83 protein-coding genes are annotated in these 95,629 nt (G+C 44.6%); 45 read left to right on the forward strand and 38 right to left on the reverse strand.

Annotation, left to right across the window (positions count from 1 at the left end; translation table 11 throughout):
* Positions 1–1,236 (reverse strand): multifunctional CCA addition/repair protein (locus tag ACK8OT_RS13000; protein ID WP_410196948.1); only part of this gene is annotated, 1,236 nt, incomplete at its 3' end.
* A 283-nt stretch (positions 1,237–1,519) separates the two neighbouring features.
* Between ACK8OT_RS13000 and ACK8OT_RS13005 the strand changes: the two genes are divergently transcribed.
* Complete coding sequence (locus ACK8OT_RS13005; protein ID WP_410196949.1) at positions 1,520–3,367, forward strand: AAA family ATPase; 1,848 nt, start codon at positions 1,520–1,522, stop codon at positions 3,365–3,367.
* 2 nt (positions 3,368–3,369) lie between these two features.
* Positions 3,370–4,410, forward strand: a complete 1,041-nt coding sequence (locus ACK8OT_RS13010; protein WP_410196950.1) for a general secretion pathway protein GspB — start codon at positions 3,370–3,372, stop codon at positions 4,408–4,410.
* A gap of 125 nt (positions 4,411–4,535) precedes the next feature.
* Here the strand turns inward: ACK8OT_RS13010 and ACK8OT_RS13015 are convergent, their stop codons facing one another.
* The 3 genes from ACK8OT_RS13015 to ACK8OT_RS13025 all read right to left on the reverse strand — a co-directional run bounded on the left by ACK8OT_RS13015 (position 4,536) and on the right by ACK8OT_RS13025 (position 7,292).
* Positions 4,536–5,147, reverse strand: coding sequence for a TIGR04211 family SH3 domain-containing protein (locus ACK8OT_RS13015; protein WP_410196951.1), 612 nt, complete (start codon positions 5,145–5,147; stop codon positions 4,536–4,538).
* A gap of 173 nt (positions 5,148–5,320) precedes the next feature.
* Complete coding sequence (locus ACK8OT_RS13020; protein WP_410196952.1) at positions 5,321–6,589, reverse strand: inorganic phosphate transporter; 1,269 nt, start codon at positions 6,587–6,589, stop codon at positions 5,321–5,323.
* Positions 6,590–6,611: 22 nt separating this feature from the next.
* Positions 6,612–7,292 carry a TIGR00153 family protein gene (locus ACK8OT_RS13025; RefSeq protein ID WP_410196953.1) on the reverse strand — a complete coding sequence of 227 codons (681 nt, stop codon included), beginning with the start codon at positions 7,290–7,292 and terminating at the stop codon, positions 6,612–6,614.
* 177 nt (positions 7,293–7,469) lie between these two features.
* Between ACK8OT_RS13025 and ACK8OT_RS13030 the strand changes: the two genes are divergently transcribed.
* On the forward strand, positions 7,470–8,969 hold the full coding sequence (locus ACK8OT_RS13030) for a CYTH and CHAD domain-containing protein (RefSeq protein WP_410196954.1): 1,500 nt from the start codon (positions 7,470–7,472) through the stop codon (positions 8,967–8,969).
* A 70-nt stretch (positions 8,970–9,039) separates the two neighbouring features.
* Here the strand turns inward: ACK8OT_RS13030 and ACK8OT_RS13035 are convergent, their stop codons facing one another.
* On the reverse strand, positions 9,040–9,783 hold the full coding sequence (locus ACK8OT_RS13035) for a potassium channel family protein (RefSeq protein WP_410196955.1): 744 nt from the start codon (positions 9,781–9,783) through the stop codon (positions 9,040–9,042).
* Positions 9,784–9,884: 101 nt separating this feature from the next.
* Between ACK8OT_RS13035 and ACK8OT_RS13040 the strand changes: the two genes are divergently transcribed.
* The gene (locus tag ACK8OT_RS13040; protein WP_410196956.1) at positions 9,885–11,534 is read left to right on the forward strand and encodes a methyl-accepting chemotaxis protein; all 1,650 of its coding nucleotides are present in this window, start codon (positions 9,885–9,887) and stop codon (positions 11,532–11,534) included.
* Between the two features lie 394 nt (positions 11,535–11,928).
* On the opposite strand, the gene ACK8OT_RS13045 is transcribed toward ACK8OT_RS13040, so the two are convergent.
* Positions 11,929–13,086 (reverse strand): ABC transporter substrate-binding protein, encoded by a 1,158-nt coding sequence (locus tag ACK8OT_RS13045; RefSeq protein WP_410196957.1) that lies wholly within the window; start codon positions 13,084–13,086, stop codon positions 11,929–11,931.
* A gap of 329 nt (positions 13,087–13,415) precedes the next feature.
* Between ACK8OT_RS13045 and ACK8OT_RS13050 the strand changes: the two genes are divergently transcribed.
* Positions 13,416–14,462, forward strand: a complete 1,047-nt coding sequence (locus ACK8OT_RS13050; RefSeq protein WP_410196958.1) for an acyltransferase family protein — start codon at positions 13,416–13,418, stop codon at positions 14,460–14,462.
* Between the two features lie 230 nt (positions 14,463–14,692).
* Here the strand turns inward: ACK8OT_RS13050 and ACK8OT_RS13055 are convergent, their stop codons facing one another.
* Together ACK8OT_RS13055 and ACK8OT_RS13060 are read right to left on the reverse strand one after the other, a co-directional pair.
* Positions 14,693–15,991, reverse strand: coding sequence for a hypothetical protein (locus ACK8OT_RS13055; RefSeq protein ID WP_410196959.1), 1,299 nt, complete (start codon positions 15,989–15,991; stop codon positions 14,693–14,695).
* A gap of 10 nt (positions 15,992–16,001) precedes the next feature.
* Positions 16,002–17,297 (reverse strand): Dol-P-Glc:Glc(2)Man(9)GlcNAc(2)-PP-Dol alpha-1,2-glucosyltransferase, encoded by a 1,296-nt coding sequence (locus tag ACK8OT_RS13060; protein ID WP_410196960.1) that lies wholly within the window; start codon positions 17,295–17,297, stop codon positions 16,002–16,004.
* A gap of 470 nt (positions 17,298–17,767) precedes the next feature.
* Here ACK8OT_RS13060 and ACK8OT_RS13065 point away from each other — a divergent pair, with 470 nt between their 5' ends.
* The 3 genes from ACK8OT_RS13065 to ACK8OT_RS13075 all read left to right on the forward strand — a co-directional run bounded on the left by ACK8OT_RS13065 (position 17,768) and on the right by ACK8OT_RS13075 (position 21,735).
* Complete coding sequence (locus ACK8OT_RS13065) at positions 17,768–18,433, forward strand: substrate-binding periplasmic protein (protein ID WP_410196961.1); 666 nt, start codon at positions 17,768–17,770, stop codon at positions 18,431–18,433.
* Between the two features lie 156 nt (positions 18,434–18,589).
* Complete coding sequence (locus tag ACK8OT_RS13070; protein ID WP_410196962.1) at positions 18,590–20,413, forward strand: diguanylate cyclase; 1,824 nt, start codon at positions 18,590–18,592, stop codon at positions 20,411–20,413.
* 116 nt (positions 20,414–20,529) lie between these two features.
* The gene (locus tag ACK8OT_RS13075; RefSeq protein WP_410196963.1) at positions 20,530–21,735 is read left to right on the forward strand and encodes a class I SAM-dependent methyltransferase; all 1,206 of its coding nucleotides are present in this window, start codon (positions 20,530–20,532) and stop codon (positions 21,733–21,735) included.
* Positions 21,736–21,819: 84 nt separating this feature from the next.
* Here ACK8OT_RS13075 and oppF read toward each other — a convergent pair whose 3' ends face one another.
* From oppF to ACK8OT_RS13125, 10 genes are all read right to left on the reverse strand, one after another.
* Positions 21,820–22,812, reverse strand: a complete 993-nt coding sequence (gene oppF, locus ACK8OT_RS13080; RefSeq protein ID WP_410196964.1) for a murein tripeptide/oligopeptide ABC transporter ATP binding protein OppF — start codon at positions 22,810–22,812, stop codon at positions 21,820–21,822.
* Positions 22,809–23,792: an oligopeptide ABC transporter ATP-binding protein OppD gene (gene oppD / locus ACK8OT_RS13085; RefSeq protein WP_410196965.1), complete on the reverse strand. Its 984-nt coding sequence runs from the start codon at positions 23,790–23,792 to the stop codon at positions 22,809–22,811. Before oppD ends, oppF begins: the two co-directional genes overlap by 4 nt.
* A 9-nt stretch (positions 23,793–23,801) precedes the next feature.
* Entirely contained in the window at positions 23,802–24,710 is a 909-nt protein-coding gene (gene oppC / locus ACK8OT_RS13090) for an oligopeptide ABC transporter permease OppC (RefSeq protein ID WP_410196966.1), read from the reverse strand.
* Between the two features lie 12 nt (positions 24,711–24,722).
* On the reverse strand, positions 24,723–25,643 hold the full coding sequence (gene oppB, locus ACK8OT_RS13095) for an oligopeptide ABC transporter permease OppB (protein WP_410196967.1): 921 nt from the start codon (positions 25,641–25,643) through the stop codon (positions 24,723–24,725).
* Between the two features lie 79 nt (positions 25,644–25,722).
* Positions 25,723–27,342 (reverse strand): ABC transporter substrate-binding protein, encoded by a 1,620-nt coding sequence (locus tag ACK8OT_RS13100; RefSeq protein WP_410196968.1) that lies wholly within the window; start codon positions 27,340–27,342, stop codon positions 25,723–25,725.
* Positions 27,343–27,925: 583 nt separating this feature from the next.
* A complete protein-coding gene (locus tag ACK8OT_RS13105) occupies positions 27,926–28,648 on the reverse strand; it encodes a DNA alkylation repair protein (RefSeq protein WP_410196969.1) in 723 nt (240 codons plus the stop codon).
* Between the two features lie 15 nt (positions 28,649–28,663).
* Complete coding sequence (locus tag ACK8OT_RS13110; RefSeq protein WP_410196970.1) at positions 28,664–28,987, reverse strand: hypothetical protein; 324 nt, start codon at positions 28,985–28,987, stop codon at positions 28,664–28,666.
* Positions 28,988–28,991: 4 nt separating this feature from the next.
* Entirely contained in the window at positions 28,992–29,636 is a 645-nt protein-coding gene (locus tag ACK8OT_RS13115) for a hypothetical protein (protein WP_410196971.1), read from the reverse strand.
* A gap of 86 nt (positions 29,637–29,722) precedes the next feature.
* Positions 29,723–30,409, reverse strand: a complete 687-nt coding sequence (locus ACK8OT_RS13120; protein WP_410196972.1) for a PspA/IM30 family protein — start codon at positions 30,407–30,409, stop codon at positions 29,723–29,725.
* Positions 30,410–30,428: 19 nt separating this feature from the next.
* The gene (locus tag ACK8OT_RS13125; protein ID WP_410196973.1) at positions 30,429–30,842 is read right to left on the reverse strand and encodes a YjfI family protein; all 414 of its coding nucleotides are present in this window, start codon (positions 30,840–30,842) and stop codon (positions 30,429–30,431) included.
* Positions 30,843–31,363: 521 nt separating this feature from the next.
* On the opposite strand from ACK8OT_RS13125, the gene glnE reads away from it, so the two are divergent.
* The gene (glnE, locus tag ACK8OT_RS13130; protein ID WP_410196974.1) at positions 31,364–34,225 is read left to right on the forward strand and encodes a bifunctional [glutamate--ammonia ligase]-adenylyl-L-tyrosine phosphorylase/[glutamate--ammonia-ligase] adenylyltransferase; all 2,862 of its coding nucleotides are present in this window, start codon (positions 31,364–31,366) and stop codon (positions 34,223–34,225) included.
* Positions 34,226–34,443: 218 nt separating this feature from the next.
* On the opposite strand, the gene lpxL is transcribed toward glnE, so the two are convergent.
* Entirely contained in the window at positions 34,444–35,367 is a 924-nt protein-coding gene (gene lpxL / locus ACK8OT_RS13135) for an LpxL/LpxP family Kdo(2)-lipid IV(A) lauroyl/palmitoleoyl acyltransferase (protein ID WP_410196975.1), read from the reverse strand.
* Between the two features lie 208 nt (positions 35,368–35,575).
* Between lpxL and hldE the strand changes: the two genes are divergently transcribed.
* Complete coding sequence (gene hldE, locus ACK8OT_RS13140; protein ID WP_410196976.1) at positions 35,576–37,006, forward strand: bifunctional D-glycero-beta-D-manno-heptose-7-phosphate kinase/D-glycero-beta-D-manno-heptose 1-phosphate adenylyltransferase HldE; 1,431 nt, start codon at positions 35,576–35,578, stop codon at positions 37,004–37,006.
* A gap of 80 nt (positions 37,007–37,086) precedes the next feature.
* Here hldE and tolC read toward each other — a convergent pair whose 3' ends face one another.
* Positions 37,087–38,418, reverse strand: coding sequence for an outer membrane channel protein TolC (gene tolC / locus ACK8OT_RS13145; RefSeq protein ID WP_410196977.1), 1,332 nt, complete (start codon positions 38,416–38,418; stop codon positions 37,087–37,089).
* 170 nt (positions 38,419–38,588) lie between these two features.
* Here tolC and nudF point away from each other — a divergent pair, with 170 nt between their 5' ends.
* From nudF to ACK8OT_RS13240, 19 genes are all read left to right on the forward strand, one after another.
* Positions 38,589–39,218, forward strand: a complete 630-nt coding sequence (nudF, locus tag ACK8OT_RS13150) for an ADP-ribose diphosphatase (protein WP_410196978.1) — start codon at positions 38,589–38,591, stop codon at positions 39,216–39,218.
* Between the two features lie 12 nt (positions 39,219–39,230).
* The gene (locus ACK8OT_RS13155; RefSeq protein WP_410196979.1) at positions 39,231–39,677 is read left to right on the forward strand and encodes a DUF1249 domain-containing protein; all 447 of its coding nucleotides are present in this window, start codon (positions 39,231–39,233) and stop codon (positions 39,675–39,677) included.
* A complete protein-coding gene (gene cpdA / locus ACK8OT_RS13160; RefSeq protein ID WP_410196980.1) occupies positions 39,664–40,491 on the forward strand; it encodes a 3',5'-cyclic-AMP phosphodiesterase in 828 nt (275 codons plus the stop codon). Before ACK8OT_RS13155 ends, cpdA begins: the two co-directional genes overlap by 14 nt.
* On the forward strand, positions 40,491–41,069 hold the full coding sequence (yqiA, locus tag ACK8OT_RS13165) for an esterase YqiA (RefSeq protein ID WP_410196981.1): 579 nt from the start codon (positions 40,491–40,493) through the stop codon (positions 41,067–41,069). The genes cpdA and yqiA overlap by 1 nt, the downstream gene beginning before the upstream one ends.
* Before the next feature lie 10 nt (positions 41,070–41,079).
* On the forward strand, positions 41,080–42,978 hold the full coding sequence (gene parE, locus ACK8OT_RS13170) for a DNA topoisomerase IV subunit B (RefSeq protein ID WP_410196982.1): 1,899 nt from the start codon (positions 41,080–41,082) through the stop codon (positions 42,976–42,978).
* A gap of 386 nt (positions 42,979–43,364) precedes the next feature.
* Positions 43,365–45,740: a putative bifunctional diguanylate cyclase/phosphodiesterase gene (locus ACK8OT_RS13175; protein WP_410196983.1), complete on the forward strand. Its 2,376-nt coding sequence runs from the start codon at positions 43,365–43,367 to the stop codon at positions 45,738–45,740.
* Positions 45,741–45,783: 43 nt separating this feature from the next.
* Positions 45,784–48,066 carry a DNA topoisomerase IV subunit A gene (gene parC, locus ACK8OT_RS13180; protein ID WP_410196984.1) on the forward strand — a complete coding sequence of 761 codons (2,283 nt, stop codon included), beginning with the start codon at positions 45,784–45,786 and terminating at the stop codon, positions 48,064–48,066.
* Between the two features lie 9 nt (positions 48,067–48,075).
* Positions 48,076–48,825, forward strand: coding sequence for a 1-acylglycerol-3-phosphate O-acyltransferase (locus ACK8OT_RS13185; RefSeq protein ID WP_410196985.1), 750 nt, complete (start codon positions 48,076–48,078; stop codon positions 48,823–48,825).
* Positions 48,822–49,184 carry a ribonuclease E inhibitor RraB gene (gene rraB, locus ACK8OT_RS13190; protein ID WP_410196986.1) on the forward strand — a complete coding sequence of 121 codons (363 nt, stop codon included), beginning with the start codon at positions 48,822–48,824 and terminating at the stop codon, positions 49,182–49,184. The genes ACK8OT_RS13185 and rraB overlap by 4 nt, the downstream gene beginning before the upstream one ends.
* A 258-nt stretch (positions 49,185–49,442) precedes the next feature.
* A complete protein-coding gene (locus ACK8OT_RS13195; protein ID WP_410196987.1) occupies positions 49,443–50,774 on the forward strand; it encodes a transporter substrate-binding domain-containing diguanylate cyclase in 1,332 nt (443 codons plus the stop codon).
* Positions 50,775–50,912: 138 nt separating this feature from the next.
* Positions 50,913–52,166 carry a serine hydroxymethyltransferase gene (glyA, locus tag ACK8OT_RS13200; RefSeq protein WP_410196988.1) on the forward strand — a complete coding sequence of 418 codons (1,254 nt, stop codon included), beginning with the start codon at positions 50,913–50,915 and terminating at the stop codon, positions 52,164–52,166.
* 99 nt (positions 52,167–52,265) lie between these two features.
* The gene (gene nrdR, locus ACK8OT_RS13205; RefSeq protein WP_233073641.1) at positions 52,266–52,715 is read left to right on the forward strand and encodes a transcriptional regulator NrdR; all 450 of its coding nucleotides are present in this window, start codon (positions 52,266–52,268) and stop codon (positions 52,713–52,715) included.
* 2 nt (positions 52,716–52,717) lie between these two features.
* Positions 52,718–53,806, forward strand: coding sequence for a bifunctional diaminohydroxyphosphoribosylaminopyrimidine deaminase/5-amino-6-(5-phosphoribosylamino)uracil reductase RibD (ribD, locus tag ACK8OT_RS13210; protein ID WP_410196989.1), 1,089 nt, complete (start codon positions 52,718–52,720; stop codon positions 53,804–53,806).
* Between the two features lie 65 nt (positions 53,807–53,871).
* Positions 53,872–54,531: a riboflavin synthase gene (locus ACK8OT_RS13215; protein ID WP_410196990.1), complete on the forward strand. Its 660-nt coding sequence runs from the start codon at positions 53,872–53,874 to the stop codon at positions 54,529–54,531.
* Positions 54,532–54,543: 12 nt separating this feature from the next.
* Positions 54,544–55,653: a bifunctional 3,4-dihydroxy-2-butanone-4-phosphate synthase/GTP cyclohydrolase II gene (gene ribBA, locus ACK8OT_RS13220; protein ID WP_410196991.1), complete on the forward strand. Its 1,110-nt coding sequence runs from the start codon at positions 54,544–54,546 to the stop codon at positions 55,651–55,653.
* 163 nt (positions 55,654–55,816) lie between these two features.
* Positions 55,817–56,284, forward strand: a complete 468-nt coding sequence (ribH, locus tag ACK8OT_RS13225) for a 6,7-dimethyl-8-ribityllumazine synthase (protein WP_410196992.1) — start codon at positions 55,817–55,819, stop codon at positions 56,282–56,284.
* Positions 56,285–56,295: 11 nt separating this feature from the next.
* Positions 56,296–56,721, forward strand: a complete 426-nt coding sequence (gene nusB / locus ACK8OT_RS13230; RefSeq protein ID WP_410196993.1) for a transcription antitermination factor NusB — start codon at positions 56,296–56,298, stop codon at positions 56,719–56,721.
* A 59-nt stretch (positions 56,722–56,780) separates the two neighbouring features.
* Positions 56,781–57,758, forward strand: coding sequence for a thiamine-phosphate kinase (thiL, locus tag ACK8OT_RS13235; protein ID WP_410196994.1), 978 nt, complete (start codon positions 56,781–56,783; stop codon positions 57,756–57,758).
* A complete protein-coding gene (locus tag ACK8OT_RS13240; protein WP_410196995.1) occupies positions 57,748–58,233 on the forward strand; it encodes a phosphatidylglycerophosphatase A family protein in 486 nt (161 codons plus the stop codon). Before thiL ends, ACK8OT_RS13240 begins: the two co-directional genes overlap by 11 nt.
* A 44-nt stretch (positions 58,234–58,277) precedes the next feature.
* Here the strand turns inward: ACK8OT_RS13240 and ACK8OT_RS13245 are convergent, their stop codons facing one another.
* Genes ACK8OT_RS13245 through ACK8OT_RS13255 form a run of 3 tightly spaced genes read right to left on the reverse strand, consistent with a single transcriptional unit; the run spans position 58,278 to position 61,755 of the window.
* Entirely contained in the window at positions 58,278–58,892 is a 615-nt protein-coding gene (locus ACK8OT_RS13245) for a PqiC family protein (RefSeq protein WP_410196996.1), read from the reverse strand.
* Entirely contained in the window at positions 58,892–60,502 is a 1,611-nt protein-coding gene (gene pqiB / locus ACK8OT_RS13250) for an intermembrane transport protein PqiB (protein ID WP_410196997.1), read from the reverse strand. Before pqiB ends, ACK8OT_RS13245 begins: the two co-directional genes overlap by 1 nt.
* Positions 60,502–61,755 carry a PqiA/YebS family transporter subunit gene (locus tag ACK8OT_RS13255; protein WP_410196998.1) on the reverse strand — a complete coding sequence of 418 codons (1,254 nt, stop codon included), beginning with the start codon at positions 61,753–61,755 and terminating at the stop codon, positions 60,502–60,504. Before ACK8OT_RS13255 ends, pqiB begins: the two co-directional genes overlap by 1 nt.
* A gap of 151 nt (positions 61,756–61,906) precedes the next feature.
* Here ACK8OT_RS13255 and ACK8OT_RS13260 point away from each other — a divergent pair, with 151 nt between their 5' ends.
* The gene (locus tag ACK8OT_RS13260; RefSeq protein WP_410196999.1) at positions 61,907–62,485 is read left to right on the forward strand and encodes a hypothetical protein; all 579 of its coding nucleotides are present in this window, start codon (positions 61,907–61,909) and stop codon (positions 62,483–62,485) included.
* A 107-nt stretch (positions 62,486–62,592) separates the two neighbouring features.
* A complete protein-coding gene (locus tag ACK8OT_RS13265) occupies positions 62,593–64,194 on the forward strand; it encodes an ABC transporter substrate-binding protein (RefSeq protein WP_410197000.1) in 1,602 nt (533 codons plus the stop codon).
* A gap of 14 nt (positions 64,195–64,208) precedes the next feature.
* On the opposite strand, the gene dxs is transcribed toward ACK8OT_RS13265, so the two are convergent.
* From dxs to xseB, 3 genes are read right to left on the reverse strand one after another with little or no spacing between them, the layout of a single operon-like run.
* On the reverse strand, positions 64,209–66,074 hold the full coding sequence (dxs, locus tag ACK8OT_RS13270; protein WP_410197001.1) for a 1-deoxy-D-xylulose-5-phosphate synthase: 1,866 nt from the start codon (positions 66,072–66,074) through the stop codon (positions 64,209–64,211).
* Between the two features lie 6 nt (positions 66,075–66,080).
* Positions 66,081–66,965, reverse strand: coding sequence for a (2E,6E)-farnesyl diphosphate synthase (gene ispA, locus ACK8OT_RS13275; RefSeq protein WP_410197027.1), 885 nt, complete (start codon positions 66,963–66,965; stop codon positions 66,081–66,083).
* A gap of 9 nt (positions 66,966–66,974) precedes the next feature.
* The gene (gene xseB / locus ACK8OT_RS13280) at positions 66,975–67,214 is read right to left on the reverse strand and encodes an exodeoxyribonuclease VII small subunit (RefSeq protein ID WP_410197002.1); all 240 of its coding nucleotides are present in this window, start codon (positions 67,212–67,214) and stop codon (positions 66,975–66,977) included.
* 380 nt (positions 67,215–67,594) lie between these two features.
* Here xseB and pomA point away from each other — a divergent pair, with 380 nt between their 5' ends.
* The 6 genes from pomA to ACK8OT_RS13310 all read left to right on the forward strand — a co-directional run bounded on the left by pomA (position 67,595) and on the right by ACK8OT_RS13310 (position 72,931).
* Entirely contained in the window at positions 67,595–68,356 is a 762-nt protein-coding gene (gene pomA, locus ACK8OT_RS13285; protein ID WP_410197003.1) for a flagellar motor protein PomA, read from the forward strand.
* Between the two features lie 9 nt (positions 68,357–68,365).
* The gene (locus tag ACK8OT_RS13290; RefSeq protein ID WP_410197004.1) at positions 68,366–69,271 is read left to right on the forward strand and encodes a flagellar motor protein MotB; all 906 of its coding nucleotides are present in this window, start codon (positions 68,366–68,368) and stop codon (positions 69,269–69,271) included.
* 136 nt (positions 69,272–69,407) lie between these two features.
* Positions 69,408–70,862 carry a tRNA uracil 4-sulfurtransferase ThiI gene (thiI, locus tag ACK8OT_RS13295; RefSeq protein WP_410197005.1) on the forward strand — a complete coding sequence of 485 codons (1,455 nt, stop codon included), beginning with the start codon at positions 69,408–69,410 and terminating at the stop codon, positions 70,860–70,862.
* Positions 70,863–70,990: 128 nt separating this feature from the next.
* Entirely contained in the window at positions 70,991–71,317 is a 327-nt protein-coding gene (locus ACK8OT_RS13300) for a hypothetical protein (RefSeq protein ID WP_410197006.1), read from the forward strand.
* Positions 71,318–71,368: 51 nt separating this feature from the next.
* Positions 71,369–71,938, forward strand: coding sequence for a hypothetical protein (locus ACK8OT_RS13305; protein WP_410197007.1), 570 nt, complete (start codon positions 71,369–71,371; stop codon positions 71,936–71,938).
* Positions 71,939–72,343: 405 nt separating this feature from the next.
* The gene (locus ACK8OT_RS13310) at positions 72,344–72,931 is read left to right on the forward strand and encodes a Fic/DOC family protein (RefSeq protein WP_410197008.1); all 588 of its coding nucleotides are present in this window, start codon (positions 72,344–72,346) and stop codon (positions 72,929–72,931) included.
* Between the two features lie 35 nt (positions 72,932–72,966).
* Here the strand turns inward: ACK8OT_RS13310 and ACK8OT_RS13315 are convergent, their stop codons facing one another.
* Positions 72,967–73,851 (reverse strand): ketopantoate reductase family protein, encoded by an 885-nt coding sequence (locus tag ACK8OT_RS13315; RefSeq protein ID WP_410197009.1) that lies wholly within the window; start codon positions 73,849–73,851, stop codon positions 72,967–72,969.
* A 190-nt stretch (positions 73,852–74,041) separates the two neighbouring features.
* Here ACK8OT_RS13315 and ACK8OT_RS13320 point away from each other — a divergent pair, with 190 nt between their 5' ends.
* Entirely contained in the window at positions 74,042–74,524 is a 483-nt protein-coding gene (locus tag ACK8OT_RS13320) for a YajQ family cyclic di-GMP-binding protein (RefSeq protein ID WP_410197010.1), read from the forward strand.
* A gap of 55 nt (positions 74,525–74,579) precedes the next feature.
* Here the strand turns inward: ACK8OT_RS13320 and ACK8OT_RS13325 are convergent, their stop codons facing one another.
* The 3 genes from ACK8OT_RS13325 to tal form a co-directional block, all read right to left on the reverse strand.
* A complete protein-coding gene (locus tag ACK8OT_RS13325; protein ID WP_410197011.1) occupies positions 74,580–75,599 on the reverse strand; it encodes a carbohydrate-binding protein in 1,020 nt (339 codons plus the stop codon).
* 136 nt (positions 75,600–75,735) lie between these two features.
* Positions 75,736–75,909 carry a DUF3545 family protein gene (locus ACK8OT_RS13330; RefSeq protein ID WP_410197012.1) on the reverse strand — a complete coding sequence of 58 codons (174 nt, stop codon included), beginning with the start codon at positions 75,907–75,909 and terminating at the stop codon, positions 75,736–75,738.
* 127 nt (positions 75,910–76,036) lie between these two features.
* Positions 76,037–76,996, reverse strand: coding sequence for a transaldolase (gene tal / locus ACK8OT_RS13335; RefSeq protein WP_410197013.1), 960 nt, complete (start codon positions 76,994–76,996; stop codon positions 76,037–76,039).
* A 254-nt stretch (positions 76,997–77,250) separates the two neighbouring features.
* Here tal and ACK8OT_RS13340 point away from each other — a divergent pair, with 254 nt between their 5' ends.
* A complete protein-coding gene (locus ACK8OT_RS13340) occupies positions 77,251–78,663 on the forward strand; it encodes an alanine/glycine:cation symporter family protein (RefSeq protein ID WP_410197014.1) in 1,413 nt (470 codons plus the stop codon).
* 471 nt (positions 78,664–79,134) lie between these two features.
* Positions 79,135–79,914 (forward strand): OmpA family protein, encoded by a 780-nt coding sequence (locus ACK8OT_RS13345; RefSeq protein ID WP_410197015.1) that lies wholly within the window; start codon positions 79,135–79,137, stop codon positions 79,912–79,914.
* Positions 79,915–80,041: 127 nt separating this feature from the next.
* Here the strand turns inward: ACK8OT_RS13345 and ruvX are convergent, their stop codons facing one another.
* The 8 genes from ruvX to ACK8OT_RS13385 all read right to left on the reverse strand — a co-directional run bounded on the left by ruvX (position 80,042) and on the right by ACK8OT_RS13385 (position 86,847).
* The gene (gene ruvX, locus ACK8OT_RS13350; protein WP_410197016.1) at positions 80,042–80,458 is read right to left on the reverse strand and encodes a Holliday junction resolvase RuvX; all 417 of its coding nucleotides are present in this window, start codon (positions 80,456–80,458) and stop codon (positions 80,042–80,044) included.
* A gap of 13 nt (positions 80,459–80,471) precedes the next feature.
* Positions 80,472–81,032 carry a YqgE/AlgH family protein gene (locus ACK8OT_RS13355; RefSeq protein ID WP_410197028.1) on the reverse strand — a complete coding sequence of 187 codons (561 nt, stop codon included), beginning with the start codon at positions 81,030–81,032 and terminating at the stop codon, positions 80,472–80,474.
* A gap of 96 nt (positions 81,033–81,128) precedes the next feature.
* On the reverse strand, positions 81,129–82,082 hold the full coding sequence (gene gshB, locus ACK8OT_RS13360; protein WP_410197017.1) for a glutathione synthase: 954 nt from the start codon (positions 82,080–82,082) through the stop codon (positions 81,129–81,131).
* Between the two features lie 3 nt (positions 82,083–82,085).
* Positions 82,086–82,823 (reverse strand): 16S rRNA (uracil(1498)-N(3))-methyltransferase, encoded by a 738-nt coding sequence (gene rsmE / locus ACK8OT_RS13365; protein WP_410197018.1) that lies wholly within the window; start codon positions 82,821–82,823, stop codon positions 82,086–82,088.
* Positions 82,824–82,843: 20 nt separating this feature from the next.
* Positions 82,844–83,545, reverse strand: coding sequence for an endonuclease (locus ACK8OT_RS13370; RefSeq protein ID WP_410197019.1), 702 nt, complete (start codon positions 83,543–83,545; stop codon positions 82,844–82,846).
* Positions 83,546–83,652: 107 nt separating this feature from the next.
* Positions 83,653–84,147: a SprT family zinc-dependent metalloprotease gene (locus tag ACK8OT_RS13375; protein ID WP_410197020.1), complete on the reverse strand. Its 495-nt coding sequence runs from the start codon at positions 84,145–84,147 to the stop codon at positions 83,653–83,655.
* A gap of 33 nt (positions 84,148–84,180) precedes the next feature.
* The gene (gene metK, locus ACK8OT_RS13380; RefSeq protein WP_410197021.1) at positions 84,181–85,335 is read right to left on the reverse strand and encodes a methionine adenosyltransferase; all 1,155 of its coding nucleotides are present in this window, start codon (positions 85,333–85,335) and stop codon (positions 84,181–84,183) included.
* 240 nt (positions 85,336–85,575) lie between these two features.
* Entirely contained in the window at positions 85,576–86,847 is a 1,272-nt protein-coding gene (locus tag ACK8OT_RS13385; RefSeq protein ID WP_410197022.1) for a chloride channel protein, read from the reverse strand.
* Positions 86,848–87,139: 292 nt separating this feature from the next.
* Here ACK8OT_RS13385 and tkt point away from each other — a divergent pair, with 292 nt between their 5' ends.
* The 5 genes from tkt to ACK8OT_RS13410 form a co-directional block, all read left to right on the forward strand.
* Complete coding sequence (gene tkt / locus ACK8OT_RS13390) at positions 87,140–89,131, forward strand: transketolase (RefSeq protein ID WP_410197023.1); 1,992 nt, start codon at positions 87,140–87,142, stop codon at positions 89,129–89,131.
* Between the two features lie 527 nt (positions 89,132–89,658).
* Positions 89,659–90,825, forward strand: a complete 1,167-nt coding sequence (locus ACK8OT_RS13395; RefSeq protein WP_410197024.1) for a phosphoglycerate kinase — start codon at positions 89,659–89,661, stop codon at positions 90,823–90,825.
* Between the two features lie 103 nt (positions 90,826–90,928).
* Positions 90,929–92,005 (forward strand): class II fructose-bisphosphate aldolase, encoded by a 1,077-nt coding sequence (fbaA, locus tag ACK8OT_RS13400; protein WP_410197025.1) that lies wholly within the window; start codon positions 90,929–90,931, stop codon positions 92,003–92,005.
* A 169-nt stretch (positions 92,006–92,174) separates the two neighbouring features.
* A complete protein-coding gene (tnpA, locus tag ACK8OT_RS13405) occupies positions 92,175–92,609 on the forward strand; it encodes an IS200/IS605 family transposase (RefSeq protein ID WP_410195513.1) in 435 nt (144 codons plus the stop codon).
* A 346-nt stretch (positions 92,610–92,955) separates the two neighbouring features.
* Positions 92,956–95,629: retention module-containing protein (locus ACK8OT_RS13410; protein ID WP_410197026.1), on the forward strand; the 2,674-nt coding region annotated here is incomplete at its 3' end.

Consider the following 95,629-nt stretch of genomic DNA (forward strand, 5'->3'; position numbering starts at 1 on the left):
GTTATTCACCGTGGCGTGCTCTTCAATAAATTGCGTAAGGCGTTTGGCTCGCTGTAGCGTGAGTTGTTCGCGTATCGCTTGGCCTTTAAATCCTGCTTCGATAATAGGCTGCACGGCCACTTCTTGCGCGGCTTTAAATGCGGCGTGTAAATAGTCTGCTTCGGCATAAGGTTTATCTTCAAACCCTAAGCGTCCGGTTAAATCTGCTTTACAAGTTAGCAAAAGTTGATCGAAGCGATCGGGTTTGCGCCAAGCGTCAGCCACATCAAATAAACTGAGCATTTGCTCGGGCGTTAAGCTAAACGCGCGATGCACATCACCATGCACTTGACTCATAATTAAGGCCAGATCACGGCAAGGATTCGGCACCCTATAGCGCTGACAGAAATGTTTGATTAAAGGTAACCCCTTGATGCCATGATGCTTATGACTTGGCCAAAGGTTGGGGTCTGTTTCGGCTTTACCAAAATCATGACATAAAGCGCTAAAGCGTACTTCTAAGTCGTTTGATAATAATGCCGCTTGCTCTATTACCATTAAGGTGTGCAGTCCAGTGTCGATTTCTGGATGCCACTTTTTCGGCCCCGGTACGCCGTATAGGTTATGCAGTTCAGGCAGCAACACTGGTAACGCCTGACAGTCTTTGAGCACTTGAAAGAACACTTGGGGTGAGTCTGTCATTAGGGCGGCTGACATTTCTTGCCAAACCCGCTCAGGCGTAAGGTGGTTAAGCTCTCCGTTAGTGCTTAGCTCGGTCATTAATGCCATTGTTTCTGGCGCTATGGTAAAGCCTTGACGATGATATCGCGCAGCAAATCGAGCCACTCTTAACACTCTTAAAGGATCTTCGGCAAAGGCGGGGGAGATATGTCTGAGTATTCTGTTGCTGAGATCGCGCTGCCCTTGGTAGGGATCGATGATCTGGCCTGCTTGGTCTTCGGCCATGGCATTAATGGTGAGATCGCGGCGCAGCAAATCTTGCTCTAAGGTTACATCGGGCGCAAAGTAGCACTCAAAACCGGTATAGCCTGCCGCAGTTTTTCGCTCGGTTCGGGCAAGGGCGTATTCTTGCTTGGATTTGGGGTGCAAAAATACCGGGAAATCTTTACCGACTTGTTGGTAGCCTAGCGCCAGCATTTGCTCAGGGGTGGCGCCAACGACCACATAATCGCGATCTTTGATGGTTAAATTTAATAGGCGATCTCGAACTGCGCCTCCAACCAGATAAACTTGCACGTTATTTCCCTTTAAAATCGACTTATTTGAGTATACCTAAAAATAAATCCGAACTTGAATCTGTGGCAGATGTTAGTTAAAGAATGTGACCATTAATCAAGGTTTTTTGCTCAACTTGCACGCTTTTACGGTCAAGCTGTGATGATAAATCCAATATTGGCTTTTTGGCATGCAATATTCTTTTGCGCCTGTGCGCAAAACTGACATTCTGTGTTAGCTTGATTTTGGTAATATGACGCTCTCTGCTATAGTGGGCGTCCACTGGATGGATGCAGTTTAGACTATGTACACAGAGTTTTTTGGCTTAAGAGAAAGCCCTTTTTCAATCGCCCCCGATCCCGATTATCTTTATTTGAGCGATCGACATAAGGAAGCCTTGGCGCATTTAATGTATGGATTAAATGGCGGTGGGGGTGGTTTTATTTTACTCACAGGTGAAGTGGGGACAGGTAAAACCACAGTATGTCGTTCTTTGTTACAAGAATTGCCTGAGCAAACCGAGCTTGCATTTATTCTCAATCCGGCTTTGACGGAGCTTGATTTGCTGGCAACCATTTGTGATGAATTTTCCATTGAATACAATCACGATAAGCCAAGCTTAAAGCACCTGTTCGATGTGATTGCCGCATTTTTGTTAAAGAATCACGAACAGAATATTCATTCTGTTTTGCTGATTGACGAAGCTCAACTATTGAATCCGCAGGTACTCGAGCAGTTAAGGCTATTGACCAATTTAGAAACAGATAGAAAAAAACTACTGCAGATTATTCTGATTGGCCAACCTGAGCTGCAACAGTTACTAAAAAAAGATGAGTTACGCCAATTAGCGCAGCGCATTACGGCGCGTTATCATTTGTTGCCGCTGAACCAAATCGAAGTGTGTAATTACATTCGTCATCGCTTGCAAGTGGCGGGCTGTCAGTTACCCATTTTTAGTAAATCCAGCTTAAAAGAAATTCACCGACAAAGTGGTGGTGTGCCACGCTTAATTAACTTGATTTGTGATCGCGCCTTATTAGCCGCTTATGCCAATAGTGATCACACCATTACGCCATTACTGATCAAATCGGTTGCGAATGAAGTGCGTGGTGATGGCGCGGTGGAAAGTCTTAATGCTAAGCCAATTATTATCGGCTCTGTGGTGCTGGCGTTGGCTTTGTTAGCCGGATTAACCCTGCCATATATGAGCGGTCCTGCCAATGTGAGTGATGAAGAGTTGCTTGCCGTGGTGACGGGAGAAACCAGCCCCGAGCCCATCGTTGTCGATCATACTAACGATGTCGATGAGGCGATAGCGCAAGCATTGGGGCGCGCTGATGATGTTGCCAGTGAGAGCGATGAGCAGGCGACCTTAGCTGTAAAGCCTGAGCAAATGGCTGGGCAAGCTCAGCTTGAGGTGGTCACGCCACTGACTAGTGAAGCTACGGCAACGGACGTGAGCGTTGTAAAAGCCAATTCAGAGAGCCATGATGGCTCTGTTGCTCAAGCTGAAGTCAGTTCGGTGCAAACACCCGATAAAATGAAGTATCAGCGTCGCTTAGAAAAAGTGGTAGCCGATAGCCGTGAGCCAGAGCCTGCGATCCAAAATCTCTATAAGGTTTGGGGTTATGAGGTGCCATTAATGCAAGCCACTTGTGAGCGAGCATTGGCGGCAGGGCTTCACTGTCTAAATGGTACAGGCAGTATTCGAACCCTAAAAGAAATGAATCATCCTGCCGTTGTAAAGATGTTTGATAAGCGCAATCAGCCTTATTACGCTACTTTGATTGCGATCAACGAGGGCTTTGAGATTTTGATCAATAGCAATCGGATTAAGGTGACAGAAGCTTGGTTTAACAAACACTGGAGCGGTGCATACACCTTGTTTTGGCAAGCGCCTGATGGCTATCAGCGTGCCATCGGTTTTGGCTCAAGTGGTAATGCGGTGCAATGGCTGGACGACAGCTTAGCCCAAGTGCTTGGCTATCCGGCGCGCAGCGCGCGTCAGTTTGATTATGAGCTGCAAGACAGAGTAATGCGGTTTCAAGAAAAGCATCATCTTGAAGCAGATGGCATTGCCGGTGTACAAACTATTTTACGGTTAAATTTGGCGGTGAATATTGCGATGCCAAAACTTAAGGTTGAGGGTTAATCATGTCGACCATACTCAATGCCCTAAAAAAGTCGGAAGAATTGCGCAATCGGAAAATTCCAACTCAATCTCTGGCCAGTAATCATTATCAATATCCGGTTGCCGAAGAAACAAATCAGGCAATATGGCCTTATGTAACCATTGCGGTATTGAGCACAAGTTTGCTCTGTGGTGGTTTGTTTTGGTATTTAAGTGCTAATAATGGCAGCACTGAAGTGGTGATGACGCCTGAGTTAGAATTACAACAGATATTAGCGCGTAGTCAGTCTCAGTTGCCGGTGGTACCTGAAAGCCAAATCGTAGAATTAGATTTTGCCAAGCAACAGCCATTAGCGCCTAATACTAGCTTAGCTGCTAAGCCAAGTGCGGCTCCGGTTGCTAAGGTACAAACTGAGCAGCAAGGTGTGCAACAAACCGTACAGCAACCCTTGCAGCAAACAGCAGGCCATGCCGATGTTGAGTTTTTACCGGAAAAACAATTTGATACCGTGCCATTACCGGTTTACGTGAGCAGTCAAAGGCCAACCTCTCGACTTGAGCAGATCAAGCCGCAGGCGGTTGCGCCAGTTGACCCGCTTGCTGATCTTGATTTATCGGATACTTCACCTGAATTGGCTGCCAAAATTCGCCTAGCCCTAGGTGGTGAACAAGAGCAAGTGGAAGCCGAGCCGCAATCCCCTGATGAGATTGATTACTCTGATGTTTCGGACACCGTGGCCGCTAAATTTCAACGCGCCCTTGCGGCACAAGAAGCGGCTCCCGTCGCTCCGCCAGCGCCAAGCCAGCCTATGTCTGCGATACCGGTATCGAACTTACCCGATGATATTCAAGGCAAAATACCGCCGTTTGCTTACAATTCCCATGTTTATTCCAGTTTAGTTGAGAAGCGTTCGGTGCGGTTTAATGGCACTGAGTTTAAAGAAGGTGACAGCGTGTTTACGCCGGATTTAACCTTGCTTGAAATAAGGCCTGACTATGTGATTATGCGTTATCAAAATCAAAGTTTTAGCGTTAAATCGATGGAAGATTGGAAAGGGTATTAGTGTCTAAATATAAACCGCTAGGCTTAAACTCTAGTTATAACCTTAAATACTAAGTTGAGCACTAAGCAAGACAACAAAAAAGCGGCCTTGGCCGCTTTCTTCATTTCATGTTATCGATTTAATGATCACACCCAGTTCGGGTCTTTCTTTTTACGTCTGGGTAAGAAAGGGATAACTAAACCAAGAAAAATCCCCGCGCCGAGGACGGCCGCTCCACGGATCAGCCATTGCATTTGCACTGTTTCGCTTTGATTGTCTAAACGCGTTTGCAAGGTTTCATTTTTCAGTTTCAGGGCCTCAATATCCTGCGTTAGCAGGGCTTGCTGCTCTAGCAATTGCTTAATTTCATTTGCTTGTTGGTCAATAGTATGGTCTTTATCGAGCAACACTTGATTATGGCCTTGCTCTGCTTCGGCTAACGTTTGCTTGGTTTGCGCTAATTCTTGCTGTAATTGGGGAAGTAGGGTTAAAGCGGGTGGCTCATCACTAACAAATTTTGATTCAACCCAACCAATGCGGCCTCGGGTATCTTGAATTTGCGTAAACTCAGCTTCGCTATCTTGTTGTTTGATTGTCACAGGGGAGCCAGCATTAAGGCTGCCTATGATACGAAATTGGGTACTGGGCCCCGAATGAATATAAACAATCAGGTTGTCGCTAATAAACTGGCCCTGTGCTGAAACGGGAGCCGTGAATGAAGCAACGAGTATGATTAAAAACGAGATATAACTTTTCACAAAACCTTCTCTGCTGAAACAAAAGTTAATCACAAGTTTAAGAATTTAAACAGTGAAGACAAGCATTAACAGGCTAATCCTACGTCTTATGCTTGAATTATTGATGTAGCTTGAAAAACCAGAGGTTTGACTAACCACATAAAACAAAAAAGCGCCCGTAGGCGCTTTAGCAATTAGGCACTAAACATACCTTTTAGCATGTAGAAGAACATGATGGAGAGGAAGGCTCCAATCGGTAGGGTGATAACCCAAGACACCACAATGCTGCGCACGACACCTAGGTTTAGGGCGGCGATACCACGTGCCATACCTACACCTAATACCGCACCAACTAAGGTTTGAGTAGTAGAAATAGGCAGACCAGTACCAGATGCGATAACCACTGTGGTCGCTGCGGCTAATTCGGCAGCAAAACCGCGGCTTGGGGTTAAATGAGTGATGCCATTACCTATGGTTGCGATAACGCGTTTACCAAAGATAGCCAGACCCAATACGATACCCACACCACCTAGTGGTAGGATCCACCATTCCAACACAGCTTTGCTGGCAATTTCACCATGGTTGTTAACTATGCTAACTACCGCGGCCAGTGGACCGATGGCGTTGGCAACGTCGTTAGAGCCGTGAGCAAAAGCCATGGCACACGCGGTGATCACCATCAGGATTGCAAACACCTTCTCAACGTTGGTGTAATGCATTTTTTTATCGGCCTTAGGATCAATTTTGATACGGCTAATAAAGTATTTACCCACCATGGCAACGATGATACCGACAATAATTGCTAAGCCGTAGGCTTCTAAGGTATCAAAGTGTAAACCAACGTGCTTTAAGCCTTTTTTGATGGTAACTAACGACATCATAAAGCCAGCTAAAAACATGTATAGTGGTACATAACGCTTCGCGTTTTTCAGTGGCTCATCAGTGTTGAAAATGAGTTTCTGTGCACTCATAAAGATAGCATAGGCTATGATACCTGCAATTAGCGGTGTCACGATCCAACTACCAACAATACCGGTGATTTTACCCCATGATACGATGTCAGGGCTGACGCCAACCGCAGCAAAACCAACAATTGCACCTATGATAGAGTGAGTGGTTGATACTGGCCAGCCACAGTATGAGGCGATTAACAGCCATAAGCCGGCGGCTAACAGCGCTGATATCATACCAAATACCAGTAAGTCAGGGTGCTCAACAAATGCAGCTGAGTCGATGATGCCGTTACGTATGGTTGATGTTACCTCACCACCCGCCAAATAGGCGCCAGCGAACTCGAAGATCATGGCTATGATAACAGCTTGTTTGATCGTTAAGGCTTTCGAGCCCACCGAGGTGCCCATGGCATTGGCTACGTCGTTAGCACCAATACCCCAAGCCATAAAAAAGCCAAACACGGCTGCTAACACGACTAAAATCGTGCCGTAATTGTTTATAATTTCCATAATTAACTTACTCTTTGAAACCTTATGAACGAGCTAACATTAGCTCCAAGCGAGCACCTACACGCTCGGCTTGATCGGCAAGATCACCTACCCATTCGAGGATTTGATATAAGAACATCATATCAATCGGACTGTATTGGGTTTCGACTTGCTGAAATTGACGACGCAGCTTGACCTGCAAACTATCAGTATCGTCTTCAATTTCTTCTAAACGATGGATCATATCTTCAACCAACTCCACTTCACGGCCTTTAAAGCCAGTTTCGAGGAGTTCATCGAGTTCATTGATGGCTTTTTTGGCTTGATTCGTTGCATCGATACAACGTTGCAAGTAAGCCATAAAGTCTTGCTGAGTATTATCTGGAAGTCTCATTTGACGACCTAAAACACGGCCAGAGACATCTTTAGCTCTGTTCGCGATTTTGTCTTGCTGAGTGAGAAGTTCCAGCATGTCAGTGCGTTCAACAGGCATAAAAATACCACGTGGAAGTTTCAAACGGATTTCGCGTTTTAGCTCATCGGCTTGTTTTTCCATTTGCGATATTTTAGCGCGTATTGTTTCTGCTTCTTCCCAGTTATTAGCGTTAACCGCTTCAAAAAAAGGGACGAGTAGTTTACAACATTGGTGAACTTTGTTGATATGCTCTTGTAGAGGCTTGATTGGGGACTTAGCAAAAAGTCCTAGTATTGTATTTACTGGCATAGCCAATTACCTGTTCTCGGTGAAAAAACACACGATGGATAGATTGAAGCGCATGTTAACGCAAGTTGGCAGGCATGAAAACAGCTAAACTGGGTAAATACCCCTTAAAGTCAATTTTTGCTTTTTAGTGGTATCACCATAATGCCTAGGTTTTAATTATAAGTACTGAATTATCATATGGATACAGAAGTCGAAATAAAGTTCTTTGTGTCGAAAAAAGCGGGTGAAAAGCTGCCTGAATTGCTTGGAAATCACCAGGTTTGTACACAAAATAAACATGTTTTACAAAATGTTTATTTTGATACCCGAGAGCGAACCCTAAAAAAACACGGCATCGGCCTGCGCGTTCGCAGCCACGATGGTAAAAATGAGCAAACTATCAAGTTAACTGGCTCTGTGGTGGGTGGCTTACATCAACGTCCAGAATACAATGAGCCGATCGATGGAATTCAACCTGAATTAGCCAGATTTAAGGCCGATATTTGGCCCGATGAATTGGATATAACCCAAATTCAAGCTGACTTAGTTCCCATTTTCAGTAATGACTTCACTCGGCAAACTTGGTTAGTTGAGATGGATGAAGAGGGGTTAGTTGAAGTTGCATTTGATAGCGGTAAATTATCCTGTAAAGGCCAAGAGGAAAAAATATGCGAGGTAGAGCTTGAGTTATTAAAGGGGCATCCTGGTTTATTATTTACCTTGGCTCATGATATGGCCGCTTTGCCAGGGGCTCGCTTGGTTAATATCAGTAAGGCGGCTCGTGGCTATTTGTTGTCGAGTCAAACGTTGCCTGAGTTACATTCATTAGACATCGTTCCTTTATCTGCGCAGAGCACGATAATTGATGCAGTGAGCCAAACCGTGAGTACGGCGCTGCAGCACTGGCAATACCATGAGCATTTGTACCTTCAGCATCGTTTAGATGCCTTGTCTCATATGCGCGATGGTGTGAATTTATTGCATCAAACGCTGCTTATTTACGCCCCGTATTTACCTCAGTCTCTGCCTATCTCTTGGCTGGCAGATTTGAACTGGCTCAGTAGTAAACTAAAGTGTATTGATCGTTACCAAGCATTGACTCGTTTAATGGACGAACAAGGGCGTTACATTAAAAAGTTAGATAAGGTAAAGCCGCTAAAACAATTTTTAAAACAAGAGCTCAAAGCGCTGCCTCAATATAAGCAAATGAAGCGACTGTTTACCAGTGAGCGATATTGTTCACTGATCTTAGATATTTCACAGTGGCTGGTGATGTTAGCCAAATTGCCTAGTGAGAATCATGATTTAGTGTTGCATGAGTTTGCTCATCAGGCAATAGAACAAAGCTGGCAAGAGCTAAGCAACTCTGCACTGGTCATGGGCGAGGAGCTTACTGCTTCCCAATATATTGTTTTAGAAGGTTTACTTAATCGTAATTTGATGGTCGGCACTTGTCTCTCTGGCTTGTTTGCTAGCCAAGCTCGCGATGATTTTCGCTTGCCTTGGCTTGATATTTTGCACGGCATTGCAGAATTAAAAGTATTAACACCTATTTATGATTATTTAGAGTTAGAACAAGATGCTGCCACTCAAGAAAAAATCCTTAAGTGGCTAAAACGTAAAGAATCTTCATTGGTATTAGTAATGGAGCAATCGAGGCTTCAAGCGAAATCCTTAGGGAATTATTATTGGTCTTGATGTTGACGCTACAGCAAGCGTGCGTCAGCTTGCTGTAGCTTTTAGCCTGCTTATTGTGGCTTCTAGGTGGTTATTTCTGTTGCTTTGCTGACTGCTCATTTTTTAACTCTGTCAGCTCAGCGCGCAGTTTTTTCAGTTCACTTAATAATTGTTGATTGGTAACTTTATCTTCATTTCGGCTTGCTGTTAAAAAAGTGGCCATTAAACCGCTTAATGTTGCAAAGGCACCTACGCCACAGATGATTAAGGTGGTTGCGATAGTTCTTCCCCAATCGGTCACAGGATAGAAGTCACCATAACCAACCGTAGAAATGGTGACTACGGTCCACCAAAATGCATCTCCGGCTGTTTTGATATTGCCATCTGGCGAAGCTGATTCGAGAAATAAGATGGCAGTAGAGCCACTGACCAGTAGCAGCATAATGAACAAAATTATCGAGGCGACGGTGGCTTCTTGGTAGTGCTTCTTTAGTTGTCTAAAAAATTGTGGGTTGTCTTTTAATACCCTAATTATTCTTACTATTTGCAGTAATCTTGCGTAGCGTAGTTCCTCTGTCATCGGAATCGATGCAATGAAATCGACCCAGTGGTGCTTGAGGAAGTCAATTTTGTCATCGGCGCGAATAAAACGGTAGCTAAGGTGGATCAGAAAGACGTAACAAATACTGCTATCGAGATTATAAAAAAGCAGGGCGGTCTCAGGGTGTAGATCCAGTAAAAGTCTGGATAAGACCAAGCAAATACTGACGATTGATAATATCATTATAGTGATATCGATTGAGGTGACTTTGCGGCTTTTTGCTGTGTCCGTCATTTTTTTATAACCTAGTTCTAAAGTATTGGTTTTGCAGGTCGATTAGTTACCTTGATTAAAGTAATTTGTTTATTACACAATAATCCTGAGCTGGAGTAATTATGACTGCTTTTAGGTTAAATAGGCTAGAGCAAGTATTTGCTAATGTAAAATTAATGCCAAAGATGGTGTTACTTATGGTTTTCAGTACCTTGCTGCTAGCTGGCAAGTCCTTCCTTGATGCTCAGCAATTTCGACAAGATGTCCAGCAGCATAGCCAATATCAATTGGCACAAAAGTTGGCGCTTGCTGACGGGGTATTAAAAGCTGCGTTCGAAACCCAAGCGCAACTCGGCGGCGAAGCTAAAGCCCAGCAATTTGCTCTGGATACATTAAATAAAATGCGCTGGGACGATAATGGCCATTTTTGGGTTGTTGCCAATAAGGGGACTGAATCCGGTGTGGCATTACTTTATCCCGCTCAGGACAGTTTGGTCGGTAAGAAATTAGCTGCTCAATTTGATGCAAATAGCCCCGGAAATATACAGACTCAATTAAATTTGTCTCAGGGCGAAGCTGAAGGGCACTTTACCGCGATTAAGCAAGGCCAAGCCTATGATGTTTATACTCGCGGTTTTCAGCCTTGGGGCTGGAGTGTTGCTGCTGCCATTAGTCATCAACAATTAGATAAATTCTATTATGCGGCGTTAAAGCGAGGTTTGGTCGAAACCTTTATTTTGGCGGTGGTCTTTATTTTTATCTTAGTTTGGGCGGCTAATACCATGTCCAAGCAAGTGAAACACTTAGTGAGTGGCATAGATAAAATGGCTAACAAAGACTTAAGCCATAACATGACCATCAGTAGTAAAGATGAATTTGGCGAGATAGCGGATGCAGTGCGCTCCACTGCGGCTAACTGGAAAGCGTTACTCGCCGAGCAGCAAGTTACGTCGGATCAGCTCAACGATGTTGCTGAACAGTTATCTATTTGTATGGAAGCGGTACAAGATTCAATTGAAGAAGAATTTTCTCAAATAGATGAATTGGCTTCTGCTATGAGCCAAATGGCCTCTACCGTGCGTGAAGTGGCTAATAATGCGGTCACGGCCTCAAATGCAACTACCCAAGCTAATGAAGTTGCGTTAGATGGTAATCGCTACGTTGATGCCACCATAGGCATTATTAGCTCACTTTCAAGCAACATAGATGCCTCGTCTAAAGCTGTGAATGAAGTAGAGAATAAAGTAGGCAGTATCGGCACCGTGGTTGACACTATTCGCGGCATTTCAGAGCAGACTAATTTATTGGCGCTCAATGCGGCTATCGAAGCTGCGCGTGCCGGTGAGCAAGGTCGAGGCTTTGCGGTGGTGGCTGATGAGGTGCGAAATCTTGCCCAGCGTACTCAAGATGCAACGGTTGAAATTCAAGGCATGATAGAGCAATTGCAAAACAGTGCAGGTCAAGCCGTAAGCTTGATGATAACCAGTGTGGATGAGGCTCAACGTAGTGTTGAACAGGTTAGCCAAGCGGGTCAAAAAATAGATTTTATTGCCGAGCAAGTGCAAAACATTGCCGATTTTAATAGTCAAATCGCGACCGCTTCTGAGCAGCAATCAAATGTAGCCGAAGAGATGAATACCAATCTTGGTCAAGTGAAAGAATTGGTTGAAGGCTCGGTCACCGTGCTTAAAGAGCTCAGTGAAGTGGCAGAGATTATTGCTACGCACGCTCAAAGCATGGACAGTTCAATTAAAGCGTTTAAAGTTAATTAATGAGCCCCCAGCCAAGCCATGTAATGATTAATGGCTTGGCTGGGGAGTGGCTTTGATGAAGCATCACTTTCACTTCAAGCTCGACCCATATACCCAAGTTACCTCAAGATGCTTGTTCAGCGAGAATTTGTAGGCCTTGGCCGCAGGTCGTTAGGCGCGACGCTGATTTGAGACATAGTGATTCACGGTTGTTAAACTACGTTGAAAATCAGCAACAAAGCATAACAGCCTACAAAACTCGCCCTTTGGGAGTTGCTCATTATGTTCATTTTTTCGTTAAAAAGCCTCGAAAGGGTTGACCATTCCTTCAACTTTTTGCCTCAAACTGAACATAATGAGCGGCTCTGAATCCTGCATCTTGAGGTGTCTTGGGTATAGAACCCCGCACCTAAGCCTATTTCAAATCCCAATTACATTGGCCGCTTAATTCGCGCGTGTTTGAATTGTCTAAGGCTTGATTCATCATACGCTTGTAACGGTTTTTAATGTTGGCCGCCAAAGGTGGGATAAGTAAACGTTCGTCAAACTCAGGTAATGCTTTGTTGGGCAAAACAGCACGCTCTTCTTCGGTAAACTCTCTGCGCAATAAACGATTAACCCCTTGGATGCTCGGAACGCCCTGTAATACCAATGCTTGTTGGTCTTGGCTAATTAGAAAATCTATTAACAGGTAAGCGGCTGCCAGTTTTTCGGGTTGATTCTCGAGGTGTTGACCAATGGCTAGGGTATCAAGTGAGTAAATGGGACCTTCTTCTGCGACAGCGATTTTCCAGCGTTGGTTGTTCTCTTGGTTACATTTAACTAACTCTAGTCCCCAAGTGGTGGCTAAGCTCTGTTGCCGTAAATCAGCGCAGTTGTTTTCTTGATTAGACCAAAAGCCTTGAGCGGTTTTAAGCCTTAAGGTTAAGGTGTTTTGTACCCGTTTTTGTAACGACTTGTCTTTGATTATTTGCCCATTTTCGAATAGTGCGGGTGATTCACCAAGCGCCAGCATGCTGGAGATTAAAACGGGTTCAAATTGGTCACAGTAGATTTTAAATTGCTGGGTATTATCAGGGTTATTGAGTTGTGACCAGCTGGTCGGCGGCTCGCTAAACTGATTTTGATCATAAGCTAGACTGAATAGGGCATAGGTATGGGCAACCGCATAATTGTGCTCGCCTTCTTTATCGTATTGCGTTTGCTGAAAAATAGGCCTTAGCTGATTAAAGTTTTGTAAACGGCTTTTATCAATTGGCAGAAGGAGTTTAATCAGGGGGGAGTGATGGGCTTTTAAAAAAAAGTTAGCGGGCATCACTACATCGGCTTTTTTCATCCTCAGCGCGCTGTAAATACTCTCAAAGTCAGTGATATAGGGTTGAATTGAGGTGACTTCAACATTAACTCCCCTCGCTTTAGCATAGGCCTGAAAACGGTCCTCAAAGCCAACGGGTAAGTATCCCCATTCAAGGAAATTCAGTTGGACAGGATTGTTTTGTGCGTTACTGGTGAAAGTCATCAATGAGCCAATTAATAACAAACAAAAGCAAATATGGCGTGATATCAACTGCATACCTAAACCCTCAACGGCGTTCCAATATTTTGACTTAATAAACGTTATAGCTTAGCTAATCCTAAGTTAAGCTAAGAGTATAGTCTCAGATAAGATTTGCTTGATGATTGTTGTAAAGCGTGAGCTTAGAAGCAGATTTATTCTTGCTGACTAATAACAAATCGATAGAAAAGCTGTTGTTTGATTTTGGCGACATCTTCGTTTAGTCGCCTATGGCGGACATAAGACATAGCTCTAGTAATTGAAGGGATATTTGGTTGTTTAGTTAATTTAATGGGCGGTTTGAGATACTATCGGCGGAAAAATAAGATCAATGTTTAAGGATGAACATGAGATTTGATGCATTAGACAGCATTCGAGGTTTAGCTGCACTGGTGGTAGTGCTGTTTCACCTACACTATGGTTTCCCCGGCTATTTAGCAGTGGATTTGTTTTTTATTTTAAGTGGCTTTGTACTGAGTTATCGCTACTTTAATCCTCATAATCAGGGGGAAGTCTCCCTCACTGATTTTACCATCGCGCGGCTTTCGCGCTTGTATCCCTTACACTTATTTGGCTTGCTTGCGGTATTACTGTTTTATGTTGCAACGGACTTTCCTGATAAAGGTGAAGGTAACCTGTATACATTTTTGCAGCATGTCTTTTTGTTACAGAATACCGGCATGAGCACTTGGTGGGTCAGTTGGAATCAGCCAAGTTGGAGTATTAGCGTTGAATTTTGGGTCAACCTTATCGTGTTTGCTTGGTTAGCTTGGCGCGCAAACACCTTGATGTTAATGATTTTGGCGATCTTAGGTTACAGCGTGTTAATCGCTAACATTAAACACTTAGATGTGCATATTCAGCTGCTATTTGGCTTTTTGAATGCAGGTATGGTGCGATGTTTTGCCGGCTTTTTCTTGGGCATGGTGTTGTACCGTTGGTTTGTTGCAATTAAGGCCTATCCGTTTAAACCCACATCTCCAGCTGTTGTATTTAGCCTTTTTTCCTTAGCCGAAATAGCGTTGGTGATTGCGGCGATTAGCTTGGTATTTTGGGCACCGATTCGTACCAAAATGGACTTTAATGCTCCCTTTGTTTTCAGTGCATTGGTCTTTTGTTTTGCATGGCAAGGAGGGGTGTTAAGTTGGCTATTTAACAAGTTTCGCATCGCTTTTTTAGGTACCTTATCCTACTCCCTGTATCTCAATCATTATTGGGTGATCAACGTAATGAAGTCATTAGATTTACCCACTTATGGTTTCAAGCTGGAAGTGTTTGCGTGGGTATTTGGTGTGTTAGTGCCAATTTCTGTTGCAACCTATTATTTAATTGAAAAGCCTGGGCAAGGGTTTATCCGTGATAAATGGAAGCAAATTAAATCTCGGGTTGGTTAGTCGCATAAGTATCCCTAGCGCTTAGCTGCGCTAGGGATCAGTGAGGTTAGTACATAGGGCGAGCGCATGAGTGAACAAAATACAATCAACCAAGGGAACCAAGTGGAATTTTCTTATACGAAACGCCGTGACATCATCCCTGATGGCTTAACTGCCGCATCCCTGCGGCAGATATTCTTCTAAGAAAACACCACTAAACGCTCGAAACACATTCATGCGTTTGCCCTGGGTTAGTAAACTGCAGAATGGAAAAATAGAACGATAAACAAACTCAGGAACAAGCCAAGTCCAATATCCAATGTGTTTTCTAAGCTGTGATGTTTTTTAGCCCACAAAGCCATAAAGATAAATAGTGGGAACAAGCCCATTAAATATCTTGGTCCGCTGAGTAGCCAAGTTGGCGAATATGAAATAATCAGGTAGCAAAAGCTATAAATCACATAAGCGCTAGGTACTTTTCTAATTGAGGTTGCAATTAATGCGACCGATAAAAAGAAACCCATAAACGTTGGCCACCAAGTCCCCGCAGCCATCTTATAGTTATTACCTTGAGTACGTTCAAATATTGCTGCCATATTCTCAGCAAAATAGCCAAAGCCATTGTGCCAGTTCTCTTTTTGGTAGTCTAAGAAACGAAACCAATCGCCGGTTACCCATTTATTGAGCACCAGATAGAGCAAGATCCCTGATGGAATTAAGGCTAATGCCAGCAACTTAGGTAGCGCAAAACGAAGCTTTTGCAGCCATCCCTGTGGCCATAGCGTTTGATGTTGACGAAGCATTTCAAATGCCATCGGGGCAAGCAATAACACCCCGTGATTTCGGGTAAGGGCTGCCAACAAACCAAAACAGCCTGCTTGCCACCATAGGCCTCGGCGCATGTAATAAAAACACGCGATACTCATCAATAAGAAGGTGCTCTCGGTATAGACGATGGCGGTAAAAAACGAAAATGGAAACAGCAGTAAGTATTTGATGGTTTTCCACGCAATGGATTCATCATTGAACTCATTTCGAACCAGTTTAAACAGAAAGAAACAGGAGAGGGTGAGGTTTATTAATGAAACGGCGACACCAGCAAAAAAAGTATCGGCGATGAAGTTTTTCATCACCGCTATGAGTGCCGGATACAAGGGATAAAATACCAACAAATATCGATCTTGTCCCTCGGCCGAGTAGCCGTTATTGGCAATGTTTATGTAATGAAAGGTATCCCAACGCCACCATATATGTTTAAACAAATCACTAAAGCTGCCGCTGTTTTCATTTATCACACTAAAGGCAAAATAGGCCACGAGGTAGACAATGAATCGACTCAGCAATACCAGAATAGCCATTTGTAGCAGTAGCTTGAGATTATCTTTCCAGCTGAACTGACAGGCTAGAGGTTGATAAAGGCTAATGCTTTCGCTGTCTGGATTGGATTTTCCTAACCAGCTTAACTGATGGCAAGCAACCCAAGTGATGTAGATGCCACTTAAGGAAATAAGGGATAAGCATACAAATTCAATGGATAATATATATGACACAAGTATACCTTTAAGGAAATAAACCTAGGTTAAATTTAACCCAAACCAAGGTCGCCGATAACAAACCGAAATACCCCAGTAGTAACCACTCCATTTTTTTACCTTGATGCGATAAAAACACGAGCCATAACGTCATCGCAGGAATGTAATACCTGTGTTCAATCATTGGATGCAGTAGCAGTAAAGCGATAAAGACAGGATACAGGATATAGGCCGATGGTCTGGTAAGCTTAAACACAAATGCCCCAATAACCGTGGCGAAAATGGGCAGGATCCAAGTTGCTTTAAGTAAGGTGCTCGAGGTGAAGTATAGCGGGATAGTGTTGTGAACAAAGCCCGGAACAAAGTTATAAGGATGAACCACCTTAAATAGCAGCATATAGGCGATGAAAAAAATGCCTCCTAGCCAAGCTACAGACACGGGGAGTTTATATTCGTGGTTGTTGAACTCAATTCTAATTAGCGCACGCTGCTTTATAGCATGCCAATAATTTTTACTGTTTTTTACTATGATGGGTAAAAAGACTAAGAAAAAACAAACCATATAGAAGTAGAGATTACCAACGGACATACCTACTGGGTGCCTGTTGGCGTCACCAATGGCAACCCCACCATTGATAGCAACAAAGGTAACAAATGCTGCAAACAATAAAGCAAAAGGAAGTAGTTTTATCCTCCAAGCTCTCAGATGATAGGTTGCCAGTTGTTTTTGATTTTGCCAATCATCAATCACCACCATAGTTGCTATGGCTGCCACCCAAATAATATTGGTTTGTCGGACTAGCAAACTAAGTAGCATCATTGCGGCGCATAGCCATAACCGCTTATCTAAATAAAAATACAAGCCTAAAAGCACGGTTAACATAGATAGGCTATGGGTATAAATTAGGAAGTTATACGGGAACATCACAGGTAAAAAGAAAAATGCCAGCGATCTAGGCAGTGCCGCTTCTGGCACGGTTTTACGGAAACAAAAATAGATAACTATCACCGAGGCTAAGACAATTAGCAGTGATATTAATCGTATATGGTTAGGTCCCGAGAGGTGTAAGTACTTACCAATAAATGCACAAACCGCGTGATAGCCTGGTATTGTGGTTAGGCTTGGTAGCTGTTTAAACTCGCCGCGAAGAAACATCGATATTTGGCCATAATGAGGATGTTCATCGATCATTAAGCCAAGATTATAGTGATACATTTGACTATGTAACGCTAAAGCGAACAGCGCTAGCAGGCCAAACATAATAAAAAATCGCCAATGACGAGGCGAACTCACCGAGGGTGAGAACTGAGTTGATAGTTCCATTTTTCATCCTTGAAAAGTGAAGAAGTAAATTTTTGGTCTATTTTTTAACAAATCGAGGTTTTGTTCCAGTTAACTTTTTGCGCGATATCAAAAAAACAAACTTTGCTGAATAATTTATCCCTTCCTATATCGAATTAATCCTATTTATATGGCAAATAGCCACAATAAAACGATAATGCTTTTGCTGATGCCATTTTGATAAGGTAAATCGGCTGGGCAAAATACTGTTCTAATTTTGTGTATTGGTGCGGTCTAACTGAAGTTATAGCGCCTTTGTTTGCCACTAGAGCACGAATAGTTAGATATAAGTGTCTATCATGATAGAGTGACTCTATTGTTGTTATGACTGTGACGCCTTTGTTAATTGTGTTTGCGTAGCCATCATATTGGTTTTACTGCAATGAAGTTTAATTTTGCAAGGAATGGTGCTTTTAGTGGTGACTTTACGGTTTTTTATGGGGTGTGTTCTAGTGCTCACTAGCTATGTTTCGGCGGCTCCGTTACGCCTCGCTGTACCTCAATTTCCGCCCTATACCAGTTTTGAAAATGGTCAATTTTCTGGCATTGGGGTTGAGTTAGTTAGCCAAGCTTTCACCCAACTTGATCAGCCCTATCAACTTATTTCGGTTCCTAACTATGCCAGAGCTCTGGCGGAGCTGAGGCGGGGGCGCATCGATGGTTTTTTCCTTGCCAGTGAAAATGAACAACGAAATCGACTTGCCGTGTTTAGTGAGCCGCTTATGGTTAATCGTTGGCTTTGGTTTATGCGCCATGATGATCTTAGGGATCCCGCCTCTGAGTCTTTTAAGCAGCAAGCTCAAGTGGCTTCGTTGCTCGGCTCCAACACCAGCGTTTGGTTATTTGCTAATGACTATAAGGTATTAACCAAAGCGGTTGATATCGATGAGCTGCCCCCCTTGCTATTGACCCTAAAACGCATTGATGCGGTGTTTTTGGCTGAAAAAGTATTTAAGCAAGAGCTGCTGTTGCAAGGATTTGCTGATGCGGATTATCGGCAAGTAGAACAGAGCAGTAAGCCCTTTGGGATCTACATTAGTAAATCTTATTTAGCTCATCGCCCCGACTTTATGGCAAAATTAAATGAGGCCATTAAGCAAGTTAAAAAAGATCATTAAATATAGCTAGCGCGCAAGCGGCTTAACATGGTTTGTTACTTTTAATCATCATTTTTCTTAGGCCATTGTATTTTAATCTATTCCCTTTGCGGCTGTTCAGGTGAAAAATTGCGTTGTTTGATAAGGATGTTCGTTACTGCTGTGTTTTTCTGCAGCATGGTTACCACTACTAATGCCATTGCCAGCACTAATGCGTTGGATGCTTGGTTGGCGTTGGAAAATAGTCAATTACCCCCGCATGATTTAATTATTGAGAGTGAGCAACTGCTAAAATTGCACCAAAGCCAAGGAGTGCATGCTGGTGAAGTGAGGGGGAATATTATGTTAGCGTTTGCTTACCTTTCACTTGAGAAAGATGAGCAATCACAGTTCTATTTAGACCGAGCTAAACAGCTTAACGCATCTGTTGAATCGGTCGTTGATCAGGTAAAAATCAATAATCTTCAAGCGTCTATATATGCTATGCAAGGGGATATTAAAAACGCGGCTGAAGCGGCTATTGCTAACTTAGCTCAGGCTAGTGCGCTAGATGACGATATCTTATTGGGCGATACGTTAATTCAATATGCCTACATTATGCAGTTGGAATCTCAATTTTCCGAAGCCATCGAACGACTATTTGAAGCCCAGCAGATATTTGAAAAGAGTAATGACCGGCACCGTTTAATGACAATTCAGAGCCATCTTGCCATTATTTACTCTAAGCTAAAAAATTATCATAAAGCCATTGAATATTATCGTCATGCCGTCGACTTAGCTAATGAGCTCGATGATGATTTTAGTTTGTCTATTTTTTACTACAACCTAGGCACCGCTTTTATTGGCTTAGAAAACTGGCCTAGTGCCATTGATTATTTTTCTAAGGCGAGAGAATTGAGTGTGATCCTCGAAGATCAGGCCGGGGTGGCGTTGGCGACTTCACAGTTGGGCAATGTCATGATCAAAAATCAGCAATATGAAGCTGCGCTGCCCTTGCTATTGCAAGCAAATGATATGCTTACTGATGCTGGATCTGAGTATATGCGGATGCGGATCAAGTTAGATATAGCCATGATTTACGCGAAACAAGGTCAAGCTGATTTTGCTAATGCTTATATCAGTGAAGTGGAGTGGATGATGGCGCAGGGCGGGGATGATAGCCGCTTTCCGCGTTTGTCCTTGGGTGAGGTGTATGCTGAATTAGGTTTATATGAGGCTTCATCACGCATTTTTTATGCTTACATCGACCAGCTTAATGAAGATTTTGAGATTAAAAAGCAGTTATCCTTGCAGCGTTTAGAAGTGATTTATGATGTGCGCTTTGAAAAGTCGCGTAATGAATTACTAAAAAAAGAAAATGAATTGACTGAGTCCGAGCTGGCAAGACAAAACCAATCTCGGTTGATTTTAGCCCTGAGTTTGGTGCTAATGCTGGTTTTTTTGGCTCTGACTTTTCGGCAGATCCGTATTCAGCGTGGCCATAAGCAAAGGTTTAAGGCATTGGCCTATAAAGATGACCTGACCAAGGTCGATAATCGTCGCGGGATCATCGCATTTGCTCAAGAGCGTTTAGCTGAGTTACCAACGGGCCAAGGAAATTTGGTATTGGCTATCATAGATCTAGACCACTTTAAGCAGGTTAATGACAATTATGGCCATGATGTTGGGGATCAGGTGTTGATCCACTTTGCAAACATCGTTAGCCAGTCTTTACGAGTTAATGAAAGGGTGGGCCGCTATGGTGGTGAAGAGTGGCTGTTAGTGTTGCCAAAGGCAACATGTGATGAAATTCAGCCCTTATTTAAAAAATTGCAACTGGCGTATCAGCAACATAAACCCCGTCACTTACCCGATGAGCTGGTTTTAAACTTCAGCATGGGGGCCGTAGTTGCTTCATCTGGCTCTGATTTGTCAATTAAATCCTTATTACAACGAGCTGATGCTGCGCTTTATCAAGCGAAGCAAAACGGCCGTGGGCGCTGTGAAATCGCAGATAGTTAATCGGGGCTTAACCAAACAGGGGCTGATGCGCTAGAATAGACGGCTTATTTGGTTAAGCCTGCGACAATTAGCGTTTGGCTTGTTGGCCACTTCAGTTATTTAGTTAAGAGAGCCTTATGTCAGCCCCAGAGTCAAACCAAGTTGCCACCTTTATTAATGAGTGTCAGGCTGTCATTGACCAGCCCCAGTTTCAACGTTTAGTGTTATCTAAGTACCAAGGTAATGAAGCAGATCTTAATCGCATTACCTTGCGTCCTGTGACCCTTAAAGGGCAGGCTTTAATTTCCTGTTTGTATCAATACCAAACCAATCACATCACCAAAAACCTGCCCGCCAAGGAAGCGCTTGCATTGTGCCAGCAAGGCTTAGGCCATGATTTTCAAAGTGCACATTTGGTAAGCGACGAGTGGGAAATTCAACTTAGCACGAGCAAAAAAGGCAAGGTGCTACTGAATAAATATCGCAATAAAAATGCCGCTAAAGGTCAAGCAAAGTCTTGGCAAGCTGAGCCTACTAGCCATAACCGCGCCAAGAAGCGCTTTGTTGAGCAAACTCGGCCTTATTTGCATGAATTAGGGATCACCGATGCCAAGGGTGACATTATTCCGGCGATGTCACGCAAATGGAAACAAATTAATAAGTTTATTGAGGTATTGTCAAAGGCGATCGATAACACTGGGCTTGCCAAACGCAGCGAAGTCCACATTGCCGATTTTGGCTCGGGCAAGGCGTATTTAACCTTCGCCGTGCATGATTACTTTATGGATAAACTGCAAGTGCCGACGCAAGTGACTGGGGTTGAACTGCGCCAAGGGCTGGTGGATTTATGTAATCAAACGGCGCAAAAGCTTGAGTTAAGTGGCATTAAGTTTGAACAAGGCGATGTGCAGCATTTTAAGGCGCAGGGCATCAATATTATGATAGCGCTGCATGCCTGTGACATCGCTACCGATTATGCGTTGCACATGGGTATTCGCACCGGCGCTGAAATCATCATGTGCTCACCGTGTTGCCATAAGCAAATTCGTCCACAAATGAAGAGCCCGCAAACTCTAGCGCCATTATTACAGCACGGTATTCATATGGGCCAAGAAGCGGAAATGGTCACCGATGGCCTGCGTGCGTTATTACTTGAAGCCCATGGTTACGACACGCAAGTATTTGAATTTATCTCTCTTGAGCACACCAGTAAAAACAAAATGATCTTAGCGCAAAAGCGCAAACAGCCGCGTGATAACACCGCCATATTGCAGCAAATTGCGGATATCAAAGCCTTCTATGGCATTAAGGAGCAATGTCTAGAAACCTTGCTTGCTCAATAAGTTAGGCTCGCTAAGAGCCAGTGATGGCGCGATAGTCGTATGAAAATCGCCCCATCACTGGGGCGACTACCTGCTTAACGCTTATTACTCCACCAACAAACACGCTACTTGATGGCTGTCATTGCCAGTTAGTTTAGGCTTAGTTTTACTGCACTGAGGCTGCGCCTGAGGACAGCGAGTACGAAACACACAGCCCGATGGCGGATTGATGGGAGAGGGTAAATCCCCCGGCAACAAGGCGATGGTTTTACCACGCTCCTTGTCGGGATCCGGTAGTGGCACCGCTGACATCAAGGCGTGGGTGTAAGGATGTTTCGGGTTATTAAACAATTCATCCGAGGTAGCAAGCTCGACTTCATTACCCAAATACATCACCAGTACGCGATCGGAAATATGCTTCACCACGGATAAGTCATGGGCAATAAACACCAAAGATAGCCCCATTTCTTGTTGCAGGGATTTAAGTAAATTCACCACTTGAGCCTGAATCGACACATCTAACGCCGATACCGGCTCATCACATATCACCAGTTTTGGCTCTAAGATCAGCGCCCTTGCTATGCCAATGCGTTGGCATTGACCGCCAGAAAACTCATGGGGATAGCGGTTGATAACATTAGGCAACAAACCCACCTTATCCATCATGGCTTTTACTTTTGCTTTTACTTCCTGCTTAGTTAACTTGGGGTAAAAGGTTTGCAACGGCTCGGCGATGATATCCCCCACCGTCATTCTCGGGTTAAGCGAAGCCAGTGGATCTTGAAAGATCATTTGGATGTCTTGGCGAACTTCACGAAGCTCCTGCTCATTGAAGGTGGTGAGATCTTGTCCCATCCACACTATGCTGCCGCCACAAGAGGGCGCTAAGCCAATAATGGCGCGAGCAAAGGTTGATTTACCACAGCCTGATTCGCCCACCACGCCCAAGGTTTCGCCCTCGTAAAGCTTGATGGAAACGCCGTCTACCGCTTTAAGTTGTACCGGAGGTGTCCACGGCCAGCCGCCTTTTTGCTTGATCGCAAACTGAACTTTTAAATCTTGAATTTCAAGAATAGGTTTAGATGTTGGCTGTGTCATGAGTCGCTCCCAGCATTAGCATTGACAGAGGGATGAAAACAAGCACGCAAACGACCAGGGGCAAACTCAGTTAAGTCTGGTGCAGTTTGCTGACATTGCGCATCGACAAATTCGCAGCGCTCTTGAAACGGACAACCCGGTGGTAATCGTAATAAATTAGGTGGATTACCTGCGATGGTTGGCAAGGTTGCATCTTGGCTATCCAGACGTGGTATGGCTTTGAGTAGACCTTGGGTATAGGGATGGGTTGGCTGATAAAAAATATCACGCACTTGACCGTATTCCATGGTGCGCCCGGCGTACATCACTAATACCGAATCACAAATACCAGCAACCACGCCTAAATCGTGGGTGATCATAATAATCGAGGTACCAAAGTCAGCCTTAAGTTCATTGAGTAGCGCCATGATTTGCGCCTGCACCGTCACGTCTAATGCGGTGGTTGGCTCATCGGCAATCAATAGTTTGGGCTGGCATAATAGTGCCATGGCTATCATCACGCGCTGGCGCATACCACCAGAAAACTCATGAGGATACATGCTCATACGCTTATGTGCTTCGGGCATTTTAACCGCATCTAACATGCGTACGCTGTGGTTAAACGCCTCTTGTTTGCTCATGCCTTTATGCTTGATCAGCACCTCCATTAACTGTGCCCCCACTTTCATGTAAGGGTTCAGGGAGGTCATGGGATCTTGAAAGATCATGGCAATTTGTTCGGCGCGAATGTGATTGAGCTGCTGTTCCGGTAAGTTGAGTATTTCTTGCCCTTCAAATTTGGCGCTACCTGTAATTTGGCCATTTTTAGCCAGCAGGCCCATTAGGGCAAAGGCGGTTTGGCTTTTACCTGAGCCTGACTCACCTACTATGCCTAAGGTTTGGCCTTTATCTAGGCTGAAATTGAGCTTGTTAACCGCCACAACATGGCCTTCAGGTGTGGCAAATTTAACTTCTAAATCGTTGACTTCGAGTAATTTCATGCTGACTCCTTAGCGGTCTTTCGGGTCTAAGGCGTCACGCAAACCGTCGCCAATAAAATTAAAGCAGAATAAGGTGGTCACCATAAATCCAGCGGGGAAGAGTAGCTGCCAAAGGGCAATTTCCATTGATTGAGAGCCTTCATTAAGTAGGGCTCCCCAGCTGGTCATTGGCTCTTGTACGCCTAAGCCTAAGAAGCTTAAAAAGGATTCAAACAAGATCATACTAGGTACCAAAAGCGTGGCGTAAACCACGACGATGCCCAGTACGTTTGGCACGATATGGCGGGTGATGATTTTCCACTTGCTGACGCCACAAACATGAGCCGCTTCAATAAACTCTTTGCGCTTAAGGCTTAAGGTTTGACCGCGCACAATACGCGCCATATCCAGCCAAGACACCGCGCCGATGGCTAAAAATATCAGCAAGATATTACGGCCAAAGAAGGTCACCAATAAAATCACAAAAAACATAAAGGGGAAGGAATACAAAATTTCCAACACGCGCATCATTACTTGATCCACGCGCCCGCCAATAAAACCAGATGTTGCACCATAAAGGGTGCCAATCAACATCGCCACAATGGCGCCAAGTAAGCCAACCATCAAGGAAATTTGGCCACCCATTAGGGTGCGAACAAACAAGTCGCGGCCTAAACTATCGGTGCCAAAGTAATGGCCACTTTCGATGCTTGGCCCCACATGCATGGCCGACCAATCGGTATCATCAAAGGCATATTCACTTAGATGTGGGCCTATGATCACCAATAAACTAATCAGCGTCAGAATGATTAAGCTTACTACCGCAGCCTTGTTACGAAAGAAACGGCGACGGGCATCTTGCCACAGGCTGCGCCCTTCGATTTCCAAATTCTCTGCTGCATTTGCTATTGCCTGACTTTTTTCTTTTGAAACAAACATACTCACTCCAGACTAATAGCGAATTTTCGGGTCGATCACCGCGTAAAGGATGTCGACAATGGCATTAAAGGTAATGGTGAGCGCGCCCACTAAAATAGTGAGGCCGAGCACCATAGAATAATCACGGTTAAGTGCGCCATTAACAAATAACTGGCCGATGCCGGGTAAGCCAAAGATGGTTTCTATCACCACAGAGCCGGTAATAATACCGACAAAAGCTGGCCCCAGATAAGACACCACAGGTAAGATCGCGGGACGCAGCGCATGGCGCGATACGATATAAGCCGTTGATAAGCCTTTAGCGCGAGCGGTGCGGATAAAGTTAGAGCTCATCACTTCTATCATGCTGCCGCGCATAATACGGGCGATAGAGGAAATATAATGCATCATCATACCGATCACCGGCAGCACCATAAACTGTACTGCACCGCCGTTCCAACCACCCGCGGGCAGCCATTTTAAGCCAATAGCAAAAATCAGCACTAATACCGGAGCGAGCACAAACGAGGGGATAACCACCCCCACCATGGCGCCAGACATGACGAGGTAATCAACCCAAGAGTTTTGCTTGAGGGCGGCGAGGGTGCCTAAACTCACGCCTATGATCACAGCTAAGATAAAGGCCGCTGCGCCAATTTTTGCTGATACTGGCAGTGCTTGGGCAACGAGTTCATTAACACTGTAATCCTTATACTTAAACGAAGGCCCTAGATCGCCTTGGACTAAGTTTTTTAGGTAGTTGAAGTATTGTTCAACGACTGGTTTATCAAAGCCGTATTTGGCTTCGATATTGGCTTTAACTTGAGGGGGAAGTGAACGCTCACTTGAAAAGGGGTTTCCCGGGGCAAAGCGCATCAAGAAAAAGGAAACGGTGATCAGTACCAACAAGGTAGGGATCGCTTCCAGCAAACGTTTAAGAATAAATTTGGTCATACATGAGCTTCCAATGCTTACGCCAAAAAACCACTGCAGCTAGGCAGCAGTGGTTTTATGTCACGTACAGATTTACTTATTATTGTTTAATAAGGTACATATCTTTGGTGTAAAGATTATCAAGGGGGTTATTTGGGTAACCGCCAAGATAGGGCTTCACTAAGCGAGCTGATACGTATTGGTAGATAGGTGCCACGGGCATGTCTTGGCTTAAGATGGCTTCGGCTTGTTGGTAATAATTGGCGCGCTCGTTGGCGTCAGTGGTTTTACGGCTCTTGGCCATCAGCTCATCATAAGCTGGGCTATTGTATTTACCGTCGTTATTACCGTTGTCACTTTCGAGTAAGCTCAACATGGAGGAAGCTTCATTGTAGTCGGCAATCCAACCGGCACGCGCTACGCTAAAATTACCTTGTTTTCTGGTATCTAGATAAGTTTTCCACTCTTGGTTTTCTAGCTTAACTTCAACGCCTAGGCCTTTTTTCCACATAGAAGCCACGGCTATCGCGACTTTTTTATGGTTTTCACTGGTATTGTAAAGCAAATCAAAGGTCAGAGGGTTGTCTTTATTAAAGCCCGCTTCAGCTAGCAGCGCCTTTGCTTTTGCATCGCGCTCTTTTTGACTTAATGCGGCCCATTCCTGTGGTGCAGGCTTAAAACCATCCACGATTTCAGGCGTAAACGAATAAGCAGGCGTTTGGCCTTGGCCTAAAATAAAGTTAGCGATGGCTTCACGGTTGATGGTGTAAGACAACGCGGTACGCACGCGCACATCATCAAATGGCTTTTGCTTGGTGTTGAACTGGTAGTAATAGGTACCGACGTAACCGGTGACCTTGATTGACTCAGGGTGCTCTTTTTGTAGGCGCTTGAAGTGCTCAATGGGCATTTCATAAGTCATGTGAATTTCATCGGCTAAGAAGCGATTCATCTCGGCATTTTGTGATTGTAGCGGTAAGTAGCTTACCTTGTTAATCACTGTGCTGGCGTTATCCCAATATTGTGGGTTGCGCTTTAGCACGATGCGCTCGTTCACAGTCCATGTGTCTAATTGGTATGCACCGTTGCTTACCATATTACCCGGACGCGTCCATTTATCACCTTGGGTTTCTACTGTGGCTTTGTGCACAGGCAAGGTAGAGGTGTGATAGAGCATGGAAACAAAGTAGGGCAGTGGCTTTTCTAGCTCAACAACTAAGGTGTGATCATCTTGTGCTTTTACGCCTAGCTCCGCGGCAGGAGTAGTGCCTGCAATAATCGCTTTGGCATTTTTGATGGTGGCTTTTTCAAAATACCAAGAGTATGGCGATGCCGTGGCGGGATCGACGCCGCGTTTAAACGAGAATTCAAAATCGTGTGCGGTCACAGGATCACCATTTGACCATTTGGCATCTTTGCGAAGGTGAAAGGTGTAAACCTTGTTATCTGTTGTTTCCCAGTGAGAGGCCACTCCTGGTAAGGTTTCACCGTTAGGCCCAGATGTTACTAGCCCTTCAAATAAGTCACGTAATACGTTTGCCTCGGGTACCCCTTCCGTTTTATGGGGATCTAAGGTGGCCACCTCGGCACCATTGCCTTTAACTAGCTCTTGAACGGCTGCAAGCTCGACTCCCGCAGGGACATTGGCGGCAAATGCTTGAGCACTGATTGAACCCGCGGCGAGGACGGCTAATGCAATTAAAGATGGTTTCCGTATCATGATGCTCTCCATGTGTTATATCACTTTCTAGCTTTTTATTAATGGTTTTGAAAATACCGTAAGTACGCAGTAAAAGTGAATAAATATCTAGTTGTGTTTGTTTTTAAAGGGTGATTGTTTGGTTTGTTCATTCCCTAGCAGGTCAATTTACAAAATTGCGGGGGCAAATTACAAATCTTATTCCATCAACTCTAAGGTTAGATGATCGTGATCAAAGCTGCTTGGTTACTCAATCGGGTGGGGTATTGGATGCTGGCTGTGTTGATTGAAATGAATCTAAAGAGCTGATGTTAATGCTATTCTTTCTTTGATTCTGAGGGTTGTGAAATTGGCTGGGACTTGGTTGGCAAAGATTTAATAGTGGGTCTTTTAAGTGAGTCTTGGTGCGATTTTTTTCTGTTTAGTGTGATCTAGGTTGACAGATAACAGCACAAACGGAAGGGTTACTAGGTGGTTAGCGAGCGGGAAGGCGATCAGATAGAGCTTAGCTTGTTGGCTTATCCTATGCAGCGCTATTCGCATAAATAGAAAATGTATTCATTTTGCGTTGCTGGTTTTCATCGGTTTTATACTAAGCCCCCGTTTAACGTGTACCGTGCAAATAAGCGAGTCTAAGCTCGGGTTCAAATTTTTCTATCGCGTACCTTAGCATGGTACGGGGCATATCGGGGTAATGTTGGTCGAGAAATTCGAGTTCGACTTGTCGATCGCGTTTACCGATTTCTCGCAGCATCCAGCCTATGGCTTTATGGATCAAGTCATGCGGGTGTTGTAATAAGTGTTTGGCTAAATCTAGCGTAAGTTGAAAGTGACCTTGTTGAATAAACGCAAAGCTCGCCATAATAGCAACGCGCTGCGACCACAGCTTGTTGCTATTAGCCAGTTGCCACAGCACATCGGTGTTTTTATCAAGCAGCCAATTGCCGAGTAAGTAATGCGCCGAGCTGTCCACCAGATCCCAGTTATTGACTTGGTCTAGGTGTTGTAAATAGAAATTGATAATCTCTTGGCGCTTTGGCAAATCGGCTTTTTCAAATTGTAATCGTAAGATAAATAAGGCAAGCAGGCGATGCTCATGGATAACGGAGGTGAGCAGCGTTTGGATATCGGCCATCGCTAACATGCGATATTTTTTGGCTAACTGGCGCACTGGAGGCACGCGGATCCCCCAAAATTGGTCACCTTCGCCATAGCCGCCAGCAAAAGCCTGAAAAAACTGGGGGAAAAACGCCGCTTTTTCTGGCTCTATATGCTGCTTTAACTCGCTTAAAAGGGCATCAAGGCTTAACTCAGGTTGCTTGCTCATCTCGCGTTTCTGGTGTTATTGGTTGGAAAACGTGGCCAGCTCTTCCATTACTCGGCGTTTAATTTCTAATTGCTGCTCGGGATCTAAGCCATAACGTGTCGCCAATTGTTGGTAATCCTCAGGGCTCAGCGACACGGTTAAACGCGGGCGTTTTGGTTTGCGAGTGACCGGTAGTTCCAGAATAAGACGGATCTGATCTGAAGGGCTAATACCCTCATCTAAGGCTTTTTTGCGGATGCTGTACTGGACTTTTTCATCCATATCAAAAGCCACTTGCACCGCCTTGGCGGCCTTAGCGGATTTTGCCCATTTTTCGGGGAGTTTTCTGTCTGTTGTCATAGTATTAGTCTTTCGGCCAAAGCTCGGAAATATCGCTAATCGGTTTTTCTATTGAAAGATATATGTCTGTGTCGCCATTTTCAAATACATAAATCTCAATCCAGCGCTGTTCTTGTTCGCCGAACAGCGAAAAATACTCAAATTGCCTGCCGTGTTGCTGATCGGTATAGGCGGGGGGCTGAGTGCCGCGGTAGTCCTGATGATGCAAATATCCCACAGTGGCATAGTCTTGCTGCAGATAATTATTCGCCAGTAATGGCTGCCATTTTGTGGTTTGGTTAATCGGGATGAGCTTGGCTTTGCCCGGCGCTTCAAATATTTCAGCAAAAGCATCCATATCGAACAAGCTCTCCACATCGGCTCGGCGCAGTAACACACTGAGTTTGATTTTTTGCTTGTTGCGCTCATCGAGCAAAATATACACAGGTTCGCGCTGAGAGCCTTGGCACACTAATTGGGTTTGCTGACGATATTGAAATTCTTGGGTGTGAATATCCACGACTTCTAATTGCTGATTACGAAATGACTCGGCTAAGCCAAAACTATCGCTCATTTTAAGTAAGTCGCCTTGCTGAAGCTGGTAAGGCTGGCTTAATTCACGGCCAATTTTGTCGGCGGGTTTGGCAAACAGTTGTTTTAAAAAGCGCATAGGAATCCCAAAAGTTTACAAGTGATGAAAAACAAAAGCAGGCGACATAAGCCGCCTGATTGTGTTTGGGTAACAGCAGGGTTAGTTTACGATTTATTTTTTAGTCGCTCTAACACAGCGCTCGCGCTGTTTTGCTGCTGACCGATTCCAGCTTGCTTAAGCTTGTCTTTTAGTGACTGGTCACCTGACTCGGCTTGTAGCTGCTCAGCTGCGGTAAGCTTGTCATCAAACATAGCTTGCTTTTGCTTAATCCGCTCAAGTGACTCTTTGGCACTCAGTAAGCTTGAGTTACTCGAGGTAAAGCTGTCTGTGATCGCCGCTGTTGCTTTTTGTACGCTGTCAGTGGTTTTCACCATGCTTAATTGACGCTGATAATCGGCCAATTGACGCTCACTTTTCTTGATTAAATCTTTCAAGCGAGATGCTGCTTTCTCAAAGGTTGCGTGAGACGTCGTTTGCTCTTGCAACTCAACTTCAAGTTGGGCAATTTTTTCTGCTACTTCAAGCGCCAGTGGCTCGTTGTTTTGCGCTAATGCTTGCGTCACATAACCTTCATGCTCGGTGATTTCCGCTTTAACGCGCTCGAGTTCACGTCCGGCTTGCATTTGTTTCGCCATCACTTCGGTCAAATCGCGCTTGGCTTTGGTTAAGTGGTTTTCAGCATCGCGAATTTCTTGCTCAAAGATACGAGTCGAGTTTGCATCAACGATACCTTCACCCACCTCACGTGCACCACCACGAACAGCAGTAATAATTTTCTTTAAAATACTCATAGGTCACTCCTTAAAGTGTTTATTTGAGGTAGTCAGCCATTTCCGCAATGACTTCTAAACTGTTATCACTTAGTACACTTACCTCGTGCTCGATATCAGCAAGGGTTGAATGCTCAGAAAGTGCGCCAAAGATAACGTATTTTTGTTCAATACGTGCAAATGAGGAGAGCGGCATTGGAATATTCATTTCAAGCATAGCTTCCATCATTTCGGCTTTTTTGCCTTCGATGACCTCGTCTTCGCCCCATAAGTAGGAAATACAAAGAATTTGGTCGCCTGTTACCGACACGAACACCGGAATTTCTTCACGGCCTTGAATGTCGATTCGTAACACATCAACTTCACCCGCAATCGGCACGCAGTCAAAAATTAACCCTGTATCCGATTGATCTGTTAATCCATTTAAATAGGTGGCTATTTTGTGAATATTCATACGTCTCCCTTGTGACATAATATGTCTAACGAAACTAACTTTAGAGTGCCAGACATAATATGTCAAGCCTCGCGGTGATATTTTATTCAAATCAATTAATCATCATTTGTGGTGTCAAGCTAAGATATCTAATGCGCTGTGTCAATTTTATTGATTTTGTTGCAAATTAGTGAGCAATATTGAACACATTCCACTGGTGATATGGCCGTAACTTGGTACAGTTATACCCAAGTTACTTCAAGATGTTTGTTCAGCGAGAATTTGTAGGCTGTTAGGCGCGACGCTGATTTGAGACATAGTCATTCTACGTTGAAAATCAGCAACAAAGCATAACAGCCTACAAAACTCGCCCTTTGGGAGCCGCTCATTATGTCCATTTTGTCGTTAAAAAGCCTCGAAAGGGAATGCCATTCCTTCGTCTTTTGGCCTCAAACTGAACAGAATGAGCGACTCTGAATCCTGCATCTTGAAGTGTCTTGGGTATATAACCCAGTAAACAACCGCAATTAGAGAACAAATCTATGGATCATTTAACCGCCGCAGCCGACCATCATTTAACCCGCTTAGCTGAGCTTATTGAGTTAGACTCCCTGAGCTTGGAGCAACAAAGTGATTTAAGGCGTGCTTTTGGATTAAGTGATTTTATTGCCAACAGCTTGTATAAGCAGCCGGAGTTGGTGAATATTTGCTTCGAACAAGGCTTGTTTGAGCAACCCAGTCGCTGCGAACAGATTAAAGCTGAGCTAAGCGACTGCTTGGCCGAATGTCATGATGAAACCAAGTTACAAAAGCTGTTGCGCCAATTTCGCCGCAAACACATGCTGATTATTGCGTGGCGTGAATTATTGGGTAAGGCCGATCTGAGTGAAAGTTTAGCCCATACCTCTTGTCTTGCCGATGAACTGATTAGTCAAAGCAGCCAGTGGTTATATGCCAAACAATGCCAAGAGTTAGGTGAGCCGCGCAGCGAAGAGGGCGTTGCCCAGCCTTTTTATATCTTGGCGATGGGCAAACTGGGTGGTAAGGAGCTGAATTTCTCATCTGACATCGACCTTATTTTTACCTTTCCTGAAAACGGTGAAACCCATGGCGGTCGCAGAGAATTATCTAACCAGCAATTTTTTATTCGACTTGGACAGCGGGTGATTGCCGCGTTAAATCAACCGACGGTTGATGGATTTGTGTTTCGTGTTGATATGCGGCTACGTCCGTTTGGCGAGTCTGGTCCGTTGGTGATGAGCTTTGCTGCGTTTGAAGATTATTATCAAACCCAAGGTCGTGATTGGGAGCGCTATGCCATGGTCAAGGCCCGTGTACTTGGGCCGACTAGTCCTTATAAAGACGAGCTAGAAACCATGCTACGCCCGTTTGTATTTCGCCGCTATATCGACTTTAGTGCGATCCAGTCTTTACGCCAGATGAAAGCCATGATCAGCGCCGAGGTGCGCCGTAAAGGCTTAAAAGACAATATCAAATTGGGAGCTGGCGGGATCCGTGAAATTGAGTTTGTCGCCCAAGCCTTTCAGCTGATCCGAGGTGGCCGCGAGCCTTTGTTGCAACAAAAAGGCTTACGTCAAACCTTACAGGCGCTGATTGAACTGGATGTGATGCCTGAGGATAGAGTCAATACCTTGCTCGATAGCTATCATTTTTTGCGTCGCACCGAAAACGTGTTGCAGCAAATCGATGACAAACAAACCCAAACCTTGCCCGACAATGAACTTGATAAACAGCGTCTTATATCGGCATTAGGTTTTGCTGATTGGGACAGTTTTTATCACCAGCTTAATGATGTGATGGCGCAAGTTAATCAAGAGTTTGATTGGGTTGTAGGCGAAAGTGAACAGCAAGACGATGATCTAGACAGTGATATCACCGAGCTTTGGCTACATGATTTAGAGCAAGATGAAGCCCTAGCTGTGTTAGCTAAATTTGAACTCGCCGAAGAGGAAGCCGTTAAGTTTTATCGCATCGTGGTGGACTTTAAAAAAGAAACACAGCGCCGTGCGGTGGGGCCGAGGGGGCGAGAAAATCTGAAAAAGTTAATGCCACTGCTGACCTGTAAAGCGCTGTCTAAAGACTCACCAGTCACCTTGATTGAGCGCTTGGTGGAACTATTAACGAGGATCATGACTCGCACCGCTTATCTTGAGCTACTCAATGAAAACCACGGAGCCTTAAAACAGCTGGTACGTTTGTGTGACGCCAGTGCCCGGATTGCCGCGCAGTTAGCGCGTCACCCTATCTTGCTGGATGAGCTACTCGATCCACAACATCTTTACAATCCAACGCCATTTGAGCAATACAAGAGCGATTTACGCCAATACATGCTGCGCATTCCCGAAGAAGACATGGAGCAGCAAATGGAGGGCTTGCGTCAATATAAGCAGATCCAACGTTTACGTATTTCAGCGGCCGACATTGCTGGCGCCTTGCCCTTGATGAAGGTGAGTGATCATCTCACTTATCTGGCCGAGGCGATTATGGAATACGTGGTGAATATTGCATGGCAGCAAATGATTGAAAAATATGGTGAGCCTTCCAATATTCAAGGCGCTGATCGACGCGGCTTCGCGGTCATCGGTTATGGCAAGCTAGGTGGTATTGAGCTTGGCTATGGCTCAGATCTGGATGTGGTGTTCTTACACGACACCGAGGTGTCTGGTTATACCAGTGGCCCTAAAGAAATTGATAATAAACAGTTTTATCTACGTCTCGGGCAACGCATTTTGCATTTGTTTAGCACTCGAACCTCATCGGGCATCTTGTATGAAGTGGACATGCGCCTGCGTCCGCAAGGGGATTCGGGTTTACTGGTTAGCTCAATGGCGGCGTATCAGCAATATTTAGAGCAAGAGGCTTGGACGTGGGAGCATCAATCTTTGGTGCGAGCTCGCTGCGTTTACGGTGATGAAGCCATCGTTGCCGCATTCACTCAAACTCGCTTAGGGATTTTAGCGAAACAACGTGACATCAATACCTTGGCGAAAGAAGTAGTCGATATGCGGCATAAAATGCGCGCTCACTTATTGCGTGCTGACGAGAGCCAGTTTGACCTGAAACAGTCGCCTGGTGGTATGGTCGACATCGAGTTTATGGCGCAGTTTTTGGTGTTAGCTAATACCCATGCGATGCCAGCTATGGCGCGTTGGTCGGATAATATCCGCATATTTGAAACCTGTGTTGAACAAGGCTTGTTGACCCCAGAGCAAGGTCAGCTGTTATCAGAAAGCTATTGCCATATTCGTGATGCGGCGCATCGGTTAACCCTGAATCAACAAACGCGCGTAGTGTCGGCCGATAATTACGCCGAAGACAGAGCTAAAGTGATTGAGCTATGGCAGAATTTAGTGGCGTGCCATTATCCCGCTAGCGCAGAGTAAACTAACCTGAGCTTTGGATAAGCTATGTGGTATAAATAATCCGCAAAAACGCGGTGAATATGTCCCTATACGCGCTGCGTTTTCATCCCTGAAAACGAAGTTTTGCTACTTATTCATACGATATTTATTGACTGGCTCCATTAACCAGAATTGAGGTTAAACTAACTTAACCACCTTCGATGAAGGTGGTTAACATTACAGAACTATTTGGAAAATAGTTACTTTTTATAAAGGGAAGGCTCGCCTTCGGGTCGGGTTTTAAAGCGTCGATGTAGCCACATATATTGCTCAGGGGCGGTTAATACCATTTTCTCTATTTGTTGATTAATGGTAGCGGCATCGGCAATGTCATCACCTGTAGGGTAGTTTTCTAGCGGCGCTTTAAAAATCATTTTGTAGCCTTGGCCATGACTTAAGCGCTGAGCAAATGAGGGGATCACCACGGTATCTTTGGTTTTAGCTAGGCTTGCGGTGCCTGTCACTGTGGCCGCCTTTTCTACGGCAAAAAAGGGCACAAAGGCGCAGCGGCGTCGGCCGTAGTCATGATCGGGGGCATACCAAATAACTTCGCCTTGGCGCAGCGCTCGAACCATGCCGCGAAAGTCACTGCGATCCAGCAAGTTTTTCAACGCTCGGGTACGGCCCCAGTAAAACCAGTAATCTTGCAAGGGATTATTATGTTTACGGTAAATGCCGATACCGGGATGCACCATGCCGCCAATGCGACCATTCATCTCTAACGTTAAAAAATGAGCGCCAATCAAAATGACTCCTTTGCCGCTATTTAGGGCTGAGAATAAATGCTCTTGCCCTTCCACCACAAAGTGACGACGCACGCGCCAATCGGGCCAAAACCAAGCCATGCAAATCTCAAATAACGCGATACCTGTGTTTTCAAAGTTTTTTACTAACAGCGCATTACGCTCTTGCTCAGGCATATCTGGAAAACAAAGCTCAAGGTTGCGTTTAGCTACCTTGTATCTTGATTTCATCAGTTTCATGGCAAGCCGGCCTAACTGCTTGCCTAGCCAAAGTTGAAGACGATAGGGGAGTAGTGAGATTAGAAACATGGCGGCAATGCCTAGCCATACGCCCCAGTATTTAGGGTGGGCAAATTGCGAAGTCAGTTGCGGTTGGCTCATATTCATTCTTTATAATTGGTAACTTAGGCAGCAGTTTAACTAATTTTTGGTTATATACCCAATCAACTTGAAGCTGCCTGTTTCAGAGCGCCGGTTGGCTTGCAAATATGATAAGGCATAGAAAATGCGAACAAGCTAGCGAGTATCGAGTGCAAGTTCCTGTCTTGCCTATGTTACACTGAGGCCAGCTAACACAATGAGACTAGATATGAAAATTACGCTTCCTGATTTTGATAATGCCAATGTATTGGTTGTCGGCGATGTGATGCTAGATCGCTACTGGCACGGCCCAACTGAGCGTGTTTCGCCTGAAGCACCTGTGCCTATTGTTAAGGTTAAACAAATTGAAGACCGTCCGGGTGGCGCGGCAAACGTGGCTTTGAACGTGGCTGCTCTTGGTGGCAAGGCAAAATTAATTGGTTTAACCGGCCAAGATGAAGCGGCTGATATTTTGGCTAAACAGTTAGCCAGTATGCACATAGCAACGGATTTCGCGCGTCAAGCTGAGCGACCAACCATCACAAAGCTTAGGGTATTAAGCCGCCATCAGCAGCTGATCCGATTAGATTTTGAAGAGTCATTTTTAGCCGATGACAGTCAGGCATTAGTTGAGCGGGTAGCGGCTAATATGGATTATGCACCCGTGGTGGTGTTTTCAGATTATGCTAAGGGGGCACTAACGGATGTCGCGCAAATGATTGCCCTTGCTAAAAGCCAAGGCATGAAAATCTTGATCGACCCGAAAGGGAATGATTTTGAAAAATACCGCGGCGCTGACTTATTGACTCCTAACTTCGGTGAATTTGAAGCGGTAGCGGGGCCTTGTCACAGCGAAGAGCAAATTATTGAAAAAGCGCTTGAAATGCTTACTAAATATGATCTTGCAGCATTACTAATCACGCGTAGTGAGCATGGCATGACGCTGGTACAAGCTGACAAGACCACCTTACATTTACCCGCGAAAGCAAAAGAAGTGTTTGATGTTACGGGAGCGGGCGATACGGTCGTTTCTGTATTAGCGGCTGCGTTGTCTGCGGGAGCGGATTTAGCAACCTCTTGTACCTTAGCTAATGCTGCTGCGGGTGTGGTTGTTGGTAAGTTAGGTACATCAACCGTGAGCTTAGTTGAACTTGCCAATGCCGTACATAGCCAACAAGAGCTTGGATTTGGTGTGGTCGGTCCTGCGGCGTTGAAATTAGCGGTAGCGGCGGCCAAAAGTCGCGGTGAAACGGTTGTAATGACGAACGGCTGCTTTGATATTTTACATGCGGGCCATGTCTCATATTTAAACAGTGCTAGAGAGTTAGGTCATCGTTTGATTGTGGCAGTGAATACCGATGCCTCGGTACGCGCATTAAAAGGCGAGGGGCGTCCGGTGAATTCGGTAGAGCGCAGGATGGCGGTACTGGCTGGGCTAGGTGCAGTCGATTGGGTGGTGCCATTTAGTGAAGATACGCCACAGCAGTTAATTGCCGATATTTTGCCAGATATTTTGGTCAAAGGTGGTGATTATACCGTTGAGCAAATAGCGGGTGGTGCAGAAGTGTTAGCCAATGGTGGCGAGGTAAAAGTGCTGCAGTTTGAAGACGGTTGCTCCACCACTGAAATTATTAAAACCATCCGAAACGAGCGAAGCTAACAGCCACTGCCGATTCATTTGGGCTACTTCAGATAATAAAAAACCCACACTAGGTGGGTTTTTTTCGCGGTCGAGTTAGCTTATTGTTGCGCTGAACTTGGAGGCGTTAAGCCGGCATTAATGCTGACGATATCTGCTTCAGATAAATCACCGGCAGCATATTTTAGGTTAAGCATACTTAAGATGTAGTCGTAACGAGCGTTAGACAGTTGATCTTTTGATTGATACAGCTGACGGGTCGCATCCAGTACGTCTACTATGGTACGTGTACCTACCTCAAAGCCTGCTTCGGTTGCTTTTAGCGCACTTTCAGAAGAAACCACGGTTTGCTCGTAAGCTTGAATGGTACTAATCGACGCGCCTACGTTGTTATAGTTACTGCGGATCTCGGTTTGGATGTTGCGGTAAATTCGCTCCAACTCTTCACTGGCTGCGACATAGCTAAACTGAGCTTGCTTAACTCTAGAGTCAATTGCACCACCGGTGTAAAGTGGCATGCTCAAATTAACCCCAACGGTACCATTGCTAAATGTACCATCACTTGGGTTAAAGCTATTTTTGTAGTTTGCGTTGTTCACACCCGCACCCGCCACAAATTCAATTTGTGGTAGGTGACCAGTTTCTGCTAAGTCAATTTGAGTTTTAGCTATGTCTTTAGCAATACGCTGGGTGTGCAATTGTAAGTTTTGATTTTCTGCCTTGTCCAACCACATATTTGAACGGCCATCGGGTTGAATTGGGTCGAATCGCTCGATATTTAGCTCATCAATTTCGCGAACCTCCACGCCAGTAAGTTCACGTAGTGTTTCGTAGCTGTTAGTCAGCGTATTACGAGCTTGGATTTCATTGGCTAAGGTTCTATCGTGTTCGGCTTGGGCTTCATGAACATCGGTGATGGCTGTTAAACCCACTTCAAAGCGTTGCTTGGTTTGCTCTAACTGACGAGCCACGGCGCGTTTGTTAGCTTCTACCGTTGATAAGGCATCTTTAGCTCTAAGTACATTAAAGTAAGCTTGAGCGGTACGCAAAATGAGTTGCTGCGCTTGATCGGCATAAATGGTGTCAGCTTGAGTGGCGGCTTTTTCTGTCAGTGATAAGTTAGTCCAATAGTCTTGACGGTATAGCGCCTGACTTAATTGTACTTGGCCGCCTAGATCACTTTTGGTACCCGCGTCGTCTTTGTTGGTTTTGGTATATTGCGCGTTTAGAGCAAGGCCAATTTGAGGTAATAAACTGGCGCGGCTTTCAGTAATTTTTTCAAATGCGGCATCGCGATTGGCCAGGGCTTGAAGAATGAGCGGATCTTTTGTTTTAGCTTGCTCATAAATTTGTTGTAGGTCATCGGCAAGGGCTAAGCTACTCAGGCTTGTTAAGCCGATTAAAGTAGCCACACTGAGCAAAGTTCGTTTCATTTCAACTATTCCTATTTATATCTGAGATTATTAAACAGCTATGCGTAGTCGTATCTATGGGTTAAGGTTTTATTAATGCCGCATTTTAGCATTAAGATTACGTACTACTAAGAGTATTCGATAGAGATTTTATTGTTAACAATATCAAGCTTTTCGGGATTAAGAAAATCATGAGTGAAAATAATCTGAAAAAAATAATGTTTAATCGTAGTGATGTTGAGGTCATAGGCAAAAAAAGTTTATATCAAGGCTTTTTTCAAGCGAATGCTTATCGTTTTAAACACAGGTTATTTGCTGGTGGCTGGAGCGGTGAAATAGAACGAGAAGTTTTTGAGCGCGGCCACGCTGCTGCCGTGTTATTATTTGACTTAACGCGAGACGAACTAGTGCTAGTGGAGCAGTTTCGTTTTGGTGCCATGGCAACCAGTGAACATCCTTGGTTGTTAGAAATGGTGGCAGGAATTATTGAACCCGGCGAAGAAGCAGAGCAAGTGGTTAGGCGTGAAGCGGTGGAAGAAGCCGGCGTTACGCTGGGACGAATGATGCCCATGCTCAGCTATTTAGCCAGCCCGGGTGGTTCGACCGAAAAGCTGGATCTGTTTTTAGCTGAAGTCGATGCGAGCCAAGCAAGTGGTATTCATGGTTTGGCTGATGAAGGTGAAGACATTCGGGTGCAAGTTATTTCCCGAGAGCAGGCCATGGCGCTGTTAGAACAAGGTGAAATAAATAATGCGGCAACGGTTATTGCGCTGCAATGGTTAGCCTTAAACTTAGCGAAAGTGAAAGCATTATGGGGGTAAAGAGTGGCTGTGGTGACTAAAAAGTATGCACCGGATTTACCTCGCTTTATGCGCTTGTGTGAAACCAACTACATGCAATTGTTAAAACTGTTGCCGAGTCAGTTTTTCGCGCAGCAGGTTTATCGCTTTTCTGCAGGGCAGAACATTGATTATCAAATTGATGTGCTCGAGCAAAGTCGCTACACCAGTTTGTTAAAGGTGCAACAAATGTGTGACAGCCAGCCGGAATTCATGAGGCCTGTGATCCGTGTCCGCTTATATCACGACGCGAGACTGGCGGAAGTGTGTGCTAGCCAGCATATTTTTCATTTGCAGCCGAAATATGATTATCCCAATGATAAAATGCACCACAAGGATGAAAAACTTCAGGTGAATCTGTTTTTGGCAGATTGGCTGAAATTTTGTATTGAACATGGCTATTGCCGACAACAAATATTCAAAGCAAATGACTCAAATTAAAACGCAGTTAGATGTTGATGCCGAAGGTGTGTTAACTTTTTTACAAATTACCGATACACACTTGTTTGCGAAACCCGATGGGGAATTGCTAGGCGTGAACACGCGTGATAGTTTTTTGGCTGTAATGGCAAAGGTGCTCGAGCAAGCTCATCCTATTCAAGGGGTTTTAGCCACGGGCGATATTTCTCAGGATCACACTCCTGAATCTTATAGCTTATTTGCGCAGCATATTAACCAGCTTGGTCAGCCTTGCTTTTGGCTACCCGGAAATCATGATTTTCAACCTGCGATGTTGACTGAGTTTGCCAGTGCGGGCATTTCTGGTGCCAAGCAATTGGTCTCTGAGTATTGGCAAGTGATTTTGCTAGATACGCAAGTACTCGGTGTGCCTCATGGCCGCTTGAGTGAAGAGCAACTCGGTCAGTTACAATCGGCCTTAGATGAATACCCTGATAAGCATGCGTTGGTATTACTACATCATCATGTGCAACCTGCGGGCTGTAAGTGGTTAGATCAGCATGGTTTAAAAAATGCGGATGAATTATTTGTTTTACTTAAACAGTATCCCCAAGTGAAAGCGCTGCTGTGTGGTCATATTCATCAACAGCTGGATCAGCAATTCGAACAACTCAGATTGCTAGCAACGCCTTCGACTTGTATTCAATTTAAGCCTCATTGTGATGATTTTACCTTAGATGAATTGGGCCCCGGTTGGCGTTATCTTGCCTTATTACCTAATGGTGAGATAGACACTAAAGTTTATCGCTTAGCCGATGGCAGTTTTGCCGGTGATGCTAAGGCAACGGGGTATTGATGTTGGCCCCAGTATTAATTTATATCCACGGTTTCCAAAGCTCGCCTTCGTCTTTAAAGGCGCAGCAAATGAAACAATATATTAGCGAGCAGCGCCCTGATATTATTTTTGAATGCCCCCAGATGCCTTGTTTTCCGATGGCAGCATGGCAGTTAATAGAATCCATCGTCGCGCGCTATCCAGAACATAAAATTGGTTTTGTAGGCAGCTCTCTTGGGGGCTACTTAGTGACGAAAGCAAGCCACGAGTTTGGTGGTAATGCGGTGTTGGTTAATCCAGCCGTGCGCCCTTATGACTTGCTCACAGACTATCTAGGTGAGAATATTCATCCCTTTACCAATGAGCACTATACATTAACGTCAGCTCATATGGCTGATTTGAAGTCATTAGAGGTTGAGCCCATCACCGCACCAGAGCGGCTATGGGTGATGCTGCAAACAGGAGATGAGGTGCTTGATTATCAACAAGCATTAGATAAACATCAGCTCAGCAAGATCACCCTTGAGCAAGGCGGAGATCATTCATTTATTGGCTTTGAGCGCTATCTTGGTCACATCCTACGTTTTTTAGAGTTATAACGGAACATTAATGACAAACCAATACAACTCCGATGCCATTGAAGTTTTAAATGGACTTGAGCCTGTGCGCCGACGCCCTGGCATGTATACCGATACCCAGCGTCCCAACCATTTAGGCCAAGAAGTTATCGATAACAGTGTTGATGAAGCACTTGCTGGACATGCTTCCAGCATTAGCGTCATTTTGCATGAAGACCATTCGCTTGAAGTGATTGATGATGGTCGTGGTATGCCCGTTGATATTCATCCCGAAGAAGGCATTTCTGGGGTGGAATTGATTTTTTGTAAGTTGCATGCCGGGGGGAAATTCTCTGGCAAAAACTACCAGTTTTCTGGTGGTTTACACGGCGTAGGTATTTCGGTAGTGAATGCGCTATCGCGTCGGGTTGAAGTGGCTATTCGCCGTGATGGTCAGGTCTATGAAATTGCGTTTGAAAATGGCAACAAAGTGGAAGAGCTAACCGTGACGGGCACCTGTGGTAAACGTAACACAGGTACTCGAGTGCATTTTTGGCCAGACACGAGTTACTTCGATTCAGGTAAGTTTTCAGCTTCACGATTACGCCATAACCTCAAAGCCAAAGCGGTGTTATGCCCCGGCTTAAGCATTAAGTTTAAAGATAAAGTTAATAAGCAAGAAGATGAGTGGTGTTACCAAGACGGTTTAACAGATTACTTGACCGAAGCGGTTAAAGAGTGGCCTAGCTTACCTGAGACTCCATTTATTGGTGCCTTTTCTGCCAACACGGAAGCCGCAGATTGGGCGGTTTGTTGGTTGCCTGAAGGGGGCGACTTAATTACCGAAAGCTATGTTAACTTGATCCCAACCGCTCAAGGCGGCACGCATGTGAATGGTTTACGCCAAGGGTTATTGGAAGCCATGCGTGAGTTTTGTGAATTTCGTAATTTGGTACCGCGTGGAGTAAAACTGACGGCTGATGATATTTGGGACCGCTGTGCCTATATCTTATCGGTGAAGGTGCAAGATCCGCAGTTTGCAGGGCAAACCAAAGAGCGTTTGTCTTCGCGTCAATGCTCGGCTTTTGTTTCTGGCGTAGTCAAAGATGCGTTTAGTCTTTGGTTAAACAGCAACACCGATGTGGCAGAGCTACTTGCCGAAGTCTGTATCAATAATGCGCAGCGCCGTTTACGTCAAAGCAAAAAAGTCGCGCGTAAAAAAGTCACTCAAGGCCCCGCATTACCCGGTAAGTTAACCGATTGCTCAAACCAAGATCCCATGCGCAGCGAATTGTTTTTGGTGGAAGGTGACTCGGCGGGCGGCAGTGCCAAACAAGCTCGCGATCGCGATTTTCAAGCTATCATGCCGTTGCGAGGTAAAATTCTTAACACTTGGGAAGTGGAAGCGGGACAAGTACTGGCTTCACAAGAGGTTCACGACATTTCTGTTGCGATTGGACTCGATCCTGATTCGGCCGATTTATCGGGTTTGCGTTATGGCAAAATTTGTATTTTGGCGGATGCGGACTCCGATGGTTTACACATAGCAACCTTACTTTGTGCGCTATTTGTTCGCCATTTTCGTGCTTTGGTGGACGCAGGGCATGTTTATGTGGCGATGCCGCCTTTGTATCGAATTGATGTTGGTAAAGAGGTTTTTTACGCCCTCGATGAAGATGAGAAAAACGGTATTTTAGATCGCATCGAAGCGGAGAAAAAGCGTGGCAAGGTCAATGTGCAACGCTTTAAAGGCTTAGGTGAAATGAACCCGTTGCAGTTGCGTGAAACAACCATGGATCCCAATACTCGTCGGCTAGTGCAGCTGACGGTTGATGATGCCGAGCAAACCATGCAGATGATGGATATGCTATTAGCCAAAAAGCGCTCTGCCGATCGTCGTGATTGGCTTGAAACTAAGGGTGATATGGCAGCCGCCATTTTTACCGATTAGTCAGCACCATAAAGCGCCATTCAATGGCGCTTTATGTTCTACATTTTTTGTCTTGCTTAGCTATTGCTGAATAAAGTAACTCCTTTTACTGATAACTGCTTAAATCCCAACCACTCTTTCCTATTATTTCAATATATCTTTGTCATTCTGTCTTATTCTGTGAGTTTGTAGCTATGCAAAGCGGGTTGATGTAGCTAGAATTTTCTTAACTTTGTGGCATGCGCCTCGGTGTTTTTTGGTCAACTGTTTAGTCTAGAAACTGAAGTTCATGTTACAACCGATCAGTGAGTCCACTTGATTGGCAAGTTCGTCTTTTTACTTGTCTTGACTTAGGTTGAAAACGAAAAACAGCACAGATATGCAACGCTCTGTATTAGGGATGAGTTTTGAAAAAAAGTTATAGCTTAGGTTTGGGCAGTAAAGTAATGGGAGTCACTTTTCTACTCTTACTGTTCATTTTTTCCGGTTATACCTATTTGAATTTAACCAATCTAGCTAATTTTTTTCAGCTAGAGCGACGCGTTGTATTTAGCTACCAGCAACATCAAATTTCAAGCTATTACGAAGAGTTGTATAGCCGAGTTGATTCGGTTGCCAATCAAATAAAATCGAGCAATCGATTAAAGGCGGTCAGACTGGCTAACAATGTTGAGCTTAAGGACATAGTTAAAGAGGTCAGTGGTCGAAAATCATTGCCAGTAACGGCTTTATTGCTCGTCGACAGTGAAGGGCAGGTCAGTGCAAGTTCGACAGAAATGCAGCTAGACAACAAAACGCGTGCTTGGATTGCAGATCGTCAAGTCGACCAAGGCGAAAATTGGTTTGTGTATTGCCGCAACTCTTGCAATTTATTGGTGCGCAGCGAAACCGAGTTTGGCTTTGGTGAACGTTTAGTGTTTGTATTTCCTTATGAACGCATGATGCCAATAGCGAAATCGGATGTGCGTAGCTTTCAAATTTTGCTAGAAGAAAAATCCAACAAAGAGCTTAAGCTTGTTTTCAGTCGCCGTATTCGCAATTTTGATTTCAACTTACTTTCGCCTTATCTGAATGTGACTAACATTTTGCACGGCCAAAGTGATCTTGATATTAATGGTCGAACTTATGAATTACGTGGCTATGCATTGGCTAATACCAATCTGCAAGGCCAAGCTTATTTATTGATTGTGAATGACATTAGTGAGTTAGCTAACTTACTGCGCAGCGCTACTTATAACAACATTATTTATGGCTTAGGCGCGCTAGTGCTTGCCATTGGCCTGTTGTTATTCTTATTGCGTAAACCGCTGAGACGGATCAAGACCGTTATTCAATCCTTGCCACTTTTAGCCACCTCCCGTCATCATGATTTTCGTCATATCGTGACCGAGCAAGGCAAACAAGAGCAGTTTTCCGATGAGTCGGATGCCTTGGGTGAGGCCAGTATTTCGCTTTCACATCAATTAGAAACCTTGGAAACCCAATTAACTCAACGGGCCAATGAGCTGGAGTGGTTGGTAAATCACGATCCATTAACTGAGCTGCCCAACCGCCGTATGTTTAATACCGAGATTGCCAAACGGTTAAGCAATAATGCACACGGTTGCTTGCTGTTTATGGACTTAGATAATTTTAAGTATGTCAACGATATCAGCGGCCATAAAGCCGGTGACACCATGCTGACGCAAGTGTCGACTACATTAGAGCGGTTACTACCCAGCAATGTGCTCCTTGCTCGTGTCAGCGGCGATGAATTTGCTGTCTTTCTTAATGACATTGATTTGGCCGCCGCCGAAGTGGTGGGGCAGCGGATCTTGCAATTGATTGGTGAGGTCTGTGTCGCTGGGCGTAAGGAAATTCATAAAGCCTCCGCCAGTATAGGTATTGTTGCGTCCCCTGAGCATGGCACGGATATCTCGGAGCTATTATCTAAGGCGGATATTGCGATGTATCAGGCCAAAGATCTCGGTAAGAACCGTTTAGCGATTTACCACAGTGAAAACGTAGGCACTAAGGTTAACAATGATTGGTATTGGCTAGCCAAAGCACAGCGTGCTATTGAAGAGCAACTATTAACGCTTTATTTCCAGCCTTTATTCGATAATGAGCGTGGTGATATTCGCCATTGGGAAGTATTGCTGCGGGTTCGTGATGAGGAAGGTGTGCTTCGCTCTCCTTATCAACTTATTTTAGCGGCAGAGAAAAACGGTTATATCACGCAACTGGATTTGTGGGTGATTAATGCCGCGTTAGATCAGTTACTTCAAAATCAAGAGCGGGGTATTTCACAGCGCTTAGCTATCAACCTTTCGGCAAAATCATTCAGTGATGATGCGGTGATCACCCAGATCAAACATGCCATGGAGCGACGTGGTGTGGCCGGTAGCCAAATTATTTTTGAAATTACTGAAACCGCTGCCCTTTCGAATCTGGTGCAAGCGGTTGAGCACATTAATGTATTGAAAGGATTGGGTTGTGAAATCGCGCTAGATGATTTTGGTGTTGGTTATTCTTCGTTTCATTCGTTAAAATCACTGCCTTTGGATTACATCAAAATTGATGGCTCCTTTGTGAAAGATTGCCCAAAGCGGCCTGATGATCAGGTATTTATCAAAGCGCTGATTAACATTGCCCATAATTTTGGTCATAAAACAGTCGCCGAATTTGTAGAAAATAAAGAAGTTCAAGACATGATGGTGTCATTTGGAGTGGATTATTCCCAAGGCTATTACATAGGTAAGCCGGTACCTCCTGAGCTTGCTTGGCCTGAGCAAGTCAACTAACACCATCTGCTTCTCGCTGTAGATATTATCTAAGGAATACAATATGACAGATGCCGTTGACATGAGTCTAGATGGCGTCGAGCAACTGCCGCTGCGGCAGTTTACCGAACAAGCCTATCTCAACTATTCCATGTACGTCATTATGGATCGCGCTTTACCTCATATAGGCGATGGCCTTAAGCCGGTGCAGCGCCGCATCATCTATGCAATGAGTGAGCTAGGTTTATCGGCCTCGGCCAAGTATAAAAAATCGGCGCGTACGGTAGGTGACGTATTAGGTAAGTATCACCCCCATGGTGATAGTGCCTGTTATGAAGCCATGGTATTGATGGCGCAGCCGTTTTCTTATCGCTATCCATTGGTTGATGGGCAAGGTAACTGGGGTGCACCCGATGATCCTAAATCCTTTGCGGCGATGCGTTATACCGAAGCGAAACTGTCTAAGTTTGCGGAAGTACTATTATCTGAACTTGGTGCAGGAACCTGCGACTGGCTGCCTAACTTTGATGGCACCATGAAAGAGCCCAAAGTGTTACCAGCGCGTTTACCGCATATTATGCTCAACGGCATTACCGGTATTGCGGTGGGCATGGCGACCGACATTCCGCCACATAATGTGCGCGAAGTGACACAAGCTTGTTGTTTGCTGTTGGAAAATCCCAAAGCCGATTTAGATGAGCTGATGGCGTTTGTTAAAGGGCCAGATTATCCTACCGAAGCCGAAATTATTACCCCAAGCCGTGAAATCAAAAAGATTTATGAAACCGGTCGCGGCAGTGTAAAAATGCGCGCTGTGTACAGTTACGAGCAAGGCGAAATCGTAATCAGCGCGCTGCCTCATCAATGCTCTGGCGGCAAGGTGTTAGAGCAAATTGCGGCGCAAATGCAGGCGAAGAAATTGCCTATGGTGGCCGATTTACGTGATGAATCGGATCATGAAAACCCAACCCGTTTAGTCATTGTGCCGCGCTCTAATCGAGTGGATGTTGAGCAACTGATGCAGCACTTGTTTGCCTCCACGGATCTGGAAAAGAATTATCGCATCAACCTAAACATGCTGGGGTTAGACAACCGCCCGCAAGTGAAAGGCTTGAGACAAATCTTAACCGAGTGGCTGAGCTATCGCCGCGAGGTAGTTCGTCGTCGCTTGCAATATCGCCTTGATAAAATATTAGCGCGATTACACATATTAGATGGTTTACTGATTGCCTATCTAAACATTGATGAAGTGATAGAGATCATTCGTAACTTTGATGATCCTAAAGTCGAATTGATGCGCCGCTTTAATCTTTCACAGTTGCAAGCCGAAGCCATTTTAGAAATTAAACTTCGCCAATTGGCTAAGTTAGAAGAAATCAAAATTCGTGGCGAGCAAGATGAGCTAAACCAAGAAAGAGAAAAACTAGAGCTGACCCTTGGCTCTGAGCGACGCATGTCGACCTTGATCAAAAAAGAGCTGCAAGCCGACGCTAAAACTTATGGCGATGATCGCCGCTCGCCAATTATTGAGCGCGAAGAAGCCAGAGCGCTGTCTGAAAAAGAGCTAATGCCAAGTGAAGCGGTGACCGTAGTGTTATCCGAAAAAGGCTGGGTACGCTGTGCCAAGGGCCATGATGTCGATACTCAAGGCTTAAGTTATAAATCGGGTGATTGTCATTTGGCCGATGCCAAAGGTCGCAGTAATCAGCCTTGTGTGTTCTTGGATAGCGAAGGTCGTGCGTTTGCTCTAGAGCCGCATACCTTGCCATCAGCGCGCTCGCAAGGTGAGCCGCTAACGGGGCGCTTTAACCTAAGCCCTGGAGCCCACTTTGTCAGTACCTTAATGGCTAACGACGATGCGCATTACTTAATTTGCTCTGATGCTGGCTATGGTTTTATAGGCCAGTTTAGTGATATGGTCAGCCGCAATAAAAATGGTAAAGCACTGCTGAAGGTGCCAGATGGCGCTAAGGTGATGGTGCCAAGCCCAGTGACAGATTTAGCCACTGATCTGTGCTTGTCTATCACAAACGAAGGTCGGATGTTGGTGTTTCCGGTGGCCAGTTTACCTCAGTTAAGTAAAGGTAAAGGCAATAAGATCATCGGTATTCCAAGTGCGCGCGTGGTTAGCCGAGAAGAGTTTGTAAGCCAAATGGTGATCGTGCCGCAAGGCGCCTATGTCACCTTGTTTGCGGGTAAACGTAAGTTAACCTTAAAACCTAACGATCTTGAACATTACACGGGTGAGCGGGGCCGCCGTGGGAATAAATTGCCGCGTGGATTACAACGAGTCGATAATGTCGTGGTGGAAGTAAACGCACCTGAAGTCGAGTCATCTGAACAATAAGAGGTAAGTATGTTATTAATTTTAAGAGGATTCTTTTTGACCCTCTTTTTTCTTGCGGTGGCTATTTTTGGTTCCTTATGGTCATTATTAAGGCCAAGGAATCCTAAGAACTGTTATCGAATTGCTAATCTTCTAGCTAAGTCTTCGCGCTTTATGGGGATCCATTTGGTTGTTAGGCTGCCTGAAAATGCCAAAGATATTGGCCCTGCGGTGCACATTGCTAATCATCAAAACAACTATGATATGGTTACCTTGACGGCGGCGGTGTTGCCTAATGTAGTGTCCATTGGTAAGAAAAGCCTAATTTGGATCCCATTTTTCGGTCCACTATATTGGTTAACCGGTAATATATTATTAGACCGAGATAACCGAGGTCGAGCGGTCAACACCATCAACACGGTGGCGGATAAAATTAAACAAGGTCATTTATCCGTGATGATGTTTCCAGAAGGGACGCGTAGCCGAGGCCGTGGTTTAATGAAGTTTAAAACAGGTGCATTTCATACCGCTATCCAAGCGGGAGTTCCTATCGTGCCAACAGTGGTTTCCGATACCCATGATCAAGTTAAATGGAATCGTTGGCATAATGGTGAGGTGATAGTTGAAATGCTCGAGCCTATCGATACCACAGGTTATACCAAAGATAATGTACGCGAGCTGATGGCGTTATGTCAGCAGCGTATGGAAGATAAATATCAAGAGCTTAGCGCCGAGGCCCAACGTTATGGCCAAGGTGCGGTTAAAAAGGATCTGGCATGAGCGACTTCGCTGATTTACTTAAAGAGTTTGAACAAGAAACCTTAGATACCATAGAGCAGCTATTGGAAGATGGCAGTGATCCCGATGCCGAATACATGATTGAACATCATGTCGCGTCAACCGATTTTGAAGTGTTAGAAAAGGTTGCCATTGCCTGTTTTAAAAAAGGTTATGAAGTGACCGATCCTGAAGAGGTTGAAGGTGAAGAAGGTGAAACCATTTACAGCTTTGATGTGATCGTTGAAATGGAGCTCTCTCCAGAAGCCATTATGGAAGATGTTGAAGCTATCTTAACTATTTGTGAGTCCTTCGATGTGACTTATGATGGTTGGGGTACTTATTTTGAAGGTGAAGATTAACCACCTCCGCTCTCTGTTGCCAAGATTATCTCGTCAATCTTGGCAACATTCCTTCCGCTGTTAATTTTTTCTGCATCTCATTATTTCTACTGAATTTTAGTTATCTGTTTGTAATATTTGCACTTTGTTAAATAAATAATCCTAATATTAGTGATGATAATTTTATGATTGAGTGACTTCTATAGAGATATGCTAAGACTTTTACTAATCATAGGCTTATGCCTTCCTTTCGAGTTATTAGCAAAGCAGCCATTGATCGTGGCTAATTCGATTGCGTGGAAGCCTTATTCCTACTTAGATGAAGATGGTCAACCTAAAGGGTTACTGATTGATTATTGGCTAGAGTGGGGTCGGGTGAATCAAACCCCGGTTGAATTTTTATTACTTGATTGGCAAGACTCCTTAATGGCAGTTAAAGAGGGGAGAGCTGACGTTCATGCGGGGTTACTTTATTCCGATCAAAGGGCTGAGTTTTTACGTTTTGGTGCACAAATTATCCCGCTTTCAGCGTCATTATTTATTCGTTCTGATCAGGTTGCCGAGGCTGGTCTGCTTATGGAGCAAGGCCAAATACCTCTAGGGGTGGTGAAGGGCGGATTTGAAGCCACTTTTGCCCAGGAGCAATACCCAAACGCAAGGCTATTAGAGTTTAAAAATAATAGCTTGATGCTAGATAAGGCGTTAAATGGTGAGTTGGATGTGTTTATTTCAGACCATCAAGTGGCCAATTTTTATTTGAATTCTCAACTAGACCCAACTTCATTTGTGGCGGTCAAACAGTTATATGTATTACCAATTAGAGCCGCGGTTAGTGGACAAAATTCAGCGTTGCTTGCACAAATCAATGCGGGGATGGCACGGGTTAACCCAGATGAAATAAATCGAATCAAACAAAAATGGATCAATACCGAGAAGGTGCATCCGGTATGGGTCGCTTGGCTCGTACCTATTGCTGCCATCACTTTAACGCTATTCATTATTGCTTATATTTGGCAATTAAAAAGGGCTGTAAAGCAGCGCACCGCGCAATTGACTCAGGCTAATGAAGCCCTTGCATTGGCTGCAAAAAGTGACTATCTGACAGGGTTGCTCAATCGCCGTGCTTTTATGCACGAATTTGCTAAGGTGCTGCAAGATAAAAAGGTCGATCATCTAGCTTTGCTGATGATAGATATAGATAGGTTTAAGGGGATCAATGATCACTTTGGCCATCTTATCGGAGATCAAGCATTAGCTTGGGTTGCCAATATTTTGCAGCAGCACAGTGAGAAAGCGGTATTGGTGACTCGCTTTGGTGGTGAGGAGTTTTGTTTGTTATACACCAACCTTGCGACCATTGAGTTAGGTGGGTTAGCCGAGCGCATACGTGAGGCGATAGCCAATAAGCCGATGCCTTCAAATTTAGGAGATATCAGCCTGTCGGTCAGTATCGGTGGTGCGGTTGCTGATAGATGCGGTGAAGATCTCGAACAAATTCGAGCACTAATACAGCGTGCTGATAAGTGTTTATATCAAGCGAAGAATCAAGGGCGAAACCAAGTTTGCCTAGCTGAAAATGAATTTAATGAAAGCGAAAATAGCACACTATGAGCATAGTTCATTTTTCGCATGAGATTTATTCAATATTTTGGGCTGGGAAATGTGAGCTAGAGCAGGTAAAATAGCCAGCCTCAAACCAAACACAACTTTTACCCTCAGTTGTTATTTGCATTTAGTCAGGAGATACGGATGCTTAAGCGTGATATGAACATAGCCGATTACGATCCAGAGTTATGGGAATCCATGACCAAAGAGGTGGTTCGTCAAGAAGAACACATCGAACTAATCGCGTCAGAAAACTACACTAGCCCACGTGTAATGGAAGCACAAGGCAGCCAGCTGACTAACAAATATGCTGAAGGTTACCCTTTCAAGCGTTACTACGGTGGTTGTGAGTATGTTGATATTGCTGAACAATTAGCGATTGATCGTGCTAAGCAGCTATTTGGTGCTGATTATGCAAACGTACAACCTCACGCGGGTTCACAAGCTAACTCAGCGGTTTACCAAGCGCTACTAAATCCAGGTGATACTATTTTAGGTATGAGCCTAGCGCACGGTGGTCACTTAACTCACGGTGCATCGGTTAGCTCTTCAGGTAAAATCTACAATGCGGTTCAATACGGTATCAACCCAGAAACCGGCAAACTAGACTACGATGAAATCGAGCGTCTAGCCCTTGAGCATAAACCAAAAATGGTTGTAGCAGGTTTCTCTGCGTACTCAGGCATTGTTGATTGGCAGCGTTTTCGTGAAATTGCCGACAAAGTAGGTGCTTACCTGTTTGTTGATATGGCGCACGTGGCAGGTCTAGTGGCTGCGGGTCTATACCCGAACCCAGTGCAAATTGCTGACGTAACCACGACTACAACTCACAAGACTCTAGCGGGTCCTCGTGGCGGTCTGATCTTAGCCAAAGCTAACGAAGAAATTGAGAAGAAACTAAACTCAGCGGTATTCCCAGGCGGCCAAGGTGGTCCTCTAATGCACGTTATTGCTGCTAAAGCGGTTGCGTTCAAGGAAGCGATGGAGCCTGAGTTTAAAGCTTACCAACAGCAAGTATTAGATAACGCGAAAGCCATGGTTGAAGTATTCAAACAACGTGGTTTCAAAATCGTATCTGACGGCACCGACAACCACCTATTCTTAGTTGATCTAATCGGCAAAGAATACACAGGTAAAGACGCAGATGCGGCATTGGGTCTTGCTAACATCACAGTTAACAAGAACTCAGTACCTAACGATCCTCGCTCTCCGTTCGTGACTTCTGGTCTACGTGTAGGTACACCAGCATTGACTCGTCGCGGCATTAAAGCAGAGCAAGCTGCTGAACTAGCAGGTTGGATGTGTGATGTATTAGACAACATCAATGATGCGGCTGTAATTGAAGCAGTTAAAGCGAAAGTGGTTGCACTTTGTAAAGCAAACCCAGTTTACGCTTAATCGTTATCCTTGATGAGCTAAGGCTGCCCTTTAGGCAGCCTTTTTTTTCATTCAGTTAATGGTAAACTGAGACCTCTTTTTGTAACACTGGGATCCTTGATGCATTGTCCATTTTGTGGTGTCCAAGACACCAAAGTTATTGACTCTCGCCTTGTTTCTGATGGCCATCAGGTGCGTCGTCGACGCGAATGTAATCAGTGTAAAGAGCGTTTCACCACCTTTGAATCGGCCGAATTAGTGATGCCTCGGATCATCAAGTCCGATGGTAGCCGTGAGCCATTTAACGAAGATAAACTGATGGGCGGCGTCCATCGCGCGTTGGAAAAACGGCCCGTGTCGACCGAAGCGGTGGATAAAGCCGTCAACCAAATTATGTCGCAGCTGCGTGCAACAGGTGAGCGCGAAGTGCCCTCTAAAATGCTTGGTGAGCTGGTAATGGAAGCGCTTAAAACCTTAGATAAAGTAGCTTATGTCCGTTTTGCTTCGGTTTATCGCTCGTTTAAAGATGTCAAAGAATTCGGCGAAGAAATTGCCAAGCTGGAAAAATAAACTTGGCGCAGTTATCGGTTAAACCAGATGCAAACATCATGGCCCAAGCCATCGCTTGTGCTGAGCGAGGGATTTACACCACAGGCCAAGCCTTAAATTTTGCTGTTGTATTGGTGAGTCAGGGGCAAGTGGTACAGGCAGTTGGCCAAGGTTTTCATACCTCAACTTGTGTTGTGACTCGTGCTCTTGAACAACTAGACGCTGCTGAGCAGGCATGTGATTGTGCCTATTTGACCTCAGAGCCAAGCCTGAATGCAGTCGCGCAACTTGCCGAGGCGGGTGTGACGCAGCTGATCGTCGCTTGTCAGCTTGAGCCAGCAGAAAATACATGGCTCAAGCTATGTGATGAGCGAGGCATCAAGGTTGAAATCGGCTTGTTAGCACAGCAAGCATTGGCGCTTAATCATGATTATGTGTTTCGTAAAAACCATCACCGTCCATTTGTGAGATTGAAAATGGCGGCCAGTTTAGATGGGCGAACTGCGTTACAAAATGGTCAAAGTAAGTGGATCACCAGTGCACAGGCGCGCCAAGATGTACAAATGTTTCGTGCCAAAAGTGATGTGATTTTGTCCGGCTCTGGCACTGTCATTGCCGATGACCCATCCCTAAATGTTCGTTGGCAAGAGGTGGTGTCACTGCATGACTTGATCAGTGAGCAGCAACTGCGTCAACCTGCTCGGGTGATTATCGATAACCGTTTGCAGCTTGATCAGCGCTATCGGTTATTTCATCTACCGGGCGAGACTTATTTAGTGGCGAGTCAGGCGCACCCTAATCCTGCGGCCAAGACCATATTGGTCGAGCAGCAAGAAGGTCATATTTGCCTCGCAAGCTTAATGACGAAATTGGCGCAAATGGGCGTAAATAATGTCTGGGTCGAAGCGGGAGAAACGCTGGCCGGAGCCTTGTTTGCACAAGGACTCGTGGATGAATTTATCTTGTATCAGGCGCCGAAACTGATGGGCAGTTTAAGCCGTGGTTTATTAGCCTTACCTGAATACACTAATATGACGCAAGTGCCTGAGTTAGACATTGCACAGATAGACAAGATTGGGCCAGATTTACGGCTCATTTGTACGCTAAAATAACCGATTAATATATACGTTTACACTCATGATGCCATGATAAATGGCGCAAAAGAAACAGGTGAAATATGTTTACTGGGATCGTAGCTGCAATAGGACAGATCGCAAAAATAACGCCGAAAGGTCAAGATATCAGCTTAACGATTAATACCGGTAAGTTAGATTTAGCTGATGTGCAACTGGGTGACAGTATCGCGACCAATGGGGTTTGCTTGACCGTAACCGCGCTGACCAAGACCAGTTTTAGCGCCGACTTAAGCGTAGAAACGTTAAAGTTAAGTAATTTTGCTCACGCTAAAGTCGGCACTAAGGTAAATTTAGAAAAAGCCATGATGCCGCAATCACGTTTTGGCGGTCATATCGTAAGTGGTCATGTAGATGGCATTGCCACTGTGATTTCGCGACATGAACTTGGTCGCGCCATCGAGTTTTGGCTGTCATGCCCAGCTGAATTAGCTAAATATATTGCCCACAAAGGTTCGGTCACGGTAGACGGCATTAGCTTGACGGTAAATGAGGTAAACGGTAATACGTTTAAACTCACTATCGTGCCCCATACCGGTGATGAAACCACTATCACAAGTTTTAACACGGGCACTCAGGTCAATTTAGAAGTGGATTTGATAGCGCGCTATTTAGAACGCTTATTGCTCGGTGATAAAGCCGCAGAAAAAGCGTCATCAGGAATAACAATGAGCCTGCTTGCAGAGTCAGGTTTCTTAAAATAAGGGGAAGATGTCGTGGCTCTAAATACGATAGAAGAAATTATTGAAGATTTACGCGCGGGTAAAATGGTCATTCTTATGGATGACGAAGACCGTGAAAATGAAGGCGATTTAATTATGGCCGCCGATGCGGTGACGCCAGAAGCCATTAACTTTATGGCGACCCATGGCCGAGGTTTAGTTTGTTTGACCTTAACCGAGGAGCGTTGTAAACAGCTTAAATTACCTTTAATGGTAGACAATAATGGCGCTCAATTCTCAACCAATTTCACCGTCTCTATTGAAGCGGCGCAAGGGGTGACCACAGGTATTAGTGCTGCCGATCGCGCCACCACCATCAAGGCGGCGGTTGCTGTGGATGCTACTGCCAGCGATATCGTGATGCCAGGGCATATTTTCCCGTTAAAAGCGCAAAATGGTGGGGTGTTAACCCGTGCCGGTCATACCGAAGCTGGCTGTGATTTAGCGCGTTTGGCTGGTTTTTCGCCAGCGGGTGTGATTGTTGAAATCTTGAATGAAGATGGCACCATGGCGCGCCGTGCTGACCTTGAAGTGTTTGCTAAAAAGCATGATTTAAAACTGGGCACAGTGGCGGATTTGATTGAATACCGTAATAACAACGAAACCACTATTGAGCGTGTTGCACAATGTAAATTGCCCACGGCTTATGGTGAGTTTGATTTAATCACCTACCAAGACACCATCGACAATCAAGCCCATTTTGCGCTCGTTAAAGGCGACATTAAACCGCAGGCCGAAACCTTAGTTCGCGTGCACTTGCAAAGTGTTGTCGGTGATGTGTTGTTATCAGACCGTCAAGCGACGCAAACTTGGCCCATCGCCAAAGCGATGGAAAAAATCGCTGAAGAAGGCGGTATCTTGGTGGTGTTAGGCAATGAAGAAAGTTCGGCGCAACTGATTGAACGTATGAAGCATTATCAAGCCGAAGATGCCGGTGAAACCCGTGCTTTACCTAAGCCTCAAGGCGCAAGCCGCCGGGTTGGGGTTGGCTCACAAATATTGGCTGATTTGGGCGTGCATAAAATGCGCCTGTTAAGCTCGCCGAAAAAGTACCATGCCTTATCGGGTTTTGGTTTAGAGGTTGTTGACTACGTTAGTGAGTAGTCTCAGTGAGTAGTCTCAGTGAGTAGTCTCGTTTAGTCGTGTAAGGGACCGGGTTGGTCGCTTACACTGATAATTTTTATTTGTAGACGTTTTAAGTCTGAAATCTGCGTTTGATTTATGCTAGAATCGCGCCGATTTATAAGTTTAAGAAACAGGATCTGAAATGAATGTGATTGAAGGTGTGATTGCGGCGCCAAATGCTAAGGTTGCCATTGTAATTTCTCGCTTTAATAGCTTTATTAATGAAAGCTTGCTAGCTGGCGCTCTGGATACGCTTAAGCGTTCAGGTCAGGTAAACGAAGAAAATATTACCGTGGTACGTGTACCCGGTGCCGTTGAGCTGCCATTAGCGACTAAACGTGTTGCGGCAAGTAAAAAATACGATGCTATTATTGCATTAGGTACGGTTATTCGTGGTGGTACGCCACACTTTGACTTTGTTGCGGGTGAGTGTAACAAAGGCTTAGCTCAAGTTGCCATGGATTACGATGTGCCTGTTGCATTTGGTGTTTTAACCACCGATACCATAGAGCAAGCCATTGAGCGTGCTGGTACCAAAGCGGGCAACAAAGGCAGTGAAGCTGCTTTAAGCGCGTTAGAAATGGTTAATGTTTTAGCTCAGCTAGATTAAGGATTTGCCCTGTGAAACCAGCTGAAAGACGTCGCGCAAGACAATTTGCAGTTCAAGCAATTTATCAATGGCAAATGACACACGCCAATGTAGGCATGATCATAGATCAGTTTCTTGTCGATCAAGATTTGTCTAAAACGGACTTGGATTATTTTCGTGATCTCGTGTCTGGCGTGATCCAAAACTGCGATGAATTAGATCAGGTTTTGGCTCCATACTTAGCACGCAAAATGACAGAAATGGATCAAGTGGATAAGGCGATCCTGCGTTTAGCTATGTACGAGCTAACCCAGCGTAAAGATGTGCCGTTTAAGGTTGTTATCAATGAAGCGATTGAGTTGGCGAAAGACTTTGCCACTGATGAAAGTCATAAATACGTAAACGGTGTGTTAGACAAGTACGCGGTAAGCCAAAAAATGCGTCAATCTGAGCAATAATATGCTCGGATAATTTAGTTAGATAGCCAGCTTATTGCTGGCTTTTTTGTGTGGTATTCATGAGTGAATTTGATTTAATTTATCGCTATTTTGTTAAGGATGCTAATCAGCGTAAGGACGTTGTATTAGGTATAGGTGACGATTGCGCATTATTGACCATGCCGCCACAATCCTTGTTGGCCGTCAGTACCGATACCTTAGTTTCAGGCGTACATTTTTTCCCTGATGTGGATCCTTATTCTCTCGGTCATAAAGCGTTAGCGGTCAACATCAGTGATTTAGCCGCCATGGGCGCCGATCCGGCGTGGGTGTCGTTAGCCATTACCTTGCCCGAAGTTGACCAAGCTTGGCTTGCTGACTTTGCCAAGGGCTTTTTATCTTTAGCCCAATACTTCAATGTGCAGTTGATTGGCGGCGATACCACTAAGGGGCCTCTTAGTATCACAGTGACGGTACATGGCCATATTCCGGTTGGCCAAGCATTGACTCGTACACAAGGTAAAGCGGGAGACTGGGTTTATGTCACTGGTACGCCCGGCGAAGCCGCATTTGGCTTGAAATTATTGCAGGGTGAAGCCGATGCTAATGTAGCGGACTCACTGCGCCAGCAATGTATTTCGCGATTATTACAACCCACACCAAGAGTTGCTATTGGCACCGCGTTGCGCAGCCTAGCGACGGCTTGTATTGATGTCTCTGACGGCCTTGCTCAAGATTTGGGGCATATACTACAAGGCAGTCAGTGCGGCGCTGATATATACCTAGATAAATTGCCGTTAAACCCAGAGCTTGTTGAGGCGACTTCATTTGAGCAAGCGTGCCAACTTGCTCTAGCGGGGGGGGATGACTATGAATTGTTGTTTACCGTGGCCGAAGAAAATAAGAGTCAGCTAGAAAAATTAGTCAGTACCAGCGCGACACCAGTCACTTGTATTGGCCGCCTCACCTCTGCAAAAAACAGCTTAACCTTATTGCGGGACGGTGAAGTATGCGAATTAAATTTGGCCGGATGGGATCACTTTGCGAATGAAAAATAGGACTGACTTAGCGGGATTAAGCTTACGTAATCCACTGCATTTTTTGGCCATAGGTTTGGGCAGTGGTTTAGCGCCAAAAGCACCGGGCACTTTTGGCACCTTAGCTGCGATCCCTTTATACCTGCTTATCGCGAACCTCACAGCGCCTTTTTATCTCTCGTTATTGGTACTGGCCACTTTATTTGGTTTTTGGTGTTGTCATCAAACCAGTAAAGACATGGGCGTGCATGATCATAAGGCCATTGTTTGGGATGAGTTTGTTGGCTTTTGGATCACCATGTTTGCCGCGCCTGCGGGGTGGCTCTGGATCTTGCTAGGCTTTATTTTATTTCGCTTTTTTGATGTCTTAAAGCCTTGGCCGATCAGCTGGCTAGATAAGCATTTACACGGTGGTGTCGGTATTATGATGGATGATGTCGTCGCGGGCTTAGCTGCGTTTGCTTGTTTGCAGGGACTAGCTTATTACTTGCAATAAATGATAACGACAAGCAAGTATAGCCTTGCTTGTCGTTACTTCGTTTATCTATTTTCTCTTTGCTGTATTGCTTGTCGCACTTGAAGGGCGACACTTTGGTTGAATTTTATCCAATTTTCTTTTAGTTTTTCGATCACTTCCGGGTAGTCTTTGGTGATAACAGGAAGCTGATAATTAAACAGCTCATCTCTAACTAGCTTGCCATCTGGATCAATTAATTGCCACCGACCTGAGGAGACTGCGGTTCCTTCAAGGCGACCTTGGAAACGATTGACGCTTACCGACAGGATCCAATATTGAGCACCTGCCTCGGGATAAAATTGTGCACTCTCAACGACGGTTGCACGAGGAAACTGCAAAGTCATGGACTCAAGTGCCAAATTATCTAGCTGCTGATTAAGTGAGCCTGCCCACAAATGCTGCTCAGCAATGTGGACTTGATTGTCATTGAGTTGCATCACTACGCCTGTGCTATTGAGATAGTCTGGCAGTTCAACGGGTTTGAGTACTAATGTGGCTGTGGTATTGCTATCAACCACAGTCATCGCTAAATCATCAGCCCCTAACGCATAGTATTGGCTGGGGATGCTAGTGGTCTGACTACAGGCAAGCAAAGTCAAACTTAGGCCGCTTAGTAACAGTGGCTTAATCAGATTCATTATTTACTCTCCAAACGCGGGTCTCGTTGGGTTTTACCATCAAAAATAATGGCATTGGGCTTAGTACTAATCTTACGTAAGAAAGGTTGTAATTCACGCAAAGACTGCTCCAAAGTGCGCACCGTTTGAGTGAGATCTTTATGCAACTGTGAATCACGTGAATAGCTTCTCAATGTTTCGTTGGTTTGCGCTAAAGTCAGTTTCAATTCTTCCGGTAAGCTTTGCAACTCTTCATTAGTGACTAATGAATTAATGGATTTCATTGATGATTCAGTAGTTTGTAATAGCTGGTTAGCATTATTTATGGTTGTTTCAATATTCAGTGCATTGATTTTATCCAGTAATAAACTGACTTTTTGCTCCAATTCGTCAAAGCCGCCTTTAATGGTAGGGATAATCTTCACATTATTCTCTTCTGCCCAGACATACTGATCTTCACTGGCTATACTTTCTGGCTGCATGGTTAAGTCGATAAGTTTTGCGCCAGTAATTAAATTACCTGACTTGATTCTGGCTCGAAGGCCTTTCGCTAGCATTTCGTCCAAGTTAGCTTCCCAGTAGCTAACAGGGCGACTATCTTCTGGCGCGCGCCAACGGTCAAACTCGATTCTGATTAATACAGGGATCAGGCCATTAAAGTTATAATGGCTATTGATTGTAGGATCTAAGTAGGGAGCCTGACGCACGCGGCCAATTTGTACACCGCGAAACTCAACAGGGGCACCAGCCGTTAAACCTGAAATTGACTGGTCAAATAACAATACAAAATCACTGTAGTTTTCATAGGAATTGTTCAAGATAGATGATTTGCTAGCAAACAAATGAAATTCGTTCTCTGGTGTCGCTGGTTCACCCGGTTTCCATCCTCGAGGCACAGCAAACGAAATACCACCATTGAGTAGTGAATCAAGGGAGTCTAGCTCAAACTTAACGCCCTTAGCATTTAAATCTACAGACATCCCAGGTTTAATCCAAAAACGTGTGTTGGTGGTGATTAGGGCATCATAAGGAGCAAAAATGAAGATGCTATACTCTGTTTTTCGCGTTTTAACATCATAATTAACCGTTTCAATTCGACCGACTTCAAAGCCTCGGAAATTGATTGGTGCACCAACGCTGAGGGCCTTACTTGCTCGGTTAGATAATTTCAACCGTAACCCAGGGGTGTCGCTGCTGATTAATGGCGGTAGATCTCTGACTTGGAAGCTATCTACTTTTACATTACTTTTACCCGGCTTTAGCTCGATATAAGCACCAGAAAGTAATGTGCCAAGCCCTGAAACGCCTTCTTTACCTATACGTGGTTTTACTACCCAGAAGGCGCTATCTTCAACCAGCATTTTGGCTGCGTTATTACTTATTCTGACTTTTAAAATAGCCTTGTCGTAGGTTTCACTTAATTCAATACTTTCTACTAAGCCAACATCCACACTCAATGCTTTGATTTTGGTCTTCCCTGCACTTAGGCCGTCGGCATCACTGATTTCTAAGGTGATCAATGGGCCTTGGCTAGAAATATGTTGGTATAACATCCAGCCGCCAATGAGTAGAGCCAATAAGGGCACTAGCCAGACTTTTGAGATGCTTGTCTTGGATGGTTGAGAAGTCATTATTTTTTATGCTCCGACTGTAGGGATGGATCCCAAATAATTCGAGGGTCAAACGACATCGCTGATAACATGGTTAGTACTACAACAGCAGCGAATGATACCGCTGCCTGTCCTGGGTAAACAGTCACTAAACCTTCTAGGTGAACCAAGGCAACTAAGATCGCGACGACAAATACATCGATCATTGACCAACGGCCAATAAATTCGGTTATTCGATAAATTTTTAACTGTTGCTTCGCTTGTTCTGGATGATTTCTTTTGCAGGTATAACAAAGCCAAGCGATGGCAACCATCTTGGATATTGGGATCATCACACTGGCGAAAAAGATAACCATAGCAACGGGATAAGATTTAAGCTGCCAAAGTAAAATGACGCCACCTATGATGGTTGAGGGCTCACTTTGACCAAGTAGCTGCATATCCATCATAGGAAATAGATTCGCTGGGATGTAAAACACCATCGCCGCGATTAAAAAGGCAACACAATGCGTAGTATTGTGGCGAGTTTGGTGCTTGAGTGGTGCATTGCAACGCAGGCAATGAGTATGATTGTGGGGAGATAACGCGTCGCAATAATGGCAATGAGCAAGCTCACTTTGAACGCAACTCAATACCGTTTCTGGCACCTTATACTGAGGTAAAGGGCCGGCTATTTTTCGCCATAGCCAATGCAAATCAATACTGGTCAGGGTTTTTAGAAAAGCAAGCGTAAACAAGACAAATGCCCAAAATGACAAGCCGAAACCGACTTCAGCCATCGACATAATTTTTACCAGCGCAACTAAAATCCCGATCAGAAAAACATCGACCATCATCCAAGGCTTGATGGCTTGTAACAGTTTGAGGTGCTTTAAACTGAGCTGACTCTTGTCAAAATACAAGGCAATATGGATATAAGTAACAAGCAGTAAACACAACAGGGGTAAAATGGTCAGCGATAACAATAGGAAGACACCAATGCTGACAAAGTCATTAGCAAATAATGAGCTCATGGCTTGATAGAAGTAGATAGAGCTGGTGTTACCCGAAGCACTGAAGCTCATAAATGGAAAGAGGTAGGTTAACACCAGCATGATCATACTGGTTAGTGCGTAAGCGATTGGCTCAGCTAATGGCGATTCAGCCACATCTGATATGGTATGCCCACAGCGAGGGCAACTAATTTTAGAGCCAGCCGAAAGAGCCACTGCAGGTAATAGCAGGTCACATTCTTCACAGGCTGTATCGACACATTTTATCGAAGAATTACTCATAATGGGCTTAATGTTAAACAAACAAATATTCTATCGTGCCAATTACTGAATAGCTAATCAATAACAATACGGCGGATAAACCTTGATTTTATATTATCTTTTTTATGATAAGTTTAAGGTAGCATAATGCAGGCAAGAGTACAGGTTAGCAATGGCCGAATCAAAATTAAGAATTAGAAAACGTTTAAAGCAAGTTAACAATCAAGATCTACTCAACAGTGGATTTTGGATAACCAACATTTGCATGATAGTGGCAACAATAGTGGGCGTATTTTTAGCGTCAAACGAAGGGTTTCGTCAAGCCATGTTATTTGATGATATCAATACGACACAAGCAAACTATTATTTACGACGTTCCTTAATGCTGGAGTTGCAAGACAACCTTAGCTTGGTTGAACAAAAAGTGGCGACTTTAGAGAATGCACAATATAAGCGCTTTGATCCCAGCCGTGATGACCTTGTACTCGATCACTATGTTTGGAATGCGATGCAGTATTCTGCCAATACCATGGAAGTGCCTTCTGAAATATTGGCGGGGGCGAGGCGCTATTATCGCACTATCAATGTGACTTGGCAGCAAATGGCTCAGCATCAGATCAGTTCACAAATGGGGCTATCGATAGTGCGAGAGGCAAATCAACAGGTTACAATAGAGCTATTGCCGAGTTTGAACACCGATCTGGCTAAACTCAAACAAGAGTTGATAGAGTATGGCGTAGCAGTGAATTAGTGTTTAACTAATACGACTCATTAACGCTTTGTTTGATGGGCTTTGCTGTCGCTGAGTTAATTAGTTGTTCTGTCGCTGGCGCTGGGATGCGATGTAAGGAGTCATGTTTGCGGTTACTAAATGTTTTGATTGGCTTGGGCTTTAGTTTTTTTTGCTTCACTGCCTTGGCTTATAACGCCCAGCTGACGGTTGGTAGCCAAATGGATGCACAGTCTCTTGATATTCATGAATCATTATCTAAAGAGACATTGCAACTTGCTCATTTGATGTTCGACCCGTTACTAAGGCGCAACCAAAAATCGCAATATGAAGCGCGCCTTGCAAAGCAATGGAGCCGTATCGATGAGAACACCTTGCGCTTTGAGTTACGTGATAAGGTAAAATTTCATTCTGGTAACACCTTAACCAGCATGGATGTTAAGTGGACGCTCGAGCGCCTTAAAACCAGTCCTGACTATAAAGGGCTGTTTGACCGTATCAGTCATATCAAGATCATTGACCCACTTACCTTTGATTTAGTCACTAAGTCGCCTTACTCCTTAACGCTTCAGCTAGCCAGCTATCTGTTTATTATGGATTCGGCCTTTTACACGGGAGTTGATGAAAATGGTAAGGATAAAAGTCGTATTGCCCCGCGGAGTGACTCTTTTGCCTCACAGCATGTTTCGGGCACGGGGCCCTATCAAGTCACCATCAATGAGCCCGGGATCCAATTGGCATTTAAGCGCTTTGACCATTATTGGGATCTGAACTCGCCGGGGAATGTTTCCCAACTTGTGTTAATTCCGATTAAAGATCCCGCTACCCGGTTAGCGGCTTTGCTATCAGGGGATGTTGACCTGATCAGCCCCGTTGGTCCTAAAGAGTATCTTTCTCTAATGGATCAGCCTCGTTTTATTAGTTCAACTTTAGCCAGCTCAAGGTTGATATCACTCCAGCTAAATCAGCAAACGAATGCTGCGCTGAAAGATATACGGGTTAGACAAGCCATTATCTATGCGATTAATAACAAAGGCATTGCCGAGCAGTTAATGCAAGGCTTTGCCGAGCCAGCTTCACAGCAAAGCCCTCCTGGCTTTAGTGGTCACAATCCATTTTTGGGTCTTAGATATGATTTAGCCAAGGCGCGTGAGCTTATGAAACAGGCTGGATACGAAAGGGGCTTGGAGCTTAATATGATTGCGCCCAAAGGGCGTTATATTAATGATGATAAAATTGCTCAAGCTGTCGTGGCGATGTTACAGAAAATTAATATTCGAGTTCAGCTAAAGACTTACCCCATCAACCAATATTGGCCTCAATTTGATCGCTGTAATGGCGATATCTTGATGATAGGTTGGGAATCTGATACCCAAGATAGTGCTAATTACAGTGAGTATTTAGCCATGACCCGAGATCCGGCAACGGGCTTAGGGCAATATAATTGCGGTCATTATGCTAATGCTCAGGTTGATGAGCTTATTCATCAGGCCAATCGTGAAGTGAAGCCGATCCCCCGCGGGCAATTGTTACGCCAAGTTGAGCAAATTCTCTATGAAGATGCGGCATTCGTCCCCTTGCACTGGGAGCGGCTAGCTTGGGCTGCCAAAAAGAATATCCGAATGAAGAGTGTATTAAGTTCGGAAAACATCGCCTACTTGGGTGATTTACAAGTAGACGAGTTTGAGAATAAACTATCTTTACCTTTATTGCGCTCACGCCGTCAATAACGGAGTCGAGGTGATTAGCTGGCGATAAAGTGCTCTATGCTGCGTAAAATGCCTTCGCCGTCTAAGCCTAACTGCTGATAGATTTGCTCTTGAGTGCCTTGCTCAATAAATTGATCCGGAATACCTAAGTTTAACACCGGCTTAAGCAGTTTTTGCTGAGCGAGGTAGGTTAATACCGCACTACCAGCACCACCTAAAATGGCATTTTCTTCAATTGTGACTAAGTAGTCGTGGCTTTGAGCAAGCTCGCTGATTAGGTTTTTATCTAGCGGTTTAACAAAGCGCATATCCACTAAGGTAGCATTAAGGGTTTCGGCCGCCTGTCTCGCACTATGAAGTAAGGTGCCAAAACATAAAATGGCAATTTTTTCACCGTGGCGTTTAACCACGCCTTTACCTACCTCATAAGCGCTCATCTCAGTCGCGACTGAAGTGCCATTACCACACCCTCTAGGATATCGCACCATAGCTGGCTGATTGAGCTGATAACCCGTATACAACATTTGGCGGCATTCATTTTCGTCGCTGGGCGTCATGATTACCATGTTGGGAATGGTTTGGATAAAGCTGATGTCAAACGCACCTTGGTGAGTCGGGCCGTCAGCGCCCACTATGCCGGCACGATCTACAGCAAATAGCACGGGTAAGTTTTGGATTGCGACATCGTGAATAACTTGGTCATAAGCGCGTTGCAAAAAGCTAGAGTAAATCGCCACTACGGGTTTAAGTCCGGCAATGGCTAAGCCAGCGGCCAATGTGGTCGCGTGCTGCTCAGCAATGGCAACATCAAAATACTGCTGCGGAAAACGCTTAGAAAAGGCAACCATGCCTGAGCCTTCTCGCATCGCAGGGGTTATCCCCATTAGCTTATTGTCTTGCGCCGCCATATCGCATAGCCAGTCGCCAAAAATATGGGAAAAGGTTGGCAAGCTGGCCTTGTTCTTCGGCAATTTTGATTGGCTTAAATCAAATTTAGGTACGGCGTGATAACCTATGGGATCTTGTTCGGCAGGGGCATAGCCCTTACCTTTTTTTGTCATGATGTGAAGAAATTGTGGCCCTTTAAGGTTGCGCATATTGCGCAAGGTGTCCACTAAACCCAGTACATCGTGACCATCGATTGGGCCAATATAATTAAAGCCAAACTCTTCAAATAAGGTGCCAGGGACCACCATGCCTTTAAGGTGCTCTTCGGTGCGCCTTACTAGCTCTTTTATCGGGGGTAATCCGGATAAAACTTTTTTGCCGCCTTCACGTATGCTGGTGTAAAGCTCGCCCGATAGCAGTTTAGCAAGGTGATTGTTGAGCGCGCCGACGTTTTCAGAAATAGACATTTCATTGTCGTTGAGAATGACCAACATATCATTGTGTAAAGCGCCGGCATGGTTTAATGCTTCAAAAGCCATGCCTGCGGTTAAGGCGCCATCGCCAATTACAGAAACGACTCGTCTGCCTTTGCCTTCTTTTTCAGCTGCAATGGCTAAACCTGTTGCCGCACCAATAGAGGTAGAAGAATGGCCAACACTGAGCACATCATATTCACTTTCTTCACGCCATGGGAATGGATGCAATCCTTTATATTGGCGGATGGTATGCATTTTATCACGGCGACCCGTGAGTATTTTATGGGGATAAGCTTGATGACCGACATCCCAAACAAGGTGATCGAATGGGGTGTTATAAACATAATGCAGCGCCACCGTTAATTCCACCACGCCTAAGCCAGATGCAAAATGACCACTGGTTTTGCTGATTGAATTCAGCAAAAACTGGCGCAGTTCATTACATAGCTCAGGTAGCTTATCTTTAGCTAATAAGCGTAAATCTTCTGGGTAGTTGGCACTGGCCAATATTGGGTAATCTTTTAAGTCCAAGCTCATAACCGCTTATTTTTTTCGTTCAATTATATAATGAGCAAATAGCTCTAATAGCTCTGTATTGTAATCTAACTTGGCTAATGCGTGTAGTGACTCTTGATACAGGGCTTGCGCTTTTTCTTGTGCTCCGGCTAATCCAAGCAAAGCCGGATAGGTAGATTTGTTCAGAGCGATGTCGGAGCCTTGCGGTTTACCTAAGGTTTCAGTATCACTAATGATATCTAATATATCGTCTTGAACCTGAAAGGCGAGGCCTATTTTGGCGGCAAAAAGCTCGAGTTGAGCCAAATCGGCTGCGTTTAAATCCGGGTTCGCTAACGCGCCTAATTTAACGGCAGCACTGATTAGGGCGCCGGTTTTTCCAGCGTGAATTTGTTCGAGCTGAGCCAATGAAACTTGTTTATTCTCTGCCGCCAGATCAAGAGCTTGACCACCACACATACCATTTAGACCAGAAGCCTTGGCTAAAGTGAGTGCCATTGCCAATTGTTGCTGAGGGGTGAAATGTTCACTGGGTTCACAGATAAGCTCAAAGGCCAAGGTTTGTAAAGCGTCACCAGCCAAAATGGCGGTCGCCTCATCAAAGGCAATGTGACACGTTGGTTGACCGCGACGTAGTTCATCATCGTCCATGGCGGGGAGATCGTCATGAATTAAAGAATAGGCATGAATACATTCGATGGCTGCGGCGAGATGATCCAGTTTTTCAGGAGCAATATTAAACATTTCTCCTGTGGCATAAACTAAAAATGGTCGAATTCGTTTACCCCCTTGCATGGCGCCGTATTCCATGGCTTGTTGTAGAGCAGGGCTTAACGGTTCTGGGCGGGTTAGGGCGGCAGCTAAGCTGTTATCAACGCGCTCTTTAAAGCGTAAAATAGAAACATCAAGCAGATTCATTAATTAAGCTTCATCCTGAAAAGGGCTAAGTACTTGCTCGCCACCTCGTTCCAATAAAATTTGCACCTGCTGCTCAGCAGATTGTAACTTGGTTGAGCTCACTCGCGCGAGGGCAATGCCTCTTTCAAACTGCTTTAGTGCCTCTTCTAACGTCAATTCGCCCAGTTCAAGTTTTTTTACTATTTCTTCGAGCTCGGTGACCGATTCTTCAAAGTTCATGTTTTCTGGTTTTTTTGTGGCCATGTGCAATTCTCCCAATTCGCGCCAAGATTACCTGTGAGACTGTGATGGGTCAAATAAGCCAGCTATAAATATTTAACAAATGTTGCCGATAACGTATAAGTCAGCATTTCCAAGAGGTATAACTTGCTGTAAATACATTGATATACGAAAATATACTTAACCACTATATACCCAAGCAACCTAAAGAGATGTGTCACAGGCGCAAAACGGTTGGTTGGTTTACTTTATTGCTGATTATTCATCAAAACTTGGCTTGCGCGATTAGGCTAACAATTATTATGGCAATGCATTTTACGGGTTGTTTGGGTATATAACGGGTAGATAATAGGTAGATAGCTCGGATTATTTGGCAAATTTGCTCATTTTTGAGGGTGTAAAACGTGGATTTAGCAACTCTTATAGGGATTATCGGTGCCTTTGCGTTTGTGTTAATGGCAATGTTAATGGGGGGCGATTTATCGACCTTTTTTGACGTGCCATCTGTACTGATCGTATTTGTCGGCTCCTTGTTTGTGGTATTGATGAAATACAATTTGGGGCAGTTTTTAGGGGCTGCAAAAATTGGCATCAAGGCGTTTATGTTCAAGCTAGAAAAGCCTGAAGATTTAATTGCCAAATCAGTAGAAATGGCCGATGCCGCGCGTAAAGGCGGTTTTCTGGCACTTGAAGAAGCTGAAATCTCTAATGCATTTATGCAAAAAGGCATCGACATGCTGGTGGATGGTCATGATGCTGACGTGGTAAGAGCAACGCTGGAGAAAGATATTATGCTGACCTCTGAGCGCCATATCATGGGGGCGGGTATCTTTAAAGCCTTAGGCGATGTGGCACCAGCCATGGGCATGATAGGTACCTTGATTGGTCTGGTAGCGATGCTTTCTAACATGGATGACCCTAAGTCTATTGGGCCGGCCATGGCGGTTGCGCTGTTAACCACCTTATACGGTGCTATCTTGGCGAACATGGTTGCTCTGCCTGTGAGCGAAAAACTGGTATTACGAGCGGAAGAAGAAAAGCTCAACAGGGTGTTAATTATGGACGCGGTGCTGGGGATCCAAGACGGGCAAAACCCTCGGGTTATTGAAGGGCTATTGAAAAATTACCTCGCCGAGTCAAAACGCGAAGTCAATACCACAGACTAGGGGGCAACAATGGAACAACCATGTAAATGTCCACCGGAGGGCTTACCTGCTTGGATGGGTACCTTTGCTGATCTTATGTCACTGCTAATGTGTTTCTTCGTATTACTTTTGGCATTTTCCGAGATGGATGTACTGAAATTTAAGCAGATTGCTGGCTCAATGAAGTACGCATTCGGGGTGCAAAATTTATTAGAAGTTAAAGATATCCCAAAAGGGACGTCCGTTATCGCTCAGGAGTTTCGACCTGGTCGCCCTGAGCCGACGCCTATTGAAACCATTATGCAGCAAACCATTGATATGACGCAGGCTCGACTTGACTTTCAAGATGGTGAAGCCGCTGAAGTGGGCGGTCAAAAACAAGATGAAGGCAATCAAGACGGTGGTATGACGGCGTCGCAAGCGATTCAAAGCCAACAAGCTCAGCAACAAGAAGCGCAAAACCAACTGGCTAAAACCATCGCGCAAAAGATGCGTGATCAAATTGAAGATGGCGCCATTGAAATAGAAGCCCTAGGTCAGCAGTTGATTATTCGAGTGCGTGAAAAGGGCGCTTTCCCATCCGGCTCGGCGTTTTTGCAACCTAAGTTTCGTCCTGTGATTGCCAGGGTGGCTGAAATATTAAAAGATGTGCCTGGTGAGATCACGGTTTCTGGGCATACCGACGACGAAGCGATTAAGTCTGAATTATACCGTTCTAACTGGGACTTATCGTCACAACGCGCGGTCTCTGTGGCGCACGAGATGATTAAGGTACAAGGTTTTGATCAACAACGCTTGATGGTGGTGGGATACGCGGATACCAAACCGTTATTTGCGAATACCGACAGTACCAACCGCCGTAAAAATAGACGGGTAGAAATATCCGTGATGCAAGGTAAAGCCCAAGAATCTGATGAAATTGGCGTGACTCAATAACCTGCAAACCGTCTTGCTTTTTTACCCTGATAGCTAAAAAACAGCCTAAAACTGGCAGGGTAAAAAAGCACCACTTTAAGTCCTCACTTTCTCAAGGTATAATCCGCCCCCTTGATTTTGACCCTAAGTGAAGCCGATGAAATTTGTCGTTAAGTTTTTCCCTGAAATCCTGATGAAAAGCAGGTCTGTGCGTAAGCGTTTTTGCAAGATGCTACAAAGTAATATTCGTAACATTTTGCGCAGCTATGACGATGATGTGAAAGTCATTTTGGAATGGGATCACATTATTGTTAAGACCACTAACGATAGCGACAAAAACAGAGCCAAGTTAATTGAGCTACTTTCAAGTACCCCAGGCGTGGCTTTCTTTTTGGAAGTCCAACAAACCGCATTTGAAGATTTACATGATATTTACGAACAAGTGTTGCCCATTGTTGCACCGTCGCTTGAAGGGAAAACCTTTTGTGTCAGGGTCAAGCGTCGCGGCAAACATGATTTTACCTCAACGGAAGTAGAGCGTTACGTCGGTGGTGGTTTGAACCAACATACTGGCGCGGTAAAAGTTCAGCTGAAAAATCCCGATGTACAAGTTTTGCTTGAGATAGATCATCAAGATTTATTTATCGTTAAGCAACGTCATGAAGGCTTGGGTGGTTTCCCTATGGGCTCACAAGAGGGGGTTCTATCACTGATTTCTGGTGGTTTTGACTCGGGTGTGTCGAGTTATATCATGATGAAACGTGGTATGCGCGTACATTATTGCTTCTTTAATTTAGGCGGTGCGGCTCACGAGATTGGGGTTAAGCAAGTCGCTCATCATTTATGGGATCGCTTTGGCTCTTCACATCGGGTTAAGTTCTTAGCCGTGCCTTTTGAGCCTGTGGTTGCCGAGATTTTGGAAAAAGTCGAAGATGGCCAAATGGGCGTTATCTTAAAGCGCATGATGGTGCGTACCGGTGCTAAATTAGCTGAGCGCTTAGCGCTGGATGCCATGGTGACAGGGGAAGCGGTGGGCCAAGTGTCGAGCCAAACCTTGCGTAACTTGTCGGTGATTGACAAAGCCACGGATACCTTGATTTTGCGCCCGCTGATTGCCATGGACAAGCAAGACATCATTAATACCGCGCGCCAAATCGGTACGGCTGAGTTTTCTGAAACCATTCCTGAATACTGTGGTGTGATTTCCAATAAGCCGACGGTTAAAGCCGTAATGAGCAAAATCGAAGAGCAAGAAGCGAAATTCGATATGTCGTTGATTGATAAAGTGGTGGGTGAAACCATGACCTTAGATATTCGCGACATAGGTGAGCAAACCGATGCCGAGGTGACAGAAGTTGAAACCACGGCGCAATTTGCTGCTAATGAGGTGGTGCTAGATATTCGCTCCGACGAAGAGCGCGAAGACAAACCATTAAAACTAGATGGTGTTAGCGTTGAAAGCATGGCCTTTTTTAAACTCGGTACCCAGTTTGATACCTTAGATCAGTCTAAAACCTACTTACTCTATTGCGATCGTGGTGTAATGAGTAAGCTGCAAGCGCTGTACTTGAAAGAAGCAGGCTTTAATAATGTTAAGGTTTATCGCCCTTAATATTTTCTGCTATGTCAGGGGAGCTTAAGTTAGCAAGCTTGAGCTATCCCTTATCGCTCCCGAGTATTATTAAGTTGAGATTGATGTTAAGTTGATGTTAACTTGGTTTTTTAGTCGGGAGTCTCACCATGAAAAAATTACACCTTGCCCTTTCCACCAATCAAATTGAAGCCACAGTCGCGGATTACAACAAACGCTTAGGCGTTGCCCCTTGCTCTTACATTGAAAATGAATATGCCCTTTGGCGCACTGAAAGTCTGAACCTGTCGGTTCGTCAAGATGCGAGTTGCCGCCCCGGCGAATTACGCCACCTTGGTTGGGAAGATGCAACTGCCACGGAATTTAGTGAAGAGCTCGATGTTAACGGCATCAAGTGGGAGCGTTTTAATGCTCAGCAACAGGCCGATGAAATTAATGAAATCTGGCCGCAAGCTGATTATCAGCCCGAACGTTAACCTATGCTCAGACTCGATTTTTTTAGCGAAAAGCCATCAATACTGAAGTTAATGGTTGGGCTAATTTGCATCTTGGTGGGGCTATTCACCTTTTGGGCAGGCTATAGCAATGTAGAGTTTGCCCCTTTGATTAAGGTGATTATCTACTTGTTTGCGATGGGGCTTGCGGTCACTGGGGTATATCTCGCCGGTTATGTGGATTATTGCTATATCGATCAGCAAAAGCAGCAGCTGATCCGCGCCAGAGGCTTGTGGTTGGCGCGTCGATATTCCTATTACCCATTTGCTGATATCAAAGCAGTTGATGTACGAATGGCGTCAGCAATCGTGCATAAAGACGATAGCTTACAATATAACTCAGCCACTATTTCGTACTCGGCGGTGATTAAATTAAAGGGTGATGAGGTTTACTTTAGCGGCTCGAGAGACAAGCTGGAAACCATCCAACATGCGCAGCAACTGGCGCAAAGTATCGGCAAACCACTGCGTATCAAAACCCATGGTCGCACGAAAAGTCGCGCAAAAGATCACGAAGTGAGTATGGCTCGGATGGGCTTATTATTGCTACTTATCCTCTCAATCATGGCAGGAACCTATGCGCTGGTGGTGGTTGAGGTTTAAAACTAAAAGAGTCAGCATGCAATCTGGCGGCTTGGTTTTTGAGATGTTGCTAGGTTTAATATATTGTTATTAAAAAGTTCTTATTCATTACTGTTTAGGCTAGTGACTCATTTACATCCTGTTAATGTGGGTTTGCCCTATCAAAAGTTATTCAATTTGACTTCTAATATTCGAATTAAAGCTGCTTGGTCAATTGAGTTTGATAGTTAGTAGGTTGACAGTTAAAATGAAAATGTCAGGCACCTTAGTAGAGTAAGCTTATGAAGCACGTCAAGACAGAAAAGAACAGTTCCAAGACTAATCGTCAATTTGTTCCGAAAGTGAAAAATTTTATAGTGAGCACGTCTTATGAAGGGCTAACCGCAAAAAGTAAACCTCAATCACTGGAAGCGCTAAAACAGCAATATGCGAGATAAGTACGGAGTCGCTCAGGATCATTATTGTTATCCTCGCTCTGATACTCTAATAAATTTACTTGATATCCGTGATAGCGACAAACTGGATGAGGCCGAAGTCGCATTCTCTGAACATAGATATATAGAATACACGAGCCTTATTTCAGGTTTAGATGATTTCGATATAGATCACTTTAGGCATCTTCACTGGGTGCTTTTTCAGGATGTGTATGAGTGGGCTGGAAAAGAGCGTGATGTAGATATCAGCAAAGGTCACACGCGCTTTTGCCATTGCTCTTTTATTGAACGAGAGCTTATAAAGCAGCTAGAACGTATCCCCCAACTTAGTGAATGTTCTGAACGTCATGAATTTATTCGATTAGTCGCAGATATTTTTTGTGAAATTAATATCATCCATCCTTTTCGAGAAGGAAATGGTAGAGCCACACGTTTTTTCTTTGAAGAGCTGGTTTTTGTGGCAGGATACGAACTTAATTGGCCTGAAATATCAAAAGAACAATGGATTGAGGCCAACGAAAAAGGCTATCTTGGTGATCTATCGTTTCTAGAATTTATTTTTGATATGGCAGTCATTTAAGGGCCGCTCTACCTGCTTAGGATAAGTGACTTGATTTAAACACTTAACCGCTGCACTTGTTGATACAGCTGCTGGCACAGTGGCAGGTTAATGTGATGTTGCTGAGCGCATTGCAGTAAATAACCTAGTATCGCCTCATTCTCGTTGGGCCGGCCATGGTAAATATCTCTATTCATGGATGAAAAGTTGGCGGCGGTGGCTTGTGCGACTTGTTGCACTTGCTCCAGTAAGGTCTCGGGTGTCAAGGCTAATCCTTGAAGGCTGGCGACCTGACAAAACTCCTGACAAATTTGAGTCAACATAGGCCGAAATTGCGGTTGTAATAGCTCACCATTTTTTATTTGATGTATGGCGGTTAACGGGTTGATAGCGCAGTTGATGGCCAGTTTTAACCATAGCTTTTCTTGGATATTGTCACTCCAACTGCTATTGCTTAGCGCTTGATCTAATTCACAAGCAATGGCTTGCCCCACGGCTTTATCTTGTCGTTGGCCACCTAAGATGGTATTGCCAACTCCGGTATGGCGGACGTTAAACTTGGCAGTGAGCAATGCGCCATGGGTGGTGGTTGCGCAAAAAATACGTTGTTTAGGTAGCAGTTGCTGTAACGGTGCTAATGTGCCCATGCCGTTGTGCATTAATACTATGTTCAGTGACGAGGGAATTTGTCGATGCAGTACGTTAAAGGCGGGCAACACTTGAAATGCTTTTAGGCAGACCAATAACACGTCGGCATCATGCTGTATCTCGGTTAATGCATCCATTTTAAATTGCAACTGATGACCGGTTAGCTCGGTTAGCTGCACCGCTTGATTTAGCTGCTTTATTTTAGTGAGCAGACTCACCCTGTGCTTTTGTTTGGCTAAATGACTGGCAAATAAGCAGCCGATGGCGCCTGCGCCTAAAATTTGCCACTTCATAGCCTATTTCCCCTGCGTGTAGGTGCTGAGTCAGCGCGGTAATTTACGTTCATCTGCCATGCAGCACGGCTAGAGTGAGTATCGGGTAATGGGGGCATGGCTAAGCCTCAGGCTGTGGGTGCATAGCGGGTTAAGATCTGCTAAATTATGCCAATTATTTTGTCCCGTGACCATGACATAGGAATTGAAGATGCCATCATTTGATATTGTTTCAGAAGTGGATGCCGTTGAATTAAGTAATGCTGCCGATAACGCAAGCCGTGAGCTAGATACGCGTTTTGATTTTCGCGGTGTGGAAGCTAGCTTCACCAAAAAAGACTTAACGGTGAAAATTTCTGCTGAAAGTGATTTCCAGCTAAAACAAATGGCCGACATTTTACGTAATAACTTAGGTAAGCGCGGCGTGGATGTGCGGGCGATGGAGTTAAGCACGCCAGTTCATTCAGGTAAAACGTTTAACCAAGAGGCCTCTTTCAAACAAGGCATTGAAGCACCAGTGGCGAAAAAAGTCGTTAAGCTCATTAAAGACAGCAAGATTAAAGTCCAAGTGGCCATTCAAGGTGAGCAAGTGCGCGTGACAGGTAAAAAGCGTGATGACTTACAAGCTGTGATGCGTTTAGTTAAAGAAGCTGACCTAGGCCAACCATTTCAATTCAATAACTTCCGCGATTAATTCTGCTTAATTAGCCCCTTTGGCTGCAAAGGGGCTAAAGCTTAAAATTTATAGCTTACTCGACCACGGACCAATCTTGGCTTTGACTTGGCTGTTGGCCTTGAGTCCACCACTGTGCTTGCCAGATTTGGCCGTTAAAACGAACCTGGTCACCTGCTAAGTAAACAAGATTGCTATTCCAGTCTCCCGCTTGATCAGCGTTAACTCGCCAGCCATCTTGGCTGCTTGTGCCAGGCGTTTGCGTGCTGTAGTAAAGCGCTTGATACAGCTGACCTAGGTAGCTCACTTGCTCATCTTTACGGTAGCTATTGTTCGCTAAATATAGTGGCACATCGGAGAAGTTCAGGTAGGCAAATTTGCTTGGTTGATGAAAACCAAATGATCCCATCGGGCTCCATGCTAGCCATGCGTTCGCTTCCCACTGGGGGCTTGCTGTGCTGTAGTCGGCGCGATGAAAGTTAAAACGCCACTGCGATGGATTACTGCCTTCGTCTTGGCCTGAATAATTAAGCGACGCCAATGGGATGATTAATTCAACCGTCATGCCCTCATCGATATCGCTGCTGTCATTAATGGTGCCATTCACTTGCACTGCATAGGCTAACCCTGCAATGTTCCATGGTACGTCATCTTGCCATGGGCTTGGTGAATTGATCACGCTGTCATAGTAAGTCAGGGCGCTGATACCGATTTCATAATAGTCTTTGCCTTGACCTGTCGGATCGATAAATATTTCTAAGGTATCGTCATATTCATAGGTGGGATCGTCATGCTGACTGAAGTTGGCGGCAATGTCTTTGTCCTCGGCATAAAATGCGACGTACAAATTTTGCGCATCATAAGCCAATTTGGCCCAAGTCTTTTGCTCGGCGTTACTATTATCGTGATGGTTCACAAATAGCTCACTTGGTGTAATGCTTTGCCAAATAGGATCATCTAGCTTACCGTCAAGTACTGGTGCTTGCTGTACTTGGTAGGCAGTGTAATGATATGGCGTGGTTTGAGCATGTAACTGAAGACTTGTGCCAAGGGCTAATGTAGATAGCACTAGGCTAGCGGTTTTTTGTCGTTTCATTTTTACTTATCTTCCTGATTAAGTTGAACTTATTTATACCAGAAAGAACGAAATAATGAGTATGATTTAAATGAATTTTTCGCTAAATAAAAAAATCCGCAACTGGGTGCGGATTTTTTTATCAGGAGTTGGCTGGTTAATAATCGTATTGAAATTCGTCGTCAAAAATAGGGTTAATGTCCATTAACTCTTTACGCAATCTTTGCTCTTCTTTGATTGCTTCAATTTCACGCCAACGGCGTTTTACTTTGGTCTTTCCACGTTGAGGGTTATCTAAGCTAGGTGCAAAATTAAAGTCAAGCTCGTCCATACCGATTTCCTCTTACTGATTGACATGTTTTTAGTATCACAGGCCCTTACAAAGTAAAATGAAATTGTTTCAATTATGTTAACCAGTCAATATTTATATCAAATACAGGTGAAGTTTTGTTTATTTATCAATCATTGATTTTGCTTAATAGTAATTGCTCGAGTTTTTCTTGATCGCTGGCAAAAGCGCGGATGCCTTGTGCTAATTTTTCTACTGCCATAGGATCTTGATGAAATTGCCATAAAAATTCACTTTCGCTCAGTGGATTTGGCGCTGGAATAATCTTATCGGTCGGCTGCAATTGGCGAGTCAGATTTTGATCCATGTTATTTAGTTGCGCTAACAAATCTGGACCTATGGTCAGTTTGTCGCAACCGGCTAAGGCAATAATTTCATCCGTGTTACGAAAGCTAGCGCCCATCACTATAGTGGGGTAGCCATGTTGTTTGAAGTATTGATAAATTTTCTGCACTGACTGAACACCGGGATCCGCCATACCTGAATAGTCTTGATCGGGATGGTTGGCTTTATACCAGTCTAAGATCCGGCCAACAAAAGGGGAAATTAAATAAGCCCCTGCTTCGGCACAGGCTCGCGCTTGAGCAAAGCTAAATAACAAGGTGAGGTTACAATTGATACCTTGTTTCTGCAGCTCCCTAGCGGCACAGATACCTTGCCATGTCGCGGCAATCTTAATCAGGACTCGGGATTTGTCGATACCAGCTTGTTGGTAAAGGGTAATAAGCTTTTCGGCTTTGGCTATGGTCTTATCGCAATCAAACGATAATCGCGCATCCACTTCGGTCGAAATTTTGCCTGGGATATGGTTGAGGATCTCAACCCCAATTTTAACTGCTAGGCGGTCACTTGCGTCTTGCAAAATTTGTTGCTCATCTTGACTGTTCGTTTTTGCATCAGAAATTGCCTGTTTTATAAGAGTTTGATATTGCGGTATTGCCGCTGCTTTTAGCAGCAATGATGGGTTAGTGGTGGCATCTTCTGGTCGATGCAGTTTGATCGCTTCAATATCACCTGTGTCAGCTACGATGGAAGTTATGTTTTTAAGTTGGTTCAGTAGGTTAGTCATAGGGTATATGTCTTTGTAGTTATCTGTGTTGGTCTATTTTTGACATACTTATTGATAATTCACAATCGTTAGGTGGGTTTTATTTCATATCATTTTTATGTTAATCGCGCCCTGCGATTATTCGGGAATAGCGAATCTATGTATTGAAAAAAGCTGGCTTGGTGATATTTTGTGTTGCTAATGATTGGTTTTAATTGTTTATTTGTCTAATTTTTTTCTTGTTTTGCGTTTTATTAACAAGTTTTGGGGGTTGCATGCTTGATATTGTAAATAGTATCGGTGGAATTTTATGGGGGTATGTGCTGATTGCCGTGCTTATCCTAACGGGTGTTTATTTTACTATTCGCTTAGGGTTTATTCAGTTCCGTCATTTTGGTCATACATTTTCAGTGCTTAAAAACAGTCGTAAAGAAGACAGCTCTGGCATTTCTTCGTTTCAGGCGCTGGCAACTAGCTTAGCTGCGCGTGTTGGTGTGGGTAATATGGGCGGTGTGGCTGTCGCTATCTACTTAGGTGGTGCGGGTGCCGTGTTTTGGATGTGGTTGATTGCATTAATTGGTATGGCAACCAGTTTTGCTGAAAGCAGCTTAGCACAGTTGTACAAGGTGAAAGATGACGATGGTAACTATCGCGGTGGCCCAGCTTACTATATGGAAAAGGGCCTAGGTCAGCGTTGGATGGGGGTATTGTTTTCTATCTTTTTAATCATTGCGTTTGGCTTGGTGTTTAATGCGGTACAAGCAGGCGCTATCACTGATTCCATGTATGCTGCTTTTGGTACGCCTAAGTTATTAGTTGGCTTGGTCTTGGTTTGTATTTCTGCCGCCATTATCTTTGGCGGTATTCGCACTATTGCAAAATTTGCCGAGTTGGTTGTCCCTGCGATGGCGCTGGTTTATTTAGCGATTGCCGCTTATGTGGTGATCATTAACATTTCGCAAGTGCCGGCTATGTTTGAGCTGATCTTCAAATCGGCTTTTGGTCTTCAAGAAGCGGGAGCGGGTGCGATTGGCGCGGCCATTATGAATGGGGTTAAGCGCGGTATGTTCTCAAATGAAGCAGGTATGGGTAGTGCGCCTAATGCCGCCGCTAGCGCCTCACCTTATCCGCCGCATCCTGCTTCACAAGGCTATGTGCAAATGCTAGGGGTATTTATTGATACCATAGTTATTTGTACTGCAACCGCTGCCATTATTTTACTATCTGGCCAATTAGAGCCAGGCTCAGGCGTAAGTAACATTGAGCTAACACAATTGGCGCTAACATCACAAGTTGGCGAGTGGGGCGGGATTTTTATTGCGATAGCTATTTTCTTCTTTGCGTTTACTTCGATAGTGGCTAACTACTCTTATGCCGAAACTAACCTGATCTTTTTGGAGCATAACCACAAAGTAGGGATCAACATTTTCCGTTGTTTTGTTCTTATTATGGTGATGTTTGGCGCGCTTGCAGAGTCGCCATTAGTTTGGGCGATGGCGGATGTTTCGATGGGCTTAATGGCGTTAATCAACTTGATCGCTATGTTGTTGTTGTCAAATGTGGTCGTTAAGTTAGCCAAGGATTATAACGCGCAAAGGGCTGCCAATAAGCTGCCTACTTTTGATGCAGCCCAATATCCTGAGTTAGAGAAAAACATCGAGCCGGGTATTTGGAATGCAAACAAATAAGTTGGCTAACTTGTTTTACTGAGGAGCATACCTAGTCAGCTTTAACAGGCTTAATCTGCCGGCATTAGTTGCCTGTCAGGTCTGAGGTATCATCTTGATAAGCTAAAATAAAACCGCGTAAAGTTGCTTTTACGCGGTTTTTTTTTGCTAATATTGGGTTGATGATGATGTCTGTTTTTTGCACAACACTCGATCCATAGATAGTGATAAATAGATGTTAACTTATAAATTTGATCTTGAAATACCCCTAGCTATGTACTCACTGGGGTAAAAATGCGATTATTTGCTCGCTTGTTACACCGTCTATTAGTTCATTCCAATGACGTAGCCTAGCAACGCGGTTAAATGACCTATATATATGATGTGTTTAAAAGGTGCATTCTTATAAATAGTTATTTAGCTAATGGAGCTTGTTAGTTCTGAAGGTAGCAATAGCAAAAAGTGAACCCCGTATTTACAGAGAAGAATAATATGAAATTAGGTGCTCAGTTTGGTTTAACCGTTTTAGCCAGTGGCTTGTTATTAGGATGTAGCTCATCGTTTAGTCCTGACTTTGATAAAGACGGTGTGGTATTTGGACTTGATCAGTGTCCAGGTACCGTGTCTGGTGCCGCTGTTGATGAGCAAGGCTGTGCTTTGCCTAACACGGTACAAACAGAGCAAGACCAAGCTGAAACACCTCGTTATCTTGCGCCTATTGTTGACACCGTGCATATCAAAGTGCGCCAACCTTTGGTTGAAGAAGACCCATTTGAGCCTATCGTGGAAACCTTGGTGGAAATCAGTGACGAATGTGCCCCCTATGTTGATGTGGTTGATTTTAAAGTGGTTGGCATGAAACCCATTCGCTTTGCAACTAACGAATGGCAGCTAGATAAAGCATTAACTTTCCAATTGGATTGCATTGTTTCTGCCACCAAAGACAGTGGTTTAAGCCTTGAAGTTCAAGGTAATACCGACACTGTCGGTAGCGCAGCGTACAACAAAGAGCTTTCTGCTAAGCGAGCCAAATCTGCGGTAGATTACTTAGTGTCGAAAGGCGTAGATGCGACCATCCTAGAGTCTGTCGCCAATGGTTTTGATAAACCTGTGGCCGGTAATGATACCGAAGCACAGCGCAGTCAAAACCGTCGCGTTGATTTTGTGATTAAAGAGCAAGCCATGCCATCACCGATCAAAAACTCACAAGAATCGACCTTTGTAGAAGAAGAATTAATTATTGAATCAGACGATGATGCATCGGGTTGGTAATGCTTAATTAAAACTTGAAAGCAGCAATAGAAAAAGCCGATATTTCATTATCGGCTTTTTTGTCGTTGCTATATCGCAATCTTTATGGCGTTAGCCTTTTGGGTGATTGCGAGTAGAAAAAGTCCAGCTAATACTGCGCTTCAAACCAACTCTCAATAATTAAACAGGCAGAAATGCCATCCACCTTGTCTTTTGATAATGCCTTACTGCCACCGCGGCTAAAAATCTCAGCTCGCGCATCCACGGTTGTGAGGCGTTCATCTTGTAAGTGAGCGGGCTTTTGAAAGCGATGCTGTAAACGATTGGCAAATTTTTTGGCGCCAAAGCTAACTTCTTGCATGGTGCCATCCATGTTAAGTGGCAGGCCAACAACAAAGGCATCGGGCTGCCACTGTTTAACTAATTCTGCTATTTCGTCCCAATTAGGTATGCCATCGCGGGCTTTAAGAGCTTTAAGTGGATTGGCGCAGCCAGTAACGGATTGCCCTACGGCCACCCCGATACTTTTAGTACCAAAATCAAACCCTAATATAGTTTGTGTCATCGTTTATCCTTGCTTAGGCATGTCCAGCTTGGCTAGAGAGTTGCCAAATATCAATGCCAAGTAAGTTAGCTGCTTCTTCCCAACGGCGATGAATCGGCGTGTTAAAAATAAGCTTGCTGTCTGCGGGGGCGATTAACCAGCTGTTTTCAACTAACTCTTGTTCTAGTTGACCTGCTTGCCAGCCAGCATAACCCAACGCCATTAAGAAGTGTTTGGGCTCTTGATCGCTGCCTAAGGTTTGCAAAATATCTTTTGAGGTGGTCACCATGATGTCATCGGACATGCTAAGGCTACTGGAAAAGCCTTCGACCGGGGTATGAATTACAAACCCGCGATCCACCCCGACTGGGCCTCCTTGAATAATCGGCTGAGAGAGGGATTTTCTGCTCTCATCCGCTGGCGTAATATCCAGTTGTTCTAATAGATTGCCTAGTTTTAAATCGACCGCTACATTGATCACTATGCCCATGGCACCTTCCTCATTGTGATCACAAATATACACAACTGAGCGTTCAAAAAAGGGGCCATCCAAGGACGGCATGGCGATTAGGAAGTGGTTCTTTAAACTTTGCATCTCCAACATAACTATTCTTCACATCATCTATTTTGGTGGATATTAACATAGGAAATAGCCCAGCTTGGCTGAGCTATTGGGGCTTACTTATTTAATTTAGGCGCGCTTTAGGCGCTGCTCTATCGCATCCATCAGCATACCCGTAATAGAAACATCAAAGGCATTTTCAATTTCTTGGATACAGGTAGGGCTGGTCACGTTGATTTCTGTGAGTTTGTCGCCAATCACATCTAGACCAACAAAAATCAATCCCTTTTTCTTTAAGGTTGGGCCAATCGCTCGCGCAATTTTCCAATCGGATTCACTTAAAGGTCTTGCTTCACCGCGACCGCCTGCGGCTAAATTACCGCGGGTTTCGCCTTGCGCTGGAATTCGAGCAAGGCAGTATGGTACGGGCTCACCATCAACCACTAAAATGCGTTTATCACCATCACTTATTTGTGGGATAAAGGCTTGCGCCATACAATATTGCTGGCCGTGGTTGGTTAAGGTTTCAATGATCACACCTAGGTTTGCGTCACCGGGCTTAACTCTAAATATAGACGCGCCGCCCATGCCATCGAGGGGTTTTACAATAATATCTTGGTGCTTGGCATAAAAGGCTCGGATTTTAGTCGCATCACTGCTGACTAAGGTTTCTGGGGTAAATTCACTAAACCAAGCGGTAAAAAGCTTTTCATTGGCATCGCGTAAGCTTTGTGGCTTATTCACTATCAAACAGCCTTCATCTTCAGCGCGCTCTAGGATGTAGGTGGCGTAGATGTACTCGGTATCAAACGGCGGATCTTTACGCATTAAAATGACATCAAGATCAGATAATGCCAGTGTTTGCTGCTCGCCTAAGCTAAACCAGTGGTTGGCATCGCGTTGCACAGTCAGCGGCTGAGTGGTTGCAAATGCGCGGCCATTGTCTAAATAGAGATCTGACATTTCAAGGTAAAATAATTCATAGCCGCGTTGTTGGGCTTCAAGGAGCATGGCAAAGCTAGAATCTTTGTGAATTTTAATGTCGGTGATGGGATCCATCACGATACCGAGCTTAATCGTCATATCTTATCCTAAGTCGCCAAAGCGACATTGTAGTGCTGTGATAGCCGTCAATGCGGCTGTTTCTGTTCGCAGTATACGTGGGCCTAATAAGGTTTCAATAAAACCGGCTTGTTCACTGGCGTTCACCTCATCATCGCTAAATCCGCCTTCGGGGCCTATTAACAAGCGCACCTTGTTCGCCTCAGGTTGAGGTAAGGTATTGATGCGATAACTTGCTCTAGGATGAAGCGTCAATTTTGTCGCCGCATCGGCTTGGTTGATCCACTCGGCTAACGTGACTGGGATATGGATCGTTGGAACTCGATTACGCCCAGATTGTTCACAGGCTGCAATGGCAATTTTTTGCCATTGTTGGCGTTTTTTTTCTAACCGTTCACCACTTAATTTAACGCCGCAACGCTCGCTAAACAAAGGTGTTATTTCTGTCACGCCCAGTTCTACTGACTTTTGGATCACAAAGTCCATGCGATCGCCACGAGAAATTACTTGCCCTAAATGAATGGCGAGTGGGCTTTCATTGTCTGAAACTTGGCATTCATCAATACTCACGCGTACTTGTTTTTTATTGCTTTGAATTAAGCTCGCGAGAAACTGGCTGTCTGTCTCGCCATTAAACAAGATGATTTGATCACCTGTAGTTAGGCGTAACACTCGGCCCACGTGGTTCGCAGCATCTTCACCTAGGTCTAACTGATCGCCAACGGCGAGGGGCTGTGGCTCAAATATTCTTGGTACGCGCATATTACGGATCTCAAATCGGGTTAATCATATAAACCTGCGCTGCGGCAGGCATCAGCGACATAAGGATTAACATTGCCTTGTTTCGCGCTGATCAGTTTATCACGCTGACACTCCCAAGGCGTCACCGGATATTGCTTATGCCAAGCTTGATAAAGTTGGCGTTGCTGGCGAGATATTCTGACGCCATATTGATCTTGCATATAAAAGTAGATGCGGGCGATCGCCCCTTTTTGCAAGTCTGGCGGTGTGGCTTTTTTATTTTTAAAGTCGACCAGCATCTGGCATTGGCCATATTGGTAGGGCGTTTGACGAGATTCGGTAAATTGAAAATTCGATCTATCGCCATTCACTTCGCCAATAGCAGGCACCAAGTTGTGCATATCGCCTTCCATCAGACGAAAAGTTGCATCGTTACGGTTACAATTTTTGCGCCCACCTTGCTGCCAACATTGACGCTGGTGGCCCATTTCCCATGCCGGCATGACATGCTCCCATTCAATACGAGCGGCGCGCTTGGCTTGCTTTCGTACTTCATAGCCACAGGATTGATGATCCGGCACCAGTTTTTTCCCTTGTCGATTAATCTCACAGCCGCAGTAAAAGCTAACGGGATGGGCTTGGTAGATTTCACTGATGGCTTTTTTGGCTTGGCGAAACGGTTTAACGTCTGCTTGGCTAGGTAAGGTAATGAAAAAAAGTAAAAAAATAATAAAACTGCGCATATTTCGGCTCAACTATTGAAAAATGCGCTAAGGGTATCATGCTAAAAAAATAACAAAATACAGGTAATGCTAATAATGTTTATGTTATTTACTGGTTAAATATTGTGCTATTGTTCGGCTGTTTTTTGCAATGGAGTCTTACATTGAGTACACAAGTATTGAGTGCCTTTTGTAACCCTATTGTGGCGTCTGATTGATAGCCGATGTTGCTGACATTGGCATTGGTAGAGAAAGGTTTTGCCAGCTACCGAGCTAATGTCATATTGATGGGTGCGATGAGCGGGACGTTTCATCACTTGGGTCATGATAAATTGCCATTCTTGGCCATGGGGCGGGACATGAGCGCCATGAAGTTGATAGACCAGTAAATGGCTGACTTCATGAGGAACCACATCAAGCAAAAAGGAAGCCTGGTTTTCTTGATATAAAACGGGATTAAATTTAAGCAGCTGTTTTTGCAGGTGAGCTGAGCCAGCGATTTTTCCGCGCTGATTAAACTGGATAGCGGGGCGCGTAAATGGGCGATCAAAAAAGCACTCGGCTTGGTTATAACAGGTTTCCACCTGTTGCTCGAGTGCTTGTTTTTGAGTATCGCTTAACAATTAGCTGTACTTAGCGGTTATTTTAGGTGGCGCTTATTTTAGGCCAGCCGCGTCGCGCAGTAGTTCCGCTTTGTCGGTTTTTTCCCAAGGGAATTCGTCACGACCAAAGTGACCGTAAGCAGCTGTTGCTTGGTAGATAGGTCGCTCTAGGTCAAGCATGGTCAAAATACCGTAAGGACGTAGATCAAAAGAGTCGCGAACAATTTGTGTTAGGCGATCTTCGTCAATTTTCGCTGTACCAAATGTTTCCACGCTAATAGAAGTTGGCTCTGCAACACCAATAGCATAAGAAACTTGGATTTCACAGCGATCAGCAAGGCCGGCTGCAACAATGTTTTTAGCCACATAGCGGCCAGCATAAGCAGCACTACGGTCAACTTTTGATGGATCTTTACCCGAAAATGCACCGCCGCCGTGACGCGCCATACCACCGTAAGTATCTACGATAATTTTACGACCAGTTAGACCACAATCGCCAACTGGACCACCAATTACAAAGCGACCGGTTGGGTTAATGTGAAACAGTGTGTCTTTAGTTAACCAGTGCGCTGGTAAAACGGGTTTAATGATTTCTTCCATTACCGCTTCGCGCAAATCGGGTGTGCTGATACAGTCTTTATGCTGGGTAGATAGCACAACTGCGTCGATGCCAGTGATAATGCCATTTTCGTACTGGAAGGTAACTTGTGATTTAGCATCTGGTCGAAGCCAATCAAGTTTGCCACTTTTACGTACTTCGGCTTGTTTCTTAACTAAGCGATGGGCGTAGGTAATCGGAGCTGGCATTAATTCGTCGGTTTCGTTTGAGGCGTAGCCAAACATTAAACCTTGGTCGCCCGCGCCTTGATCTTCTGGGCGGCTGCGATCAACACCTTGGTTGATGTCAGGTGATTGCTTACCAATTGTGTTTAGTACTGCACAAGAGTCAGCATCAAAGCCCATGTCAGAGCTAGTGTAGCCAATTTCGCGTACGGTTTTACGAGTGATTTCTTCGATATCAACCCAAGCAGAAGTGGTGACTTCACCGCCCACCATAACCATACCGGTCTTAACATAAGTTTCACAAGCAACACGCGCTTTTGGGTCTTGCTCGAGAATGGCATCTAACACAGCATCGGAAATTTGGTCTGCAATTTTGTCTGGATGACCTTCTGATACTGATTCAGAAGTAAATAAATGTCTGGCCATGATACTGTGGCTCCTTTCAATGAGTGACAACTTTTGGATGTTTTACCATCTGGACGTCTATTCTATTCATGATTGAACAGAATGCCAGAATTTTTTTGCGTTAAACTAGGCTAAAGATACGTTAGAACGACTAAAGGAGAGTAAAATACGGATAAATTAATTTTATAAACTAATATTTTACTTTCGCTTGGTCATATATGTTGTTTGTTTTGTATGTGGTAGTGAGGTTGCTTTGTTGAGCTAGCTGTTGATATTGTCAGTACTGATTTTTTTCTTACTTAAACTTGGGCTGTTTTTTAACAATATGTTTTGCCTCGCCAAGAGTAACTCAATTAAGTTTTGCTGGCCAAATACTCGCGTTTGCACCACATGGGCGGTTAAACTCCCGACCAAACAAGGTAAGGCAAGGTTGAGGTTTGCCGTGGCTTCGACTACCAGCAATGTTGCTGAAATGGGGCTTTTCAACACCGCGCCAAAAAAGGCAGCCATACCCACCAAAACAAATACTTGTGGGGTTTCATTGGGCAATAAATAGGCTAACCAATGCCCGGTTAGTGCGCCAAGTAGTAGGCTAGGGCCGAGGGCTCCGCCGGGAATAGCGGAGCCAATCGCGATGGCACTGATCAAAAAACGCAATATTAACCAAGTGAGCACCAGTTGAGAGCCTATATCACCATAAAGCAACACATTAAGTAGCTGGTTGCCTAAACCGATAACTTCCGTGCCATACAAGCTGGCCGCCGAGGTGACCGCTGCGGCGAGCAAAAATTTTCCCCAATATGGCAACAATACATTATCTGCTGTGACACGGATTAACTTGAGCATCAAGGTTGCCAATAATCCGCATACTGCACCAACAATAATAAGTTCAGGTATCAAGGTTAATTGGTAGCTGAAACTTTGCGTATCAATATGAAACTCATAAGCGCCAAGTTGCCTTGCAATCCATGCGGAAAAGAAAGCGCAGATACTGATTAACAGGCAGGTTTGCCAGCGAAAGCGTCTTACTATGGTTTCTTGAACAAAAAAAATGGCGGTAATCGGCGTATGAAAAAGAGCTGCCATCGCGCTGGCTGCACCGCAGGCGGTTAATTGCCGAAGGCGAGTTTCATTGAGGTTAAAGTACTGGCCGAGCAGATTCATGGCTGCTGCGCCGATATGCAGCGCTGGACCTACTGCGCCAACAGCAAAGCCACAGATCAGGGAAATCAGAGCGGCAACGTATTGGAATATTGCATTCCCCAGAGCAAATTTACCGTCTTTAAAATGATACCCCATAACCACTATGGGTAACCCAGACTTAGTGTATTGGTTAAAATAGCGAAATAGTAAAATCAGGCAAAGAGCGCCCAAAAAGGGCACTAACGTATAAGTCCAAGCATAGTCGAGCGCATAAGCTACAAGCTCAAATTTAGATAAGTTGCTAAATGAAATAATCAGTCCGGAGCAAAGCAGGCTGCCAATCACAGTGATCATGAGGGTGCGTTTGAGACCTGTTGCTGAACTTTCCATTGCGGTTAGGTGTTTACTGATAGTGGTATAAAGAACGGAATTTTATGCCATTTTGACCTCAAATCCTAGGGTAGCAGCAACACCCAAGGTTAAGAAAGCGAGCGGTTTTGCATATTTAGCATAATTTGCTCATTTTTTTTACAAAAGAAGATTGCACATGTTTAGTCATCTTGGGACAATACGCCACCACTATTGGTGTGGAAATGAGTGAGTCTGCTGGCAGGCAAACTTGTTCATTTGCAAGGCCATCAATCCCAGTCCAAGCAACATTTTGATTAATGCAGGAGATCTCATGCCTTCTCGTAATGAACTAGCAAATGCCATTCGTGCGCTTAGTATGGATGCAGTTCAAAAGGCCAATTCTGGTCACCCAGGCGCCCCTATGGGGATGGCCGACATAGCTGAAGTGCTATGGCGTGACTTTTTAAAGCATAACCCGACTAACCCTAACTGGGCAGATCGTGACCGTTTCATCCTTTCTAACGGCCATGGCTCTATGCTGCTTTATTCTCTATTGCATCTATCAGGTTATGATCTATCAATTGAAGATTTAAAAAACTTCCGTCAGCTACATTCTAAAACACCGGGCCACCCAGAATACGGCTATGCTCCAGGTGTTGAAACGACTACTGGTCCTTTAGGCCAAGGTATCACCAATGCGGTAGGTATGGCGATTGCTGAAAAAGCACTTGCCGATCAGTTTAACCGTGACAATTTCGATATCGTTGATCACTACACTTACGCTTTCATGGGCGATGGCTGTTTGATGGAAGGTATCTCTCATGAAGCATGTTCTCTTGCTGGTACCTTAGGTCTAGGCAAGTTAATTGCGTTTTGGGATGACAACGGTATCTCTATTGATGGCGATGTGGAAGGTTGGTTTACCGACGATACTCCTAAACGTTTTGAAGCGTACGGCTGGCATGTTATTGCAGGTGTTGATGGCCATGATGCGGCTGCGATTAAAGCCGCAGTGGAAGCTGCACAAGCTGAAACTAAGCGTCCTACTTTAATTTGTTGTAAAACCATTATTGGTTACGGTTCACCCAATAAGCAAGGTGGCCACGATTGTCACGGCGCGCCATTAGGTGCTGAAGAAATTAAAGCGTCTCGTGAATTCCTAGGTTGGAATCATGAAGCATTTGATATCCCTGCTGATGTTTACGGTGAGTGGGATAACAAAGCAGCAGGCTCAGCAGCCGAAGCGGCGTGGAACGAGAAATTTGCAGCTTATAAAGCAGCCTACCCTGAACTAGCTGTTGAGTTTGAACGTCGTGTGAACAACCAGTTACCAACTGATTGGGAAGAAAAGTCGACTGCTTATATTGCTGCCCTACAAGCCGACCAACCGAATGTAGCGACACGTAAAGCATCACAAAACTGTTTAGAAGCATTCGGTGCGTTACTACCTGAAATCATGGGTGGCTCTGCTGACTTAGCGCCTTCTAACTTAACCATGTGGTCTGGCTCTAAAGCCCTAGAAGCAAACGATGCTAGCGGTAACTACATCCACTACGGTGTACGTGAATTCGGTATGTCTGCGATCATGAATGGTATCGCGTTACACGGTGGTTTTGTCACTTACGGTGCGACCTTCCTTATGTTTATGGAATACGCACGTAACGCATTACGTATGGCTGCGTTGATGAAGCAACGTGCTATTCATGTATACACTCATGACTCAATTGGTCTAGGCGAAGACGGTCCAACTCACCAACCTGTTGAGCAAATCGCAAGTCTTCGTTTAACGCCAAATATGAGCACATGGCGTCCATGTGACTCGGTTGAATCTGCGGTTGCTTGGAAATACGCCATTGAGCGTGTTGATGGCCCAACTGCACTTATCTTCAGTCGTCAAAACCTTGCGCCACAAGCGCGTGATGCCCAGCAGCTTGCTGATGTGGCTAAAGGTGGTTACGTATTAGTTGATTGTGATGGCCAAGCTGACATCATCTTGATTGCAACGGGCTCTGAAGTTGAGCTTGCAGTTGCTGCGGCGCAAGAGCTAACAGCTAAAGGTAAAGCGGTACGCGTGGTATCTCTCCCTTGTACAGATGTATTCGATGCGCAAAGCGCAGAATATAAAGAATCCGTACTTCCTGCCGCTGTGACTAAGCGTGTCGCCATTGAAGCAGGTATTGCAGATTACTGGTACAAGTATGTAGGTCTAAATGGCAAGATCGTAGGTATGACTACCTTTGGTGAGTCAGCTCCTGCTGGTGAGCTATTTAAGATGTTCGGCTTTACCGTTGAGAACGTAGTAGAACAAGCGCTAAGCTTATAATCTGCGCTTCGTAATAGCTTTTCAAAACGCCGCCTTATCAGCGGCGTTTTTTTTTGCCTGCTAGTGTGCTTTAAACAAAATGTGGTACTATTACTACATATTTTGCTGATACGCTTTTGCTATTTAAGCTATTTTATTTCGTGTTTGAGTGGCGTTTTGTTGTATTTGTGGTTGAGTAGTGTTTTTTTTGGCGAAAAATGCTGTTGTAGTGCACTATTTAAGTGTTACTTATGTTTTTGTTTTGGCTTGGTCGCTGTTCCTGGTCGAGGTGAAATTACCGCAATGCACAACAAAAAAGAAAAAAAGTTACAGTAACTGATGTAAATCAAGCAAAATGTAACCAATTTGATGCCTAATAATGGCTATTGGCAACAGCAAGTGTAAATGTAAATTGCATGAAAGACGCCGCTGCAGATGTAACCGCAAGGCAGTCGTGTTTTAGAGTTTATAAAGGAAAGCAAAGGGTTATCCTGAGGTTTTCCTGTGTTGATTTTTTAATTTCATAACTTACAGTTAGAGGACATAACATGTCAGTAAAAAAAATGGTTGATCAAGACCTAGCCGGCAAACGCGTATTTATCCGTCAAGATCTTAACGTGCCAATTAAAGACGGCAAGGTGGCATCAGATGCACGAATCTTAGCATCGATTCCAACCATCAAATTAGCCCTAGAAAAAGGCGCTAAAGTTATGATCACTTCTCACTTAGGTCGCCCTGTTGAAGGTGGCACAGCTGAAGAAAACGCACCTTTCACACTACAACCTGTTGTTGATTACCTAAACGAAGCGCTTGATGTGCCAGTACGTCTAGCAACTGACTACCTAAATGGCCTAGAAGTAAACGAAGGCGAAGTCGTTGTGCTTGAAAACGTTCGTTTCAACAAAGGCGAGAAAAAAGACGACGAAACACTAAGCAAGCAACTTGCTGCACTATGTGATGTTTACGTTATGGATGCATTTGGTACTGCACACCGTGCCCAAGCTTCAACTCACGGTATCGCTAAATTTGCAGAAGTCGCTTGTGCAGGTCCACTACTAGCCGCTGAATTAGAAGCGCTAGGTAAAGCAATGGACAAGCCAGCTCGTCCAATGATCGCAATCGTGGGTGGCTCTAAGGTTTCAACTAAACTAACTGTACTTGAGTCGCTATCTAAAATTGCTGACCAACTTGTTGTGGGTGGTGGTATTGCTAACACCTTTATCGCAGCAGAAGGTAAAAATGTAGGTAAGTCTCTATGTGAAGAAGACTTGATCCCAACCGCGCAAAAACTAATGAAAGAGTGTGCTATTCCGGTTGCAACCGATGTAGTGGTTGGTACTGAGTTCTCTGAAACTGCTGTTGGTACAATTAAGTCTGCTGACGATGTTGCTGATGAAGACATGATTTTTGACTTAGGTCCTGATTCAGCCGAAGCGCTAGCTAAGCTAATCAAAGAAGCAAAAACCATTCTTTGGAACGGCCCAGTAGGCGTATTTGAGTTTGAAAACTTTGCCAACGGTACTAAAGTGATTGCACAAGCGATTGCTGAAAGCGATGCATTCTCTATCGCTGGTGGTGGTGATACGCTAGCTGCTATCGACAAGTTTGGTATCAAAGACCAAGTTTCTTACATCTCAACGGGTGGCGGTGCGTTCCTTGAGTTTGTAGAAGGTAAAGTACTTCCTGCCGTAGCTATGCTTGAGTCGCGTGCATAATTAATAGAACGGGAGCCTCGCTCCCGTTTTTTATGGCGCGGTTTTTGTGTATAATACGCGCCGAAAATCTTTTTAAGTGTGACAGAACAATAGGATTATATTCATGTCTAAGATCTTTGATTTTGTAAAACCAGGTGTTATCTCTGGCGATGACGTTCAAAAAGTATTTGAAATCGCTAAAGCAAACAACTTCGCTCTTCCTGCTGTTAACGTAGTTAACACTGATTCAATCAACGGTGTTTTAGAAGCTGCATCTAAAGTTAAAGCGCCAGTGGTTGTTCAATTCTCTAACGGTGGTGCTGGTTTCTTCGCTGGTAAAGGCGTAAAACTTGAAGGTCAAGGTGCACAAATCCTTGGTGCTGTAGCGGGTGCTAAATATGTACACGCTGTTGCTGCTGCTTACGGTGTTCCAGTTATTCTTCACACTGACCATGCTGCTAAGAAACTACTACCATGGATCGACGGTCTACTAGACGCAGGTGAAGAGTTCTTCGCACAAACTGGTAAGCCTCTGTTCTCTTCTCACATGATCGACCTATCTGAAGAGTCACTAGAAGAAAACATCGAAATCTGTGCTAAATACCTAGAGCGTATGGCTAAGATGAACATGACCCTAGAAATCGAACTAGGTTGTACGGGTGGTGAAGAAGACGGCGTAGACAACTCTCACATGGATGAGTCTGAGCTATACACTAAACCAGAAGACGTAGCATATGCATACGAGAAACTAAGCGCAGTTAGCCCACGTTTCACTATCGCTGCTTCTTTCGGTAACGTACACGGTGTTTACAAGCCAGGTAACGTTAAACTAACTCCAACTATCCTACGTGATTCTCAAGCTTACTGTGCAGAGAAATTCGGTATTGCGCCAAATGCACTTAACTTTGTATTCCACGGTGGTAGCGGTTCAACTGAAGCTGAAATCCAAGAGTCTATCGGTTACGGTGTAATCAAAATGAACATCGATACTGATACTCAGTGGGCAACATGGGACGGCATTCGTCAATACGAAGCGGCTAACCGTGAATACCTACAAGGTCAAATCGGTAACCCAACTGGTCCAGATGCACCTAACAAGAAATACTACGATCCACGCGTTTGGTTACGTGCTGGTCAAACTTCTATGGTTGCACGCCTTGAAAAAGCATTTGCTGACCTAAATGCGATTGACGTACTTTAATTAGTCAGTTTTATCTGCAAAAAGTCAGCCTTTAGGCTGACTTTTTTTATTTTCAGCCCTAAACCACCTACTTCAGTAGGTGGTTATCATCCATAGGGGGCTTTGCCCGAAGTTCTACTCATGCTAAATGGACTCTCGATTTTTAGCGAAGTCAAAGAGGACAAATAACATGAGTAGATATAACCAAGCTTCCCACGTATTTTGGAGATGTCAATATCACATTGTGTGGACACCAAAGTATCGTTTTCGAATATTGAAAAATAATGTGGGTAAAGAAGTTTATCGGTGCATACAGGTTTACTGTAATCAACTTGGATGTGAAGTCGTTGAATTGAATGTACAAGTTGACCATGTTCACCTAGTGGTAAAGGTACCGCCAAAATTATCAATATCAAGTTTGATGGGTGTTTTGAAAGGTAAAATAGCCTTGAAGTTATTTAGCAAATTCCCATATCTAAGGAAGAACAAGTTATGGGGAAATCATTTTTGGCAAAGGGGCTATTTTGTTGATAGCGTAGGAATCAATGAGGAAATAATACGCCGATACGTAAGGCACCAAGAGAAACAAGAGCGTCAAGAGCAGAGAGAGTTGGCGCTGAACTAAACAAAGGCCCCCTTTTAGGGGGTTAACACAAAGCCACCTTCTTCAGAAGGTGGATTATTTACAACTTTTAAATAACATTTTTTCATCCCCTGCCGATATAACCTTCTAGAAAAACACTGTTTTTATTTATGCTTAGCGCGCTTCGGATCATGATTGTGCTCGATGCCATGAGATCTAGCGCATCATGTTAATGACTGAGTGTATTTTATCTATTTCAGATATGTTATAGACTTGCAATATTGCAGCCAAATATATGGCTAATTAGCATCTTCACCCATCAGGAAGAAAGGCGACCCAAGGATTGGGACCAGCAATGGAACGCCACATGGAATACCGAGGGAAAGTTATGGTTTTGTTATCAGTTCAAACTGCTTCAGTTGTCAGCGCCATCAATGGCAAAGTGTATGTTGTTAATAGCGATGGAAGTAAAGCGCTGTTAAAACCTGGTGATAAAGTCTTACCTGGACAAAAAATTGAGGCTGAAGATGCTCAGGCATTCTCCTTGTCTCCGATTGATGACAATTTGGCTGTTGCAGCCAACGAAAGTAATGGCGAAGATGCATTCTCATTACCGGCGGATGTGGAAAGTGAAATAGCTGCCTTGCAACAAGCGCTATTAGCTGGAGCAGACCCAACCCAACTCGATGATTTTGAAGCACCTGCTGCTGGTGAAGAGGCTGCTGCCGGTTCAAGTATCAGTGGTAGCTCAGGTATCTCTCGTACTGGCGATTCGCAAATTGCGGGCTCAGGCTATGACACCAATGGCTTATCTGTTGAACCACCAGAAGAAATAGAACCCATTGAACCTAGACAAACCATCGAAGTTACCCCAAGTGTACCTCAAATTCCCTCTATTATCGTAAGTCCTGCTGGTGCATCCCTTAATTCAGATAACGTAGCTGTTGCCGAAGGGGACTTTGCGGTTTTTTCGGTCAATGTAACCAATGCGCTTAACTCATCACTTTCTCTAGAGCTTGTTGATGGCTCAGCAGTTAGCGCCAGTGATTATGATGCTAATTTTGAAGTGAGTCTTGATGGTGGTGTGAGCTGGATTAAATATGGTGAATCAGCCATTAACTTAACCGGCTCTGAAACCGTATTGGTGCGTATTGATACCACTGATGATGCGATCCGCGAAGTTGCCGAGACATTTCAATTACAGGCAACATTAACGACGGGTGATGAGTCAACGACCGCTGTTATTGAAGGCACTATCTATGATGATGCGGGTGAGGAAGCAATAGAGCCTAGCGTTGAACCTGAAGAAAACGACACAGTTTTTGTAGCTATTACGGGGCCAAGTGAAGTCACGGAAGGTGACACCACGTCTCCATACACGATTGAGCTTTCTCAGGCTGTTCCTGATGGTAAGTCAGTGACCGTTGAGCTTGCTTATTCAGGTTCTGCCGAAGACGGAACCGACTTTAATGGTGTTGTTTCTGTTGTTATCACAGGCCCTGCTAGTAGCGGTCAATTTGTGTTATCAACTATCGACGATAACTTACCTGAAGCAATCGAAACCATAGTTGTCTCTGTGGTTAACATAGTTGATCAACAAGGTGCATTTGAGGCGATTAAGCCACAACCAGATAACGCCGAGGTGACAACGAATATTATTGATAACGACACGACCAGTGTTGTTGTTAACCAAGGGATGCAAGCCAACAACCTTGATGTTGTTGAAGGTGACCAAGCAATCTTTACTGTTGAGGTGGGTAAAGCAGCAGCGGGTAGTATTTTGAATCTAAGCCTAGAAGATGGCACCGCTACTTCGGCAGATTATCAAGCAAGTTTTGAAATAAGTTTAGATGGTGGCCAGACTTGGATAGCTTCAAATGGTCAGGTTAGTCTTGCAGATGGTGGCAATCAAACTATTTTGGTTCGCACCCAAACCCTTGATGATGCGTATATAGAAGCGCCCGAAACCTACCAATTAAATGCTTCTTTAGTTAGTGCAGGTGAAGTACTACAAAGTACAGGAACTGCAACCATCCTTGATGACAGTGTCGTTACCCCTCCGACACCAGCTGATACTGCAACTCTCAGCTTAAGCGGTTCATCTACTGTTGTTGAAGGCGAAAGTGCTAGCTACACCGTCAGCGTGGACAAAGCGCCCGCGACAGATCTAACCGTGCAAGTGATCACCGGCCATATCACTACCGATAATGGTGATGTGATAGCCCAAACCCAAGATGTGGTGATTAAAGCGGGTGAAACCAGCGCGACGTTAGTCGTGGATACCCTAGATGATGCCTATGCCGATACTGGCGAGAAATTCCAAGTCAGCCTAGGTAACACCACGGGTGGCGGTTATGAGAATTTAGTCAAAGGCACCTCGGTGGTCGAAACTACCATCAATGACCAAACCGGCACCGACGGTAACCCAGGACCCGAAGACACCGCGACCATCAGTCTAAAAGGTGATGCAAGCGTGGTTGAAGGTGAAAGTGCTAGCTACACCGTTAGCGTGGACAAAGCGCCCGCGACAGATCTAACGGTACAAGTGATCACTGGCCATATCACTACCGACAACGGTGACGTGATTGCGCAAACCCAAGATGTGGTGATTAAAGCGGGCACCACGGAAAAAGTGTTCTCGGTAACAACTATTGAAGATGCAGTCAAAGAAGGTAATGAGCAGTTTAATGTCACTTTAGGCAATACCAATGGTGGTGGTTTTGAGAATTTAGTCAAAGGTGATAGTGCGGTTACCACCACTATTATCGATAATGACGGCTCTAGCTTAATTGTTAACCCAGCTGCAGACTCAAATAATGTCACTGTAATAGAAGGCGAGCAAGCCACTTTCACAGTTGAAGTGGGTAAAGCGGCTCTTGGCAGTGTGGTTAGTTTAAGCCTAGCGGATGGAACGGCGACATCAGCAGATTATGAAGCCAGTTTTGAAGTTAGCCTAGATGGAGGCGCAACCTGGACTGTGTCTAACGGCCAGGTAAGTTTGCCAGACGGCGGTAACCAAACCATCTTAGTGCGCACGCAAACCCTAGATGACGATGTGACGG

This window comes from Motilimonas thetidivivens (assembly GCF_046452435.1).
Lineage (GTDB): Bacteria > Pseudomonadota > Gammaproteobacteria > Enterobacterales > CBDFNC01 > Motilimonas.

Coding starts and splice junctions, on each gene's coding strand:
- ACK8OT_RS13020 (WP_410196952.1), bottom strand. CDS start 6,589: ATGGAAATTATAAACAATTACGGCACGATTTTAGTCGTGTTAGCAGCC.
- ACK8OT_RS13060 (WP_410196960.1), bottom strand. CDS start 17,297: ATGGAACTATCAACTCAGTTCTCACCCTCGGTGAGTTCGCCTCGTCAT.
- hldE (WP_410196976.1), top strand. CDS start 35,576: ATGAAAATTACGCTTCCTGATTTTGATAATGCCAATGTATTGGTTGTC.
- ACK8OT_RS13255 (WP_410196998.1), bottom strand. CDS start 61,755: ATGAGTAATTCTTCGATAAAATGTGTCGATACAGCCTGTGAAGAATGT.
- ACK8OT_RS13305 (WP_410197007.1), top strand. CDS start 71,369: ATGGTTGGGCTAATTTGCATCTTGGTGGGGCTATTCACCTTTTGGGCA.
- ACK8OT_RS13395 (WP_410197024.1), top strand. CDS start 89,659: ATGTCAGTAAAAAAAATGGTTGATCAAGACCTAGCCGGCAAACGCGTA.
- ACK8OT_RS13035 (WP_410196955.1), bottom strand. CDS start 9,783: ATGACGGACACAGCAAAAAGCCGCAAAGTCACCTCAATCGATATCACT.
- ACK8OT_RS13370 (WP_410197019.1), bottom strand. CDS start 83,545: ATGCGCAGTTTTATTATTTTTTTACTTTTTTTCATTACCTTACCTAGC.
- ACK8OT_RS13125 (WP_410196973.1), bottom strand. CDS start 30,842: ATGAATATTCACAAAATAGCCACCTATTTAAATGGATTAACAGATCAA.
- glnE (WP_410196974.1), top strand. CDS start 31,364: ATGGATCATTTAACCGCCGCAGCCGACCATCATTTAACCCGCTTAGCT.
- metK (WP_410197021.1), bottom strand. CDS start 85,335: ATGGCCAGACATTTATTTACTTCTGAATCAGTATCAGAAGGTCATCCA.
- cpdA (WP_410196980.1), top strand. CDS start 39,664: ATGACTCAAATTAAAACGCAGTTAGATGTTGATGCCGAAGGTGTGTTA.
- thiI (WP_410197005.1), top strand. CDS start 69,408: ATGAAATTTGTCGTTAAGTTTTTCCCTGAAATCCTGATGAAAAGCAGG.
- ribH (WP_410196992.1), top strand. CDS start 55,817: ATGAATGTGATTGAAGGTGTGATTGCGGCGCCAAATGCTAAGGTTGCC.
- ACK8OT_RS13025 (WP_410196953.1), bottom strand. CDS start 7,292: ATGCCAGTAAATACAATACTAGGACTTTTTGCTAAGTCCCCAATCAAG.
- tolC (WP_410196977.1), bottom strand. CDS start 38,418: ATGAAACGAACTTTGCTCAGTGTGGCTACTTTAATCGGCTTAACAAGC.
- oppD (WP_410196965.1), bottom strand. CDS start 23,792: ATGAAATTACTCGAAGTCAACGATTTAGAAGTTAAATTTGCCACACCT.
- tal (WP_410197013.1), bottom strand. CDS start 76,996: ATGACTAACCTACTGAACCAACTTAAAAACATAACTTCCATCGTAGCT.
- ACK8OT_RS13330 (WP_410197012.1), bottom strand. CDS start 75,909: ATGGACGAGCTTGACTTTAATTTTGCACCTAGCTTAGATAACCCTCAA.
- xseB (WP_410197002.1), bottom strand. CDS start 67,214: ATGGCCACAAAAAAACCAGAAAACATGAACTTTGAAGAATCGGTCACC.
- rsmE (WP_410197018.1), bottom strand. CDS start 82,823: ATGCGCGTACCAAGAATATTTGAGCCACAGCCCCTCGCCGTTGGCGAT.
- ACK8OT_RS13110 (WP_410196970.1), bottom strand. CDS start 28,987: ATGACAACAGACAGAAAACTCCCCGAAAAATGGGCAAAATCCGCTAAG.
- oppC (WP_410196966.1), bottom strand. CDS start 24,710: ATGTTTGTTTCAAAAGAAAAAAGTCAGGCAATAGCAAATGCAGCAGAG.
- parC (WP_410196984.1), top strand. CDS start 45,784: ATGACAGATGCCGTTGACATGAGTCTAGATGGCGTCGAGCAACTGCCG.
- ACK8OT_RS13215 (WP_410196990.1), top strand. CDS start 53,872: ATGTTTACTGGGATCGTAGCTGCAATAGGACAGATCGCAAAAATAACG.
- tkt (WP_410197023.1), top strand. CDS start 87,140: ATGCCTTCTCGTAATGAACTAGCAAATGCCATTCGTGCGCTTAGTATG.
- ACK8OT_RS13310 (WP_410197008.1), top strand. CDS start 72,344: ATGCGAGATAAGTACGGAGTCGCTCAGGATCATTATTGTTATCCTCGC.
- ACK8OT_RS13105 (WP_410196969.1), bottom strand. CDS start 28,648: ATGAGCAAGCAACCTGAGTTAAGCCTTGATGCCCTTTTAAGCGAGTTA.
- ACK8OT_RS13340 (WP_410197014.1), top strand. CDS start 77,251: ATGCTTGATATTGTAAATAGTATCGGTGGAATTTTATGGGGGTATGTG.
- ACK8OT_RS13040 (WP_410196956.1), top strand. CDS start 9,885: ATGACTGCTTTTAGGTTAAATAGGCTAGAGCAAGTATTTGCTAATGTA.
- ACK8OT_RS13010 (WP_410196950.1), top strand. CDS start 3,370: ATGTCGACCATACTCAATGCCCTAAAAAAGTCGGAAGAATTGCGCAAT.
- pqiB (WP_410196997.1), bottom strand. CDS start 60,502: ATGACTTCTCAACCATCCAAGACAAGCATCTCAAAAGTCTGGCTAGTG.
- ACK8OT_RS13355 (WP_410197028.1), bottom strand. CDS start 81,032: ATGCAAAGTTTAAAGAACCACTTCCTAATCGCCATGCCGTCCTTGGAT.
- ACK8OT_RS13100 (WP_410196968.1), bottom strand. CDS start 27,342: ATGATACGGAAACCATCTTTAATTGCATTAGCCGTCCTCGCCGCGGGT.
- ACK8OT_RS13120 (WP_410196972.1), bottom strand. CDS start 30,409: ATGAGTATTTTAAAGAAAATTATTACTGCTGTTCGTGGTGGTGCACGT.
- oppF (WP_410196964.1), bottom strand. CDS start 22,812: ATGACACAGCCAACATCTAAACCTATTCTTGAAATTCAAGATTTAAAA.
- ACK8OT_RS13045 (WP_410196957.1), bottom strand. CDS start 13,086: ATGCAGTTGATATCACGCCATATTTGCTTTTGTTTGTTATTAATTGGC.
- ACK8OT_RS13320 (WP_410197010.1), top strand. CDS start 74,042: ATGCCATCATTTGATATTGTTTCAGAAGTGGATGCCGTTGAATTAAGT.
- ACK8OT_RS13290 (WP_410197004.1), top strand. CDS start 68,366: ATGGAACAACCATGTAAATGTCCACCGGAGGGCTTACCTGCTTGGATG.
- ACK8OT_RS13240 (WP_410196995.1), top strand. CDS start 57,748: ATGAAAAATAGGACTGACTTAGCGGGATTAAGCTTACGTAATCCACTG.
- ACK8OT_RS13345 (WP_410197015.1), top strand. CDS start 79,135: ATGAAATTAGGTGCTCAGTTTGGTTTAACCGTTTTAGCCAGTGGCTTG.
- glyA (WP_410196988.1), top strand. CDS start 50,913: ATGCTTAAGCGTGATATGAACATAGCCGATTACGATCCAGAGTTATGG.
- ruvX (WP_410197016.1), bottom strand. CDS start 80,458: ATGACACAAACTATATTAGGGTTTGATTTTGGTACTAAAAGTATCGGG.
- ACK8OT_RS13325 (WP_410197011.1), bottom strand. CDS start 75,599: ATGAAACGACAAAAAACCGCTAGCCTAGTGCTATCTACATTAGCCCTT.
- gshB (WP_410197017.1), bottom strand. CDS start 82,082: ATGACGATTAAGCTCGGTATCGTGATGGATCCCATCACCGACATTAAA.
- ACK8OT_RS13070 (WP_410196962.1), top strand. CDS start 18,590: ATGGTTACCACTACTAATGCCATTGCCAGCACTAATGCGTTGGATGCT.
- yqiA (WP_410196981.1), top strand. CDS start 40,491: ATGTTGGCCCCAGTATTAATTTATATCCACGGTTTCCAAAGCTCGCCT.
- parE (WP_410196982.1), top strand. CDS start 41,080: ATGACAAACCAATACAACTCCGATGCCATTGAAGTTTTAAATGGACTT.
- oppB (WP_410196967.1), bottom strand. CDS start 25,643: ATGACCAAATTTATTCTTAAACGTTTGCTGGAAGCGATCCCTACCTTG.
- ACK8OT_RS13315 (WP_410197009.1), bottom strand. CDS start 73,851: ATGAAGTGGCAAATTTTAGGCGCAGGCGCCATCGGCTGCTTATTTGCC.
- ACK8OT_RS13260 (WP_410196999.1), top strand. CDS start 61,907: ATGGCCGAATCAAAATTAAGAATTAGAAAACGTTTAAAGCAAGTTAAC.
- ACK8OT_RS13385 (WP_410197022.1), bottom strand. CDS start 86,847: ATGGAAAGTTCAGCAACAGGTCTCAAACGCACCCTCATGATCACTGTG.
- ACK8OT_RS13185 (WP_410196985.1), top strand. CDS start 48,076: ATGTTATTAATTTTAAGAGGATTCTTTTTGACCCTCTTTTTTCTTGCG.
- ACK8OT_RS13245 (WP_410196996.1), bottom strand. CDS start 58,892: ATGAATCTGATTAAGCCACTGTTACTAAGCGGCCTAAGTTTGACTTTG.
- thiL (WP_410196994.1), top strand. CDS start 56,781: ATGAGTGAATTTGATTTAATTTATCGCTATTTTGTTAAGGATGCTAAT.
- ACK8OT_RS13115 (WP_410196971.1), bottom strand. CDS start 29,636: ATGCGCTTTTTAAAACAACTGTTTGCCAAACCCGCCGACAAAATTGGC.
- ACK8OT_RS13075 (WP_410196963.1), top strand. CDS start 20,530: ATGTCAGCCCCAGAGTCAAACCAAGTTGCCACCTTTATTAATGAGTGT.
- ACK8OT_RS13030 (WP_410196954.1), top strand. CDS start 7,470: ATGGATACAGAAGTCGAAATAAAGTTCTTTGTGTCGAAAAAAGCGGGT.
- ACK8OT_RS13005 (WP_410196949.1), top strand. CDS start 1,520: ATGTACACAGAGTTTTTTGGCTTAAGAGAAAGCCCTTTTTCAATCGCC.
- fbaA (WP_410197025.1), top strand. CDS start 90,929: ATGTCTAAGATCTTTGATTTTGTAAAACCAGGTGTTATCTCTGGCGAT.
- lpxL (WP_410196975.1), bottom strand. CDS start 35,367: ATGAGCCAACCGCAACTGACTTCGCAATTTGCCCACCCTAAATACTGG.
- nrdR (WP_233073641.1), top strand. CDS start 52,266: ATGCATTGTCCATTTTGTGGTGTCCAAGACACCAAAGTTATTGACTCT.
- ACK8OT_RS13300 (WP_410197006.1), top strand. CDS start 70,991: ATGAAAAAATTACACCTTGCCCTTTCCACCAATCAAATTGAAGCCACA.
- rraB (WP_410196986.1), top strand. CDS start 48,822: ATGAGCGACTTCGCTGATTTACTTAAAGAGTTTGAACAAGAAACCTTA.
- nudF (WP_410196978.1), top strand. CDS start 38,589: ATGAGTGAAAATAATCTGAAAAAAATAATGTTTAATCGTAGTGATGTT.
- ACK8OT_RS13050 (WP_410196958.1), top strand. CDS start 13,416: ATGAGATTTGATGCATTAGACAGCATTCGAGGTTTAGCTGCACTGGTG.
- tnpA (WP_410195513.1), top strand. CDS start 92,175: ATGAGTAGATATAACCAAGCTTCCCACGTATTTTGGAGATGTCAATAT.
- dxs (WP_410197001.1), bottom strand. CDS start 66,074: ATGAGCTTGGACTTAAAAGATTACCCAATATTGGCCAGTGCCAACTAC.